This window comes from Paenibacillus tyrphae (genome assembly GCF_027925525.1).
Lineage (GTDB): Bacteria > Bacillota > Bacilli > Paenibacillales > NBRC-103111 > Paenibacillus_G > Paenibacillus_G tyrfis_B.
On record NZ_BSDJ01000003.1, the window covers coordinates 286,203 to 370,295 of the forward strand.

An 84,093-nucleotide genomic window follows, 5' to 3' on the forward strand; every position below is an offset into this window, starting at 1 on the left:
CCGACGGTAGCAGCTTTCATCATCCCATTCGCCTCCTACAGGAGCGTAACCCCCTGTCCGGAAGACAGGGGGATCGCGTCATTCTAGTATTCGACGACGCCGTAGTAACGGCGGTCATCGGGGTTGTGGTCTCTCGCGACGGCGAAGTAGTAAGAGAACCATTCCAGCGGCACGAACATGACCATCGGGGCCAGATCCGGATGCAGGCCGCCGGACAATTCCTGATAGTCGAACACGATGTGCTCGCCTTTGTATTTTTTCACGAAGCGCAGGGCGCGCTCCGTAATGTGGCGGGAAGCGTCAGTGCCAACCAGAAAGACGAACGGAACGCCGGGCTCGACGATTTCCAGCGGGCCGTGGCGGAACTCGCCACTTTCGATCACCGCGCCATGACCCCACATGAATTCCATATTCGTAATGACGCCTTCTTTATAAGCAAGGGACACGAGCGGACCGGCCGCTACCGTATAGAAGCCTTTCCAACTGCTGACCGATTCTGCCAGCTTCAGCGCTTTTTCCTCGAACGAATCGATATGACCTGCCAGGACGGCAGGCAGCTTCGGAATATCGGCCAGAATGCGCTCGACCTCTTCGGACGGCTGGACTTCCCGAATCCATTGCAGGGCCAGGAAGTACAGGGCCAGCAGGTGGCATTCCCACATCGCATGGGCATTGTAATCGATCACGAATTGGGCTTCGTCGCCGAGCGGATTGCCTTCCTTCTTGTTCACGACGCTGATCGTCACGGCGCCGGCTTGGTTAGCTTTCCGCAGCGATTGAACGACTTCCTCCGTCGTGCCGGAATGGGAGATGACGACGACCGCCGTGGAGGCGTCCAGAGCGCGGGGCGTATGGTCGACGAATTCCCAGCCGGTATACACGTTTGAGACAAGCGTGCTGTATTTGTCGATCAAATATTTGGCCGCCGCGCCGACAGCCTTGGAGCTGCCGCAGCCGACGAAGTATACGCGCCCGATCTTTTGCTGCGCCAGCTTTTGCGCGATGCCGGCAATTTTCGGCTGGCCTTCCCGGATGAAGGTTTCGACCTCGGGGATCATGCTCGACGTTACCAGAAAATCGACTTTTGTTTTGTCCAAATGCAGCATGAGTTCAACACGCCTCTCTTTTATGATTTATTTGTTATGTTTTGTATTATAACAAAACAGAATTAAAAATCAATCCAAATTATGCTTCTTTCGGAATTTCGTCATGGCCGATGTCGGGAGTTCGATGAGAGCGATTTCTTTTTTCCCAGTAATAGTACACCGGAAGGCCTGTGACGATGACGATCCCTGCCGCGAGCAAGCCCTGCCAAGGAGCCCAGGTGAACGTTCCCCATGCGAGCCATGTGGCGCCCAAAATCGCGAGAATCGTCGTCAGACGCCACGCCGGCATGCGGTATACGGGCTTGTAATCGTCGCGCTTGCGGCATTTGTAGATCGCGACGAAGTCCATAATGTTAATCGCGAGCTGCGTCAGCGTAAAATAGCCGAGCAGCGTCGTGAGATCGCTTAAAAAGACGAGCACGCATGCATAAACGACCTGAACGATGATGGAGAAGCTCGGCGTCTCGTATTTGGGGTGCACCTGCCCGAACCGTTTGAAGAATAGCCCGTCGCGGGCCATGACGTATTCGAGGCGCGGCTGGAACATGATGCACGAGCTGAGCGAGCCGATAATGACAATAATGGCGGTAATCGAGACAAACGACGAAGCGATATGCGCAAGCCCGGGAATGAACGAAACGGCTTCGGACACCGGCGCTTCCGATTTCATGAGCTGCTCAAAGGGCATTAAGCCCGTCACAGAGACGGCCAGCGTCGTATAGAGGGTCAGCACGATCAGCACCGAGCCGATCAGGGCGCGGGGGAGCACTTTCCCGGGATTTTTGATTTCTCCGGCCATGAAGCAGATCGCCGCCATGCCCGTATAGGCCCATGTCGTGGCGGAAATGCCGCCCATGAGACTTGTATTAGCCGTGCCTCCCGGAGGGGTGTAGGCGAAATTGTCGGTATTCATATACATAAAGCCGAGCGCGACGACGATGACGAACGGAACGATTTTGACCGCGGTAATCAGGACCTGGAACACGCCGCCTTCCTTCACGCTGAGGTAGTGGATCGCGGTGATGGCGAGAATGATGGCGACGGCCAGTAATTTTCCCGCGATGCCTGCAAAGAAAGGGAAAAACACGGCGGCGTAGGACACGATCGCAATAGCCATGATCGCAATTGACGGGGGATCGAGTGCCCAGAACGTGGCCCATCCGTACAGAAAGGCGAGCGGCCGCCAGCCGGCTTTGTTCAGGTACACGTACCCGCTGCCGTTCTCGGGGTAGGCGGTCGACAATTCGCCCAGAACCATCATTTGCGGAATGGCGATCAAGCCGCCGATCAGCCATGCCATGATCGAGACCGTCGGAGTGCCGGACGCGCGGGCCACCTCGCCGACCGATACGAAGATGCCCGAGCCGATCGTCGTCCCGACGGCCAGCGCCAAGGCGGACCAGAATCCAAGTTTTCGTGTGAGACTGCCGTTGCTCATACACGATTCCTCCATGTTCAAGTTGTTAAACCCTATGAAGAAAATCCGAACTGCCGGAGCATGTCCAGCGACTTTTCAATAGCTTCCTGCGGATTGGCATAATAACGCGAGCCCATGATTTCCAGCGTGCAGCATCCTTGGTACCCGTGCTTGAGCAAGCTTTGCACGTAGCTTTCCCAGTTCAGCGTCCCGTCACCGAGGGCCAAATGCGCGTCCGACTGCCCGTCACCATCGATTAGATGGACATGCGGCAGTCCGCCCGGCGCGGCAAAATAATCGTCCGGCGTTTCGCCGGCCAGCTGCATCGCGACGGTATCGATCATGCCGCGCAGGGAAGGGGAGCCGATCTCCGCCATCATGCTTCGCACGCCCCGAAGGCTCGTGATCAGATTCGTTTCAAATGACGTCAGCGGCTCCAGCGCCAGAAGCAGCCCTTCCGCTTCGGCGATTCGGATCAATTGCGCAATGGAATCGCTTGCAAAATTCCAAGAATCGGCCTGCGGCACGGCAAAGTCGCCAATTCCCGACGTGACGAGCATCATAGGGGCTTCCAATTCAACCGCGGCGTACAGGTTTTCCTTGAAATACGCCACGCTTCTCGCTCTCCACTCCGGGTCCGAAGCAGCCAAATTATACGGGTAGACGCACTGCTCGGGGGTGTAGCATACGACGTTCAGCTTTCGTGCTTTCACCTCCTTTCGAATGTTCCGCAGCGTGGAGAGCAGGTCTCGCCCCACATAGAAGTGAGGTTCCCCGGCCCATAACTCAATGCTGCCGATTCCCGCACGTTCCATCCCGTTCAAGAAATGCTCGAACGGAAAATGACGATACGTAATATTCATGCCTGCGATGATCATGTGAGCAGCTCGCCTCCTGCATCGGTTTATTTGTTATGTTTTGTATTATAATTAAACAGTACATAAAATAGCAAGCGCTTTCTTTAAAATGCTGGCGTTTTCCAGTCGGCCGACTTCACGGTTTTGTCAAAAACGCGCGGTTCTCTTAAACCGGCATGGAAATGGTCATACTGACATCATGGAGCAAGGCGGCGGGTAAAAAATCTCATGGACAGCATTGACAGGGGATATGCGATGATGCATAATAATATATGAACATGTATTCATATATTAAATCTACGGTCGAACGCCTCGGCGGATCGTCCGTATCTTGGGAGGGACGACCTATGCACAGTCATAACCATAGCGCGCATGCGCATAGCGGAGGAGCAGCTCATAAGCACGATCACAGCCATGGTCACGGTCACCATCATCACGGCCACGGGCATCACGACCACGCCAGGGAAGGGAACAAAAAAGGCTTGATCATCGCTTTGTCCATTACGGCGGGCATTTTGATACTGGAGTTTTTCGGGGGGCTCTTCACGAACAGCCTGGCGCTGCTTTCGGACTCCGGGCATATGCTCAGCGATGCCAGCTCGCTCTTGCTCAGCTTGATCGCGCTCAGCTTCGCCGCAAGACCGGCTTCCCCGGCCAAGACGTATGGCTTTCACCGCTTCGAGATTTTGGCGGCGCTGTTCAACGGCATTACGCTGTTTCTTATCGCCGGCTTTATTATATGGGAAGCGTACGGTCGCTTTTTCAACCCGCCGGAAGTCGCCAGCGGTTCCATGATGCTGATCGCCTCCGTCGGGCTGCTCGCCAACCTGATCAGCGCGTGGGCGCTTATGCGGAAGGGCGACGTGAAGAACAACGTCAACCTGCGCAGCGCTTATCTCCACGTGCTCGGGGACGCGCTCGGCTCCGTCGGCGCCATTATCGCGGGGCTGGTGATGCTGGCCTTCGGCTGGTATATCGCCGATCCGATTATCAGCGTGCTTGTCGCGCTGCTGATTCTTAAGGGCGCTTGGGGCGTGATCTCCCATACCGTTCACGTGCTGATGGAAGGAACGCCGGCCGGTGTGAGCCAGGAGGAAGTGAAGCAGGCGCTGGAGAGCATCGACGGCGTGGTGGACGTGCACGATCTTCATATTTGGACGATTACGTCGGGCCTCGATTCGTTCAGCTGCCACATCCAGATCAAGGACGATCGGGACAGCCAAGAGGTGCTGCAGCAGGCGATCGGGCTAATGGCGGAGCGGTTCAACATCCATCATGCGACGATCCAGGTCGAGAAATCGGCTATACGCCACGAGGAATTGCGGGTATAATTCGGGGACATGGGCCGTAACGCTGCTTTAGCGAAGCGGTCCTGTATTATTGAGACGGGAGGTCCGGGATGACTGACTCGATTGCCGTAATTTCGGATATTCACAGCAATTTTTACGCCCTTGATGCCGTATTGGAGGACATAGCGGCGCGGAAGCTTCACCGGATCGTCAATTTGGGCGACAGCTTGTTCGGGCCGATCGATCCGGTGCAGACGGCGCAGCGGCTTATGAATCTGGAAAATGCTGTTCATATCATGGGCAACTGCGACCGGATTCTGCTGGAACCGGAGGCCGATTCGCTTACGTTCCGGCATGTGAAGCCGTTGCTGACGGAGGACATCGAACGGTGGATCGGAACGTTCCCCGCCACGTGGACGTTGGAAGACATGCTGTTCTGCCACGGCACCCCGTTTTCGGACGAGCATTATTTGATCGAGGAGGTTACTGAGCACGGGGTCAAGAACAAAGACGCGGAACGTTTAAGACGGGAGCTTCAGCCGGTTGCTGCCTCGTGGATCTATTGCGGACATACCCATATGAGCAGAACGGTCCGGCTGCCCGACGGCAAAACGATCGTGAACCCGGGCAGCGTCGGCCTTCCGGCTTACGAGGAAGAGGCCCCGTATCCGCATGTCATGGAAGCCGGGTCTCCCCATGCGAGGTATGCGGCCATCCGGCGCACGAACGGTTCGTGGATCGTGGAGCACGTGCAAGTCGCTTACGATTGGCACCGGGCCGCTGCGGCTGCGCGGCAGAACGGGCGTGACGATTATGCGACCGCTATTCAGACAGGGAGAGTTCACGGCTAGCCTGCCCCGGAAATATCGGCGACTCCCACCATTCCGAACGAATAAAAACGGTCGTTTCTTCCCACATTAACAGCAACCCTGTATGTGGAAAGGATGACCAAGAATGACCCGTTACGAATACGACACCAGCCTGCAATCGCAAAATCCGGTCTCGCAAGCGCAAAACTCGGTGGAAAAGGCGCATAACGCCGTAACCCAAGCGCAGAGTCACCCATCCGCCCAAATGATCGAGCAGGCCGAAACGGCCGTGGAAAAAGCCGAGCGCTCGATCGCCCAAGCCGGGCATGACGAGAATAAGCCTGCCGTAGAACAAGCGGATGCGCAGCTTGCCGAAGACCAATCAGCTCTGCAAAGCTTGCAGCCGATGGAAGAAGAATAGCGACGAAGCGAATCTCAAAGACCCGTTAATCCTTCCTCTTATGAGAGGTGGGGCCAACGGGTCTTTTTGTCGGCTCGATGCAGCGCGTAACCAGGTCTGCGGCGTCGTTGTCCAGCTTGGCGGCCGCATCGCTTTTCGCTTTTCCTTTGTGCTACAATGGAAGCATATGGTACGTGCCTCCGGGCGCGCGAGAAGAGGAGGGCTGCATTTGGAAGCGTGGCAGCTAACGGCGGAATTGATTTTGGACGAGAAGGCGGCGCTGGGCGAAGGGCCGGTATGGGATCACCGCAGTGGCCGGCTGCTATGGGTCGATATCGAGGGAATGCGGATTCATCACTATGATCCGGTGCTAGGAACGAACCGTTCGATTCAGCTTGACCAGCGGGTCGGGGCTGCGGTGCCGAGAGCGGAGGGCGATGGTCTGGTGCTCGCGCTGGAGCATGGCTTCCATCTGCTCGATCTGGCGACGGAGCGGCTGACGAAGCTTGCCGACCCGGAGGCGGGGCAGCCGGAAAACCGGTTCAACGACGGCAAGTGCGACGAAGCCGGGCGTTTCTGGGCGGGGACAATGAACCGCAAGAGCAGCGGCCCGACGGGCGCGCTGTATTGCCTGGAGCCTGACGGGACGCTGCGGAAGGCGATCGATGGCGTGATCTGCTCCAACGGGCTCGGCTGGAGTCCCGACGGGCGCACGATGTATTACATCGACTCACCTACCAAGCAGGTCGTCGCCTACGACTACGAGCCGACAGCAGGAGCGATCTCGAACCGGCGCACGGTCGTCACGATTCCGGAAGGCGAGGGCGTTCCCGACGGCATGGCCGTCGATCGTCAAGGGATGCTATGGGTTGCCCAGTGGGGCGGCTGGCGGGTATCCTGCTGGAATCCGCAGACCGGCGAAAGGCTCGGCTTCGTCCGCGTCCCGGCTGCGCAGACAACCTCCTGCGCGTTCGGCGGTCCGGACTGGGACGAGCTGTACATTACGACGGCCCGGACCGGACTGAACGAGGAACAGCTGGCGCAGCAGCCGCATGCCGGCGGCTTGTTCCGCATCAAGACGGGCGTGAAGGGCAGTCCGGCTTGCTTTTATGGCGGATAATCATCGGACTATGTTAGGCGAGGACGCCTGGGGTGAGCGTCACCCGTTCATCGCGCAGATCGAGCGCCGCTTGCTGCCGGAGCTGCGCATCAAGAGCGAGCAGCCGCACGATCCGATCGCCGTATACCGTGTGCCTGTCCCATGGCGATTGATGGGTGCGGGCAACTATGCGGCGGTTGTCGCGCACCCGGATTTTCCGGAGGTTGTGGTGAAGGTGTATGCGCCGGGTCGGCCGGGGCTGGAAGAGGAGGCCGAGGTGTACCGCCGTCTGGGGCGGCATCCGGCCTATTCGGAGTGCCTCTACTATGGCGACGGTTACCTGGTGCTCCGCCGGTTGAACGGCATCACGCTGTACGATTGCATCCGGAAGGGTATTCCGATCCCCCGGCAGGTGATCGACGATATCGACGAAGCGCTGGCCTATGCGGTAAGCAAAGGGCTTCGCCCGCACGACGTTCACGGCAAAAACGTCATGATGCGGGACGGCCGCGGCGTCGTGGTCGACGTGTCGGACTTTTTGAAGCCGGAGCCGTGCAGGATGTGGGACGATCTGAAGAAAGCGTACGACCGGTTTTACCTTCCGCCCCTGCAGCGTGTCCCCATTCCCGGCTTCGTGCTGAATGCGGTGCGGAAAGGCTACCGTTTGCTCAAAAGATAAAGATTTAATCAAGCTTCGCCGGCATGTTGTTCCGGGCGAAACCGCCCGACACTGCGCCGCGTATTGAAACCGCAGAGCTACAAATAACTTTGGCATACTTCAAGCGGGAGGCAAAAACGATGTCCATTTTTAAGAAAGTGCTTGCAAGTGTAGGAATCGGTTCGGCGAAGGTGGATACGAGGCTGGATCATCCGCGGGTTTCACCGGGAGAGACGATTAGCGGAGTCATGCATATTCAAGGCGGTCAATTGGATCAGCAGATCGAAAGCATCTATATGTACTTGAAGACGGAGTACTTGAAGGAAGAAAACGATAAGAAAATGACCTATACCGCGGAGATTGCCAAATACCACATCACCGACGGCTTCCTGCTGCGGGCAGGCGAGGGCCGGGAGGTCGCATTTACGCTGGGGATTCCGGAACACGCTCCGCTGTCACTGCAAAACACGCCGGTCTGGCTGGAAACGGGACTCGATATCGACATGGCGATTGATCCCAGGGACCGGGACCAGATCGACATCGTTGCCGGCCCGAACGTGGCTACCGTGATGGAGGCGCTGAGTGAGCTCGGCTTCCGTCTGCGTGAAGTTTCCAACGACTACTCGCCAAACTTGGGCGGGCAGCTGCCGTTCGTGCAGGAGTTCGAGTACGTGCCTACGACGAATTTCCACGGTGCGCTCGACGAGCTCGAAGTGCTCTACTTCCCAAGAGGAGACGATCTGGAGCTGTTTCTGCAGATCGACCGCCGCGCCCGGGGCTTCAAGGGAAAGCTCGAAGAACAACTGGGGCTGGACGAAAGCCTTATCCGCTTGACCATTCCGGGCAGCGAGCTGCGCCGGGGCTCGACAATCGTTGCAGGGCAGCTTCATGACCTCATTTCACGTTATATTTAAGCGAATACTTGACCAGGAAGTCCGTTCCTTCGGGAAACGTGGAGCTTGTTGAGAAAGTGGGCTTTTACAAAAATAGAGAAGCATACGGAGGTGGGGTATCCACTGGAGAAGCGATAGCGCCCGCCTTTGTCTTCGGGAAATGTCCGCTACAAGCGGCTTCTAATCAGATTTCCCGATGACAACAGCGGTCGGAAGTGGATACCCCACCCCCCTCGTACACCTCTATTAGCCCATTTGCCCACTTTTTCAACACTCTGTCCGTTCCCTCGGGAAACGGGCTTCTTTTTTTCATAGCGGCAGCAGGAGAAGAATGTCCGGCTAGCGAAAAATGTAAGGATATAGGATAATAACCGGACCCTAGGAGAGTATACATATGGCTGAACCGCAAGTAAATATACTGATTGTCGACGATCGGCCGGAACATTTGCTCGCTATGTCTTCCATACTGCAATCTCCCGATTATCGCATCGCCACCGCCAACTCCGGAGAGGAAGCGCTGCGGCAAGTGATGCAGGAGTCTTTCGCCTTGATTCTGATGGATATTGAAATGCCGGGAATGAACGGCTTTGAAACCGTTCGCATGCTAAAATCGCAAGAGCGGTACAGGTCGATTCCCGTGATCTTCGTTACGGCGCTCAGTCAAGCGACGGAGCATATGGTACGAGGCTATGAAATTGGAGCGATCGATTTTATATTCAAGCCGGTGCAGCCGGTTATATTAAAAGTAAAGGTCAATCAGTTCGCAAGCATCTACCGGGACCGGGAGCAGCTTAAGGCGCAAAAGGAGCTGATCACCCGGCGCACGATCGACCTGGAGCAGGCGCATGCCCGGCTTCTGGACAATACGGACAAGCTTCGACGGATGGAAGCGATGGCCCGGGCCATCAGCGAGACGTCGACCGATGCTTTCTTGACCGTCGATGCGGAAGGAACGATCCTGTCGGCCAATCCCGCCGTGCGGCCGCTGTTCAGGTACGGCCCGGAGGAGCTGATCGGGAAGCCCGTGTGGCTGGTCGTGCCGTACACCGAGCGGCTGTTCGGCTCGGGGGAAAACGGCTCCCTGCTGCCGGATTGCGGCACGAGGGAAGCGACGGACGTTACGGCCGTGCGCCGCAGCGGCGGGACGTTCCCCGCCGAGCTGCAAATCGGAAGCGCCTGTATCGGCGACCGGCCGATTTACGTCTGCTCGGTTCGCGACGTGACCGAGCGCAAAATGCAGTATATCCGCATGGAACAAGCCGTAGAGCAGCGCACGTATGCACTGCGCGAAGCCAACGGGAGACTTCAGGCGGAAATCCGGCGCCGGCATCAGGTAACCGAGCAACTGCTGCGGTCGTACGACCGGATCAACGATATTTTGGAGAGCATCACGGACGCGTTTTATGCGCTCGATCATGACGGGGCGATCGTCTATATGAACCGTTCAGCCGAGCAGCGCCTCCGCATCGTGAAGGAGCAGGCGCTGGGCCGGCCGTTCTGGGATTATGCCCCGGTGGAACGTTCGAAGTGCTACGATTTGTTTTTGCGCGCAGCCTTGGAGCATGCTCCGCAGCGGGCGGAGTTTTATTCGAATCTGACAGACAGTTGGGTCGAGGTGAGGGCTTTCCCGTCGTCGCTCGGCATTAGCCTATATATTCAGGACACGAACGAGCGGCGGCGTATGGAGCAGGATGCCCGGGAATCGCAGGAGCGATTTTATACGATTTTTCAGGCTACGCCTTGTTTGATGGCGATTCAGTCGTTAAGCGACCGGTCGTATCTCGACGTCAACGAGAGCTGGATGAAGCATACGGGATACACCTATGAAGAAATGACGTCGGGAGCCGCCAATCTGCAGATGACGCTCGTCTCGGACGAAGGGCTGGTCGAGACGGCCCCCGTGGACTTCGCCGATACGGTGACGGACGTGAAGGTACAGTACGTGACCAAGGCGGGCGAGCGGCGGACGGGGCTGTTGTCCACGGAGATCATTGAGACGCCGGATGTGCCTTGCGTGCTGGCGGTCATTACGGATATTACGGACCGGGTGGCGCTGGAGAGGGAGATTGCACGGCTGGACCGGCTGCATATGATCGGGGAAATGGCCGCAGGCATCGCACATGAAATCCGCAATCCGATGACGACCGTCCGCGGCTTTCTCCAGCTCATGCGCGCGAAGAAAACCCTTCCGCCCAAGGACATTATCGACGTTATGGTGGAGGAGCTGAACCGCGCCAACGGGATTATCAGCGAGTTTTTGGCGCTGGCCAAAAACAAGACCACCGACCGCCGCCCGCAAAATCTGGCTCAGGTGATCGAGGCCATCGGTCCGCTCATTCAAGCGGAGGCGACGCTGGCCGACAAGCAGCTTCACCTGCGGCTCGAATCGTGTCCCGAGCTGGAGCTCGACGAGAAGGAGATCCGGCAGATGGTATTGAATCTCGCGCTGAACGGGCTCGAAGCGATGGAAGCCGGAGGACGGCTCGAAATCGCCACCTACACGGATGAGTCGGAGGTCGTGCTGGAGGTCAGCGACCAGGGCCACGGCATGGACAAGGACGTGTTGGCCAAGGTCGGGACGCCGTTCTTTACGACGAAGGAGCGGGGGACGGGGCTCGGTCTGGCGGTTTGCTTCAGTATCGCTGCCCGGCACGGAGCCAAGCTGACGTGGCAGACCGGACCGGAGGGCACGGCATTCTATGTCCGGTTTGCGTTACCGCCTGAGCCCGTCGCCGTGAACGACCCCTAGCCGCTTCCAAAGGCACGATGTATAAAAGCGGCTTCAGTTTTTCATATTAACTAGGGATAAGCTGGAAAAGAACGCGATCCAAGGAGGAACGACCCATGTCCAAAAGCTTAACGGAAGTGCTGAACACCCAGATAGCGAACTGGAGCCTGCTGTTCATCAAGCTCCATAATTACCATTGGTATGTGAAGGGGCCGCAATTTTTCACTCTGCATGCGAAATTCGAAGAGCTGTATAACGAGGCGGCCCTTCACGTGGACAATTTGGCCGAGCGACTGCTGGCGCTCAAAGGGCAGCCGGTTGCCACCATGAAAGAAATTTTGGAGAAAACGACCCTGCACGAAGCTTCCGGCAGCGAGAATGCCGAGCAGATGGTCCGCTCCATCGCCAACGACTTCGGAACGCTGATCGGGGAACTGAAGGAAGGGATGGCGATTGCCGAAGCGGCGGACGACGAGACGACCGGCGATATGCTGCTTGCGATCCACAGCGAGCTGGAGAAGCACGTTTGGATGCTGGAATCGTTTTTGGGAAAATAGCGTCCCGGATCGGGGCATGGCGACTTGCGGATGGCGCAGGAAGCCATGCCTTTTTTTGTAAATAGGGGGCTGATTGCACGCCGCCGTTGTGTAGTCGTCGCTTCGGCGGGGAGGCTTGTCGCATATACTGTAGAGCGGAACCCAGTCGGCAGACCGCTAGCGGCGCTGCCCAGCAAAGGAGTGACAAAAACAATGAACGCGAATCCGTATAAAGACGGGGAACGGTTAACGAAGGTTGAAACCCGGCTCGAGAATATCGAAGTCGCCGTCACGCGCATGGAAGAAAAACTGGACAAATGGCATGGCAACTATATATCCCGAATGGAATTGAACGAGATGCTGCGTGCTCGCGACGAACGTCTCGAACGGATCGAAAAAGAGCGGCTGCTCAACAAGCAGCTCTACCCCGGCTGGATCAATCTGCTCATTGCTTTTGCCGCATTGCTTGTCGCGTGGTTCCACAATAAATAAAGCAGTACAATGAAAAATGGTTCGGACAGGTCGCTTTTCCTTGCGCCGTTTGGGTATAATGGGATGAAAAGGGATGGAGGCCCTGGCCCTCGCAGCTACAGGATTGGCCGCGACGCGGGAAATCGAATTGGCGTGGGATGGCCGAATTTTCTTCACCGAGCACGGCGGTGCGCTGCGTGTCATCGACAAGGAAAGCTGATCGAGGAGCCGGTGTTTCAAGTGGACGGCAATTTGCACGCAACGGCTATATTTATGCCTATCATACGTACGACAGAAGGATGACGACAAGGTCATCCGGTTGATACCGGAATTTTAAATCATGAACTAATGGATTGGAGAACGTGAAGCGGGATGCAAGAGCAGGAATTGACGGAATTAACGGGCCGATTGTTTCAGGAAGGGACGCTGATCCAAGCGACGCTGAGCCAGGTGCGGCGAAGCGAGCCGGACGGCTGCACGAAGGTGACGGTGAAGCCCGTACAGCTCAAGGGGGCTTTGAATTATCAATTCAGCTCCTTTTGCGGGCCAAAGGTGCTGCATGAGAATTTGGCGCCGGAAGCGGCGGAGGCGAAGCTGAACGCGCTGCTTACCGGGCAGTTCCGGCAAGGGCTGCTGCAGACGGGCGAAGCGGACTATCAGGTGCTGATCAGCAAGAAAGGCAAGATCGGCATCCTCCGCAAGCCGCCGACCAAGCAAGCGGTGGGCGGGGCGCCTGCCCATAACCGGAAAAAGAACTACATGCTGGAGGAAGGCGTTCCCGTTCCTTTTCTGATCGAGCTCGGAATTATGAACGCCCAAGGGAAGGTGCTTGCCCCCAAATACGACAAGTTCCGTCAAATTAACCGCTTTGTCGAAATGATCGCTGATATTTTACCGCATTTGCCAAAGGACCGGACGCTGACTATCGTCGATTTCGGCTGTGGCAAATCGTATCTGACGTTTGCGATGTATCATTTTCTGAAGGAGATGCAGGGCTTCGACCTGCGCGTCGTCGGCCTCGATCTCAAGGAGGATGTGATCCGGCACTGCAGCGCACTTGCGGAGAAGCTCGGCTATGACGGGCTGCGGTTCCTTGTCGGCGACATCGCCAAGTATGACGAGCTGCAGCAGGTCGACATGGTCGTGACGCTGCATGCCTGCGATACGGCGACCGATGCGGCGCTGGAGAAGGCGGTCCGCTGGGGCGCTTCGGTCATCTTGTCCGTGCCTTGCTGCCAGCATGAGCTGTTCCGGCAGGTGCGCAGCGACGTGCTTGGCCCGCTGCTGCAGCACGGTATTTTGAAGGAGCGGTTTTCTGCGCTGGCCACGGATGCGATCCGGGCGAAGCTGCTCGAACTGGTCGGTTACAAGACGCAGCTGCTTGAATTCATTGACCTGGAGCATACGCCGAAAAATATTTTAATCCGGGCGGTTCGCAGCATTCAGCCGCCGAAACCCGCCGAACGGGCCAAGCTGGCGGAGGAGTACCAAGAGTTCCGGAATTTTCTGCAGGCGGAGCCTTACTTGGAACGGGCGCTGCAGGACAAGCTGGACCCGTGGCTGAAGCCGTAAATCTTAACAAGAGAGAGTCCTAGGACATAAGTGGGGTTTTCTCTCTTTTTTTGTTCTTTTTCATGCGTTTGTCCTAAAATTCGACAAAACTTTTTTGGTTTTTGTGAAACTTTTCACCTGAATTCCGTAGTACAATGGATGTCAATGTTCATTTGGAACATTCATCCATCCACGAATTGGAAATACTAAGAACCCGAGGTGCTAGGTACATGAGAAATCCACTTCATTCGTTAACGGGCCGATTTATGGTGTACAGCAGCCTGGTGCTCCTGCTCTTAATGGGTGTGGTGTTCGCTTATCAAAGCAGCATCATTCGCAGTCACGCGGAAGCTTCGCTGTTCGACAAAGGTCGGACGATGGCCATATCGTTATCCAAAAGCTTGCAAAGCCTGACCGAGTTGGATCTGCGTACCGGGGTGACGCTGCAAGACGGCACGAAGCTGTCCGGTGAGGAGCTGCGGACCCGGTTGTTCGACGACCGGCTGGAGCCGATCGCCGCAAGCCGCGAGGAAGCGGAGAAGCGGTCGAAGGATAAGGAATACGCTTCGGCGAAGCAGAAACGATTCGACGGTCAAGACATCCCGCTCGCGCAATACGAGTTGAAATATACCAGCGCTTACGGCGCTTATACGGACGAGCGGTGGCAGTCGATGGTCGACGGATTTTTGACCGATCCGCAGATCGTGTTCGCCATTCCGATCGCCTACTCGGCGAATCCGGAAGCGGTCGGCTTCATCGCGACGCACAACAGCGGCTACAGCCCGCAAGGCGAGTCTTCGAAGGACCGCTGGGGAGCGGAGGGGCAGCTGAGCCAGAAATACCGGGCCAATCGCGTATTTAACGACTCGACGGGCTATGCGGCCGCAGCATACAAGGATACTTCCGACGTGCTGCTGCAAAAATACCCGCGAAGCGTGGAAGGACGCGTCGTTGAGACGTGGGACATGTCTTACCCTCTATACTTCGAGGGCAAGCATTGGGGAGCGGTTCGCATTGCGCTCAATAAGGAAAAATCGGACGCGCTGATCGCGAAGCAGCAGCTCACGGTCGCCGTAGAGCTTCTGATCGTGCTGCTTGTTGTGCTTGGCCTGCTGTTCGTGCTGTCGAAGTTTTCCGTCGCCCGCAAGCTTCAGGCGGTGCTGAATGCGACGGCCAATCTGAACTCGCAGGAAGCCGATTTGACCTACCGCCTTGCCGTAAGAGGCAAGGACGAGATGGGTCGGCTTTCCGGGGAGATCAACCGCTTTATCGCCCACTTGCAGCAAATGGTGAAGGGGATGCATGCCCTTTCCCTTCGGGTAACGGACGGCTCGCACCAGCTCGCGGCGCATGCCGTGCAATCCCGCGAAGCTTCGGAGGCGATTGCGCATACGCTGGACGAACTGGCGGCGGGCGCCGAAAGCCAAGCCGTCAGCGCAGGGGACAGCGCCAAGGCGATGGAGGAGATGGCGGCGGGTATTCAGCGCATCGCCGAGGCGTCGGCCCACGTCACGGAGGCATCGCTCGCGATGGTGCAGGAGGCCGAGGCGGGCAACCGCACCTCGCTTGGAGCCATGGAGCAGATGGGGACGATGCGTCAGTCGGCGCAGCAGGTCGGCCAAGCGATCAGAGAGCTGGAAGACCGTATGCAGTCGGTGCAGGAGATGGCCGGCGCCATATCCGGCATTGCGTCCCAGACGGGCCTGCTCGCGTTGAACGCGGCGATTGAAGCGGCCCGGGCCGGTGAGCACGGCCGGGGCTTTGCGGTCGTCGCCGGCGAGGTGCGCAAGCTGGCCGAGCAGTCCGAGGCGTCGGCGCAGCGCATTCAGGAGCAGATCGAAGACATACAGACCTCGATGGCTTCGGCGGTAGCGGCGATGGCAAAGGGTGGCCGCGAGGTGGAGAAAGGCGTCGGGGATGTCGGACAGGCCGGCGCGGCCTTCGAGCGAATTTTGACGATGGCGCAGGGCATCACGGCGCAAATTCAGGAAATATCGGCCGCCTCCGAGCAGTTGTCCGCCGGCACCGAGGAAGTGACGGCCGGCATCGAGGAGATGGCCCGCATCGCTGGCAGCGCCTCGGAGCAGACGCTAAGGGCGGCTGCTGCCTCCGCCGGTCAGCTCGACCTTGCGGGTCAGGCGTCAGGGGAAGCCGAACAGCTTCGGAAGGCAGCGGACGAGCTTCAGCAAACCGCAGGACGGTTCAAAGTATAACCGCGTCCTGCGGTTTTTCTTTTGGCTTCGCTGTGTGTCTGTGTTGGAGTGGCTGTGCTACAATGAGGCTACTTGGGTGTGAAACGAATGAACGGGAGGCGATGCATCGATGGCAGCAGATAAGGAACGTCCCCGCTTGACCGGCTTGCCGCCGGTCGCGGATGAGCGCTGCCGGCTGCTGATTCTCGGATCGATGCCGGGGGAGGCGTCCTTGCGGGCACAGCAGTATTACGGCCATCCGCGCAACGGCTTTTGGCCGCTTCTCTACACGCTGCTGGACGGCGGGGAGCCGGCTGTGGCATACGAGGAGCGGCTCCGCTTCGCGTTATCCCGCGGCGTAGCGCTGTGGGACGTGTTGGCCGCATGTGAACGCGAAGGCAGTCTCGATACGGCGATCCGCCGTCCGGAGGCCAACGACTTCGCGTGGTTCTACGCGACGTATCCCGGCATCCGCCATGTCTTCTTCAACGGCAGTACGGCGGCGGATCTGTACCGCAGACAGGTCATGAAGGAGGCCGTGGATGACGGCAAGAGCTATACGCTGCTGCCGTCGTCGAGTCCGGCGCGGGCGATGTCACAAGCAGCCAAGCTGGAAGCATGGCAGCCTGTGCGGGAGGCTTGGCTCGCCGTACGCGACTAGCGGCACAGCGAGACGGACTACTCCTTCTCCTTCTGGGTAGCTCCGATCTGATTGACCGTCGTTTTTACTTGATTGAGCGTATCGTTGACGAATTCCATATCTTGATTTTCGGCTTTCATCGAAGCCGTGCTTTCGTAATTGCCATCGTGTTTTTTATTTTCCGACATGGCGTTTCCTCCTTTCGGGGTAAGGTTACATATCGTCAGTTCATGCTTAACGTGCGCAGTCTGCCCGGAAAATATTCTCTTTTTCCGAAAGGCATACTAAGTAAAAAAACATTTTTGCAAGCGACGAGAGGAGATGCCGGATGGCAAGACAGACGAGTCAAGTTCCGTTCGGGTACGAACCGCCGAATGGGCGCGGTACGGTCCGCGGAAGCTTATGGATTTACGATGCGTTCGAGGATTATACGGAGCAGGAGCTTGTACGCATCCTTGCGCTGGCGAGCGGGCGCGGCATCGCCAAGGCGGTGTTCTACCCGCTGCATGAAGAGACAGTCCGGCGCATGGAGAAACGGCGTCCCGTAGCTCCTTACTACCAGAGGGTCGAAGCGCTGCAGACGCTGCTCGCTGCTTCGGATACGGATGTCGATTATACCGTCGAACCATTCGAGGGCAAGCGTAAGAAGTACACTCCCGCAGACACGGCATTCCGGTTTCTGGAAGAGAAATACGCCGCTCCCCATTTCGTTTGGGTGACCAAGACGACAGCCGAGCTGCTCGCAGGCTATGAGTCGTTCGAGACATGGATCAAAAAAATCCGTTGGTTCGTGAGCGGGGAGGGAGGCCTGGTTACGCATCCCCGGCTGCAAGCGTATGCCCACCGCTGGGACCCAGTCTGAGGCCTGGTTTCGGTCCGCATCCCCTAAAAATGGCATGAAAGCCCGAATCGTATAACGAACTCTGTTTGGAAATCCGTGGGCAGCAGCTTTCAACGCCTGTCACAGGGGGAGAGAAACGATGGGGAAATTAAAAAAAACGGTCGTGTGGGTTATTGCAGCCGCACTTGTGGGCGGGCTGATTTATGGCATCACTTGGGCGGGAGATGCGCCCGTATCGGCTGAAATATCGACGGAAGCCAAAGGGCGATTCGTCGGCTTGACGGATGGCGACAAACAAATCAAAGTGTCCTACGACGGAACGGAAAAAACTTACCCGCTGACTGCGGACGTGTGGGTATACCGCAATTTGCAAAAAGCGGCGATCACGGATTTGAAGCCGGGCGATTCGCTGGAAATTATACTGAACAGCAAAAATCAAGCCGCCTACATTAAGGCGGCTGCGCCCGAACAAGCCGCTGCGCCGCAGAGCCCGGCCCCGCCGGCTGCCGAGCCGAACGCGGCGGCACCGCAAGGCGCAGGCGCATCGCCGGGGCCAGCCACGCCTGCGCCTTCCGGCAGCACGGCCGCGGTGCCTCCGGCCGGTCCGGCGCATACGCCTTCGGCTCCGGCTAACCGTCCGGCAGCCACGGAACCGGCTAAACCTGCGGTAAACGGGAGCTGGCCTTGGGAGCGGCTGTCGTTGGAGCTGAAAAGCCGGGAGCTGGCTTTGAAGGTAAAGCAGGAGCAAACGGACAAGGGCGATGAGGCCGACGTTTATATCCAAACCAAGGATCGCGCGGTGGTTCATCTGAAGGGAACGCAGGCGGAGCAACTGCTTCTTCTGCTGATGCAGGGGCTGCCTTCGGAAAAAGACGCTTGGGAGAAGGCGCTCAAGCAGCGCTTGGCGGCGCAGTTCAAGCTGAAGGACGATTCGCTGGATTGGAAGATCGACGTGAAGTGGAAAGACGATGCCAAAGTCGTCCGTACGCCGCCCGTACAAGCCGGGAAGCCGGAGCCTAACGGCCACGGGGCGGACAAGGAGCATGGCAAAGGCAAGAACAAGGAGAAAGAAAAAGAGAAGGAAAAAGCGAAAAACCGCGATAAGCACGACGATGAGAATGACGACTGATTGGAGGGCTTCCGCTTTCACCGCCTGCACAACGACAGCCCGTCTGGAGAGGATTAGCGCTCCGGACGGGCTGTTTTTTTGCCGCGATCTTCTTAGCTGCTCTAGTCCTCGGGAGTCCGGTCCAAATACAAGCGGGAGACGAGAGTGGCGTCTCCGTGCCGTACTTCTTCCTCCGTCGCTTTTTCCTCCAAAGGATCGTGCGTATTCATGCCCGGGGCGATGGTCGGCTCGTGGGGATGCCGCGCCTCTTCTCCCTTGCTGGTCACAATTTCTTCTCTCCTTCCGTCTTGGAATAGGCAATCAGCGTAATCGGACTACCGGTCAGTTCAGCTAACCTTGCTTCCGTCTGTTGAATGATATCGACGACTTTTTCTTGTTCGAGGAGCGGGGCGATTTGGTAATCGGTCGTTTCGATTTTCACGGGCGTTGGGCCTCCTGTATGGGATAATATCGATTTCCCGGTTAGAATTCCCTTCGGGAAAACCCCGCATGCGTGGAAGGCGATGGAAACCCTTCTGGAAAAAAAAGCAAAAAACGTGGCTCAGCATTGCGCCGCTGTGTTATATTGAAGCTACTGTTCCGGGAACACGGTGAGACGATGAAGGGGGAAGGAACTGCATGAAATGGAACCGCTTGGCCGTGATGGCGAGCATCGTGCTCGCCGTGCTGATTTCGTCGATGGATACGACGATCATGAATACGACGATGCCGCGGATCGCAGAGGAGCTTGGAGATGTGAAGCTGTACGCGTGGAGCTTCGCCTCTTACATGATAATATGTACGATTGTAACGCCGCTCAGCGGCAGGCTTTCGGATTTGTTCGGACGCAAAAAAGTGCTGTCGGTCGGCATTGTGGTCTTCCTGCTTGGGTCGGTGCTCTGCGGTACGGCAGCGACCATGCTGCAGCTCGTGCTGTACCGGGGACTCCAAGGGCTCGGCGCGGGCGCGATGATTGCGTTCCCGGCCATTATTGCCGGGGATTTATTTCCGGTGGAGGCGCGGGGCAAGATCCAGGCGTTCTTCACCGGCATGTGGGGCATCTCGTCGGTGCTGGCGCCGCTGCTCGGCAGCTTGTTCATCGAGCATTTGAGCTGGCGGTGGATTTTTTATATCAATATCCCGATTTGTTTGGCGTCGCTTCTGCTGCTTGTGCCGTACCGGGAAGTATACGAGGCCCGCAAAAGCCGGATTAATTACTGGGGAGCTCTTTGGTTCGGACTCGGCATCGGGCTGCTGCTGTTTAATACGGTGGTGAGCGAGGGCTTTCTGCTGTATACGGCGGGCGGCGTGTTGTTTTTGCTGCTGTTCGTGTACAACGAGCGGAGGCATCCGTCGCCGATTGTGCCGGTGGCGCTGCTGAAGAACGGCTCCGTCGCCTGGATGAACCTGAACGGCTTTTTGACCTGCGCGGCGCTGTTCGGCACGTCCAGCTACATTCCGTTTTATTTGCAGCAGCACGGATACTCGCTTTTCGTCAGCGGGCTGTCGCTGCTCGGCATGTCCGTCGGATGGATTCTTGTCGGCGTTCCGGCCGGCAAATGGGTGCTGCGCTACGGCTACCGACCGCTGCTGTTTACGGGTAACGTCCTGCTGGTGCTGTCCGGGCTGATGCTGCTGTATTTGCCGGACCAAGGGGGCTTCTGGTACGTCAATGTGATCATGGTGGTGCAGGGACTGGCGTACGGGCTGCTCTATACGGTATCGGTCATCGGAGTGCAGCAGCTTGTCGCCACCGATCAAAAAGGGATTTCCACGTCGCTGCAGGTCTTCTCGCGGAATATCGGCACGGCGGCCGGGGTTACGGTTATGGGCGCACTCCTGACATCGGCGCCGGCTTTTATGACCGGCATCCACCGGCTGTTTCTGTACGGGTTTATCGTCAGTTTGGCTGCGCTGGTGTCCACGATTTTTCTTTTTACGCACCGTACGGTGTCGATTTCCGGAAGCGGGGCTTAAGAGTGGCGGCGCGATAGCCGTTGAAAGAACAAAGGGCGGTCTGCTTAATGCAGAACGCCCTTTGTTGTTACGCGGCCTTTCTTCAGTCGAGGAACCATTCGCCGGACCAAGGATCCTGCACCCAGCGGGCATGATGGTAAAAATGATGCCCATGCATATGATGATGATGTGGATGATGATGCGGAAAGTGGTGCGGATGGAATCCAAACGGAAAGAAGCCGTGGGGGTGGAATCCATGTGGATGGAAGCCATGCGGATGGAAGCCGTGGGGAAAATGATGCGGGTGATGATGACCATGATACGGGTAATGATGCGGACGGCCATAGTCGATCTCCCCGGCTGTTTGAGTTTCAATTATCGTCTCTTGAGACATATTTGATTTCTCCTCTCTGATTGGAACATACTCCACCATATGTCAGAGAGGAGGAATTGGGCACTTATCCAATCTAAAAATGGGCTTAATCACCTTGTTTTTTTCTTTAGCCAGCCGGGACGGTGCGTTTCCGGCTGGCCGCTGCGGTACTGCAGCTCCCCGGTTTCCGCCGCGCGTCCGTCGCTCCCGAGCGATGAGCGCAGTTGCGCCTCCTCCATGGACCGGCGCACTTCTTCGGGTACCGGAAAATCGGTCACCGGGGTGTCCTTCAGCGCCCGGGCCATCATTTCCCGAAACAGCTGCGCAGGCACCGCTCCGCCGGATGTCGTCAAATAATGGGTCTTGTCCGTCTGATCGAACCCAAGCCAGATCGCGGCCGTCAGCTCGGGGGTGAAGCCCACGAACCAGGCGTCCTTAGCGCCGTTCTGGCCGATGGCCTCGAATTCGGCCGTTGCGGGCAGCTGCGTCGTCCCCGTCTTGCCCGCGGCGGGACGGCCGTTGAGTGCGGCGGCGATCCCCGTTCCTTGCGCGACGGTCTCTTGAAGCAGCCTCGTCAGCGTATAGGCGTAAAGCGGCTCCGTCAGCTTGGTCGGCTGCGGCTTGGCCTCGACGAGCGTAAGGCCGTCTTTGGTTGTAATTTTGGTGATGGCGTGGGCGTTCTGCATCACGCCATCGTTTGCTATGCCGCCGTACGCCTGCGCCATCTGCAAGGGCGAGACGCCTTCGGACAAGCCGCCGAGCGCCAGGCTTAAGTTGCGGTCCGCCGGAGGCAGGGCGATCCCGGCTTTACGCACGTAGTTCATCCCGGCGTCGATGCCGATTTCGTTCAGCAGCCAGACGGCCGGAATATTCCACGAGCGGATCACGGCCTCCCGAAGCGAGACTTGTCCCCTCGTCTGCCCGTCCCAATCTTTGGGACGGTAACCCGAAATGTCGAGCTGCCCGTCATACAGGATCGACTCCGGCGTATAGCCAAGCTCAAGCGCAGGCCCGTAGACCGCCAGCGGCTTAAACGACGAGCCGGGCTGGCGCTTCAGCTCGGTGGCCCGGTTGAAGCCGCGGTAGGTCTGATCCCCTCGCGCACCGACAATCGCACGGATGCCGCCGGTTCGCTGGTCCAGCACGACCGCTCCGCTCTGCACCGGGCGGTCGGGAGGACTTTGCGGGAAGAGCGCATCGGTGCGGTACACCTCTTCCGCCGCCTGCTGCACCTTAAGGTCCATCGCGGTATGAATCCGCAGGCCGTGTGTCAAAATCTGCTGCTCCGTAAAGCCGTAAAGCTTCTCGGCCTCATCCATGACATAATCGACATAGGAAGGGTGCCGCCCCTTCAGCGATTCTCCGTTGTTTGGCTTTAAGGCAATTGGCTCGGCGATAGCCTTGTTGTAGGCGGCGTCGCTGATGAAATGCTGCTCCTTCATCAGCGACAGCACGAGGTTTCGCCGCTCCAGCGCCTTGTCCGGATGCCGCACCGGAGAGTAGAGCGAAGGAGCTTTGGGCAGACCGGCCAGTACGGCCGACTCGGCAAGCGTCAGCTGCTGGACGGATTTACCGAAGTATTGCTGCGCCGCCCCTTCGACGCCCCAACGCCCTTCGCCGAAGTAAATGCTGTTCAGATACAGCTCCAAAATTTCGTCTTTGCTGTAAGCAAAGTTGATTTTTATCGCGTAACCGAGCTCCTTGAATTTGCGGTTGAACGATTTGTCCGAGTCGAGAAACAAATTTTTGGCAAGCTGCTGTGTGATCGTGCTGCCGCCTTCCTCCATCGCTCCGGCCTTCAAGTCGCGAACCAGCGCGCGGCCGATCGACCATACGTCGAAGCCGGCATGATCGTAAAAACGCCGGTCCTCTACCGCAACGACGGCATTCCGCAAATCCAGCGGAATTTGACCGAGCGGCACCGGCACGATTCGGGACGAGGACAGCTGCGCCACCGGCTGCCCGCCGGCGTCCATGACGAAGCTCGGCTCGGGGAGCGGATGCTCCAGCTTGCTGATGTCCAGACCGCGCACCCATACGGCGGCAGCGCCAAGACCGGTCGCCACGGCTGCCAAACAGAGCAGCCCTGCCGTCCACAGCCACCGCCGCCCCCGGAACCGGCGCGTTTGCTTCGTCTCTCGCGCCGCCGTGCCGCCGCTGCCCGGCGCAGGCTCCCGCGCTTCTCGCGCCTCGCGTGCCGCAGGACGGAGATCGCCTGCCGCCTGTCTGCGGCTTAGATCTTCTTGCCCCGCACTGCCGGTTCTGCGCCACGTGGACCGGGCGGCCTGCCGCGCCTCGTCCGCCGCGCGGCTTCCTCCGCCGGAGGCTCTATACGACTGCCACTCGCGTTTCGGCGAGGAGCCTGTGTCTGTCTTTGTTTTCGGCCTCCAACGAAACATCCGGGATAAGCTCATGGCTGATGGTCCCCCTTTTTGTTTGCCACGGAATATTCGCTTGTTTCAGCGTAAAATACCAATGCTAATAATATTCGCGCCGGACGTCTTGTTTCGGCAGGTGGACAAGCAAAAAGGAGCTTCCAAAGGAAGCTCCAAGCGTTCCGACACGATCCCTCCAGACGGGGGACTTCATTGCAAAGGGTCCGGCATCATGCCCTTTTCCATCACCTGCGAATTCGTCGGGAGGCTTGCCATCACTTTACCAAGCTGGCGGACCTCCTTCTCGTTGTTGGCCATCTTGCCGTTCATCGCCTTGCCGATCGGCGTCGATTCGGTCGGCTTCGTCTTGGCCGGGCCGTATTCCATATATTGCTGAAGCTCCGCCAACATCTCTTGGGCAGCGTCCGCCGCCGAAACGGGTATATTGTTCTGCGCAACGAAGCCGGCCTCGTTCAAGTCAATCCGGGTCTGGCCGTTCTCCTGCGTATGCGTATAGATACGGTATGGATACTCCTGCAGCGAAGCGGAATCGCGAAACGTCAATTCGTACGTGCTTCCTTCCCGGGAAGGCAGTTCGGTGAATCCCATCGTTTTGAGCGTAGCGTGCACGTGGGAAAAGGGCTTGGTGATCGACGGCAGCGTTTTTTTACGGGACATAGGGCAACACTCCTCGATTCGTATTTTCCGCCGGACGGCGTGACGCATCCGTGTACCCCTTTATTAAACCGTTCGGATAAGGATGAAACTTTGTATGGTACTAGATCGTCATTCTTTTTCGAATAGGTATAGAGCAACTGGGGGTGTTGGTATGCGCGGCAGATCGCTGCGAGTTATTTTATTTCTTATGGTGGCGGTAACCTTATCGGCTCTGGTGTACGGCTACGCGTTTTCCAATAACAATAGCTTTGTCGCTTCAAGCATCGATGAGCAGTTTCCCGTGCCGGCGGAGGCACGCAAATCGGACGTTCCGTTCTCCAATCCGGGAGTCGTCTATGTCCGCTACAACATGAAAGGTATCGAAGAAAAGGAAAGTATTCCCGACTTCTACGCGAATGAGATTCGCAAGTGGGGATGGAAGGAAGACAAAGAGGAGCAGGTGGGGGCTCTCCGTGTTTTTGTCAAGGAAGGCAAAACGATGAATGTAACGACACACAGCGGCTTTTTCACTTTGTTTACCAAAAAAAGCTCCGCTAATCCGCACACAGCGGTTGCCGGCGCGCCGCACACCGCGGTTTCCAAGCCGCAAAGCCCGCCGAAGCAGTAAAAACCCCCGAGCGGCCAAATTCGCTTTTCCGGTGCTTGTCCGGCAGGAGAAGCGCATGGCAGGCGCAAGAGGGCTCGCGTTCGGTTCAACAGGCGGCTTTAATCGACGAGCGGAAGCGAATACCGCGCGAATCCTTCGCCTTCGTAGTTGTATCGTTCGCATATCGTGTAGGTACGGTCGCCGGCGCTTGTTTGAAGTCCCTTTTCGCGCAAATACGCTTCGACTGCTTGGCCGGCTGCTTCGAAATTCCCGTCCTTATTCGCCACGACGGCACAACGGTGCGCCGGGACAGTCAGGCGGAGGAACCATTCGGGAATGTCGTCGTACGATTCGACCTCCATGCAAAGGATGTATACGTGCGTGTCCGGATGGCTCTGCGACGGTCCGTGCGGCCACAGGCCGTAATGAATTTGAGGGTTCACGATATGGGGCAAATGCTTGGCGGAAGACAGCAGCGCTTCTTTGGCGTGCCGATACTTCCCTCCCATGTCGTTCAGGCCGATACAAGGGATGCCGATCAGCTTCAACTCCTTGTGCTCCACCATAACAGGCTCCATCTCCGGGAGCTTTGCCGCGTTTTCGATCATACGATTTTCGCCTCTTTTCCCATTTTTTTAGTACACCATAAACAAGCTAAACAAGCTTTTATGACTTCACACGTTCCCGCTCCAGTTTTGCCGGAGTTCCTTCTTTTTCGCAGAGCGTCTTTTGATTTTTGCAACGAAAAACCCGCATGGTATAATGGAGCGATAAAGTCAGGACAAGCGGAGTGAGAACGATGAGAATCAACAAATATATCAGCGAAACGGGAATTTGCTCCCGGCGCGAAGCGGATCAGCTGATCGAGGGAAAGCGCGTCACGATTAACGGCCAGCTGGCCGAGCTCGGAAGCCGGGTGAGCGAAGGCGACGACGTGCGGATCGACGGAAAACCGATTAGCGAGAAGAAAAAGCACGTCTACATTGCGCTCCACAAGCCGGTAGGCATCACCAGCACGACGGAACGGCACGTCCGCGGCAATATCGTGGATTTTGTAGGACACCGCGAGCGCATTTTCCCGATCGGACGACTGGATAAAGATTCCGAAGGATTGATTTTGCTTACGAATGACGGCGATATCGTCAATAAAATATTACGCTCCGAGCACGAGCATGATAAGGAATACATCGTGACCGTGAACAAACCGGTCACGCCGATGTTTTTGCAGGGCATGGCGAGCGGCGTGCGGATTCTTGGGACCGTCACCAAACCGTGTAAAGTGAGCCGCATCGACGACCGGACGTTTCGGATCTTACTGACGCAAGGGCTGAACCGTCAAATCCGCCGGATGAGCGCCGCCTTCGGCTACGAGGTGCGCCGGTTGAAGCGGGTGCGCATTATGAACATCAAGCTGGCCGGTTTGCCGGTAGGGCAGTGGCGCGATCTGACCCCGGAAGAGCTGGACAAGCTGATGAACGCTATCGGACATCGGCCGTAAGTTTTATGCTACACGTTGAATTTGTAGCCGATCCCCCGCACGGTATGGATATATTTCGGATCGGTGGGGTTCGGTTCGATCTTCTTGCGCAGGTTGCTGATATGAACGAGCAGCGTGCGCGTGTCGCCGTTGCTGTCCACGCCCCAGGTCATTTTATACAGCTGCTCGAGCGGAAGCACCTTGCCGGGCGAGCGGGCGAGATGCAGCAGCAGGTCGAACTCCTTGGAAGACAGCGGCACGAGCCCGCCGCCGGCTTTCACGGTCCGGCTGAGCAGATCGATCTCCAGCCCCGGAAACGACAGGTACTGGGAATCTTCCTTGTGCTGCTCAAGCAGCTGGCTGCGGCGCAGATGCGCTTTGACCCGGGCGACGAGCTGACCGGGACTGAACGGCTTCGTGATGTAATCGTCCCCTCCGATGCTGAACCCCAGAATGATATCCATATCCTCGCTTTTGCAGCTCAGAAATAAAATCGGCGTATTATAGGACTTGCGGATTTGCCGGCATACTTCGATGCCATCCATTTCAGGGAGCAAGATGTCGAGAATCACCAAGTCCGGACGGTGCTCCCGTACCATGGCAAGCGCTTCGGCCCCATTCCCGGAATACAGTACGTCATATCCCTCCTTACGCAAATAAAGACTGATTAATTCGACAATCTCGGCTTCATCGTCGACGATGAGTATTTTTTCTCCAGGCATCGATTTCTCCTCCAAAAGATGATGCGGCGAAACATGATGTTTCTTTGAAACTATCAGAATCATACCCCGCCGGTCTCGATACTGGATTCTGATATGGCAGCGACAAACGTCCCGAAATCCCCCAAAGGTGAGCCGTTTATCCCGGTTTCCAAATAATGCAGTTTAAGGTACGATATTAGCAGGAAGCCCATTTGAGCAACAGGAAAGAAAGTGGTATCGATTTCCAGAAACTATTTCTATTATAAATGGTTTTGGGTGTGTATTTCCATAGTTTTATTGGCCGCCGGGATTGCCGGTGCCAGTTACTATAGTTCCGCTGCGGGGGAGTCCGCGCCCCGTGCCGTTCAAGGCGTCATGGACCTGGAGGACTACGGCTTGGAATCCCATGGAACGGTCCGGCTGGACGGCGAATGGGCTATGCACTGGATGCGCCTGCTGACGCCGGAAGAGCTGGCCTCACCGGAACATGCCGCAGGAGAGCAGGCCACCCCGATTGTTCTCCCGGAGGTATGGAATCGTGTCCTTGTGGACGGCGTGCAGCCGAGCGGATCGGGTCATGCGACCTTTCGCTTGAAAGTGATGCTGAATGGCCCTGCTTCCGATTTGGGACTGAAGCTGCCATATATCCGTACGGCTTACAAGGCTTGGGTAAACGGCGAGCCGGTCGCGAGCAGCGGTACGGTCGGAGAAGACATTCTGACTTCGAAGCCTCAATATACCCCGAATTTGATCCGGTTCCGCCATCCGGGCGGGCCGCTGGATATCGTCATCCAGGTTTCCAATTACCATCACCGGCTCGGGGGGATCTGGAAACCGGTCGAGCTCGGCTCATGGAGCGCGCTTGACAGCAAGCTTCGGAGAGAGCTTGCGATCGAGACGCTTGTGGTAGGAAGCCTGTTGTCGATGGGGCTGTATCACATCGGATTGATTGCGCTGAGGCGCAAAGAGAAAGGATCGCTTTACTTCGGTCTTTTTTGCTTGCTGATCGGCATACGGGCCTTCTTTACGGGCGAAGGCGTGATGTATTATTTTGTCCCCGAGGTGCATTGGCTGTCGGAGCTGCGTATCGAGTACGTATGCTTTTACATGGGCGTACCTGTCATGATTATGTTCATGCATTCGCTCTACCCGCAGGAGGTGCGTCTCGGTGTCGTCCGGCTTATTCTGGCGCTTGGCGCAGCGTTCTCGGCCGCGGCATTTCTGATCCCGCCCCCGTGGGTAACGTATACGACACCGGCGTTCCAGCTCATTACGCTGCTCACGAGCGGCTACCTGCTGTTCAGCCTGGCCAGCGCCGTGCTTCGCAAAAGAGACGGGGCGCTGTTCGCCGCAATCGGTGCGGGCGCTTACGTCGCCACGGTGATGCTGGACATCATGTACTATAACCAGTGGATCAAGCTTGGCGAGGTGTCGTCGTACGGGCTGCTTGTCTGCGTATTCATGACCTCGTTCATCCTGAGCTCGAAGTCGGCCAAGGCTTACGTGGAAGTGGAGACGCTGTCGCGGCAAATGCGCGAGATGAACACCGGTCTGGAGCATAAAATTCGCGAGCGGACCGCCGAGCTGGAACGCATCAACCGCAGCCTGGAGCGGATGAACGACGACTTGGCGCGGATGGAAACGTCCAGGCGGCACCTGCTCAGCAATATCTCGCACGATCTGGGAACGCCAATGACGCTGATTCAAGGGTACGTGGAAGCGCTCATCGACGGCGTCGTCTCGCAGCCTGACCAGCAGCAAAAATATTTAAAGCTCATCCATAACCGGATCACAGGCTTGAACCGGCTTATCGCCGATCTGTTCCAGCTCTCGAAGCTGGAGGCCAGACAGATGGATTTCGATATTCAGCCGGTAAGCACGGACGATTTTATTCGTTATTTCGACGAGCGCTATGAGCTGGAGCTGGCCGGCGCCGGGCTCAAATTCGAGACCGTCGCTTATTCGCTGCGGCCCGAAGCCCACCGGCAGGCCATCGTCAAAATCGACGTGGACCGGATCGATCAGGTGCTGACCAACGTCATTTACAATGCGGTCAAGCATACGCCCCGCGGCGGACTGATCCAGCTTCATTTTATTGTGGACGAGCATTCGCTTGTCGTGCAGGTGCAGGATAACGGCTCGGGCATCGATCCGGATGACCTGCCGTACATTTTCGACCGTTTCTACAAGAAAGACAAGTCCCGCAACACGGCCGGCGGCGGTAGCGGCCTCGGGCTGGCCATCGCCAAGGAGATCATCGACTACCATGGGGGCCGGATCTGGGCACAAAGCCGCGTCGGTCAAGGCGCCTGCATCGCCTTCATGCTGCCCCTCGCGAAAGGGGGTGAATAGAAACGCGGATATTAGCGGCGCCCACAGCGAATCCCATGCGCGACGCTTAATCTCCGGAGTGCGGGGGATGCAGCAGCGAGCTGCGGTAATCGGTCGGCGAGAGCTGGTAGTGCCGTTTGAACTGCTTCGAAAAGTACAGCGGGTCCTGGAAGCCGACCGAAGACGCGATCTGCTCCACGGTCAGCTCCGGGCGCTCCCGCAGTAAGTGGCGCGCTTTGTCGAGCCGGAGCCGGAGCAGGAACGTCACGGGCGTCAGCCCGGTCTGCCGTTTGAACAGCGTCGAGAGATAAGCGCGGTTGTAGCCGAGCGACTCGGCCATCAGCTCGATTGTGATCGGCTCCGCATACTGCTTGGATAAATATTGCAGCGCCCGCTGCACCGTTTGCCCGGCGGCGGTCGCCTGCTCAGGCTCATCCGCGCGAAGTGGGCGAAGCGCTTCCGCGAACTCGGCGAACAGCAGGTGCAGGCAGCCGTTCGCTTTCAGATTGGCGCCTGCGCCGCGGTGCTGAAACGCCAGCTGCACTTGGCGGAACAGGACGCCGATCGAGCGCTTTCGTCCGGTATGCACGACCGGCTGTTGCGAGCTGAGGCCCGTATCCTGAAGCAGCCGCTCCGCAAGCCGTCCTTCGAAGGCGACCCAGCGGTAGTGCCATGGATCAAGCGTGTCGGCCATGTAATTGACCAGCTTGCCCGGCTCGATCAGGAAGCTGTCTCCTGCGCCAAGCTCGTAGGTCTGTCCTTGACAGACGTAGGTGCCTTTGCCGGACAGCACATGGTGCAGCAAATAATAATCGACCACCTTCGGTCCGGGCTTATGACCCGGCTTCGTCTGGCTGTGGCCGGCGAACAGGACGGTCAGAGGGCTGTCTTCCGGCGCGGGGTGCGGGTTGGATACGACAAAGTAGGTATCTGGACGTTTGACGGGCCCGGACACGGCGCGACTCGCCTCCTTTTGGGGCATTGCCCCGGATACGTTCAGTATAGCACAACCGGGAAAGTCTGCGCGTTCATGACCTAACATTTTTCCATGCGGCCCTGACATCGTTCCATAGTGAAAACCGGTTGTCCGGGCTATACTTGAGGCAAAGCTTATTACGCAAATACGCTATATCGAACGTGTCTTCTTAAATCCATAACGAGGTGAACCGTCATGACGGAAGTCAAAGCATTGCAGGAGCAGTTTGTCGAGCTGTACGGAGGAGATAGCTCCAGTCCTATCCGGGTGTTTCATGCACCCGGGCGCGTCAATCTGATCGGGGAGCATACCGACTACAACGGAGGCTACGTTTTCCCGGCCGCTCTGACGTTCGGCACGACGATGCTGATCCGGAAGCGGGAGGACGATCAGGTGGGCTTTGCTTCCACCAACTTTCCGTTGCGCAAGCATATTTCCATTCAGCAGGTCGAATTCCGCGCCGAAGACGATTGGATCAATTATCCGAAGGGCATTATCCGCGAACTGCAAAAGCAGGGGCTATCCGTCGGCGGTTACGATATTTTGTACAGCGGGGCGATTCCGAACGGCTCCGGTCTTTCCTCTTCGGCTTCTATCGAAGTGGTGACGGCCTATGGTCTGCTCACGATGGAAGGGCAGCCAGCGGACAAGGTGGAGATCGCGCTGCTGTCGCAAAAAGCAGAGAACGAATTCATCGGCGTGCAGTGCGGCATCATGGATCAATTTGCAGTAGCGATGGGCAAGAAGGAGCATGCGATTCTGCTCATGTGTGATTCACTGGAATACAAGCACGTGCCGTTCGTCAGCGGCGAATACAAGCTGGTGATCGGCAACACGAACAAAAAGCGCGGACTCGTCGACTCGGCCTACAACGAGCGCCGTTCGCAGTGCGAGCAGGCGGTGAAGCACTTGGCTGCCGAATATCCCGAGCTGACGCTGCTCGGCCAGCTGTCGCTGGAGCAGTACCGGAGCGCGGAGCATTTGATCCCGGACGAAACGGTGCGCAAGCGGGCGCAGCACGTCGTCGAGGAGATCGACCGGGTGCTGCAATCGATCGTGGTGCTCAAACGGGGAGACTTGGCAGCGTTCGGGCAGCTGATGATCGGCTCGCATAACTCGCTGCGCGACTTGTACGAAGTGACTGGCGTCGAGCTGGATACGATGGTCGAAGCGGCGCTCGCTGTTCCCGGCGTGCTTGGCTCGCGGATGACTGGCGCCGGCTTCGGCGGCTGCACGGTATCGTTGGTGCATCAAGACAGCGTGGAACGGTTTGTCGGCGAAGTGGGCCGCGTATATAAGGAGAAGACCGGCTTGACCGCGGACTTCTATGTATGTGACATTGGGAATGGCGTGCAGGAACTGCAGCTTTAGGTATGGTCGTCTGGCGATGACAGTGATCGGAAGAACGATCCGCTCACGCAGTCGCGGTATTCGGAACGGACCGAACCCATAAATACATTCGGATTAACGGAAGGAGAGGCTGGACTATGGCCATTATGGTAACCGGAGGCGCGGGCTATATCGGCTCGCATACGGTAGCGGAGCTGCTGGCAAAAGGCGAAGAGGTGGTTGTCGTCGACAATTTGCAGCAGGGACACCGGGAAGCGGTGCTCGGCGGCAAGCTGTACGTCGGGGACATTCGTGATGCGGACTTTTTGGACACGGTATTCCGCGAAAACGAGATCGACGCCGTCATTCATTTTGCAGCAAGCTCGCTCGTCGGCGAAAGCATGCAGCTACCCGGGAAATATTATCATAACAACGTTTACGGGACGCTCTGCCTGCTGGAGAAGATGAACGAATACGGCGTCAAAAAAATCGTATTCTCGTCCACGGCGGCGACGTACGGCGAACCGGAGAACGTTCCGATTTTGGAAACGGACCGGACGCTACCGACGAACGCTTACGGCGAAACGAAGCTCGCCATGGAGAAGATGATGCGCTGGTTCGATACGGCGCACGGTATCAAATACGTCTCGCTGCGTTATTTCAACGCGGCGGGCGCGCACGAAAGCGGCCGGATCGGCGAAGACCATTCGCCGGAGACCCATCTCGTGCCGATCATTCTGCAGGTAGCGCTTGGCAAGCGCGCGCATATCTCGATTTTCGGCGACGACTATGCGACGCCGGACGGTACGTGCATCCGCGACTACATCCATGTGACCGACCTTGCGGACGCCCACATCTTGGCGGTGGAAAAGCTGCGCGCCGGCGGGGATAGCAGCGTGTACAATCTCGGCAACGGCAAAGGCTTCTCCGTCAAAGAAGTGATTGACATCGCGCGCGAAGTGACGGGACATGCGATTCCGGCGGTCGTCGAAGCCCGCAGAGCCGGAGACCCGGCGGTGCTTGTCGCCTCCTCGGAGCGCGGCAGAACGGAGCTCGGCTGGCAGCCGAAACGGGACAGCCTGAAGCAAATTATCGCCTCCGCATGGGCTTGGCATCAAGCGAATCCGGACGGCTACGGCAAGTAAAATCACGGGTGCAGGCGTTCGGGCCGAAGGCCGGCCGATCCGAAGGAGTGGAGAACAATGGAACAAAGACAGATGGAAACGGAATTCGGCTCCCCCGACCGGAAGGCGGCCTATCGGGTCGAACGACTGCTGCAATTCGGCCTGAAGCGTGGACTGCTGGAGCCGCTGGATATCTATGCGGCCCGCAACGGGCTGCTCGATCTGCTGTGTATCGGCGAGCCGTACGAGGGCGAGCTGAGCGAGCCGGTGGCTGACAGCGCAGTGGAGCTGCTGGAGCCGCTGCTCGATTACGCGGCCGATTCGGGCCTGCTTGAAGAGAACAACACGACGGTGCGCGATCTGCTGGATGCCCGTTTGATGGGCCAGCTCATGCCTCGGGCATCCGAGCTTGTGCACCGGTTCTGGACGACCGCGAAGTCCGCCGGAATCGAAGCAGCGACGGATGCTTTTTACAAGCTGTGCATCGATTCGAACTACATCCGGATGGATCGGATTGGCAAAAACATGTATTGGCTTGCGCCGACGGAATACGGCGATATCGAAATTACCGTAAACCTGTCGAAACCGGAGAAAGACCCGAAAGAAATCGCGATGCTCCGAAACGCGCCGCAGAGCCATTACCCCAAATGCCTGCTGTGCATCGAAAACGTGGGCTATGCCGGCAGGCTCAATCATCCGGCGCGACAGAACCTGCGGGTCATTCCAGTTGAGCTGGCCGGGGAAACGTGGTATTTCCAGTATTCGCCTTACGTGTATTACAACGAGCACAGCATCATTTTCGACCGGGAGCACCGGCCGATGAAGACGTCGAAGGAGACGTTCGAGCGACTGCTCGATTTCGTTGATCGCTTCCCGCATTATTTCGTCGGCTCGAATGCCGACCTGCCGATTGTCGGCGGCTCGATCCTGAACCACGATCATTTTCAAGGCGGACGGCACAAGTTTCCGATGGAAAAGGCGGGCGTCGGGGAGAGCTTTAGCCATCCGGATTATCCTGGCGTGAAGATCGGCATCGTCAAATGGCCGATGTCGGTCATCCGCATCGCCGCCCACAACCGCGATCAGCTGTTGAAGCTCGCTACGGCGATTCTGAACGCGTGGAAGTCTTACAGCGATCCGTCGCAAGATATCTTCGCGTTTACGGAGCAGGCGGGCGTCAAGGTGCCGCATAACACGATCACCCCCATTGCCCGCAACAATGCGAGCGGGGAATACGAGCTCGATCTGGTGCTGCGCAACAACCAGACCAGCGAGGAGCATCCCGACGGCATTTTTCACCCGCACAAGGAGCTTCACCACATCAAGAAAGAGAACATCGGCTTGATCGAGGTGATGGGGCTCGCCGTGCTGCCGGGTCGTCTCAAGGACGAGCTGGAGCTAGCGTCCAGGCTGCTGACCGGAGAAGAGAAGCTGGACGGGAAGATTACCCGCGATCCGTCGCATCCGCTGCACAAGCACGCCGAATGGCTGGAGGAGCTTGTCGGCCGTTACGGAACGGCGATGCCGGAAGAGGACGCGAGACAAGCGCTGCAAACGGAGACGGGCCGCAAGTTCGCGGACGTGCTGCGCGACGCAGGCGTGTACAAGCGCAGCGAGCAGGGAATGGAGCGGTTCCGGGCGTTTTTGCGGCACCTTGGCGTGCGGACTTAATGCAGGAACGGAGAACAGTTGTTCAATGAACGTTTATGGTGCGTCAAGAGCGGGCAATTTTTTCGGTTCAGTCCGGGCCGCTTCAGCTTAATCTAAAAAGACCCCCATCCGGGCACCGTGTTGACGGAGCGCCGAATGGGGGTCTTGCCGCTTCTTCATCGAATTGGGGCTGGGGCTATCCTGCCCGGGAGCCTTCGTCGCCGGAAGGCCGGCGCGTCTTCGGCTCGATCTCAATCAGATCGGACTTTCGGGTGATCTCTTCGACTTCAATGCCGTTTTTGGCGAGCGTGTTGGTCAAGAAATTTTCATCCTGTGCCGGGAAAATGTACGACGGATGCCGATCGGTGTTGCTCAGCAACTGCTCGGCCACCTGCAGCAGCTTATCCATCGAGAACGGCTTGCGCAAAAACTTCTCGATGTCTTTCTCGTGATAATCCTGTGGAGGCTCCAGAGCCGTGGATACGATAACCGGGGTCCGGTAAAACTTCGGATGGCGGTACAGCTCGCCGATGAAATCCCAGCCGTTCTTCGTTCCCTCCAAATGAATGTCCACGATACACAGTCTCGGACCGCCCTCTTCGATCCGGTGCAGGGCCAGAATGCCTTCCTCGGCCGAACGCACATGCATTGTCGGTATATGCAGCTTGGCGAGCGCGACTTGAATCAGCTTCGCCAAATTATCGTCATCCTCCAAAATCATGATGCTGTTGTCCGCCACACCGACCCGGTAAGCTTGGAGTGTCACGCTGAAGGTCGAGCCTGCGCCCATCTCCGATTCGAACGCAATCGTTCCCTCATGGCCTTCGACGATTTCCCGCACGATTGACAGCCCGAGGCCTGTTCCGCCGATTTGCCTACGGTCGGAATTGTCGACGCGGTAAAATTTGGAGAACAGCTTATCCTTGGCTTCCTCCGGGATGCCAAGGCCGTAATCCTGAACCAGGAATTGTACGGCCTGACCATCCTGTCGTAGCGTTAGATCGACGCGGTCCGCCTGAGGCGAATACTTGATCGCGTTGCTGAGCAGATTGTGCGCAACCTGCTTCAGCCGGTCCGCATCGCCGCGCACCCACACTTCATGCTGCGGCAGATGCAGCGAGAGGTCGTGGCTTTGCTTGCCCCGCCATTGCTCGACCACCTCCTGCAGCAATCCTCCCAGCTCCACCGGGGCAAAATGATAAATTTGCTTACCGGATTCCATCCGCTGAAGATCCAAAAAGTCGTTGATCAGCGTCGAAAGACGGGTCGCCTCTTTATAGACCGTTTGCAGGTAACGCTGCTGCTTCTCCGGCGTAAGCTGGCGGTTAAGTAAAATCTCGATAAATCCGAGAACGCTCGCAAGCGGCGTCCGCAGCTCGTGGGAAACGATGCTGATGAATTCGTTTTTCATCTCGTCGACTTTCTCTTCCTCGGTTCGGTCGCGGAATACGAACAGGAAGCCGAGCTCCTCGTCATGACGTTCGACCATCATTCGGATGGCGTACAGCTCCACATATCTCTGCTGCTCTTCTTCGTCAGTGAAGGAGAAGCGCTCCGTCAGCTTGTTCAAGTCGCCGCGCAGCAGACCGCGAATCGATTGGGAAACGCGGGCGAAGCTCGGCGAGCGATCGAGCAGCTCCTGACTGATCTCGGTGATCGATTCGCCGGCTCGTCCGCTAAGCCGGAGAAAATCGTTCATGCGATGGTTGAAAAACATCAGCTTCCCGGAAGCATCGCACATCATCATGCCCTCGTGTGTCGATTCGAGGATGTTGGTGATCAGGTCGCGTTGCTCCTCCATCGCCGACTTTTCCTGTTGAAGCTGCTCGTAGAGCGCCTCCAGACGAACGGATTGATGGCGGCGCTCCTCGTTCATCTGCTGCGCCAGGAAGGCAAGTCCGAACTGGCGGATGAGGCCTTTGGCCAGCCGCGTTTTTTGCTCGTCCGGCGAAGTTAGGTAGCCGGTCAGCAGCATGAAGCCGGTCGCTTCATGCTCATCGTTGAATAGCGGATAATAGCGGTCTATCGCATGGGTGATGCCTTGATGGAAGCTGCTTTCCTGCGCGCTGGCTTGGCGCACGCACTCCAGCGGCATCTTCTCCTTCAGGACGCGCCGCGCCGTGCCGAACAGCTCGCTTTCCAGCATCGTGGGCAGCGTCGACGGATAGCCGATGGAATAGGCAACCTGATAAGCCGCTTCCGCCCCGTCGCCATCCGGCGTTTTCAAGACAAGCAGAGCTGCGTCAAGGTGCAGCGAATCCAGCAGCGCCGGGAGGGAAGCGTTCAAAAAGTCGGCCATGTCCGTCGAGCCGGTCAGCTTTTCCTGATAGCTGCTGATGGCCTCCAATTCCAGCTCGCGCTGCGACAGCTTTTCCAGCGTCGCCTCCTGCTCCTCCTGCTGGGCAACGATCTCTTCGTTCTGTACCTCCAGGCTTTCCGCCATGTACCGATACGTTTCCTCGCTTTTGCGCAGCTTGGCTTCGGCCTGATTGGCCCGGTTGAAGATGAAGAACGAGAACAGGCCGACGATAATGGCGATCCCGCCGCCGATGAAAACGATGACGCGCGCCCGTTTCTCTGCGGTTTGAGCCGATGAATACGCTTCCGCTGCAATAAGCTCGATCTCCGCGGTCAGCTTTGTATGAACTTGGCGAAAGCGGTCCATCTGGTTTTTGCCCATGGACACCCGCTTGATCGCGTCAGGCAGCTTCCCGTCGCGGATCAGCTCGATTTGGCTGGCATAATGCTCCTGCAGCCGCTGAATTTGCGGGATCGCATCGCCTTCCATGACGCTGCGCAGGCTGGGGTATTTTTTCTGAAAGGCAGCCATAGCAAGCAAGTCGTCCTGCAACTGGGCTTTGCCGAAGTCGTAGGGCTCCAGGTATTTCTCATCTTGCGTTACTTCGTAGCCTCGAAGCCCGGATTCCATATTGACCAGGTCGACCAGCAAGCTTTCGGCCAAATTGTTTAGCGGAATCACTTCGTTAACGACGCTCTTCAGTTCCTGCTCCGTGCTGGAGGATGCGACAAAGCTGGAGACGCTGATCATCACGAGCAGGGAAATCACGACGATCACGTAACCCAATGAAATTTTCGATCGAGTCATATTCATGGCAGAGCCACCTTCTCGGTATGTAGACATTCTTTTTTGTACGTTCCTAGTTCGACAAAAGCAGGGTAAATCCTCTACAACGAACGGTGCTTTTCGAGCCGGTACGAAAAAAATATCGCTGCTTTGCCAAAAAGAGCGGATTATGACGGTATGAGTCGAAGATTGTCAGGAAGCTTATTGTTTTGGGGGGAGGAAGCGAAGGGAAAAAGGGGAGGGGCTTACTACAGGCCTGCGTTTCCTGCCGGCGAACGGCGGAGCGGCTCAGTCGCGCTCCACCCATTCGCTGCGCAGGGAGAACAATTCTCTCAAGTCGTCCGTCGAAAGCTCGGTGATCCACTGCTCGCCGGTGCCGACAATTTGCTGGCTCAGCCCGAGCTTCTTGTCGATCATCTCGTCGATGCGCTCCTCCAGCGTGCCCAGCGTGACGAATTTGTGCACCTGCACATGGCGCGTCTGGCCAATCCGGAAGGCGCGGTCCGTCGCCTGGTTTTCCACCGCGGGATTCCACCAGCGGTCGAAATGGAACACGTGGTTCGCCGCGGTCAGATTAAGTCCGGTGCCGCCGGCTTTGAGCGACAGCAGGAAAATGCCGGAATCGTCTTCCTCCGGCGGTACTTCGCCTTGGAACGTTTCGATCATGCGGTCCCGCTCCGCCTTGGAGCTGCCTCCGTGAAGAAAGGGCACCTTGCCTCCGAACTCTTCTTCCAGCACCCGCTGCAGCAAATGTCCCGTCTCCACGAATTGGGTGAAAATGAGGCACTTGTCGCCTTCCTGCCGCAGCTCCTGCACCATTTCCAGCAGCCGTTCGACCTTGTTCGACCGTTCGCGCCATGGCGCCCGGACGGCATCCTTGGCGAGCAGCGCCGGATGGTTACAGATCTGCTTCAGCTTCGTCAGCGCGGCGAGAATCATCCCGCGGCGCTCCATCGCCGACAGCTTGTCGATCCGCTCGAACATGTCTTGAATATAGTTCTCGTACAGCGTTGCCTGCTCGGCCGTGAGAGAGACGTACGTTTTGTACTCGTACTTTTCCGGCAGATCGAGCTGAATGGACGGGTCCTTCTTGATGCGCCGCAGCAGGAAGGGCCGGATGAGCCGCTGCACTTTGGCGATGAGCTCCTTGTCCTGCGTGCGCTCGATGGCGCCGACGTACCGCTGGGTGAAATCGCGCAGCGTACCGAGATAGCCCGGGTTGAGAAAATCGAAGATCGACCACAGCTCGGTCAGTCGGTTCTCGATCGGGGTCCCGGTCAGGGCGATCCGGTGCCGCCCGGCGAGCTTGCGGATCGATTGCGCCTGCTTCGTGTAGGCGTTCTTGATGTTCTGTGCTTCGTCGAGGCAGATCGATTCCCAGGAAACGGAGCCCAGCTCCGTCTCGTCCAGATGCGACAGCGTGTATGTCGTCAGCACGAGGTCGCTGTCGCTGCAGCTCTCGGCGAAGCTGTTTCCTTTGGCCCGGGCCGGCCCGTAATGCAGATGCACGCGCAGGTCCGGCGCGAAGCGCTGCAGCTCCTTCTGCCAATTGCCCAGCACGGATGTCGGACAGATCAGCAGGGAAGGGGCTTTTTCACCAGTCTGCGGCGTGTCGGCCGCTTGGGTATCGGCAACCACCCGCTGCTCCCGGAGATGCAGCAAATACGTGATCATCTGGATCGTCTTGCCGAGCCCCATGTCGTCGGCCAGACAGCCGCCGAGGCCGCATTCGCGCAAGAATACGAGCCACGAGATGCCTTCCACCTGATACGGACGCAGCTTCCCGCGGAAGCTGTCCGGCGGCTCCAGCAGCGGAGGGCGCTTCGAGTGATTCAGCAGATCGACAAGCTCCTGAAGCTGCTCGTCAAGCTCGACTTCCATGTTGAGCGTGCGGTGGAAGTCTTTGTCCTCTTCGCCTTCGCTGGAGCCGAGCAGATGAAGCTCCAGCACGTCCCGGAACGACAGTCCTTGCTTCTTCTCCACCTGATGCATGACGCGCTGGAGTTGAGCGAGATGTACCGGGTCGAGCTGCACCCACTGCCCGCGGATCTGCACGAGCCGCCGGTTCTGTTCCAGCAGCTCGCGGAATTCGGCTTCGGTCAGCTCGACGTCGCCCAGCGCGATTTTCCAATCGAACTGCATGAGCTGATTCAAGCCGAACATCGACTGCGGGCCGGAGCCGACCGACGATTTGATCTTCGCTTTGAGCCGCGGCCGCCATCGGCGGATGCGTTCCCACCAAGCGGGCAGGATGACCGAATAGCCCGCTTCCATCAGGCGCAGGCTGCCTTTGGCCAGCAGCTCCCACGCCTCGTCCGGCGTCAGCGTGCTGCGCAGCCCGGCTTCGCCCTCGGCCAGCCACGGCAGCATGCGCCGCCATTTCGCCGCATCGCGCGCGGCGCGGCCGAGATGCGCGCGCCACTCGGCCGGGAGCGCCTCAGCCGCGGCGGCCGCCATGGCTTCGCGGGCCGCGGCGCTATCCGCGGGCGCTTCCGCTTCAGGCGGCGCTATGCCGCCTGAAGCATCGCTCGCGGCCTCGTCCGCGGCCGTCCCGCCGGACTCCGGCTCCGCCGCGGCCCAACCGGCGACGGCGGACGGGGCCACCTCGCGCTGCACATCCTTGTCGCTGCGGTCCTGCAGCACGACGCGAAGCGGCCAGGCGCCGCCGGACTCCGCCGGCTCTTCGAGCTTCAGGCACGTGCGGAACGGCGTGCCGTCCGACTGCCAGCCGATGGAGATGAGCCAGTCCTCCTCGTCCATCCACAGCTCGGCTGCCTGCCCGCCGCCGCGTCCAAGCAGCGGAAACGAGCGCTCCAGCTGCTCCAGACTCTGGCGCATGACGCCGTCCTCCTGAATCCACGCCGGGATGAGCAGATCCAGCCAATGCTGCGCAACCGGCGAGGCGGACCAGGCCGCTGCCGCCTCGGGCAGCTGCAGCTTCCAGCCGAGCTCTCCGGCCTTCCACTTGGCGAAATCCGGCATGAAGCGGCCGTGCGTCAGCGCTTCCTTGACATGGGGCGCGAGCTGCGTCAGCTCCTTCAGTTCGGGGCCGAAGGCGAGCCGCTGGTGCCGGACGACGCCCGGCGCCGCAAAATAGTCAAGCGCTTCCAGCACAGGCAACAGCAATCCTTCGACGTTCTGCGACTCGACAACTTCGATGAACGTTCCGTAGAAGGAAGGCTCGTGCCAAGCGAACAGCCAGTCCCGCAAATCATAAGCGTCGCAGACGCCGCCGTTATAGCGGGCGCCCCACAGGAAAAAGCCGCCCTGTGGCGCCCAGCGCACATGGACGTGGGTGAGGCCCGTATCGGTCATGGAATCCATTTTCCTTTCCTCAGCTCTTCCTGCAGCGCGCGCAGGCGCGAATATTTCATCGCCAGCCGGTAAATGAAATCTTCCCAGTCGTTCGACCGGTTCAGTTTTTTGTACATAGTGTGCAGCTTTTTCAGCAAGCGTACGGCGTTTTTGTAGGCCGTTCGATTTTTCTCCGCGATGCAACGCTCTACCGCCTGGTGAAACAGCGGGAGCATCAGCGACGGGTCGTGCTTTTCGACCGTTTGCAAATCCAGCGAGTACAGATCCAGCGGCGAGACGCGGTTCGAGAGCTGCAAGTCAATCCAAGCCTTATAGCGCTGCGCCTTCATCAAGTAAGCCGTATAGAAATGGTACGTCCGCGGCAGCAGTGCAATCATGACCGACACCCACTCGCCGTCGTCGGTCTGCTGCTGCACCGCCTCCATCCAATATTGGCAAAACTGCCGCAGCTCCTCCTGCTGGGCCCGTTGCACGACCGGCAGCAGCCAGCGCAGCCAGGCCAGCATCCGGTCCCACGCTTCTTCCTCGTAGCAGCGGTGCAGATAAAGGAAGTAGTCCCGCGTTTCCCGCTTGGACAGCGCTTCGAGCTTCTGCCGCGCCGCGTCGTCGTCGCCTTCGATCACGTCAAAATGCGCCTCCGCCAGCAGCAGCGCATCCCGCCGCCTCGGCATCAGCTCGGGCGATTCCAGCATGAGCCGCAGCCTGGCGCGTTCCTCCGCCATCCATGCAGGATAGCTTGTCATCCGCCACCAGACGCTGCGGTATACGGTAGACCATGACAGAGGCGATTCTTTCCCCGACAGCGCCGCGTCCGCCAGTAAACCTAGCGTCTCCTTCCAGGGAGCCGAGGCTTTTTCCGCCAGAAGGGTGACATCGAGCCGGGGCACAAGCCGCAGCAGCTCCTCCAGACATTGACGGCCGACCGTCCGGCAGCCCGTTTCGATATAATAAGAAAGGTAGGACGTTTTCGTCTCCTGATAAAATTGTTCGATTTTCCGCATCACGAAGAACAGCACATGAAGCGCGTACAGCCCCCGCAGCGGCTGCTCCCAGCCTTCGCCGTAGGGCAGCAGCTTTTCCTTCACCGCGCTGTAGAACAGCTCGATCGATTGCTGCTGGTTGAGGGAGAAGCCGTAAAACTGCTGGTCGAAAAACTTCTGCCACTGGGCCGGCGTCTGATCCGGGGCCGGAGGCTCGAACCGATCCTGCCGCTTCTCCGCGGCCTTGGAGACCGCCGTCTGCTTGGCCTGCTGCCGCGAACGCACGGCGATCGCCTGCTTGAGCTGCTGCAGCAACAGCTCCGGACGGCCAAATGGCGCGTACAGAGCGAAAGCGACTGCTGCCATATGCTTGCAGTTGTCCCCGTCCGGGCAGCTGCATTCGCTTTTGCCGAACTGGTCCAGATCGAGAATCACTTCGTAGCGCTTCGTACCGCGCACCAAAGCATGCACTTCCACGCCATGCTTCAGCTCCAGCTCCGCCACCTGCCCCTTGTGGTAATAAGCCCATCCGCGCTCAAGCCTGGCCGGGTCGAAATTGTCGCGCAGATGCCCGATCAGCTCATTTATTCGATTTTTCGGAATCTGCAGCTTCAGCATGTTTCGCCCACCGCCCTTTTTGTCTATCCTTATAGTGTACCAGATTTTGCATCGAAATGCGTGCCGGATCAAGGCCGAAATGCGACTTTTTTTCCTCGTACACGGCTTAATTGCCGCGGTTGCGGGCCGTCCGGTTTCCGAGTACAATGAGTCAAAAGGATTGCCAAAACATGATTGCCGTTGCCGTCCGCCCGGCCGCGAGCCGCCGTCTCTTCGGAGAGCAGGAACCTATGGACAGGGCGAATCAGATACGCGGAAACGTCGGTGGCAACGGGAAAGGCGGAGAACGATGGGCATTAAATTCGGCAGGGAATACCGCGACATTATCGACGATTTCACGAATGCGCTGCAAGAAATTGAACGCTGCCACGAGTTTCTGGAAATGTCGTCCGAGGACTGGGGCGAATTGAACGAGGGCGAGCGGAAGGAATGTATCAAGACGCTGGCCGACGATTTGTTCTACGGGCTCGGGACGGAAGCGCAGATGAGCGTCGGCGACTGTACCGTCACGCACGACCCGAAGCGGCATGTCATCCGCATCGATCAAGGGGAAGCGCTAACAAGGGTCATACACTTGGTATAAGGGAGGCGGTAGGGCATGGGGAGCAGGCTGACTGCGGAAGAAGTGAAGGCGCGGCTGTCCGGGCTTGAGGGCTGGACGGTGGAAGAGGGGAAGTGGCTGGTAAAAAAATACCGCTTCCCCGCCTTCGCAGGCAGTATCGCGTTTGTGAACCGGATCGCCGATATCGCGGAGGCCATGAACCATCACCCGATGATCGCCATCGATTATCGGATGGTGACACTCCGTCTTACGTCATGGAATGCGGGCGGATTGACGGAGCTCGACTTCGCGAGCGTCGCCCGGTATGACGAGGCTTATGCCGGCAGCGCAGACGAGCGCACGCCGTAGCGCTTGCTTTAGTCTTCCGCCTCTGTCATAGCTGCAGACACGCGTGCGCGCACTTCAGTCGGCAGGGGCTGCCGCAAGGCGGCCTCCAGCCGGTCCCGCCGAATGCCTTGCCGCTTCTGGCAGGCTTCGATGAGATCGGCTTTGCCGCTTCTTCCGGGCATGAGCAGGTACAGCACGAACCAATCTTCCAGCGGCATCAGCGGGACGGAGACGCCCTCCAACGGCTCGATCCGCGTGTTTGCGTCCCTGCGCCATTCCAACCGGTATACGCCTTCCGCATGACGGATGCCGAGCAAGCCCATGACATCGACTTCCGTACCGAGTATAGTGTAATGGGCGAAGTATTTGGTGCAGAACGGCTCCTTCGGCTGCAGCGCCTTGTACGTTCCGAGCTGGCTTAGCAGCTCATGCGTCCGCAGCGCATCGTGCTCCGCGACGAGCAGATCGATGTCGTTGGGGCGGTCGATGAGCCCGTGGAACCAAAGCATGGACGAACCTCCAAGCCCCCAGTCGACGGCATTGCTGTTCAAAACTTCCGCGATCTGCAGCAGCGCTTCTTTTTTCATTCGATGCTCCGATCTTAGCTCGACGAATTCAAAAATTCGCGAATTTGCTTCATATGATGCCGGTCATGCCAGACGAAATCTGGGATGTACTCCGAGATGACGAACGGCTTGCCGTCCAGGTCCGGAAACGACCGGCGGAACTCCGTCTCGGGCAACCCTTCCAGCGTATCTGTGATCCGACTGCGCCATAATACGAGCTCCTCCACAAGCTTCTCGCCGGATTGATCCCGCCCATACTGCGCCGCCCTTGCATTAAATGTATCAAAATCCAGTTGCTTCAGCGTCAGCGGCTTGCCTTCCGCGATTTTGCCGACCGCCGACTCGTAGAAATACTGGTCCCACAGCAGCAGATGTCCGACCACTTCCTTCATCGTCCACTTGCCGGGTGCCATAGGCTTGTCCCATGTCTGCTCGTCCACGCTGCGAATTTCCTCCGCAAAAGCGAGCAGCCCGCGAAACTCGTCCAGCGGCTCGGCCTTTGCTCGTACATCATTCCCCATTGTCTTGTCCTCCTTCGTTAAACGTGCCTGTCCATACCATGCAGTGAAACTCGCCGGACCCTTCCGGCGTCGGGCGTTCATACGTATCCGTGATGACAAAGCCTGCCCGCTCGTAGGTCCGAATGGCCCGTTGATTCCACGTCAGCACTTCCAGATCGATTTCGTTGCCTGGTGCGCTGTGCTTGGCCTCGCTGACGATGGCGCGAACAAACGCCGTGCCGCTGCCTTGGCCGCACAAGTCCGGCCGTAGTCCGAGTCCGAGGCGCGTGACGCCGACCATGGGGAAAAACTGCGCAAAGCCGCACAGCTCCCCGGATTCGTCAAGCACGGCACGATACTGCGCCTCGCGGATGCGGGGATCGCCGAATTCTTCGCCGCGCGCAACCATCCGCTCCCACGGGTCCCAATGGTATAAATCGTAGGGAGGCGGATACTTCCACGTACAGACATCGTGCCCATGCTCTTCCCGCATCGGAACGAGACGGAAGCTTTTCGTTTCGATTGGCATCGTTCCTCCTGCTTTCTGCGCCGACGTTTGCGCTTTCGTCGGGCATTTTTCCGTTGTATACTGATAACTATACCGTATTTCATCCCATCTAAGGAAGTGATTGGTTTGAAGCATATTGTAAGCCAACCGTGGCTCTTCGAACATGGTACGGACGATCATATCGTCATCGCGGATTGCCGGTTCACGCTGGGGAAGTCGGAATCGGGGAAGCAAAACTACGACATCGATCACATTCCCGGCGCGGTGTATTTTGACCTGGAACGCGACCTGTCGGGCCCGATCACGGAGCACGGCGGACGCCATCCGCTCCCTGACGTGCAGGAGCTTGCGGCGAAGCTGGGGCAAGCGGGTATTCATGCCGACTCCACCGTCGTCGCTTACGACGATCAGGGCGGAGCGATGGCTTCGCGCTTGTGGTGGCTGCTCACCTACCTTGGTCATGAGAAGGTATATCTTTTGGACGGAGGCTACAGTAAGTGGAAGGAAGCCGGCTATCCCGTCACCGACGAGCCGCCGCTGCTGCGCGAGGCCGTGTTTACGCCTCGCGTGCGCGAAGACTTGGCTGTCAGCGTCGAGCAGGTTAAGGAACGGCTGGGCAAGCCCGGCGTGACGTTGATCGATTCCCGCGAAGCGAAGCGCTATCTCGGCATCGAGGAGCCGATCGACAAAGTAGCCGGACATATTCCCGGCGCGAAGTCGTATTTTTGGAAGGACGCCTTGGATGAGACCGGCGCTTGGAAGAGCGAAGCTGCGCTGGCCGAGCGTTTCGACGCGCTACGTCAGGCGGAGGAGATCATCGTCTACTGCGGTTCCGGTGTGACCGCCTGCCCGAATGTGATCGCGCTGAGCGAAGCGGGGCTGAACAATGTGAAGCTGTACCCCGGAAGCTGGAGCGATTGGATTTCCTACGCGGACAATCCAGTAGCGACGGGGGAAGAGTAAGAGCCGAGAGGCCGCGTCGGACGCGGGTTGGAGGGCTGCGACAGGTTGCCGTGAGGCGGACTGTTGCGGCCCTCTTTGGGCTTGTTTGCAAACAGCCGCAAACAAGAAGCCGGAGAAAGCAGTTGCAGCAGTCCCAGAGCCAGCCACGGTTCAACAATTGAGACAGGTTACTGTTGAAAAGTCGTCCAGTATATCCGTCCACAAACGTGCGCGATGTCTTTGGCTTGGGAGCAAGAGTCCAACCGTCATACTAGGGTAGCTCTTCTTGATTTTATATTTCACTAGTGTTATATTACATATATGGAATATAAAAAGGAGATAACCAATGAATCGTCTTTCCAACGTGGAATTTATGTTGCTGCAAATTATTGCGGAATCCAAACAAGCGTCGGGGTATCAAATCAATAAGTTGATAGAGCTTAGAGGCTACAGGGAATGGGCGAATATAGGTACGACTTCTATTTACAACGGATTGCAGAAACTGAAAGACAAACGACTGATCCGATCCGAAGATTCCGTCCATAAGTCTGGCAAAGGACCTTTGCCATCTACTTATGTCATGATGGAAGCCGGTATAGAAACATTAAGGAATGAAATCATCGTAAGTCTAACTTCTGCGCGGGAACGGGATAACCGTTTCGATCTCGGACTCGCGGCTCTCCCTTTTATAGGGGAAGATGAAGCCGTGGAAGCTTTGCGGAAACGGCAGAACTTTCTAGAGGAGACATTGAGGAACTTAGGTCAGAAATATGAATCGCAAGGCGGCTATCGATTGCCATTGCACGTTAGGGCTCTTTTCCTTCACCCGATGAGTCTCATCGAGACTGAAAAGACATTTGTCGCAAATCTGATCAGTGAACTAACAGGGGAACTGGAGGGACATGCCCATGTTGATTGAAGGTTTTGCTCTTTTTCAGGGAGAACACTGCGAGACGACAGCGATGGGCAATCTCCTTCAACATAAAGGGGTTCGATTATCGGAGCCGATGTTATTCGGTATTGGGCAAGGTTTGGGATTCATTTATTGGGATTCGAAGGGAATGGACTTTCCTTTTATTGGGGGTAGAGTAAAGCCTGATGAACTGTCTGCTTGCATAGCATCCCGGCTCAATTTGAATATCAGGGTGCAAGAAACCTCGTCTGTTACAAAAGCATGGCAGAACGTGCAAAGCTGCATAGACCGTGGAATTCCTGTGGGACTTAAATTAGATTCGTATTATTTAGATTACTTTACGAACAAAGTACACTTTGCAGCCCACTATGCGGTGATATATGGCATGGATGACGAATATGCCTATATGGCAGACACAAGCCAACAAGGCGGACTCGTGACAACGCGATTGTCGAATTTGACTATGGCACGAAACGCAAAGGGGCCCATGAGCTCCAGGAATCGCTCCTTTACGATCGAGCAAACGGATACCCTTCCGCCGCTTGCACCCGCCATACGATCATCCCTTATCAACAATGCTCATGACTATTTGAATCCGCCTATCCGCAATATGGGCAATAAAGGAATCAAAAAAATGAGCGGTGAAATCCTAAATTGGCCTTCTAGAAGCAAGGATTTAGAGAAAGATCTGTGTTTGACCGCTTTATTGATGGAAAGAGCGGGGACCGGCGGCGCCTTATTTCGAAACCTGTATAGAGATTTTCTTAAAGAATGCGTGGATTTGTTCGGTGATTCTAAATTAGAGCAGGCATACTTTCTGTTTACGGAAATCGCGCCGATGTGGAACGGTGTTTCGGCATCGATTGATAATGCGGGAAGAACCGGAAATCAACAGGAGCTAAGACTTGCATCCGAGCTTCTAGCCGACATTGCGGAGAAAGAACGATTAGCCATGGAGTTTGTATTGACAATTTAACTTTATAATTGTGGATATCGTATAGCAAGAATCCGATTGCGACTGGAGAAGAGTAAGAGCTGAAAGGCCGCGTCGGACGCGGGTCGGAGGGCTGTGACAGGTGGTGAGTAAGTGACCTGTTGCGGCCCTCTTTGGCGTTCTCGTTCAACAGCTTGCAAAAAGAGAAGTCGCAAGCGGCTCTGAGCCAACCACAGTCTGGCAGGATAGCATGCCCAACTGGAAACTTTTTATGCGAGCAAGGAGGGGTCGTCTATGATATTTCGCAAAGAATTGAGCTGTCTTCTCATCGTAGCGCAACCTTACAAGAGTGTAAGGCAATGTCATCTAGATCAATGGTATCAACCTAGTTGCTTCTGTATACTAATCCTATCCATCGATGGGATTAGTTTTTAGGGGGAGTCGGCGTGAGGCTTTTTGAAATGCTGCTATTCTTTTCAAGTGCTTGTTTGTTGGCACTCCTGTTCATTTTCAATCAACGTACCCGAAGATCAGCTTTGCTCCTGACAAGCGGAACCGGCTCCATTTTTTTAGTAATACATTTTCTGGTCGAAGGATACAGGGTTCAGCTTTTATTTTTATACGGATTTACGATCCTGATGCTTATGCTTTCGCTTATAGACGTTTTCATAACTCAGAAAGCCGTTCGGACTGCCTCAAGAATCCGTAGGGTGCTGGGCCGCCTTTTTATCGTGATTGGGTTAATCGTAACGGCGTGCTTCCTCTACGTGTTTCCCGTATTCGACCTTCCGGCGCCAACCGGCGAGTTGAAGGTAGGCACGCAAGTCTTTCATTTCGTTGATCCAAACCGGGAGGAGACATTTGGAAAACCCGCGACAGGCAAGAGGGAGTTGATGGTTCAGGTATGGTATCCGGCTCAAGCTGGCACCGGCAAGTACGCTCCTTTTATCCCCGATACCCGGATTTTACGTTATATGGCGGCGAACTATGGCCTTCCCGGGTTTACTTTTCAACACCTGAAGTACGTATCCAGTCATGCTTATTCGGGGGCCGAAGTCTCTTCGGCACAGACTTCATACCCGCTGATCCTTGCGAATCCCGGATTCGGTTTCTCCAGGTTCCTCCACACGTCGCAAGCCGAAAATCTCGCGAGTCACGGATATATCGTGGCAGTGATCGACCACACCTACAATACATTTGCAACCGAGTTTCCGGACGGTCGAATCACGACCAGCACAACCAACGACTTATTCTCGCCCGACCATGATTACCGGACGGAAAGCGGAAACCGCGACAAGTTGGGAAAAGTGTTAACCGGCGATGTGACGTTTGCGCTGGACCAATTCGAGCTCATCCAATCGGGGCACATTCCAAGTCAGCTAAAAGGGAGGATTGATCTCGGCCATGTCGGGGTGTTCGGTCATTCCATCGGCGGAGCGACGGCCTATGACGCTTCTTACGATCCGCGAATCGCGGTTGGAATAGACTTAGATGGAGGGCTTTATCGACTGCGTGACAGAGAGGGTCTGCGAAAGCCGTTTTTGTTCATGAACTCGGAAAGCGAATTCGAAAGATTAAAAATGGTGATGGATAACCGGGTCTACACGGATGCAGAGCTTAACCATATGGGCAACACAAGAGAGTGGATGGATCAAGTAACGGAAGACAAAAAGTTAGAGCTTGAACGGATGCGCGAAACGGTTGCCGCAGGGGGACAATTCCTCTATATCGACAATACGGAGCATTTGAATTTTACCGACGTACAGTTCATTTCTCCGATTTTCAAACTGCTGGGCATTACAGGAAAGATTGCGCCCGAAAGAGCGAACTCCGTTATCAATGCCTATATGCTGGATTTCTTCGATATGTATCTGAAAAATCAAGGCGGAATCTTAATGAAAGGACCGGATAGCCGCTTTCCGGAGGTGAAGTTAGTAACCTCGCTATTATAATTACGGAACAGGCTACCGATACTGCGGCAGCCTGTTCTCTATGAGCTATCGTACCCGTTTCCTTAAGCGTGGCTCGGCAGAGCCGTTTTGAGGGCTGTGACAGATCAGCATGGGCTGGTTGTTGCGGCCTTTTTCTTTTCTCCCAAACCAATCAGCCCTGCTTTAGCCTATCCATCTCTTCCAAAGTCATCGCGTTGCACCGCTTGATAAAATCAAGGATCACGCGCAGCTCCTGTTCGCTATAATCCATCAAAATGTTGTGCGTTGCCCGGAAAACCGAGTCGAATAGCGGGGGGATCGTTTCGGCTTCCCGGCCGGTAGGCTTGACGACGACGCGTCTGCGGTCGTTCGGGTCTTTATCCCGTAGGACATATCCCGCCTGTTCCAGTCGGTCGATCACGTTCGTGACCGCCCCGGTGGTCAAACCGGTTAACTCGGCCAACCGTCCGGCGGTTACCGGTCCGGCGCTGTTCAGAAAGTCGAGGCATTTGTGGTCTGTCGCGTTCAGTCCGAGCTTATCGGAGATGAGCTGGTGGAACATGACGGCCCGTGCGCTGTTTTGACGCAGTTCGAGGAGCAGTTCCTGCTGCAGGGGAGTAAGCTGTGGGACAGTATGGTTGTGTTGATCGCTTGACATAAGGAGACCTCCGGTATAAGATAAGAATATATCTTAATTGATTAAGATATATAGTTTGTTAAGAAGATTCATGTATTAAGTATTTATCTGGTCAACAGTATATCACAATCGGAAGGCGCAGCCAAAAATCAAACGATCGAGAGGATGGAACCGGAAATGGAATACCAACAAAGAGACATACAAGCGATGCAGGAATTGTTTACGGCGTTAAGTGATGCCTGGAATCGGGGCGACGGAGCCGCTTTTGGCGAATGCTTCACGGACGACGCGGATTACGTGACATTTATGGGGCAGCATTTAAAAGGGAAGAAGCAGATTGCGGATGTCCACCAGCGGTTATTTCACGGTCCGCTCAAAGGCTCGACCTTGGAATCCAGCGCTGCTGCCGAATTACGGCCGCGGTTCGTTACCCCGGACGTAGCCATTGTCCATGGGATCGGAGAGGCAAAATTGGCTGATCCGGCGCAGGACCCCTCGGACCGGGGATCCATCAATACGAGCGTGTTGGTCAAACAAAACGGAGAGTGGAAAATTACAGCGTTCCACAATTACCGTATTCAACAAATTCCGGGAGGCAGGGGTTAATTGTTAAAAAGTAAGGTCGACGCTTCGTGCGAAACGGCGGTGGGGGTGCAGCGGGCAGCTTTTGGGCAGCTTGGCGCAGCCCCTTTTTGGCTTCTTTTCGTTATTATAGAACTTGCGAAGCTTTTGTAACCTTGGTGCCTTCCTTCGGCACCTTATACTGGAGCGGCAAAGAAAGGGGGCGAAACTCACATGCTGCACTGGGTTGAACGGGCAAAACAGGGAGACCGGGAAGCTTTTGACCTTATTGTCCGGCGTTTCGAAGCGATGGCTTATGCGGTCGCGTACGAAAGGCTGCGTGACTCCTATTTGGCGGAGGATGCCGTGCAGGAGGCGTTTGCGGAAGCTTTTGTCCATTTGCACAAGCTGAAGGATGCGGAAGCTTTTCCCGGATGGTTCAAAACGATCGTGATTCGTCAATGTCACCGTTTCGTGCGGAGGAAACGGCATCCAACGGTACCGTTCGATCAATTGACCCAAACGATCGGTCGACAGCCAAGCGTACCGGAGATTGTCGAAAAAAGAGAATTGCATCAGTTGCTTTACGATTCCATAGCCGCTTTATCGTCCAACTTGCGCGTCGCGGTCCAACTGTTTTATTTTCAGGGCTACGCTCTGCAAGAGATTTCCGCATATTTGGGAACGTCGGTTCCGGTATTGAAAAAGCGGCTGTTCGACGCCCGTGCGAAGCTGAAAGGAACGCTCCCCGTCGCCGATTTCGTCTCCGTATTTCACCAATTGTACGAAGGAGGAAAGCGAATGCTGCACATTGTTAATGGTGATATCGTTGCGGAAAAGCTGCGGCAGGGCGTCGTCCAAGGCGACATTCTTGTCTGGAGAGAGGTGTATCCCGAAGGACCGGTATTTACCGACCCTGCCGAGGCGGCCAATCGATCGGTTCGGGCGCGCTATCTGGAGCAGGCGATGGGAATTCCGAGTGCGGAATTTATACGTATAAGCGAAGAGCAGGAGAAGGTACGGGCAAACTTTCGCAACTACGAGGAAATCGTGCTGTGGTTCGAGCATGATTTGTTCGATCAGACGATGCTCTGCTGCTTGCTCCATTGGTTTGCGCAGCAGTCGTTGGGCGCAACGAAGCTAAGCTTGCTGTGTATCGGAGCCTTCCCGGGAATCGAGCTTTTCCGGGGATTAGGGCAGCTGTCTGTGAACCAAATGGCGACCTTGTCGGGCACTTGGCAAACGGTTGGCAAGGAACAGCTCGAACTGGGCGCCATCGTCTGGGAGGCTTACTGCGCCCCGGAACCGGGCAAGCTGGTTCAACTGCTTGAAGCGGGCGATAACTCTGCGCTGCCCTATGTGCACGACGCCTTTCGGCTTCATTTATCGCGGTTTCCCTCCATCCGGAACGGACTTGGCATAGTAGAACAAACCACTTTGGAGATGGTTCGCGACGGCATGACGTCTCCGCTGGATTTGTTCGGGCATATGGGAAATAAGTTTCATGGGCTGGGCATGGGAGATCTTCAATATTGGCACCGCTTGGCCAAACTATCGCAAGGTTCGCACCCGCTGCTGAAGCTCGAAGGTTTGAATGCTTTTCCCGGCTATAAGGATCAGACGCTGTCATTTCGTCACAGTACGGTTGCATTAACGGAAACAGGCAGAAGGGTGCTGGACGGGGAAGCGGATTGGATTGCTTTAAACGGCATCGACGAATGGTACGGCGGCGTACATCTACAGGGCCGGTCGATCCCTTGGCGTTGGGATGCGTCTCGCAGCACGCTCGTTCCATGTCTAAATTCCCGATGTCATTGACAGGATACCAAAACCATCCTATAATACCCAAAATACCCAATTTATAAATTTGGTTTGAAAAAAGTCGGAACGCACTCGACAATCAAAGGAGAGTATACTATGGCCGCGGTTAAAACCTTCAAAGCAACAGCACATTTGCAAGAGGGCGTGAAAGTGAAGGCTAGTTCCCGACAGTTCGAGCTGACCATCGACGAGCCGAAAAGCTTGGGCGGGACGGATACCGGAATGAATCCGGTGGAAGCGCTGCTGGCCTCGCTAGGCGCTTGCCAATCGATCGTAGCCAGGGTCTATGCGCCCAAGTTTGGGGTCAAACTCGACGATTTCCAAGTAGACGTGGAGGGCGATTTGGATCTCGATGGATTTTTCAACCGGTCGGAGGTTCGTCCGGGCTACTCCGAAATCCGTTATACGTTTCGAATCAAAACCGATTCGCCAAAGGACAAGGTGGAGGAATTTATCCGGTTCATCGAGAGCAAATGCCCGGTAGGAGATACGATCGCCAATCCGGTCAATCTTAAATTAAACAGCATCGTTATCGAGAGCTAAGAGGAACAGTAACAAGGATTGTTAGAGCCGCAGCAGACTGCCGCCCGGCAGCTGCCGCAGCTCTTTTTGCGCTTTATTCCTGCATCTTTTCGGCTCCGGAGCGACCAACCTCTAGCTGCTGGCTGCCTTCCGAAGCGAACCGCAGAGCGCGGCTGGTCAACACCGGAAGCACCGAGACGTGCCCCTCGCCCTCGAACTCGTGGAACTTCACGCGCACTCCACGGCTCGCGAGAGCGGACAGCCGTTCCGCAAGCTCCTTCGCATTATCGTTCATATGACTGTGATGATGTTTTTCGTGCTCTCCCACCGCGAGCAGCACTCCGACGCTGCAAGGCTCTTTCTCCAAGCGGGTGGCAAATTGCCGTTCTTCTTCCAGCAGGATTCTTTTGCCCCAATGAATGGAAGGGCTTCCGGCGACATAAGTCTGGAACGTCTCCGGCTTTGTAAAAAGCGCATGCAGCACGAAGAGGCCGCCAAGCGAGTGGCCGAAAATCGCTTGTCTGCTGCGGTCGATGCTGAACTCGCGTTCGATCTCGGGCTTCAGGTCCTCTTCGATGAAATTCAGGAAAGCATCGGCTCCGCCCAGCTCCGGCCACTCCGTTCCGCGCGGGCTTTGAGGCAGCTCCGCTACGGGTACGGGCATCGTGAAATCGTAATAGCGGGCGTTCGAAAACGGCCCTTCCGTATCGTAGCCGATACCGACGATCATGGTCGGAACGACTCCGGTCTTCTCGGGCCGCCTCGACTGCAATCGTATCGCCTCGGCCATCGTACCGAACACGGAATTCGCATCGAGCAAATAGATGACCGGATATCCCGAAGGAGGCGGTTCGACGTCCGGCTTGGCAATGAAAATGCGATACTCGCGATTCTCGGCCCGCGAACGCATAGTGCGCTGTTCTGTCCGAGGAAGGGTTACCAAGCCTTCGGCTGCAGTCTGTCCCTCCGTTGCGGATGATTCCCTTGTTTGGTCGACCACCGTGTTCCTTCCTCTCTGACTTTTACATTTTTGATCCAATCAAATTCCTGCAAAGGACGATCATGTCCCAAATTATAAAACACGGCTCCTGTGCAGAGCCATGGACGATATCCGGAAATCCCTTAGCCCTTTAGGAAAAAAGCTACTACCGTACTCTCTCGGTTGACCGGCGCCTGCGCTTATTTAGTTTTAGGGACGCGGTCTGAACATGCAATAGATGGTAACGGTACCTAATTTCCTCTTCTCTACGAGCCGGTATCCGAACCTCTCATACAGGAGAACGTTGTCCTCATTTTCCGTGTCCAATCCGATGCCCGCAGATGTCGGGTCCTGATCTGCAAGCGCATGAACTTCGTTTAGCAGCAGCTTGCCCAGCCCTGTCCCTTGATGCTTGGGATCCACACCCACAAATACCAAATAATGATGAGGGACGGAGGGGCGGACGGATGTCGTGAGCCGCATATACTCATTGATCAAAGCAAACGAGCGCGGCGGAACTTGACAGAACAGCCTGATTGCCCGGCAGAGGAATCGCGCTTTTGCAAGGAATCCCGCATCGTTATAGCTTGTCGGAAGCTCCACGCATGCGGCGCCCCGCAGCGTACCTTGTTCTTGAACGCCGATAAGCATTTCCTGCAGCAGCAGGCTCTTGTGAAATAGAAAACTAAAAAAATGCCTGATATGAATGGATCGCCTTGCGCCTGGAAACAGATGGCGGAACATCGGATCATCGGAGAAGGCTTTTGGCAAAATATCCCTAGCTTGGGTGGCGTGAGCAGTCCCTAAACGGATAATTTCCCGGCTGCAGGTTAAATGGTCCCGGTCCGTCATCTTCTAATGCTCCCTTCGCGCATAATGATCCACTGCGAAGCTGAACACGACTTTAAAGATATAGAAAAACAGCATGACGAGGAGAAGCTTGGGGATAGAGCCGAACAACAGCAGCAGACCGGCAAACCCGGTGCATACGAAAACCGCCGCTATCGTTCGTTGAGCCGGATGCCCGAGGAGGGCATTCACGATAAAAGACGATACGATCGTATAGCCCCAGACGAAGAGGCAGGGAATAAAATGTTCCCCCAAGACGGCAGCGAGCAGAACGGGTTGAACATGAATGGCGATAAACACCAGACGTGCCACCGGATGAGCCTGATAGTGGTTATTGGTCGATAGCGTGAAGTTGGCAATAACGCCACCGTGGATGTCGAGCGCCAAGAGCAGAATGGCAAACAGCTGCCATAGGACGAGCCCGCTCCACTCGGAATACGTCAGAGCAAGGAGCGCCGCGCTCATGCCGACGCCAAAACCTAAAGTTAGCGCCAACTCCAAGACGGTCGATCTTTTGCCGAACACTTCGTGAAAAAAAGCCGGGATGTTTACAGGTTTCATGACAAATCCTCCTCAGATTTAAAATATGACCGTTCGAACGGTCAGTTTTATGTGAAACGATCTCCGGCTTACACCGGGGAGTCGTCTTCGGCTAAGTGTCGGCAGAGCATGCTAACTTGCAGCTGCCAAGCTTGTTCGTACAACTGACCGTTTCCATTCAGCAAATAATGTAGGCCCATGCCGTCCATGAGCGAAAAGAGAAGCGCAGTCATGGAATCCAGCGTTTTTTCGTCGAGGGGACGGGGAGCCAGCCGGTTGAGCTGATGGTGTAAAAGCTCGGTTATTTTATTGGTACAGCTTAGGAGGGCTTCCCGATACTCCGGATTGAACATGCCCTCATGATAAAAGGAGAAGAAGGCTTTGAACACTTTGAGATAAGGTTCAGGCACTCGGAATACGGACTGTCCGACCTGATGAAGAAACTGCTCCAAATCCCGATATTCCCGTGCCAGCGGCTCAAGAAGCTCGTCGAACAAAATGTGTAGGACGCCGTAAAGGATTTCATCGATGGATTTGAAATGGTGAAATATATTGCTCTTGCTCACGCCTGTCAGCTGCGCGAGCTTGGCCGCCGATACCTCTTTGATGCCGTGGTCCGAAATGATGGTGATCGCAGCGTGTAAAATTCGTATCCGGGTTTGTTCGCCCTTTTCCATGCGCTTATCTTGTACTTTGGGTTCCATGGCGAAGCTCCTTTCCGGATCATTATATAACTGACCAACCGGACAGTCAATATACTGATGATGTACAGATCGATGATTCAAAAGTGATACGGGCTGGCAGGAGAGTGAAAAAACAGGTCCAATTTACCAGAAATATTGACAAATTGTGTCGAAAATCACATTGAAATGCCCTGCTTTTACCAGATATCATATAGTACATGCCAGATGGACGGGTAACCGTTGAATGCGCGTAAAAATTTTTTTAGCGGGAGTGGAAGTTTTGGTATGCTGACAAATTCAGAGCTTCGCCGGATGGCGAGGGAAAGCTTGCAAGGCAACTGGGTGAACGCGGTTCTTGGCGTTTTCATTTATGGGATTATTCTTTCCGTGATGGCGAACATTCCGTTGATCGGATGGATTGGCGCTATCGTGATTACCGGACCTTTGACGTACGGCCTGTACGGTTATTACCTGGGCACGATTCGCGGCGAACTGACGTCGGTCAGCAATTTGTTCGACGGATTCAATAACAACCAGTTCGGGAATGCCTTCGTTTTAAATCTTGTGTCGGGCATCTTCATTTTCTTGTGGTCGCTGCTTCTTATTGTACCGGGGATTATTGCGGCTTTAAGCTACTCGCAAGCGTATTTCATTATGCGCGACAATCCGGGAATGCCGGCCCTCGATGCTTTGCGTCAAAGCAAGGAAATGATGAACGGACACAAGACCCGGCTGTTCATGCTGTTCTTGAGCTTTATCGGATGGATTGTGCTCGGGATGATTCCGTTCGGCTTCGGCTTGCTTTGGGTGCAGCCGTACATCTATGCGGCCATGGCTGCTTTCTATGAGGAATTGAAAAACCAGAATTTTGCCACGCCCTATGAGGAAGCGCCTCGCAGCTATACTCTCTAATTTGCCATAATCGCGGGCAAATCCGGAGCGGGTTTCCGGCAGGCGTATAACAAAAACAGAGCTGTCTTCGTCGAATGACGTCAGGCGGCTCTATTTTTTTGCGCTTATGTAATGATTTCGTGATGCCTGAGTGCAGCATTCTGTGCCCTTCATCCGCTAAAGACGGAAAGCCCTGCAGGCTTGTCTGATCGGCTGTTCGTTGGAACGAACGCAGAGCAGACAAACGCTCAGGGCTTTCGAAGGTACGGGAAACTTCCGTTCAGGTCATTAAAGTTACTTGTCAGTCATCACTTGCTTGTACTGCTCGTCCGACAGGACGCGCCGCGCCGTGACGTAACGCTTGGCGTAATAGGATTCACTGAGTTTCGTAACAGTGACGCCTTGATCCGTAGCGGAGTGATAGAACTTGCCTTCGCCTACGTATACGCCTACATGGGAGATCCCTTTGCCGTCGGTGTTGAAGAACACCAGGTCACCGGGACGAAGCTGGTCTTTGGCCACCTCGGTACCAAGCTCGGCTTGGCCTTTGGACGTATGCGGCAGATCGACGCCGAATTTGTCGAATACCCACGAAGTGTAACCCGAGCAATCGAAGCCTTTGGTTGTGGTGCCCGCGTACTTGTAGGGCGTGCCCATAGCCTCGTTAACCGCTGAGCTTAGTGGGGTTTCCGCAAAGACGCTACCGACGGAAATGCTGCAAAACAAGGTCAAAGAAAATGCAAAACCTACAAGCTTTTTCAAAGAAGTTTCCCCTTCCGGTGCCTACGAGGTTAGCTTGAGGGTTCGGTTGAAGGTTCCCTATGATCACTCTACTGCGAGATCAATTCACCCAAAAATGGATCCCCCGTTTTCTGCGAACAGAAATTCGGCCAAATTTTCTTTTTTTAATTCCGAGTACATATATTCGAGCCGACATGACGTTTTCCTCCCTTTGTCACATAATTGTCACAAAATCAATGTTTATTTATGAAACTTTTTGTTTATAAGCCAAAAAGAACGTCATCTCCCGGCACTTTCGGAAGAAGACGTTCCTAATATTTTGTCATTATTTAACTTTATGAGGGGGAATGGGGCTATGCCTTCTCTGCCCAAAGTGCATACTGCGTACCGATCTCCCATATCTTGAAAAACGTTTGCACCAGCCGGTACGCCTGCATGAGAACGAGTGCCGCGAAGCCGGCCCACCAGAAAGACGACACCATCACGGCCGCGGACAGTACAAGCGATAGGGTGGCGACCGCCAGCGCGGCCAGCACGATGACCGGCAGATGCCGGAAGGCGAACAGCAGCGTGTACAGCGGGGACCTTCCGTCCGTTTTGCCGATCTGCAGGAACAGGAACAACAGCTGCAGCAGGAACAGGTAAGCGACGTACAAGGCCAAGGCAGGCAGCAGCGCTTGCCCCAGTGAAGCGTAGGAGGCATGGACGGCGTATTGCTTGGCAACGTGAGGCGCAAGCCAGTAAAACGGGCCGATCGACAGAACGAGCTGGAGCGCATACAGCCCGAGGAACGGTAAGAACAGCTTGCGGATGCCGGTCATAAACCGGTAGCCCGCATTTAGTTCCCCGTGTTGAAGGGAGTAGAAAACTCCGGCGTTCAGCGCGGGATGCAGCAGCATCCGGAGCCCGAGCAGGCCGAGCCCCGTCCATAGGTAGGGTACGATCAGGTCGGTTTTCATCAACTGAAATTGGCCCTCCACCCAGAACAGCTGTACCGACTCGCCGGGAAGTGCTCCGCCGGGATACCGGTGAAGGAGGGGGAGCACGACCGACTGAATGAGTTTATACAAGACGACGCCCCAAAGCAGATTGTAGAAAAATAGCGCGAAGACGGCGAACGGCTGATACCAGGCGATGGCCCAGCCCTTTTTGATCCGATTCCACATGTTCATCACCTCACCAGACGACCCAGCCGAACAAGGTCTCCAAAAATTTGACGATCCCCATGTTCCATCGAACGGACAGCTTGGTATCGACCTCCGTTTTCATAAAGCTGTTGATCCGCTTGTTTTCCAGTACGATCGAATGCTGCGGATCGAGGGCTACCCAAGCGAGCGGAGAGGCGTGGTTCAGCTTCATAATTACTTCGCTGTCGACACCGTCCCACGTCTTATCCAGCTCCGAGCCGTCGGCGAAGCGAAAGCGGATCGGCACATTGTGGTAGGTTCCGTCCAGCTTGCGAAGCTGCACGCTGTTCTCATAGACGGGCTGCCCGTTTTCGGTCGCTTTCCGGACCTTGATTCCGGTGACGGCGTAATCGACCATCATGCCGTTATAGATGAATTGATGGAAAAAGTCCTGCCAGCTTATTTTCGTTACGTCCTCGACCGTCCTTTGAAAATCGGCCGTACCCGGATGCTTGAACTTCCAGCGCTGGAAATAGGTGCGCAAAATTTTATCCATCGTCTCCAGCCCGGCCTGCCGTTCCATCGCCTTAAGCACAAGCTTGGCGCGGGTGTAGACATTCTCGGCGTATTGATTGTGTCCGCTGTAGCCCCACGAATGCAGCTTGAGCGCCGCCGGATTCGTAATGTAGCTCGATTCGACGAGCAGGTTCGGGCGCACGCCGTATTCCGCTTCCATGATCCGGTCTTCGGCATACGAAGTGAAGCCTTCGTCGAGCCATGCTTCCTCGAATTCATTGCTGGCCACCATCCCGTACCAGAACTGGTGGCCGATCTCGTGCACGACGACCCGTTCAAGCTCCAGAGACGGGTTTTCCTCAGCGGCTCCCCAGGCGGTCACGAGCGTTGGATACTCCATGCCTCCGGCACCGTTGCCGTCTGCGGGCGGCACGACGATCGACAAGGTCGAATACGGGTAGCTGCCGTACCATTGGGAGTAGCGGGCCAGCGCTTTTTTGGCGGCGGTCATGTAGCGGGCCTTGAGACGCTCATGCTTCGGATCGAGATACAGCTTGATGCGGACGCCGGGCAGATGGGGGGTCGCGTAAGGCTCTTCGAAATAAACGAAATGCGGCGAGGCCGACCAGGCAAAATCATGCACGTCGTCGGCATAGAAGGTGTAGGTTCTCGTTTTGCCGTCATCGGCGACAGGTTTGGTGGGGAAGCCGGTGGCCGCTACGGTATAAGCGGAGGGAACCTTCAGCTTGACGTCGAAGATGCCGAAGTCCGAATAAAATTCCGAGTTACCGTGATACTGGTGCAGGTTCCAGCCTTCGTCCGCCCGGCCGCGGACTCCTTTGGGTTCATATACGGCAACCTTCGGAAACCATTGCCCGGCCATGACGAAATCTCCGGCATACCCCATCCGGGCGAACACCTGCGGCAGCTTGACCGAAAAATCGGTGCGGAGCGTTACCTTCTCGCCGGGTCCGACTGCTTTGGGCAGCGGCACCTTGATCAGCGTCCGGTCGTCCTTGTTCCCGTCGTCCGGCTGGACGTACTCGATCCGGTCGCCGAGCTCGATTTCGTTGCCGTCCAGCGTCTTGATCGAGCTGACGGTCATGCCTCCGAAGCTGCCTTCCTTGCTCGCGTCATGCCGCAGCTTTCCGCCGGACTCCTTCATGAAGGTCGATTTCTTCGATTCGAAGGCGTTCGGATACAAATGAAAATACAATTCCTGAACGGGTACGCTTCCAGGGTTTTTCCAGGTCAATGCCGCCGTGCCGCGGATCGATTTGCCCTGCGCGTCCAGCTCCGCGCTCAGATGATATTCCACGATTCGCTCGCTAAGCGGCTTCGGAGCCGGCTTCTCCGCCGGGCGGGCCGGCAGGCTGGGCGGCGCGGGCGGAGGCGCGACCGGTTCGTTCAAGCGCGCGTTGACCGGGAGCGCTCCGCCCGAGGGCAGGAAGATGCCCGTAGACGAGCCGTCCGCTTGTCCTCTGGCGGAAGGCCAGCGGGGCGCGGCGACGACGGCGCGCCCCGTCGTCGAAGGGACCGGCTTGAGCATCGTCAGCGGGTTCGCCGGTTCGTCTGCAGGTAAGACGGCAGGAATGGCGGCATCTGCGGGCAGCAGCCACCCTGCCGCCGACTTGAGCGGCTGCGGGCCGGATTCCGGCAGGACGTTCGTCAGCAGCGTGGCCGTGAAGGTAAGAGCAAAGATCGAGCCCCATGTTGCGATTCGGTAGCCGAGTCGTATTTTCATCCAATATTCACCCCGTTGACAAGCATCTACAGCATGTATATGTGAGGGGGACGAGGATTATTTCTACCGTCCTCAAAAAGAATCGGCGGCTGTTCACAAGAGCTGAACTTGCCGGAGGGACCGCTTTTTAGTACAATTTTGATATCTGCAGCTTCAGGCTGCCGCTTGGCAGTAGCGGATGGGGACACTTTGGAATAGCTAATTATCACGTGAAACAGGTGGTGCACGGATGGATATAAATGAACAAAACGCGCAGGCGGCGGACACGAAGAAGAAGCTGCCGACCTTGAACATCGTCAGCAGCAAGGAGACGAAGCACCGCGGCTTCGGGCAGGGCTCCATCGATCTGAGCCAGCTCTCCAGCGTCATTATCGACGAGGCGGAGGCGTATCTCGATCTGGGGGCGCTGCACGCGAAGAGCAAGGTGGAGAAAGGCATCAAGTTTACCGTCAACGCCGATGAAGTGCCGAACGGCCGTCCGTGCTGGATCGTATGGGTGGCGGTCGATTTTAAGGAAGAGGGCAAATACTACGCCGGCGTCACCTCTTGCGAGATGCGGATCGATACCGAAGCGCGCAAAGGCTGGAAGCTGCTCGTCGACCATGTGAACCGGATGGATTATGCGCTCAAACGCCGCATCATGCTGGACAATCTCGGGCCGGAGCAGAAAGCGGCGCTGAAGCAATTGCTGGTGGATAACGATCCGGAGATGTGGCAGCGTTCCGATGCCGCGCTGCATGAAGCGCTGGACAATTAAAATTTTTGTACATTATGTGACGGTCTTGTACCGTTTGCTATAACAATGTATACTAATGGCTAGTATATGCATCATATACTAGGACAGCAAAAAGGCAGACCGTAGGTCTGCCTTTTTGTGTTTCCGCTAACAATACATTTTCTGCCTGCCTTGCGCCATCCTTTTTCGTTCCCCGGCTTTTAGCTGCTCCACCAGCGCTTCAGATCCTCCCACCAGGAACGGTTCTGCTTTCCTTTGCCGGCTTTGCCAGCATCATTTTTCCCGGGCTGCTGCGTGCAGTATTCCGTCGGCTCCGTCCCTTGAATGAACGTTTCCAACCGCGAGCCCGGGCAGTCGTCGTTCCCCAGCTTGCCGGTTGCCGGGTCGACATAGACGCTCACGACGCCTTCCGGTACCGGGAACAGCTTCGGCGGCACCGATTCCAGTGTCCGCTCGGTAAACTCCGCGAAGAGCGGCGCGGCCAGATGCGATTCGACGTTGTTGATGTTGCGCCCTTTATCATAACCCACCCAGACGGCGGTCGACAGCTCGGGCGTGTAGCCGACGAGCCAGGCGTCCGTGTCCGTCGTGCCGGTTTTGCCCGCTACGGGGCGCTTGATCACGCTGGACACGCGGCTGCCCGTGCCGCCTTGGTCGAAGACACTTTCCATCAGCTGCGTCAGCACATAGGTATAGGCGGGCTCAATGACCGTTTCCTGCTTCGGCTTCGCCTCGTACAGCACCCGTCCGCGACGGTCCTCGATGCGCACGATAGCCGTCGGCTCGACGCGCACGCCCTGGTTGGCGAGGATGCCGAAGGCCGAAGCCATCTCGTAAGGGCTGACGGGGAACGTGCCCAGTGCGAGTGAAGGCATTGGCTTCATGGGGCTCGTGATTCCCATCCGGCGGGCCATTTCAATGACGCGATCCGGTCCGGTTTCCAGCACCGTATGCACGGCGTAGATGTTGTCCGATTTGGCGATGGCCGTTCTCATATCGATCCAATCGTAATAGGCGTTGCCGAAGTTGTTCGGCGTATAGGTTTGCCGTCCTTGATCGTAGGTGAACGTTGTTAGCTCGCTTTTATAGCGGGTGGCCGGAGTGAATCCCTTTTCCTTCAGCGCCGTCAAATACACGATCGGTTTGAACGACGACCCCGGCTGCCGCGTGCTGGACAGCGCCCGGTTGTACTGGTTTTGGGCGTAATTGCGCCCTCCGACCATCGCTTTGACGTATCCGTTGCGCGGATCGATGGCGACAAGCGCCGCCTGCAGCTCCGGATATTTTTCCAGCTGCTTCGCCACAACCTCCTCGGCGACGGCTTGCGCCTTCAAGTCCAGCGTCGTATAAATCCGCAGACCGCTTTCGACGAATTCCTTGTCTTCGAGGCCGAGCAGATCGGCCGCCGCGCCCCGTACATAGTCGCGGAAGTAGGGGGCCGTCACCGCTTTTTTATGCTCCTCCAGCGGAAGAATGTGCAGCTTTTCCCGCGCCGCCTGATTCGCATCGGCGGACGTGATGTAGCCCGCCTCCACCATCGTCTGCAGCACCGTTTTTTGCCGGTCGAGCGCACTGTCCATATCGTAATAAGGCGAATAATAACGCGGTCCTTTCGGGATGCCGGCGAGCAGCGCGCTTTCGGCCAGCGTCAGCTCCTTGACCTCTTTGCCGAAAAAGAGCTTCGCCGCCGCCCCGATGCCGTACGTCGCATGCCCGTAATAAATTTGATTCAAATATTGCTCCAGAATTTGGTCTTTGCTCATTTGCAGTTCCATCTGTACGGCGTAATACGTTTCCTTGATTTTGCGGCTCCACGTCCGCTCGTGCGACAAGTACAGATTGCGTGCGAGCTGCTGCGTAATCGTGCCGGCCCCCTGCACCTTGGACATATGCTGGAGATTGACCCAGGCCGCCCGGACAATCCCTTTCGGATCGAACCCGTAGTGCTGGTAGAATGTGCGGTCTTCCACCGCCAGCGTCGCTTCGAGCAGCTTCGGGGAAATGTCCCGGAGCGATACGCTCTGCCGGTTTTTCACTGCGCCGTACGCTTCGATCAGCTCGCCGTGCACGTCGTACATTTCCGACGCCGTCTCCGTCTTGGACACGGGAAGCGCCTGCGAGCGCATGAACAGCAGCAGCACGATCATAATTCCGGCGCCAAGCAGCAGGCACGTCAACGAAAACGACAGCCACGCTTTGAGCCGCCGGGCGAAGCGGAGCGCCCCGCCGTTTTCCGGCGGGGGCTGTTTTTTGGGCATGTCCGACACGTTCCGTCAGCTCCTTCCGTCTTTCCGCCGATGCTTTTCGTCTCTATTCCCAGTATGGAAAAACATAGCAGCCCATATTCACGAAGGACAGGCGGAAACGTTAATTTTTTTTGAAAAACGGACGGAACGACCCTCTTTGTATTTGCAATTTTGGGGAGATACTCTATAATACAATTTGACATGCCAGAGACAAGCTGAATCCTTGGAAAAAAGCAGATGTCCGCCCGTCTTCCGGCCCCTGTCCGGCCGGCCCTAACGAACCGAACGAAAGGTGGAATTACATATGGAATTGTGGTACACGGAGAAGCAGACCGATAACTTCGGCATTACGGCAAAAATCAGCAAAACCCACGTCACCGAAAAAACCGACTTCCAAGATCTCGCGATGATCGAAACGGAAGAATGGGGCACGATGCTCGTGCTCGACGGTATGGTCATGACGACCGTGAAGGACGAGTTCGTCTATCACGAGATGGTTGCGCATCCGGCGCTCTATACGCATCCGAATCCGAAGCACGTGCTTGTGGTCGGCGGCGGCGACGGCGGTGTGATCCGGGAAGTCATGAAGCACCCGGAAGTGGAAAAAGCGGTGCTGGTCGACATCGACGGTAAAGTCATCGAGTACTCCAAGCAGTACTTGCCGACCATCGCAGGCGAACTGGACAACCCGCGCGTAGAAGTGATCGTAAACGACGGCTACATGCACATCCACGATCATAAGAACACGTACGATGTGATCATGGTCGATTCCACCGAGCCGGTCGGTCCGGCGGTGAACCTGTTCACGCAGGGCTTCTATAAAGGCATCTACGACGCGCTGAAGGAAGACGGCATTTTCGTGGCCCAAACGGACAACCCTTGGTTCAAAGCGGATCTGATCCAAAACGTCAACCGCGACGTGAAGCAAATTTTCCCGATCGTCCGCGTGTACTGTGCGAATATCCCGACGTATCCGAGCGGCCTCTGGACCTTCACCATGGGCAGCAAGAAGCACGATCCGCTCGCCGTCGATGAAACGAAAATTCCGGAGATCGACACGAAGTATTACTCGCCGCGTCTGCATAAGGCGGCTTTCGTACTGCCGAAATTCGTGGAAGATTTGACGAAGTAAGCGGAGGAGACTAGCGACTGATGAAACTCGATCAAAAATATTCCGGCAACGTGTTCATTCTGAGCTCGGACGACTATGCGGCGTCTCGCGCCGTCATTTACGGCATGCCGATGGACTATACCGTCAGCTTCCGTCCCGGCTCCCGCTTCGGCCCTTCGCGTATCCGCGAGGTGTCGATCGGTCTGGAGGAATACAGCCCGTATTTGGATAAAAGCTTGGAAGACATCACCTATTTCGACGCAGGCGACCTGCTGCTGCCGTTCGGCAACCCGGGCCGCAGCCTCGACATCATTGGCGAATATGTACACGGACTGCTGGCCGACGGTAAGTTCCCGCTCGGCCTTGGCGGCGAGCATCTCGTTTCGTGGCCGGTCATCCAAGAGGTGTACAAGAAATACCCGGATCTTGCGCTCATCCACATCGATGCGCATGCCGATCTGCGCGAGCAGTACGAAGGCGAGCCGCTGTCCCACTCGACGCCGGTCCGCAAAGCGGCGCTGCTCATGGGCGGCAAGAACGTGTACCAGTTCGGCATCCGTTCCGGCTCCCGCGAGGAATTCCAGTTCGGACGCGAGAACATCAACTTCTATCCGTTCGAAGTGCTGGAGCCGCTCAAGAAGGTGCTGCCGGAGTTGGCCGGACGTCCGGTTTATTTGACGATCGACATCGACGTGCTCGATCCGATGTGTGCCCCGGGCACCGGTACCGCCGAAGCGGGCGGCATCACGTCCAAGGAGCTGCTCGCGGCAATTCATGCGATGGCTGCCTCCGAGTTGAACTTCGTCGGCGCCGATCTCGTCGAAGTGGCCCCGGCCTACGACCCGACGGAGCAGACCCAGATCGTCGCCAGCAAGCTCATTCGCGAAATGCTGCTGGGCTTGGTGAAGTAATCCAATCGCGCGGGAAGTACCGCCGCCATGTTTTCCCTTGTGGGAAGCATGGCGGCTTTTTGCGTCTGGCTTCCCGCCCGGTACTAGTCGAAGTTAGTACTTATTCCCTTCATTGGTTGCGGCCTACAATAGAGCCATAAAGAGAGGGGGGCTCGCGTTTGAATGCGGCAAAATCATTGGCAACAACAAAGCCTGCGTTTCCGGTTTTCGTCCTGCTGGCGTATGGGGGATTCTGGGCATGGATGGCGATAGCGCCGACAAACCGGTTCGACTGGCTGCTGGAAAATTTGCTGATCTTTCTGTGCGTGGGGGTGCTGATCGGAACCTACCGAAGGTTTCCGCTCAGTCACGGTTCTTATGTGGGGATTGCTTTGTTTTTGGCGCTTCATACGTACGGGTCGCACGGCTCCTACGGCGCGACGCCGATCGATCCGCTGCTGCAGCTGCTGTTCGGCGGGGGGCGTCTGCCATATGACCGGCTGGTGCATCTGGCTTACGGCGTGCTGCTGGCCGGACCGATCCGGGAGGCGCTTAGGAGGCTTGCAGGGGTGAGAGGCTTTGCGGCGGATGCGCTTGCCGTCGCCGTTGTGCTGGCCACCGGCGCATTTTACGAATTGATCGAGATGTGGGTCGCCGGACTGGTTGCGCCGGAGATGGGTGCGTTGTTTCTTGGATCGCAAGGCGATCCGTGGGACGCGCAGCACGATATGGAGCTTGAACTGATCGGGGCTGTGGCGGTATTGGGACTGGGGGTCTTGCTGCGCCGCCTCAACCTTTTCGCAAAGTAAACACCGTCAGCTCCGGGCGGCATAAAAAGCGGACGGGATGCGTGGAAACGCCGATCCCCCGGTTGACGAACAGCTGCAGTTTGCCGCCGCCAAGAATGTAATGCCCGAGGACATATTTCTTTCCGAATTTGGGTGCCAGCACATGTCCGTAGAACGGCAGGCGCACTTGCCCTCCGTGGCTATGTCCCGACAGCTGAAAGTCAACCGGATAGTGCACGGCAATATCGGCAAAATCGGGGCAATGCGATAGCAAAATGACGAAGTCCTCCGGTCTAACGCGGGCCAGCGCTTTGTCGGCGTCGGGATTTCCTTTCCATTGGTCGTCTACGCCTGCCATGACGAAGCTGCTCCCCTGGTGTTGAATCCGCACCATCTTATTGGTTAAGACCTCGAAAGCGGCGCTTTTTAATAGAGCTTGGACCTGCCGGGCGTCTTTATAATCGTGATTGCCCAGCACCGCATATTTTCCCAATGGAGGCCGCAGCTCCGAGAGTATGCGGGCATAGGCGTCGCCATCGGGACCGACGGCATCATCCACCAGATCTCCGGTAAAGCATACGATATCCGGTTGAATCCGGTTGATCAGTCCGATCAGTTCCGACAAATTCTTCGTATCGAAATTAAAGCCGAGGTGCACGTCGCTGAACTGCACCATTTTTATTCCGTCCAGCTGTTGGGGCAATCTTGCAAAAGACAGCATATATTCCGTGACTTCCAGCCATCTCGGCTCGGCATAACGGGCATACCCGTAGGTGGCCCCGGGCAGGGCGACGAGTCCGGCGGCGGTTACCGTCAATGTTTTCAGAAATGATCTTCTGGACAACTTTTTATTGGGGCTGCTTTCGTTGGAATCCATGTGAATGAGCAATCTCCTCGGGATGGATTGGCCGGCCTCTCACAGTGCCGAAACTTACTATAACAGACGGATGAAGGATACATTTGGTTTCCATAAATGGAAGCCCACTATTCCCATACCATCTTAGCAAGAATAAGGGTTCTTGCAAACCGCCGCCGCCCACCAGGTCCGGGCTTGTCCGGGAGCGGAAGGAAGTCCTGTCCGTGGATTGCTTTTTTTTGTACAATAGGAGGATCACAGCAGGACGGGAGAGAAAGCGAAGATGACGGAAAAGCAGCAGACTGGCGCGGGCAAGCGGGCCGTACGCATTACGCTGGAAAGCGACAGCGGCGGGGAACGGATCGTGCGGCAGATGACAGGCGAATGGTTCTCGAAGGGACGTCATGGGTACCTTCGATATGCTGAGCCTCCGGAAGCGGAGATGGGCCGTACGGTAACGACCGTCCGGGTGGAGCAGGGGGAAGTACGGATTATCCGGCACGGGGACGTATCCTTCGAGCAGAAGTTCGTTCCGGACCGGCGGCATTACGGGTATCTTCAGACGCCTCAAGGGCGGCTTGAGCTGGAAACATTCACTCAAACGCTGGACGTTTCCGCGGAAGGACCGGACGCTCTGCTTGTCGTCCGCTGGAGCTATGAGCTGTCGGTGATGGGGCAAGCGCCCGAGCGCTGCAGCATATGCCTGACCGCCGTACCCGTACCGGAGTGACCGGTTATTTGGATACGGCGGATACGCTTCGAAAGGCGTGGATTTCCTTGGCGCCGGTTATCATTTTGCGTGCTTTTATGAGATAGCGGGCATGCTTGCGCAGCAAATTTTTAATTCGCAGCGGCTTGAGATCGGGCTTTCTCGCAAGCATCAGCGCGATAACTCCTGTGACATGGGAGGTTGCCATGGATGTGCCGCTGAGCTCGTGATACTTGCCATGCAGCCAGGTGGAATATACTTTTTCCCCGGGCGCGTAGATGTTGATCTGTTTGCCGATATTGCTGAAGGGGGCAATCCGGCCTTTGCGGGTCGTCGCTCCGACGGCGATGACTTGCCGTAGCCGGGCGGGATAGTCGACCTCGGCCTGGTTGCCTTCGTTGCCCGAGGAGGCTACGACGATGATGCCGCTCCGATAGGCGCTGAGCACCGCCGCTTCCAGCGCTTTGCTGTACGTTTTCATACCGAAGCTCATATTGATGATATCGACGCCGCTGGAGACGCACCAGTCAATGCCTCCGATAATATCGGAGACGAATGCACCGCCGTGCTGATCGAAAGCCTTCACCGGATGAAGAATGGCCTGTGGCGCCACGCCGATAATGCCCCGGTGCCGGGTGTGTGCCGCGATCGTTCCCGCGATATGCGTGCCGTGGCCGTTGTCGTCAATCGGCGGCAGCTGGCGGTTCAAAATATTGACGCCCCGCGACAAGCAATGGCGAAGGTCGGGGTGCGTATAATCCGCGCCCGTGTCGATGACGCCGATGCGTACCCGTTCCCCGCGCGATCTGCTCCAAGCCTGCGGGGCACGAATATGGCGGATCCCCCAAGGGATGACGGCCTTATCGGGCGATTTTTTTTCTTCGCCGGAAGGCAGAGCGGACGAAGCATGGCCCAGGGCATGCAGCTTAATGCGCGTATCCGGCTCGATCGAGCGGATAAAAGGGGCCGAGACTGCTTCGCTGCCGGTCCGAAGCGTGCAGGAGATGGCGCGGATGAGACGGAGCGGCTGAATCTGGTGCAGCCGGGGGAGCGATTTCCGCTGCCGGCCGATTTGCCGGGCGAAAGCGGCATAATCCCGGTCGTTCAGAAACCGGATAATATGCCGCTTTTCGGTACCCTCGGAGCCTTCCATGGCTTCGTGAAGCCATGACACGAACGTCGACGGATTCATGTCGTTCCCTCCCACAGGCTCGGAAATTCCTTTTTGTATCGTATGAGGGAACGAAAGCTTCCGTATGAGCGCATGGCCTTATTCAAAATAATTAGGTGCGTAACCGTGTCAAAGCGAAAGCGGACACATACCATAAGTAGGGGAGGGTCTGGCACTCCTCCGTCTTTCATTAAGCAGGGGCAAAAGACAGCGGGCAGTCGGCGCCTCGTCTTTTGCGGATACAGTCGGAACAAGGATCACGCCTGCAGCGGACGGCGCCGAGCGCGAGCTGCCGGTGCGGTCCTTGTTTCCATTTCGGAAAATGCCGCGCGGCCAGTTGCTTTTTTACATAAAATAAGGTTTACTTATTGGTGATAGTGGATAGTTTAGTGGTAGTTAAAGACGTTGGAAGGGATGTGCCCCGAAATGAGTGCTCAAAACTTACTGCTTAAAATCGGCGCAGAGCAAGCCAAGGAAATGCCTATGGTCGACCTCGCCTTTGAGCTTCTGAAAGCGGCCAACACGCCGTATTACTATCGGGATTTGATGGCGGAGATTGCCAAAATCAAAGGTCTGTCCGATGACGAAGTCATGCAGGTCATTGCGCAATTATATACGGAGATTAATATCGACGGCCGCTTTGCGTGCGTCGGCACCAATCTGTGGGGATTGAAACGCTGGTATCCTGTCGAGAAGTCCGAGGATTCGGTGGGCAGCGGCAAGCGTCCTCGTATCATTAACGATGAGGATGACGATCTGGACGACGAGGATCTTTTCGCCGAGGAAGAAGACGTATTCGTCGAAGAAGAATACGATTCGTTCGATGCGCCTCGCGACGACGATTTTGACGCGGAAGAAGAAGTCGAGGAAGAAACCGAGTTTTTCGAAGACGAAGAACTCGAAGACGAGGACCTGGACGAGACGCTGGAAGAGGAAGAGTCCGAAGAGGATCTGGAAGATTTGGGCGATGACGACGACAGTGCGGACGACGACGAGGAAGACAATAAATAAAACAGGCTTGTCCTTGACAGCCGGGAGCGTTCAGAGTAAACTATTTTCTGGGCTTTAGATGGAACGATACGAACCTTGATGACTTTTGATAAAAAGTGCCCCGTATTTACGGGCGCTTTTTCTTTTTTTGTTGGAAAAATTTTGTGAGCTTTCGTAACTTATCGCTTCGTATCAACCTTGATAAACGTGCTTATCCTTTTAAGATAGAGACGTTGGGGCCGTTTATCCTGGATCGGGACGCAAAACTTTTGGGAGGTATTACAGATGACAAAGTACATTTTCGTGACCGGGGGCGTCGTTTCCTCCTTAGGCAAAGGCATCACGGCCGCATCGCTCGGAAGACTGCTTAAAAACCGCGGACTGAAAGTCACGATCCAGAAGTTCGATCCTTACATTAACGTGGACCCGGGAACGATGAGCCCTTACCAGCACGGGGAAGTGTTCGTCACCGACGACGGCGCGGAAACGGATCTTGACCTCGGACACTACGAACGCTTTATCGACATCAACCTGTCGAAAAACAGCAATGTCACCACGGGGAAAGTGTACTCCTCCGTCATTGCCAAAGAGCGCCGCGGCGAATATTTGGGCGGGACCGTGCAGGTCATCCCGCACATTACGAACGAAATCAAGGAGCGGGTATTCCGCGCCGGACGCGAAGCGCATTCGGACGTTGTCATTACCGAGATCGGCGGTACGGTGGGCGATATCGAGAGCTTACCGTTCCTTGAAGCGATTCGTCAGATCAAGAGCGACATCGGCCGTGAGAACGTCATGTATATTCACGTCACGCTCATTCCTTATTTGAAAGCGGCCGGCGAAGTGAAAACGAAGCCGACTCAACACAGCGTCAAAGAGCTGCGCAGCATCGGCATCCAGCCGCATGTGATCGTCTGCCGGACGGAGCATCCACTGACCGAGGACATGAAGCGCAAGCTGGGGCAGTTCTGCGATGTCGACCCGGGCGCTGTAATCGAGTGCATCGACGCCGAGACGTTGTACGAAGTGCCGCTGATGCTGCGCGAGCAAGGGCTTGACGACATCGTCGTCAACCACCTGAAGCTGTCCACGAACGAGCCGGACATGACGGAGTGGGAAAGCCTCGTAAATCGGGTGAAGTCGCTTAAGACGACGACCGAAATTGCGATTGTCGGCAAATACGTGGCTCTGCACGACGCTTATCTCAGCATTGTCGAATCGCTCGGCCACGCCGGAATCGACTGCAATACCGAAGTCAAAATCCGTTGGATCAATGCGGAGGAAGTCTCCGACGATAACGTGGACCAGCTGCTCTCCGGCGTTCAGGGCATTCTGGTGCCGGGCGGCTTCGGCGACCGCGGTATCGAAGGCAAGGTGACGGCGATCCGTTACGCGCGCGAGAACAAAATCCCGTTCTTCGGCATTTGTCTCGGCATGCAGGTGGCCGTTGTCGAATATGCCCGCTCGGTGGTAGGGCTCGAAGGCGCGAACAGCTCGGAGATTCATCCGACGACGCCTTACCCGGTCATCGACCTGCTTCCGGAGCAGAAGGATATCGAAGACCTTGGCGGAACGATGCGCCTTGGCCTGTATCCTTGCAAGCTCAAGGAAGGATCGCTTGCGATGCGCTGCTACGATGACGAGCTCGTTTATGAGCGCCATCGCCACCGGTACGAGTTCAACAACGAGTACCGTGACCGCATCGAAGCGGCCGGCTTGCAGATTTCCGGCACAAGCCCGGACGGGCGTTTGGTCGAGATTATCGAATGCCCGGACCATCCGTGGTTCCTGGCCGTGCAATTCCACCCGGAATTCACCTCGAGACCGAACCGTCCGCAGCCGTTGTTCAAGCATTTCGTACAAGCGGCCTACAAGCATTCCAAATAAATCGCTGTGCGCAGCTATCGAAGCAGGAGACGTATCCGGCATGAACCGGACGCGTCTCCTGTTTTTTGTACCCCAAGGAGCGAACGGTTTGTGCATGTCTGCTTAATTTGTAAAAGTTTTCAACTTTTTTTGAAGATACGGCAGGAATCGCGGGAGCGGCAGCGAATACTGTTATTGCGGGCATAACAGAACGGAATTCTTAACCTCAGGGAAACAGAATAGGAGGATACCTCGATGAAAAAGAAGCTGCTCATAGTTGACGATGAAAACGGCATCCGCATCCTGTTGATGGAGGTCTTCAGCAGCGAAGGCTATGAAACCTATCAGGCTTCCAACGGTAAACTCGCACTCGAGATTGTAAGAAACGTATCGCCCGATCTGGTTTTGCTCGATATGAAGATACCGGGCATGGACGGTCTCGATATCCTCAAGCACATTAAAAGCATTGATGCATCGATCAAAGTCATCATGATGACGGCATACGGCGAACTGGACATGATCAAGGAAGCGACCGATCTCGGCGCGATCATGCACTTCACGAAGCCGTTCGACATCGACGAGCTGCGCCAAGCCGTCAACCAGCAGTTGCGAACTCCTAACAATAACTCTTACGCCGTAGGATCCTGATGAGGGTCCTCTTTTTTCTTGAGCGGTTCCCGGAGTCTATCGTCTTGGGCGAGGTGTGCGATAGATTATTAACGTTTGTCGCGATCTATGATATAATGGGCCAGTATGACAAAAGAGTACAGATAAGCACTCTGGCACGGTCATTAACGACATAGGAGGAGAGAACCACCATGCCACTCGTTTCAATGAACGAATTTTTGCCTAAAGCAAAAGCGAACAAGTACGCAGTAGGTCAGTTCAATATGAATAACTTGGAATTTGCCCAAGCTATTACGGAAGCGGCAGAAGAATTGAAATCCCCGTTTATTTTCGGCGTATCCGAAGGCGCGCTGAAGTATATGGGCATCGAATTTACGGTAGCGATCGCGGAAGCAGCCGCTAAAAAATCCGGTCTTCCGATCGCCCTGCATCTTGACCATGGCAGCAGCTTTGAAGTCGCCATGAAATGTATCCGCGCAGGCTTCAGCTCCGTCATGTTCGACGGTTCCCATTATTCCTTTGAAGAAAATATCCGTCTGACCAAAGAGGTCGTGAAAGCTGCGCATGCGATGGGCGTATCCGTCGAAGGCGAGCTTGGAACGATCGGCGGCGTGGAAGACGACATTAGCGTAGATGAGTCCGCTGCCAACTTGGCGAAACCGGAAGAAGCGATCCGCTTCTACGAAGAGACAGGTGTCGACTGCCTGGCGATTGCCGTAGGTACGGCACACGGTATGTATGCCGGCGAACCAAACATCCATTTCGATATTATCGAGAAGGTATCCAAAGCGATTCCGGTTCCGGTTGTATTGCACGGCGGCTCCGGCGTACCGGACGAAATGATCCGCAAGTCCATCGAAGCCGGCGTAGGCAAAATCAACGTGAACACCGAGAATCAAGTGGCTTGTACGCAAACGATCCGCGAAGTTCTTAACAAAGACGCGAAAGTGTACGATCCTCGCAAATACCTCACTCCTGCCCGCAAAGCCATGGTTGAAGTGGTGAAATCCAAAATCCAGCTGTTCGGAAGCGCCAACCAAGCTTAATCGACCACAGCGGGAAATACACCGGGATTCGGTGTATTTCCCTCTCTTCTTTTGTAAACGTAGGCACGGAACCCAACTTAGACGAGTTTGCACCTGACTGGTAATGCGTTAAAGCAGTGAAGTGGGAGGAAGAACAACGAATGGAGAAATTGATGATCGCCGGTGGGCGCCCGCTGCGGGGAACGGTTCAAATCAGCGGGGCCAAGAATAGCGCGATTGCGCTTATTCCGGCCGCCATTTTATCGGAAACGGCTGTTACGCTCGATAATTTGCCTATCCTTAGCGACGTGGCGATTTATACCGAGCTGCTTCAGGAACTCGGCGCATCGGTAGAATGGAGCAAGGATCAGATGATGATCGATCCGAGCCGGCTGTTATCCCGGCCGATGCCGAACGGGAACGTGAAGAAGCTTAGAGCTTCCTACTATTTGATGGGAGCCTTGCTCGGGCGTTTCGGCGAGGCGACGATAGGTTTGCCTGGCGGCTGCAATTTCGAACCGCGGCCGATCGATCAGCATATCAAAGGTTTTGAGGCACTGGGGGCACGAATTTCGAACGAAAACGGCGCCCTGCACATCCAAGCGAAGGAATTACGCGGAGCTAAAATCTATCTGGACGTCGTCAGCGTAGGGGCGACGATTAACATCATGCTGGCGGCCTCGCGGGCCAAAGGCGTCACAACCATTGAAAATGCGGCAAAAGAGCCTGAAATTATAGATGTAGCTACACTTTTGAACTCCATGGGCGCCAAAATCAAAGGCGCAGGAACCGAAACGATCCGGATCGAGGGCGTCGATGCGCTGCACGGCTGCCGTCATTCGATCATTCCGGACCGCATTCAAGCAGGGACTTACATGATTGCTGCAGCGGCGACGCGCGGCGACGTCATTGTCGATAATGTCATTCCGAAGCATATGGAAGCTCTAACCGCCAAATTGCAGGAAATGGGCGTACATATTTACGAAATGGACGAATCGATCCGTGTAGTCGGACAGCCGGAATACGAAGCCGTGGACGTGAAAGCGCTCGTATATCCTGGATTTGCGACCGACTTGCAGTCTCCGATGAGCAGTCTGCTGACGCAGACGCGCGGAGTCAGCATTTTGAGCGACTACGTGTACAGCAACCGGTTCAAGCATGTCCCGGAGCTGATGCGTATGGGGGCCAAGATCAAAGTGGAAGGTCGTTCCGCCGTCATCGAAGGCAGTCAGCTAAGCGCGGCCAAGGTCAAAGCGACCGATCTTCGCGCGGGCGCATCGCTGGTTATCGCAGGACTGACGGTTGAGGACGGCGTTACGGAAATTACCGGCGTTGAATATATCGACAGAGGCTACGATCATCTGGTAACCAATCTATCGAATTTAGGAGCGGAAGTTTGGCGGCAGAATGATTAGGAACGGTATAGATTGCTCCGAAATTGGGTAAGGCTAGAGTATATTTTGCGCTGGCTTGAAAAATTAATAGTTTGGTGGTTGAAAATTTATGGATATGCATCTCTCTCAGCTTGAAGCGTTGAAGCTCACAGAGCTTTACAAGCTAGCTAAAAAACATCAAATCCCGTACTACGGCCAAATGAAGAAGAAGGAACTCATTTTTGCCATTCTACGCGCACAGGCCGAACAAAGCGGCTTGATGTTCATGGAGGGTGTGCTCGACGTCCTGCAGGAAGGCTTCGGTTTTCTGCGGCCGATCAACTATTTGCCGAGCTCGGAGGACATCTACATCTCCGCTTCGCAAATTCGCAGATTCGACCTGCGTTCCGGCGATGTCGTATCCGGCAAATGCCGGCCTCCCAAGGAGAACGAACGTTACTTCGGGCTGCTGCACGTGGAAGCCGTCAACGGCGAAGACCCGGATACGGCCTCGGAACGGCTGCATTTCGCAGCGCTTACTCCTCTTTATCCGCAAAGGAAACTGGTTCTGGAAACCTCTCCTACGAAACTGTCCACCCGCTTGATGGATCTTCTGGCTCCTGTAGGCTTTGGCCAACGCGGCTTGATCGTAGCCCCGCCGAAAGCGGGAAAAACGCTGCTGCTCAAGGAAATCGCCAACAGCATCTCGACCAATCACCCGGACGTCAAGCTGTTCGTTCTCTTGATCGACGAACGTCCGGAGGAGGTTACCGACATGCAGCGCTCCGTCAACGGGGAAGTGATCGCTTCCACCTTCGACGAGGTGCCGGAGAATCACATCAAGGTCGCGGAGCTTGTGCTGGAACGCGCACAGCGGCTTGTGGAGCATAAGAAGGACGTCGTTATTTTGCTGGACAGCATTACGCGTCTGGCGCGGGCTTACAACCTCGTCGTACCGCCGACGGGCCGGACGCTGTCCGGGGGGATCGATCCCGGGGCCTTCCATCGGCCAAAACGTTTCTTCGGCGCCGCGCGCAATATCGAAGAAGGCGGCAGCCTGACGATTCTCGCGACAGCCTTGATCGAAACCGGCTCGCGGATGGACGACGTCATCTATGAAGAATTTAAAGGAACCGGGAACCTGGAGCTTCATCTGGACCGCAAGCTGGCGGAACGCCGCATTTTCCCGGCTATCGATATCCGCCGCTCGGGTACGCGCCGCGAAGAAATGCTCCTGACGAAGGAAGAGCTCGACAAAGTATGGGCGATCCGCAAAGGAATGAACGATTCGCACGATTATATCGATGCGTTCCTCAAAAAATTCGCCGAGACGAAAACGAACCAAGAGTTTCTGGACACCCTCGATCCGAACGGCGGCAGCCCGCAATCGGGCGGAAGCGGCGGCACATCCCGTCGGGTCAAGCACTCCGTCTCGTAGAAGGAGGACCTTATGAATCTGGTTTATGCGGACCGTGACGGCAACCTGTTCGACCATCCGGAATACACGGGCCTTGGCCGCAGCGGCGAGCTGGTAACGGAAATGATGGAAGACGAGCTGATTCCGCTGCCCGAAGGAGCTACCCTCGTCAGTCTGCCCGATACGCGGCCGATCGGCGTGCATAAGCGGACGGGCGAAATGCAGGTGGTGTCGGGGGACTTCACCGCGGTCGGAGCTTTGCTCCCGCAGAGCTTTACCCGCCTGCTGCTGCCGGGTTACGTGAAGGCCGACAAATCCAAAATGCTGCCTTTGTTCGGCTACACGGCGGTTGTTTGGAAAGACGGCGGCTTCTACGTCGCAGCCGAGGCTTGTGACGATCCGGAGCGCTGGAACCCGCGCAACTGCGATCCCGACGAATTGGAGCTCGGAGTCAAGCGGATTCTTGGAGAGTACAAGGACAACCGGCTGTTTCAGCATTTGTCCAATTGTGCCCTTGGATATGAGTGCCTGACAGCTTCCAATACGTTTTTGAACCGCTGGGAGGGGGCTGTTCCGGTCTCGTTTTCCTGTAATGCGGGCTGCTTCGGATGTATCTCCGAGCAGCCGGAGGATAGCGGGTTTCCGGCGCCGCAGACCCGGATGAACTTCAAGCCTACGACGGAAGAAGTCGTGCAGGTCATGCTGGAGCACTTGAAGACGCCTGAGAGCATCATCAGCTTCGGGCAAGGCTGCGAAGGCGAGCCGTCCACCCAAGCCAAGACGATCATCGAAGCGATCCGCGAAGTGCGGAGCCGCACGGATCTCGGCTTCATTAACATCAACACGAACGCCGGCTTGACCGATCATATCCGCGGCATCGTGGACGCCGGTCTCGATCTGATGCGCGTCAGCACGATCAGCGCGCTGGACGACCATTACAACGCCTACTACAAGCCGCGCGGCTATACGCTACGCAATGTCGAGAAATCGCTGCGCTACGCCGCCGACAAAGGGGTAGTCACGTCGATCAACTATCTTATTTTCCCCGGAGTTACCGACCGGGAGGAAGAGATCGAAGCCATGATCGAATTCGCCCGCCGGACCGATCTGAAGCTGATCCAGCTGCGCAACCTGAACATCGACCCGGAAAGCTATTTGAGCCTCATTCCTGCGGCCCGGGGCGAACGGTACGGCATGAAGCAGATGCTGGAGATTTTCCGGGAGGAGCTGCCGGATGTCGTGCTCGGGTCGTATACGCACATTCCGGACGAGCTGGCGGAACGGCGCAAGAAACAGTTGCAGCGCGGCTAACGGACGTGTTATAATCGCTCATGTGTGTTTAAATGATAACTCTGATTCACATGGTGTTTCAGGGCAAAAGAGGTGAAAGGGCAATGAAAACAGCGATTCATCCGACTTATCATCAAACGACGGTTACTTGCGCATGCGGTAACACGTTTGAAACGGGATCCATTAAGCAAAATCTTCGTGTAGAGATTTGCTCCGCTTGCCACCCGTTCTTTACCGGGAAGCAAAAATTTGTGGATGCCGGCGGTCGCGTCGATAAATTCAAAAAGAAATACGGCATGTAATTTGTTGCCAGCAGCATAACGGCATAAGCGCGCCTCCTGTGGCTATCCTAAGATCATCCGATCTTAGAGCTGCAGGAGGTGTTTTCATTTGTTAAGATCGCTTGCCGTTCTGTTGAGCGCAGCTTTGGCGTTGTCCGGGCTTCCGGCGTGTCAGCAGAAGTACACCAAAAATTCCGCGACGCATACCCGGGACGGCGTGCTCGGGATTACCGAGACGAACCCGAATATGCCGCTCAGCGCCAGCTTCCGAACATATCCCGATGATCTGCGTGTCATGCAGAATGCGATCGGCCAACGGTTTCCGAACGTCAGCATCGCGAGCATCAGCTTGAACGGACCGACGGCCTACGTTCGTTTGACTGCTCCCGCCCATACTCCGCCGGAAGAGATCGAACGAATCCGTCAGGGAGCAACCGAAGCTTTAGCCGCCGCCGCGCCGAGATATAACGCTAACGTTACCGTTATTGCTAAATAACCCCTTGAGGTTGCTATTTGGACACGAATCGACTATACTTATCTATGCCGTGCTAGACGGGGAGGTAGCGGTGCCCTGTAACCCGCAATCCGCTGCAGCGGGGTCGAACGCCTATACGCGGTATTGCGATGTAAGGTTTGGGTTTTAAAGTTGGTGTTGAGAGTCGGGTCCTCCGCAATGGATGCCTGTGAATCTGGTCAGGTCCGGAAGGAAGCAGCCATAAGCAGGAAGTTTCATGTGCCGGAGGGTGGCCTAACTTGAGCTGACGATAAAAATTCCACTTGGATCGTAATATCAAGGTAGGTGCGCGGTTTCCTAATATTAAAAAACAATAACACCAAGATCATGAGCTGTTAAAGCTTGTCGAACTTGGTGTTTTTTTGTATTTGGCAGAAGGAAAATGAAAAAATTAGGAGAATTGTATACTAAAGTTAACCAGGCTAAGTAAACCATAATCATACACCCATTGCGCTCGGCTATCCGCTGATTAATGGGGGGAGGAAGACGATGCGGCACGAACTGACCTTGCTACAACGCTTTGCCGGCATATTCCTTAGGGACGTGAATCTGGGAGTGATGCTGATCAATACCGAATTTGAGCTGATCGATATCAGCGACATGGCTTGCCGCGTGCTGGGGTTAGAAAGAGAAAAGGTACTCCATCAGGCGCTTGATTCCATTTTTGCCGACCTGCCTGCCGAGCACTGGCTGGTACAGCGGAGTATATTGGACGGAATGGTCGTACGCAACCATGCCTTGTCTTGGACCAATAACCAGGAGCGATACGAGCTGCTGGTCGATTCCAGTGTGCTACGGGATGAAGACGAACGGATCGTCGGCGCTTATCTTATTTTCAAGGACGTCACCAACCTGCGTTCCCTGGAGGAGCAGGTGCAGCGCAGCGACCGTCTGGCGATGATCGGCCAAATCGCCGCAGGCACGGCCCATGAAATCCGTAACCCGCTCACGTCGATCAAGGGCTTTTTGCAAGTTCTGCGCAAAACCTTTCAGGAACAGGGTATGGAGCGCGAAGACGGGTATACCGTGGTGATGCTGAAAGAAATCAATCGGATCAACGAGCTGGTCAACGAATTTTTGCTGCTCGGCAAGCCGAAGAACGTTACATACGATGAAGTGGATATCTCCGAAGTGCTGCGGGACATTTTGCCTATTATCAATAACGAAGCGATCCTGCACCGGGTCGTTGTTCAATATGAGTCGCTTTACGGATTGCCACATGTGGTCGCAGACCGTGAGATGCTAAAGCAGGTGTTTCTCAATATAAGCAAAAATGGAATCGAAGCGATGGGAGAAGGGGGCATTTTGACGGTAAGCGAGAAAGTCAATTTGGAGGAACGCTTGGTCAATATTGAGATTCATGATACCGGTCCGGGCATTCCCGCCTATGTGATCGATAAAATTTTCGATCCGTTCTTTACGACCAAAGCGGAAGGGACGGGATTGGGCCTATCGGTTTGCCAGCGGATCATTCACGATATCGGAGGGCATATCCGGGTATCGTCCAAAGGGTACGGCACGACGTTTACCGTCAGTATTCCGTTTCCTTAAAAGCGGCGCGGCTTCAATCCTCCCTCCAAGTGTAGTATAATAGACGACAAACAATCATTGGAGAGGGCAAGATGGCACATATCGCCTTATATCGAACGTGGCGGCCGCAGTCGTTCCACGATATGGTCGGCCAAAAGCATATTGTCCAAACCTTACAAAACTCGCTTCGCGAAGGGCGGTTCAGCCACGCCTATTTGTTCAGCGGTCCCCGCGGGACCGGGAAAACGACCACGGCCAAAATATTGGCCAAAGCCGTCAACTGCTTGAACGGTCCGGGCATCGAGCCTTGCAACGAATGCGAGGCGTGCGTACGCATTACCGAAGGTGCGGTCATGGACGTCGTCGAGATCGATGCCGCCTCCAACCGCGGCGTGGATGAAATCCGCGACATCCGGGATAAAGTCAAATATGCGCCGACCGAGGTGCGCCAGAAGGTGTATATCATCGACGAGGTGCATATGCTGACGACGGAGGCGTTCAACGCGCTGCTCAAGACGCTGGAGGAACCGCCGCCCCATGTCATGTTTATTTTGGCTACGACGGAGCCTCACAAGCTGCCAGCGACGATTATTTCGCGCTGTCAGCGGTTTGATTTTCGCCGTGTCTCGCTTGAGGAGCAGGTCGAGCGGCTGCGTCAAGTATGCGCCGACGAACGGATTGAAAGCGACGATGACGCCCTGGCGTTCATCGCGCGGCTATCCGATGGCGGAATGCGCGATGCGCTCAGCTTACTCGATCAGATCATTGCATTTTCAGGCGAGCGGGTGACGTATGACGACGTATTGTCGATCACAGGCGGGATGGCTTCGGATCAATTCGAGCGCCTGGTGATGGCGATACAGGATCGGGACGTAGGCGCCGCTTTGCGGTTAATCGATACGTTCATGCAGGAAGGCAAAAGCGCCGACAAGTGCATGGAGAGCCTGATTTATTATTTCCGCGACCTGTTGATGGTCAAAATGGTTCCCGGCTCGCAGGCGCTCACCGAGCGCATTCTCGACGTGAAGCGGTTTGCCGAGGTGGCGCAGCGGTTTTCGGCCGATGCGTTGATTGCTATGATCGATACGTTGAACTATTATCAGACGGAGATGAAATATTCCGTTCAGCCGCAGACGCTGCTGGAAGTCGCGCTCATGAAGCTTTGCAGTCAGGCGGGCGCATCGTCCGCTCCGACAGGCGGGGCGCCGGCCTTGGAACGTCAGGATGGGGTAGTCGGACAATTGATGAACCGCATTCAGCGGTTGGAGGAGCAACTGTCTCAGTTGCTCAAGCAGGGGGTCGCTCCCGCAGCCTCGGGTCCCGTATCCGGTGCAAGCTCGCGTCCGGCACCTGCGCCTGCCGTCACCAAGAAGATCGAGAAGCTGGACGCATACCTGCAGGGCAGGGATGATCCGGCTTTCCGCAACGTCGTTCAGCAGTGGAGCCAGGTGCTTGGTCGGGTCAAAGAGCTCAAAATCACCGTTCATGCGTGGCTCGTGGACGGGGAGCCCGTCTCCGTTCATGACAGCAACGTGCTCGTAGCTTTCAAGAGCGCGATGCACCGGGAGACGACCGAGAAGCCGGCCAACAAGCAGCTGATCGAACAAGCGTTGGCCGAGGTTTACGGTCAGCCATACCGTCTTGTGACCATGATGCTGAAGGATTGGAAGGCTGCTGCCGACCAAGCGAAGCCGGGCGACGGACCGAAGGAGGAGCTGCAGCTCGTTCCGGAGGACGAAGGGGCATCCGGCGGCGCGAAAGAAGAATGGATCAGCGAAGCCATTCAATTGTTTGGGGAAGATTTGGTTAAAATTAAAGAAGATTAAGCGACGAGGAGCGTGTCTTTCATGAACAACATGAATCAGATGATGAAGCAAGTGAAAAAAATGCAGGAGCAAATGCTCAAAGCTCAGGAGGATCTCGCGAACCGCACCGTCGAAGGAACGTCCGGTGGCGGCGTCGTCAGCGTAACGGTAAACGGACAAAAGAAAGTTACGGCCGTTGTCATCAAGCCGGAAGCGGTCGATCCGGACGACGTGGAAATGCTGCAGGATCTGGTGCTTAGCGCCATCAACGACGCGATGACCAAAGCCGAAGAAATGGCCGGCAAAGAAATGTCCAAATTAACCGGCGGTATGAATATCCCGGGATTGTTCTAATCGAAGCCGAATCAAGCCCCAGAACCTACTCTGGGGTTTTCAACTTTAATGCGTGAGGAGCCAATCGCTTGTTTTATCCGGAACCGCTAGCCAAACTGATCGATTCCTTCTCCCGTCTGCCGGGGATCGGACCCAAGACGGCGGGGCGTCTTGCTTTTCATGTGCTGCGCATGAAGGAAGACGATGTCATCGACTTTGCCAAAGCTCTGGTCAATGTCAAACGCAATCTGCACTATTGCTCGGTATGCTGCAATATTACCGATACCGATCCTTGCCGTATTTGTCAGGATAAAAGCCGGGACGCTTCCGTCATTTGCGTCGTGCAGGAGCCCAAAGACTTGGTTGCCATGGAGCGGACCAAGGAATTTAACGGCTACTATCATGTTCTCCACGGGGCGATTTCCCCGATGGAAGGCATCGGTCCTGACGAAATCCGGATCGCCGATCTTCTGAAGCGGCTGAGCGACGAACAGGTGCAGGAGCTGATTCTGGCGACGAACCCGAATATCGAAGGCGAAGCGACTGCGATGTATTTATCCAGGCTCGTCCGTCCGTTCGGCCTCAAGGTGACCCGGATTGCGCACGGATTGCCAGTCGGAGGAGATCTGGAGTATGCGGACGAGGTAACCTTGACCAAGGCGCTGGAAGGCAGAAGAGAACTGTAATGAAATATTGATTTGATACCACAAGAAGCCGGCCTGCAGTCGTCCATTTGCGGTTACGCATGGGTTGCTGTAAGCTCTCGAAGCATGATTTGCGCGGTTCCCCGCGTGGATGCTTTCGAGAAGGCTTCTTTTTGGTTCTAACCCGGCTAAGCTCCCTATAAATATTTAAGTAGCAGGACAAACCTGGAGACTTGAATCGGGAGGTTGGCGGAGATGAAGCTTTGGAGATGGGAAATAGGAAGCAAGAAAGACCGCCTGCAGCGCGAAGCCGTTGAGCAAGACCGTCTGCTGCTGGTGGAAGAAATCCGCAAAGCCCATATGGAATGGGAAGTAGCGCAGAGACGCTTTGATTACGTCGTGGAAAAAGAACAGATCGATTATGCCATCTTTGCCCTCGAAGCGGCGGAGAAACGATTCGAAATGCTGCTGAAGCAAGCCAAAAACCTAAATATCACGGCTAAAGAAGCATGTGCCGCCCGTTCGATGGAGGTGTCTTCGTGAAATCGTACTTGCTGTGGAGCGTGCTCGTCGGGTCCGGTTTATTGTTAGGATTGGTCATGCTGCGCAATCGGTATGCGTTCCAATGGCTAGGTATGTTTTGCCTGCATATTGCATTTGCTTCGATTTTGTTGTATATTCTAAATCTGTTCAGTTCATACACGCATTTGGAGCTGCCTCTGAACGTAGTGACGGTTGGGACCGTAAGCGTTCTGGGCTTGCCCGGACTAGCCGCTTTGGCGGCGCTGAAATTGTGGGTCGTTGGGGTTTAACCTCGATTCCAAAAAAAGTCCAAAAAAAATGCTTGCAATCTATTGAGCGGATGTGATATATTATAAAAGTCGCCGCTAAACGAGACGACAACAACCGACAAAGTTGAATAGCCTAACGGCGCGGCTTTTGTCGATC

82 protein-coding genes, 1 other RNA gene and 1 riboswitch (1 of these 84 cut by a window edge) are annotated in these 84,093 nt (G+C 56.1%); of the genes, 53 read left to right on the top strand and 30 right to left on the bottom strand.

All coding sequences use genetic code 11. The features are described 5' to 3' along the window. From frlD to QMG93_RS04985, 4 genes are all read right to left on the bottom strand, one after another. Positions 1–20, bottom strand: the beginning of a protein-coding gene (frlD, locus tag QMG93_RS04970) for a fructoselysine 6-kinase (RefSeq protein ID WP_281934224.1). 763 nt of this gene lie to the left of the window's left edge; the window shows 20 of its 783 coding nt (coding positions 1–20); the start codon lies at positions 18–20; the stop codon falls past the left edge of the window. A 63-nt stretch (positions 21–83) separates the two neighbouring features. After that, positions 84–1,106 (bottom strand): SIS domain-containing protein, encoded by a 1,023-nt coding sequence (locus tag QMG93_RS04975; protein ID WP_281934042.1) that lies wholly within the window; start codon positions 1,104–1,106, stop codon positions 84–86. A gap of 79 nt (positions 1,107–1,185) precedes the next feature. Further along, on the bottom strand, positions 1,186–2,544 hold the full coding sequence (locus QMG93_RS04980) for an amino acid permease (protein ID WP_281934044.1): 1,359 nt from the start codon (positions 2,542–2,544) through the stop codon (positions 1,186–1,188). Between the two features lie 32 nt (positions 2,545–2,576). Beyond that, positions 2,577–3,401 carry a sugar phosphate isomerase/epimerase family protein gene (locus QMG93_RS04985; RefSeq protein ID WP_281934046.1) on the bottom strand — a complete coding sequence of 275 codons (825 nt, stop codon included), beginning with the start codon at positions 3,399–3,401 and terminating at the stop codon, positions 2,577–2,579. A 326-nt stretch (positions 3,402–3,727) separates the two neighbouring features. Here QMG93_RS04985 and QMG93_RS04990 point away from each other — a divergent pair, with 326 nt between their 5' ends. From QMG93_RS04990 to QMG93_RS05050, 13 genes are all read left to right on the top strand, one after another. After that, positions 3,728–4,711, top strand: coding sequence for a cation diffusion facilitator family transporter (locus QMG93_RS04990; RefSeq protein WP_281934048.1), 984 nt, complete (start codon positions 3,728–3,730; stop codon positions 4,709–4,711). A 68-nt stretch (positions 4,712–4,779) separates the two neighbouring features. Beyond that, positions 4,780–5,520 (top strand): metallophosphoesterase family protein, encoded by a 741-nt coding sequence (locus tag QMG93_RS04995; protein WP_281934049.1) that lies wholly within the window; start codon positions 4,780–4,782, stop codon positions 5,518–5,520. 103 nt (positions 5,521–5,623) lie between these two features. Next, entirely contained in the window at positions 5,624–5,899 is a 276-nt protein-coding gene (locus QMG93_RS05000; protein ID WP_010500168.1) for a hypothetical protein, read from the top strand. A gap of 208 nt (positions 5,900–6,107) precedes the next feature. Further along, positions 6,108–6,998: an SMP-30/gluconolactonase/LRE family protein gene (locus QMG93_RS05005; RefSeq protein WP_281934053.1), complete on the top strand. Its 891-nt coding sequence runs from the start codon at positions 6,108–6,110 to the stop codon at positions 6,996–6,998. A gap of 10 nt (positions 6,999–7,008) precedes the next feature. Further along, on the top strand, positions 7,009–7,656 hold the full coding sequence (locus QMG93_RS05010; protein WP_281934055.1) for a serine/threonine protein kinase: 648 nt from the start codon (positions 7,009–7,011) through the stop codon (positions 7,654–7,656). 119 nt (positions 7,657–7,775) lie between these two features. Next, the gene (locus tag QMG93_RS05015; RefSeq protein ID WP_281934057.1) at positions 7,776–8,549 is read left to right on the top strand and encodes a sporulation protein; all 774 of its coding nucleotides are present in this window, start codon (positions 7,776–7,778) and stop codon (positions 8,547–8,549) included. A gap of 373 nt (positions 8,550–8,922) precedes the next feature. Then, positions 8,923–11,277 (top strand): PAS domain S-box protein, encoded by a 2,355-nt coding sequence (locus QMG93_RS05020; protein WP_281934059.1) that lies wholly within the window; start codon positions 8,923–8,925, stop codon positions 11,275–11,277. Positions 11,278–11,372: 95 nt separating this feature from the next. Continuing rightward, positions 11,373–11,813, top strand: a complete 441-nt coding sequence (locus QMG93_RS05025; RefSeq protein ID WP_036688242.1) for a Dps family protein — start codon at positions 11,373–11,375, stop codon at positions 11,811–11,813. Between the two features lie 192 nt (positions 11,814–12,005). Further along, positions 12,006–12,284, top strand: a complete 279-nt coding sequence (locus QMG93_RS05030; RefSeq protein WP_216795696.1) for a hypothetical protein — start codon at positions 12,006–12,008, stop codon at positions 12,282–12,284. 73 nt (positions 12,285–12,357) lie between these two features. After that, complete coding sequence (locus QMG93_RS05035) at positions 12,358–12,483, top strand: hypothetical protein (protein ID WP_281934062.1); 126 nt, start codon at positions 12,358–12,360, stop codon at positions 12,481–12,483. Between the two features lie 152 nt (positions 12,484–12,635). Beyond that, positions 12,636–13,835 (top strand): class I SAM-dependent methyltransferase, encoded by a 1,200-nt coding sequence (locus QMG93_RS05040; protein WP_281934063.1) that lies wholly within the window; start codon positions 12,636–12,638, stop codon positions 13,833–13,835. A 209-nt stretch (positions 13,836–14,044) separates the two neighbouring features. Next, complete coding sequence (locus QMG93_RS05045; RefSeq protein ID WP_281934065.1) at positions 14,045–16,027, top strand: methyl-accepting chemotaxis protein; 1,983 nt, start codon at positions 14,045–14,047, stop codon at positions 16,025–16,027. 109 nt (positions 16,028–16,136) lie between these two features. Further along, on the top strand, positions 16,137–16,667 hold the full coding sequence (locus tag QMG93_RS05050) for a DNA-deoxyinosine glycosylase (protein WP_281934067.1): 531 nt from the start codon (positions 16,137–16,139) through the stop codon (positions 16,665–16,667). Positions 16,668–16,684: 17 nt separating this feature from the next. Here QMG93_RS05050 and QMG93_RS05055 read toward each other — a convergent pair whose 3' ends face one another. Next, positions 16,685–16,834 carry a hypothetical protein gene (locus QMG93_RS05055; RefSeq protein WP_253413741.1) on the bottom strand — a complete coding sequence of 50 codons (150 nt, stop codon included), beginning with the start codon at positions 16,832–16,834 and terminating at the stop codon, positions 16,685–16,687. A gap of 140 nt (positions 16,835–16,974) precedes the next feature. On the opposite strand from QMG93_RS05055, the gene QMG93_RS05060 reads away from it, so the two are divergent. Both QMG93_RS05060 and QMG93_RS05065 read left to right on the top strand, forming a co-directional pair. After that, positions 16,975–17,508: a hypothetical protein gene (locus tag QMG93_RS05060; RefSeq protein ID WP_281934071.1), complete on the top strand. Its 534-nt coding sequence runs from the start codon at positions 16,975–16,977 to the stop codon at positions 17,506–17,508. Positions 17,509–17,626: 118 nt separating this feature from the next. After that, entirely contained in the window at positions 17,627–18,616 is a 990-nt protein-coding gene (locus QMG93_RS05065; protein WP_281934073.1) for a hypothetical protein, read from the top strand. Between the two features lie 101 nt (positions 18,617–18,717). Here QMG93_RS05065 and QMG93_RS05070 read toward each other — a convergent pair whose 3' ends face one another. Both QMG93_RS05070 and QMG93_RS05075 read right to left on the bottom strand, forming a co-directional pair. Beyond that, positions 18,718–18,882: a hypothetical protein gene (locus tag QMG93_RS05070; RefSeq protein WP_281934075.1), complete on the bottom strand. Its 165-nt coding sequence runs from the start codon at positions 18,880–18,882 to the stop codon at positions 18,718–18,720. Then, positions 18,879–19,037, bottom strand: a complete 159-nt coding sequence (locus QMG93_RS05075) for a hypothetical protein (protein ID WP_281934077.1) — start codon at positions 19,035–19,037, stop codon at positions 18,879–18,881. Before QMG93_RS05075 ends, QMG93_RS05070 begins: the two co-directional genes overlap by 4 nt. A 197-nt stretch (positions 19,038–19,234) precedes the next feature. On the opposite strand from QMG93_RS05075, the gene QMG93_RS05080 reads away from it, so the two are divergent. After that, entirely contained in the window at positions 19,235–20,572 is a 1,338-nt protein-coding gene (locus tag QMG93_RS05080) for an MFS transporter (protein WP_281934079.1), read from the top strand. Between the two features lie 82 nt (positions 20,573–20,654). Here QMG93_RS05080 and QMG93_RS05085 read toward each other — a convergent pair whose 3' ends face one another. From QMG93_RS05085 to QMG93_RS05095, 3 genes are all read right to left on the bottom strand, one after another. Next, complete coding sequence (locus QMG93_RS05085) at positions 20,655–20,945, bottom strand: hypothetical protein (RefSeq protein WP_281934081.1); 291 nt, start codon at positions 20,943–20,945, stop codon at positions 20,655–20,657. Between the two features lie 89 nt (positions 20,946–21,034). Then, positions 21,035–23,338, bottom strand: coding sequence for a transglycosylase domain-containing protein (locus QMG93_RS05090; RefSeq protein ID WP_281934083.1), 2,304 nt, complete (start codon positions 23,336–23,338; stop codon positions 21,035–21,037). 171 nt (positions 23,339–23,509) lie between these two features. After that, positions 23,510–23,977 (bottom strand): hypothetical protein, encoded by a 468-nt coding sequence (locus QMG93_RS05095; protein ID WP_281934085.1) that lies wholly within the window; start codon positions 23,975–23,977, stop codon positions 23,510–23,512. 151 nt (positions 23,978–24,128) lie between these two features. On the opposite strand from QMG93_RS05095, the gene QMG93_RS05100 reads away from it, so the two are divergent. Beyond that, a complete protein-coding gene (locus QMG93_RS05100) occupies positions 24,129–24,584 on the top strand; it encodes a hypothetical protein (protein WP_281934087.1) in 456 nt (151 codons plus the stop codon). Between the two features lie 98 nt (positions 24,585–24,682). Here QMG93_RS05100 and QMG93_RS05105 read toward each other — a convergent pair whose 3' ends face one another. Continuing rightward, a complete protein-coding gene (locus QMG93_RS05105) occupies positions 24,683–25,171 on the bottom strand; it encodes a GyrI-like domain-containing protein (RefSeq protein WP_281934089.1) in 489 nt (162 codons plus the stop codon). 191 nt (positions 25,172–25,362) lie between these two features. Here QMG93_RS05105 and rluF point away from each other — a divergent pair, with 191 nt between their 5' ends. After that, a complete protein-coding gene (gene rluF / locus QMG93_RS05110) occupies positions 25,363–26,061 on the top strand; it encodes a 23S rRNA pseudouridine(2604) synthase RluF (protein WP_281934091.1) in 699 nt (232 codons plus the stop codon). Between the two features lie 8 nt (positions 26,062–26,069). Here the strand turns inward: rluF and QMG93_RS05115 are convergent, their stop codons facing one another. Then, on the bottom strand, positions 26,070–26,762 hold the full coding sequence (locus QMG93_RS05115) for a response regulator transcription factor (protein ID WP_025851981.1): 693 nt from the start codon (positions 26,760–26,762) through the stop codon (positions 26,070–26,072). 255 nt (positions 26,763–27,017) lie between these two features. Here QMG93_RS05115 and QMG93_RS05120 point away from each other — a divergent pair, with 255 nt between their 5' ends. Then, positions 27,018–29,093 (top strand): ATP-binding protein, encoded by a 2,076-nt coding sequence (locus QMG93_RS05120; RefSeq protein ID WP_281934095.1) that lies wholly within the window; start codon positions 27,018–27,020, stop codon positions 29,091–29,093. A 46-nt stretch (positions 29,094–29,139) separates the two neighbouring features. Here the strand turns inward: QMG93_RS05120 and QMG93_RS05125 are convergent, their stop codons facing one another. Further along, positions 29,140–30,027: an AraC family transcriptional regulator gene (locus tag QMG93_RS05125; RefSeq protein ID WP_281934097.1), complete on the bottom strand. Its 888-nt coding sequence runs from the start codon at positions 30,025–30,027 to the stop codon at positions 29,140–29,142. 216 nt (positions 30,028–30,243) lie between these two features. Here QMG93_RS05125 and QMG93_RS05130 point away from each other — a divergent pair, with 216 nt between their 5' ends. The 3 genes from QMG93_RS05130 (at position 30,244) to QMG93_RS05140 (ending at position 34,172) form a co-directional block, all read left to right on the top strand. After that, on the top strand, positions 30,244–31,419 hold the full coding sequence (locus QMG93_RS05130; protein ID WP_281934099.1) for a galactokinase: 1,176 nt from the start codon (positions 30,244–30,246) through the stop codon (positions 31,417–31,419). Between the two features lie 116 nt (positions 31,420–31,535). Next, entirely contained in the window at positions 31,536–32,522 is a 987-nt protein-coding gene (gene galE, locus QMG93_RS05135) for a UDP-glucose 4-epimerase GalE (protein WP_281934101.1), read from the top strand. Positions 32,523–32,579: 57 nt separating this feature from the next. Next, positions 32,580–34,172 (top strand): UDP-glucose--hexose-1-phosphate uridylyltransferase, encoded by a 1,593-nt coding sequence (locus tag QMG93_RS05140; protein ID WP_281934103.1) that lies wholly within the window; start codon positions 32,580–32,582, stop codon positions 34,170–34,172. 175 nt (positions 34,173–34,347) lie between these two features. On the opposite strand, the gene QMG93_RS05145 is transcribed toward QMG93_RS05140, so the two are convergent. From QMG93_RS05145 to QMG93_RS05155, 3 genes are all read right to left on the bottom strand, one after another. Next, positions 34,348–37,263, bottom strand: coding sequence for an ATP-binding protein (locus QMG93_RS05145; protein WP_281934105.1), 2,916 nt, complete (start codon positions 37,261–37,263; stop codon positions 34,348–34,350). 261 nt (positions 37,264–37,524) lie between these two features. Further along, complete coding sequence (locus tag QMG93_RS05150; RefSeq protein WP_281934107.1) at positions 37,525–40,560, bottom strand: DEAD/DEAH box helicase; 3,036 nt, start codon at positions 40,558–40,560, stop codon at positions 37,525–37,527. After that, positions 40,548–42,149: an SWIM zinc finger family protein gene (locus tag QMG93_RS05155; RefSeq protein WP_281934109.1), complete on the bottom strand. Its 1,602-nt coding sequence runs from the start codon at positions 42,147–42,149 to the stop codon at positions 40,548–40,550. Before QMG93_RS05155 ends, QMG93_RS05150 begins: the two co-directional genes overlap by 13 nt. Positions 42,150–42,438: 289 nt before the next feature. On the opposite strand from QMG93_RS05155, the gene QMG93_RS05160 reads away from it, so the two are divergent. Next, the gene (locus tag QMG93_RS05160) at positions 42,439–42,732 is read left to right on the top strand and encodes a hypothetical protein (protein WP_216795674.1); all 294 of its coding nucleotides are present in this window, start codon (positions 42,439–42,441) and stop codon (positions 42,730–42,732) included. Between the two features lie 15 nt (positions 42,733–42,747). Next, positions 42,748–43,059 carry a 4a-hydroxytetrahydrobiopterin dehydratase gene (locus tag QMG93_RS05165; RefSeq protein ID WP_281934113.1) on the top strand — a complete coding sequence of 104 codons (312 nt, stop codon included), beginning with the start codon at positions 42,748–42,750 and terminating at the stop codon, positions 43,057–43,059. A gap of 8 nt (positions 43,060–43,067) precedes the next feature. Here the strand turns inward: QMG93_RS05165 and QMG93_RS05170 are convergent, their stop codons facing one another. From QMG93_RS05170 to QMG93_RS05180, 3 genes are read right to left on the bottom strand one after another with little or no spacing between them, the layout of a single operon-like run. Continuing rightward, positions 43,068–43,625, bottom strand: a complete 558-nt coding sequence (locus QMG93_RS05170; RefSeq protein WP_281934115.1) for a hypothetical protein — start codon at positions 43,623–43,625, stop codon at positions 43,068–43,070. A gap of 14 nt (positions 43,626–43,639) precedes the next feature. Next, the gene (locus tag QMG93_RS05175; protein ID WP_281934117.1) at positions 43,640–44,125 is read right to left on the bottom strand and encodes a DinB family protein; all 486 of its coding nucleotides are present in this window, start codon (positions 44,123–44,125) and stop codon (positions 43,640–43,642) included. Beyond that, the gene (locus tag QMG93_RS05180; protein ID WP_281934119.1) at positions 44,115–44,633 is read right to left on the bottom strand and encodes a GNAT family N-acetyltransferase; all 519 of its coding nucleotides are present in this window, start codon (positions 44,631–44,633) and stop codon (positions 44,115–44,117) included. The genes QMG93_RS05175 and QMG93_RS05180 overlap by 11 nt, the downstream gene beginning before the upstream one ends. A 105-nt stretch (positions 44,634–44,738) precedes the next feature. Here QMG93_RS05180 and QMG93_RS05185 point away from each other — a divergent pair, with 105 nt between their 5' ends. The 4 genes from QMG93_RS05185 to QMG93_RS05200 all read left to right on the top strand — a co-directional run bounded on the left by QMG93_RS05185 (position 44,739) and on the right by QMG93_RS05200 (position 49,353). Further along, the gene (locus QMG93_RS05185) at positions 44,739–45,575 is read left to right on the top strand and encodes a sulfurtransferase (protein WP_281934121.1); all 837 of its coding nucleotides are present in this window, start codon (positions 44,739–44,741) and stop codon (positions 45,573–45,575) included. Between the two features lie 325 nt (positions 45,576–45,900). Continuing rightward, the gene (locus tag QMG93_RS05190) at positions 45,901–46,473 is read left to right on the top strand and encodes a helix-turn-helix transcriptional regulator (RefSeq protein WP_281934123.1); all 573 of its coding nucleotides are present in this window, start codon (positions 45,901–45,903) and stop codon (positions 46,471–46,473) included. After that, complete coding sequence (locus QMG93_RS05195) at positions 46,457–47,443, top strand: BtrH N-terminal domain-containing protein (protein ID WP_281934125.1); 987 nt, start codon at positions 46,457–46,459, stop codon at positions 47,441–47,443. Before QMG93_RS05190 ends, QMG93_RS05195 begins: the two co-directional genes overlap by 17 nt. Positions 47,444–47,847: 404 nt before the next feature. Next, positions 47,848–49,353: an alpha/beta hydrolase family protein gene (locus tag QMG93_RS05200; protein ID WP_281934127.1), complete on the top strand. Its 1,506-nt coding sequence runs from the start codon at positions 47,848–47,850 to the stop codon at positions 49,351–49,353. A 151-nt stretch (positions 49,354–49,504) separates the two neighbouring features. Here QMG93_RS05200 and QMG93_RS05205 read toward each other — a convergent pair whose 3' ends face one another. Beyond that, entirely contained in the window at positions 49,505–49,990 is a 486-nt protein-coding gene (locus QMG93_RS05205) for a MarR family transcriptional regulator (RefSeq protein ID WP_281934128.1), read from the bottom strand. A 156-nt stretch (positions 49,991–50,146) separates the two neighbouring features. Between QMG93_RS05205 and QMG93_RS05210 the strand changes: the two genes are divergently transcribed. The 3 genes from QMG93_RS05210 to QMG93_RS05220 all read left to right on the top strand — a co-directional run bounded on the left by QMG93_RS05210 (position 50,147) and on the right by QMG93_RS05220 (position 52,894). Next, positions 50,147–50,575, top strand: a complete 429-nt coding sequence (locus tag QMG93_RS05210) for an SgcJ/EcaC family oxidoreductase (protein WP_281934130.1) — start codon at positions 50,147–50,149, stop codon at positions 50,573–50,575. A gap of 189 nt (positions 50,576–50,764) precedes the next feature. Further along, the gene (locus tag QMG93_RS05215; protein WP_281934132.1) at positions 50,765–52,348 is read left to right on the top strand and encodes a sigma-70 family RNA polymerase sigma factor; all 1,584 of its coding nucleotides are present in this window, start codon (positions 50,765–50,767) and stop codon (positions 52,346–52,348) included. A gap of 99 nt (positions 52,349–52,447) precedes the next feature. Beyond that, entirely contained in the window at positions 52,448–52,894 is a 447-nt protein-coding gene (locus QMG93_RS05220) for an OsmC family protein (protein ID WP_281934133.1), read from the top strand. 73 nt (positions 52,895–52,967) lie between these two features. Here QMG93_RS05220 and QMG93_RS05225 read toward each other — a convergent pair whose 3' ends face one another. From QMG93_RS05225 to QMG93_RS05240, 4 genes are all read right to left on the bottom strand, one after another. Further along, complete coding sequence (locus QMG93_RS05225; protein WP_281934226.1) at positions 52,968–53,816, bottom strand: alpha/beta hydrolase; 849 nt, start codon at positions 53,814–53,816, stop codon at positions 52,968–52,970. Positions 53,817–54,062: 246 nt separating this feature from the next. After that, positions 54,063–54,704 (bottom strand): GNAT family N-acetyltransferase, encoded by a 642-nt coding sequence (locus QMG93_RS05230; RefSeq protein ID WP_281934135.1) that lies wholly within the window; start codon positions 54,702–54,704, stop codon positions 54,063–54,065. A gap of 3 nt (positions 54,705–54,707) precedes the next feature. Next, positions 54,708–55,262, bottom strand: coding sequence for a hypothetical protein (locus QMG93_RS05235; protein WP_281934137.1), 555 nt, complete (start codon positions 55,260–55,262; stop codon positions 54,708–54,710). A gap of 68 nt (positions 55,263–55,330) precedes the next feature. Then, entirely contained in the window at positions 55,331–55,945 is a 615-nt protein-coding gene (locus QMG93_RS05240) for a TetR/AcrR family transcriptional regulator (RefSeq protein ID WP_281934139.1), read from the bottom strand. A 264-nt stretch (positions 55,946–56,209) separates the two neighbouring features. Here QMG93_RS05240 and QMG93_RS05245 point away from each other — a divergent pair, with 264 nt between their 5' ends. Next, on the top strand, positions 56,210–56,836 hold the full coding sequence (locus QMG93_RS05245) for a DUF975 family protein (protein WP_281934141.1): 627 nt from the start codon (positions 56,210–56,212) through the stop codon (positions 56,834–56,836). Between the two features lie 273 nt (positions 56,837–57,109). Here the strand turns inward: QMG93_RS05245 and QMG93_RS05250 are convergent, their stop codons facing one another. The 3 genes from QMG93_RS05250 to QMG93_RS05260 form a co-directional block, all read right to left on the bottom strand. Then, positions 57,110–57,577: a C40 family peptidase gene (locus QMG93_RS05250; RefSeq protein WP_127462719.1), complete on the bottom strand. Its 468-nt coding sequence runs from the start codon at positions 57,575–57,577 to the stop codon at positions 57,110–57,112. 3 nt (positions 57,578–57,580) lie between these two features. Next, positions 57,581–57,717, bottom strand: a riboswitch (cyclic di-AMP (ydaO/yuaA leader). 192 nt (positions 57,718–57,909) lie between these two features. Next, complete coding sequence (locus QMG93_RS05255; RefSeq protein ID WP_281934144.1) at positions 57,910–58,722, bottom strand: hypothetical protein; 813 nt, start codon at positions 58,720–58,722, stop codon at positions 57,910–57,912. 10 nt (positions 58,723–58,732) lie between these two features. Further along, complete coding sequence (locus QMG93_RS05260) at positions 58,733–60,943, bottom strand: M1 family metallopeptidase (RefSeq protein WP_281934146.1); 2,211 nt, start codon at positions 60,941–60,943, stop codon at positions 58,733–58,735. 229 nt (positions 60,944–61,172) lie between these two features. Here QMG93_RS05260 and QMG93_RS05265 point away from each other — a divergent pair, with 229 nt between their 5' ends. After that, complete coding sequence (locus QMG93_RS05265; protein WP_281934148.1) at positions 61,173–61,700, top strand: YwhD family protein; 528 nt, start codon at positions 61,173–61,175, stop codon at positions 61,698–61,700. A 179-nt stretch (positions 61,701–61,879) separates the two neighbouring features. Here the strand turns inward: QMG93_RS05265 and QMG93_RS05270 are convergent, their stop codons facing one another. Beyond that, on the bottom strand, positions 61,880–63,937 hold the full coding sequence (locus QMG93_RS05270; RefSeq protein ID WP_281934228.1) for a transglycosylase domain-containing protein: 2,058 nt from the start codon (positions 63,935–63,937) through the stop codon (positions 61,880–61,882). Positions 63,938–64,229: 292 nt separating this feature from the next. On the opposite strand from QMG93_RS05270, the gene speE reads away from it, so the two are divergent. From speE to QMG93_RS05285, 3 genes are all read left to right on the top strand, one after another. Beyond that, on the top strand, positions 64,230–65,057 hold the full coding sequence (gene speE, locus QMG93_RS05275; protein ID WP_010500307.1) for a polyamine aminopropyltransferase: 828 nt from the start codon (positions 64,230–64,232) through the stop codon (positions 65,055–65,057). A 20-nt stretch (positions 65,058–65,077) separates the two neighbouring features. Beyond that, complete coding sequence (speB, locus tag QMG93_RS05280; RefSeq protein WP_063187799.1) at positions 65,078–65,947, top strand: agmatinase; 870 nt, start codon at positions 65,078–65,080, stop codon at positions 65,945–65,947. Positions 65,948–66,105: 158 nt separating this feature from the next. Further along, on the top strand, positions 66,106–66,735 hold the full coding sequence (locus QMG93_RS05285; protein ID WP_281934153.1) for a DUF2238 domain-containing protein: 630 nt from the start codon (positions 66,106–66,108) through the stop codon (positions 66,733–66,735). Here the strand turns inward: QMG93_RS05285 and QMG93_RS05290 are convergent. After that, a complete protein-coding gene (locus tag QMG93_RS05290) occupies positions 66,716–67,591 on the bottom strand; it encodes a metallophosphoesterase (RefSeq protein ID WP_281934155.1) in 876 nt (291 codons plus the stop codon). The genes QMG93_RS05285 and QMG93_RS05290 overlap by 20 nt on opposite strands. A 262-nt stretch (positions 67,592–67,853) precedes the next feature. On the opposite strand from QMG93_RS05290, the gene QMG93_RS05295 reads away from it, so the two are divergent. Further along, positions 67,854–68,300 carry a DUF1934 domain-containing protein gene (locus QMG93_RS05295; RefSeq protein WP_281934157.1) on the top strand — a complete coding sequence of 149 codons (447 nt, stop codon included), beginning with the start codon at positions 67,854–67,856 and terminating at the stop codon, positions 68,298–68,300. A 4-nt stretch (positions 68,301–68,304) separates the two neighbouring features. Here the strand turns inward: QMG93_RS05295 and QMG93_RS05300 are convergent, their stop codons facing one another. Then, on the bottom strand, positions 68,305–69,471 hold the full coding sequence (locus QMG93_RS05300) for a S8 family peptidase (protein ID WP_281934159.1): 1,167 nt from the start codon (positions 69,469–69,471) through the stop codon (positions 68,305–68,307). 405 nt (positions 69,472–69,876) lie between these two features. Between QMG93_RS05300 and rpoE the strand changes: the two genes are divergently transcribed. The 16 genes from rpoE to QMG93_RS05380 all read left to right on the top strand — a co-directional run bounded on the left by rpoE (position 69,877) and on the right by QMG93_RS05380 (position 83,957). Next, positions 69,877–70,461: a DNA-directed RNA polymerase subunit delta gene (gene rpoE, locus QMG93_RS05305; RefSeq protein ID WP_281934160.1), complete on the top strand. Its 585-nt coding sequence runs from the start codon at positions 69,877–69,879 to the stop codon at positions 70,459–70,461. Between the two features lie 264 nt (positions 70,462–70,725). Continuing rightward, a complete protein-coding gene (locus QMG93_RS05310; protein WP_281934162.1) occupies positions 70,726–72,327 on the top strand; it encodes a CTP synthase in 1,602 nt (533 codons plus the stop codon). 234 nt (positions 72,328–72,561) lie between these two features. Then, positions 72,562–72,954, top strand: a complete 393-nt coding sequence (locus QMG93_RS05315; protein WP_281934164.1) for a response regulator — start codon at positions 72,562–72,564, stop codon at positions 72,952–72,954. 170 nt (positions 72,955–73,124) lie between these two features. Beyond that, a complete protein-coding gene (fba, locus tag QMG93_RS05320) occupies positions 73,125–73,979 on the top strand; it encodes a class II fructose-1,6-bisphosphate aldolase (RefSeq protein WP_063187788.1) in 855 nt (284 codons plus the stop codon). Positions 73,980–74,119: 140 nt separating this feature from the next. Then, positions 74,120–75,373, top strand: a complete 1,254-nt coding sequence (locus QMG93_RS05325) for a UDP-N-acetylglucosamine 1-carboxyvinyltransferase (RefSeq protein WP_281934167.1) — start codon at positions 74,120–74,122, stop codon at positions 75,371–75,373. Between the two features lie 88 nt (positions 75,374–75,461). After that, a complete protein-coding gene (gene rho, locus QMG93_RS05330; protein ID WP_281934169.1) occupies positions 75,462–76,769 on the top strand; it encodes a transcription termination factor Rho in 1,308 nt (435 codons plus the stop codon). Positions 76,770–76,781: 12 nt separating this feature from the next. After that, positions 76,782–78,059 carry a radical SAM protein gene (locus QMG93_RS05335; protein ID WP_281934171.1) on the top strand — a complete coding sequence of 426 codons (1,278 nt, stop codon included), beginning with the start codon at positions 76,782–76,784 and terminating at the stop codon, positions 78,057–78,059. Positions 78,060–78,142: 83 nt separating this feature from the next. After that, positions 78,143–78,340 carry a 50S ribosomal protein L31 gene (gene rpmE / locus QMG93_RS05340; protein WP_010500323.1) on the top strand — a complete coding sequence of 66 codons (198 nt, stop codon included), beginning with the start codon at positions 78,143–78,145 and terminating at the stop codon, positions 78,338–78,340. A gap of 88 nt (positions 78,341–78,428) precedes the next feature. Next, a complete protein-coding gene (locus QMG93_RS05345) occupies positions 78,429–78,815 on the top strand; it encodes a hypothetical protein (RefSeq protein ID WP_281934175.1) in 387 nt (128 codons plus the stop codon). A gap of 47 nt (positions 78,816–78,862) precedes the next feature. After that, an RNA gene (gene ffs / locus QMG93_RS05350) (signal recognition particle sRNA large type) lies at positions 78,863–79,126 on the top strand. 196 nt (positions 79,127–79,322) lie between these two features. Continuing rightward, complete coding sequence (locus QMG93_RS05355) at positions 79,323–80,384, top strand: ATP-binding protein (protein WP_281934177.1); 1,062 nt, start codon at positions 79,323–79,325, stop codon at positions 80,382–80,384. A 71-nt stretch (positions 80,385–80,455) separates the two neighbouring features. Then, positions 80,456–82,189 (top strand): DNA polymerase III subunit gamma/tau, encoded by a 1,734-nt coding sequence (gene dnaX, locus QMG93_RS05360; protein ID WP_281934179.1) that lies wholly within the window; start codon positions 80,456–80,458, stop codon positions 82,187–82,189. Between the two features lie 21 nt (positions 82,190–82,210). Beyond that, positions 82,211–82,522, top strand: coding sequence for a YbaB/EbfC family nucleoid-associated protein (locus tag QMG93_RS05365; RefSeq protein WP_025851926.1), 312 nt, complete (start codon positions 82,211–82,213; stop codon positions 82,520–82,522). Between the two features lie 68 nt (positions 82,523–82,590). Then, a complete protein-coding gene (gene recR / locus QMG93_RS05370; protein ID WP_010500328.1) occupies positions 82,591–83,187 on the top strand; it encodes a recombination mediator RecR in 597 nt (198 codons plus the stop codon). Between the two features lie 213 nt (positions 83,188–83,400). Next, positions 83,401–83,688, top strand: coding sequence for a DUF2508 family protein (locus QMG93_RS05375; RefSeq protein WP_281934184.1), 288 nt, complete (start codon positions 83,401–83,403; stop codon positions 83,686–83,688). After that, on the top strand, positions 83,685–83,957 hold the full coding sequence (locus tag QMG93_RS05380) for a pro-sigmaK processing inhibitor BofA family protein (RefSeq protein ID WP_281934186.1): 273 nt from the start codon (positions 83,685–83,687) through the stop codon (positions 83,955–83,957). The genes QMG93_RS05375 and QMG93_RS05380 overlap by 4 nt, the downstream gene beginning before the upstream one ends. The last annotated feature ends 136 nt before the right edge of the window (positions 83,958–84,093 follow it).

Coding starts and splice junctions, on each gene's coding strand:
- QMG93_RS05105 (WP_281934089.1), bottom strand. CDS start 25,171: ATGATCGAAAACGCGGCAAAGCTCCCGGAGATGGAGCCTGTTATGGTG.
- QMG93_RS04980 (WP_281934044.1), bottom strand. CDS start 2,544: ATGAGCAACGGCAGTCTCACACGAAAACTTGGATTCTGGTCCGCCTTG.
- dnaX (WP_281934179.1), top strand. CDS start 80,456: ATGGCACATATCGCCTTATATCGAACGTGGCGGCCGCAGTCGTTCCAC.
- speE (WP_010500307.1), top strand. CDS start 64,230: ATGGAATTGTGGTACACGGAGAAGCAGACCGATAACTTCGGCATTACG.
- QMG93_RS05035 (WP_281934062.1), top strand. CDS start 12,358: ATGGAGGCCCTGGCCCTCGCAGCTACAGGATTGGCCGCGACGCGGGAA.
- QMG93_RS05270 (WP_281934228.1), bottom strand. CDS start 63,937: ATGCCCAAAAAACAGCCCCCGCCGGAAAACGGCGGGGCGCTCCGCTTC.
- QMG93_RS05000 (WP_010500168.1), top strand. CDS start 5,624: ATGACCCGTTACGAATACGACACCAGCCTGCAATCGCAAAATCCGGTC.
- rpoE (WP_281934160.1), top strand. CDS start 69,877: ATGAGTGCTCAAAACTTACTGCTTAAAATCGGCGCAGAGCAAGCCAAG.
- QMG93_RS05235 (WP_281934137.1), bottom strand. CDS start 55,262: ATGAAACCTGTAAACATCCCGGCTTTTTTTCACGAAGTGTTCGGCAAA.
- QMG93_RS05255 (WP_281934144.1), bottom strand. CDS start 58,722: ATGTGGAATCGGATCAAAAAGGGCTGGGCCATCGCCTGGTATCAGCCG.
- QMG93_RS05290 (WP_281934155.1), bottom strand. CDS start 67,591: ATGGATTCCAACGAAAGCAGCCCCAATAAAAAGTTGTCCAGAAGATCA.
- QMG93_RS05365 (WP_025851926.1), top strand. CDS start 82,211: ATGAACAACATGAATCAGATGATGAAGCAAGTGAAAAAAATGCAGGAG.
- QMG93_RS05085 (WP_281934081.1), bottom strand. CDS start 20,945: ATGTCTCAAGAGACGATAATTGAAACTCAAACAGCCGGGGAGATCGAC.
- QMG93_RS05030 (WP_216795696.1), top strand. CDS start 12,006: ATGAACGCGAATCCGTATAAAGACGGGGAACGGTTAACGAAGGTTGAA.
- QMG93_RS05325 (WP_281934167.1), top strand. CDS start 74,120: ATGGAGAAATTGATGATCGCCGGTGGGCGCCCGCTGCGGGGAACGGTT.
- QMG93_RS05015 (WP_281934057.1), top strand. CDS start 7,776: ATGTCCATTTTTAAGAAAGTGCTTGCAAGTGTAGGAATCGGTTCGGCG.
- QMG93_RS05220 (WP_281934133.1), top strand. CDS start 52,448: ATGGCCGCGGTTAAAACCTTCAAAGCAACAGCACATTTGCAAGAGGGC.
- QMG93_RS05310 (WP_281934162.1), top strand. CDS start 70,726: ATGACAAAGTACATTTTCGTGACCGGGGGCGTCGTTTCCTCCTTAGGC.
- QMG93_RS04995 (WP_281934049.1), top strand. CDS start 4,780: ATGACTGACTCGATTGCCGTAATTTCGGATATTCACAGCAATTTTTAC.
- QMG93_RS05055 (WP_253413741.1), bottom strand. CDS start 16,834: ATGTCGGAAAATAAAAAACACGATGGCAATTACGAAAGCACGGCTTCG.
- QMG93_RS05300 (WP_281934159.1), bottom strand. CDS start 69,471: ATGAATCCGTCGACGTTCGTGTCATGGCTTCACGAAGCCATGGAAGGC.
- QMG93_RS04975 (WP_281934042.1), bottom strand. CDS start 1,106: ATGCTGCATTTGGACAAAACAAAAGTCGATTTTCTGGTAACGTCGAGC.
- QMG93_RS05190 (WP_281934123.1), top strand. CDS start 45,901: ATGAATCGTCTTTCCAACGTGGAATTTATGTTGCTGCAAATTATTGCG.
- QMG93_RS05210 (WP_281934130.1), top strand. CDS start 50,147: ATGGAATACCAACAAAGAGACATACAAGCGATGCAGGAATTGTTTACG.
- QMG93_RS05050 (WP_281934067.1), top strand. CDS start 16,137: ATGGCAGCAGATAAGGAACGTCCCCGCTTGACCGGCTTGCCGCCGGTC.
- QMG93_RS05145 (WP_281934105.1), bottom strand. CDS start 37,263: ATGAATATGACTCGATCGAAAATTTCATTGGGTTACGTGATCGTCGTG.
- rluF (WP_281934091.1), top strand. CDS start 25,363: ATGAGAATCAACAAATATATCAGCGAAACGGGAATTTGCTCCCGGCGC.
- QMG93_RS05375 (WP_281934184.1), top strand. CDS start 83,401: ATGAAGCTTTGGAGATGGGAAATAGGAAGCAAGAAAGACCGCCTGCAG.
- QMG93_RS04985 (WP_281934046.1), bottom strand. CDS start 3,401: ATGATCATCGCAGGCATGAATATTACGTATCGTCATTTTCCGTTCGAG.
- rho (WP_281934169.1), top strand. CDS start 75,462: ATGGATATGCATCTCTCTCAGCTTGAAGCGTTGAAGCTCACAGAGCTT.
- QMG93_RS05245 (WP_281934141.1), top strand. CDS start 56,210: ATGCTGACAAATTCAGAGCTTCGCCGGATGGCGAGGGAAAGCTTGCAA.
- QMG93_RS05150 (WP_281934107.1), bottom strand. CDS start 40,560: ATGGATTCCATGACCGATACGGGCCTCACCCACGTCCATGTGCGCTGG.
- QMG93_RS05265 (WP_281934148.1), top strand. CDS start 61,173: ATGGATATAAATGAACAAAACGCGCAGGCGGCGGACACGAAGAAGAAG.
- QMG93_RS05080 (WP_281934079.1), top strand. CDS start 19,235: ATGAAATGGAACCGCTTGGCCGTGATGGCGAGCATCGTGCTCGCCGTG.
- QMG93_RS05065 (WP_281934073.1), top strand. CDS start 17,627: ATGGGGAAATTAAAAAAAACGGTCGTGTGGGTTATTGCAGCCGCACTT.
- fba (WP_063187788.1), top strand. CDS start 73,125: ATGCCACTCGTTTCAATGAACGAATTTTTGCCTAAAGCAAAAGCGAAC.
- galE (WP_281934101.1), top strand. CDS start 31,536: ATGGCCATTATGGTAACCGGAGGCGCGGGCTATATCGGCTCGCATACG.
- QMG93_RS05115 (WP_025851981.1), bottom strand. CDS start 26,762: ATGCCTGGAGAAAAAATACTCATCGTCGACGATGAAGCCGAGATTGTC.
- QMG93_RS05315 (WP_281934164.1), top strand. CDS start 72,562: ATGAAAAAGAAGCTGCTCATAGTTGACGATGAAAACGGCATCCGCATC.
- QMG93_RS05100 (WP_281934087.1), top strand. CDS start 24,129: ATGCGCGGCAGATCGCTGCGAGTTATTTTATTTCTTATGGTGGCGGTA.
- QMG93_RS05090 (WP_281934083.1), bottom strand. CDS start 23,338: ATGAGCTTATCCCGGATGTTTCGTTGGAGGCCGAAAACAAAGACAGAC.
- QMG93_RS05170 (WP_281934115.1), bottom strand. CDS start 43,625: ATGAAAAAAGAAGCGCTGCTGCAGATCGCGGAAGTTTTGAACAGCAAT.
- QMG93_RS05040 (WP_281934063.1), top strand. CDS start 12,636: ATGCAAGAGCAGGAATTGACGGAATTAACGGGCCGATTGTTTCAGGAA.
- QMG93_RS05355 (WP_281934177.1), top strand. CDS start 79,323: ATGCGGCACGAACTGACCTTGCTACAACGCTTTGCCGGCATATTCCTT.
- QMG93_RS05180 (WP_281934119.1), bottom strand. CDS start 44,633: ATGCCAATCGAAACGAAAAGCTTCCGTCTCGTTCCGATGCGGGAAGAG.
- QMG93_RS05205 (WP_281934128.1), bottom strand. CDS start 49,990: ATGTCAAGCGATCAACACAACCATACTGTCCCACAGCTTACTCCCCTG.
- QMG93_RS05155 (WP_281934109.1), bottom strand. CDS start 42,149: ATGCTGAAGCTGCAGATTCCGAAAAATCGAATAAATGAGCTGATCGGG.
- QMG93_RS05260 (WP_281934146.1), bottom strand. CDS start 60,943: ATGAAAATACGACTCGGCTACCGAATCGCAACATGGGGCTCGATCTTT.
- QMG93_RS05060 (WP_281934071.1), top strand. CDS start 16,975: ATGGCAAGACAGACGAGTCAAGTTCCGTTCGGGTACGAACCGCCGAAT.
- QMG93_RS05240 (WP_281934139.1), bottom strand. CDS start 55,945: ATGGAACCCAAAGTACAAGATAAGCGCATGGAAAAGGGCGAACAAACC.
- QMG93_RS05195 (WP_281934125.1), top strand. CDS start 46,457: ATGCCCATGTTGATTGAAGGTTTTGCTCTTTTTCAGGGAGAACACTGC.
- QMG93_RS05020 (WP_281934059.1), top strand. CDS start 8,923: ATGGCTGAACCGCAAGTAAATATACTGATTGTCGACGATCGGCCGGAA.
- QMG93_RS05140 (WP_281934103.1), top strand. CDS start 32,580: ATGGAACAAAGACAGATGGAAACGGAATTCGGCTCCCCCGACCGGAAG.
- QMG93_RS04990 (WP_281934048.1), top strand. CDS start 3,728: ATGCACAGTCATAACCATAGCGCGCATGCGCATAGCGGAGGAGCAGCT.
- QMG93_RS05095 (WP_281934085.1), bottom strand. CDS start 23,977: ATGTCCCGTAAAAAAACGCTGCCGTCGATCACCAAGCCCTTTTCCCAC.
- QMG93_RS05130 (WP_281934099.1), top strand. CDS start 30,244: ATGACGGAAGTCAAAGCATTGCAGGAGCAGTTTGTCGAGCTGTACGGA.
- speB (WP_063187799.1), top strand. CDS start 65,078: ATGAAACTCGATCAAAAATATTCCGGCAACGTGTTCATTCTGAGCTCG.
- QMG93_RS05175 (WP_281934117.1), bottom strand. CDS start 44,125: ATGGGGAATGATGTACGAGCAAAGGCCGAGCCGCTGGACGAGTTTCGC.
- rpmE (WP_010500323.1), top strand. CDS start 78,143: ATGAAAACAGCGATTCATCCGACTTATCATCAAACGACGGTTACTTGC.
- QMG93_RS05165 (WP_281934113.1), top strand. CDS start 42,748: ATGGGGAGCAGGCTGACTGCGGAAGAAGTGAAGGCGCGGCTGTCCGGG.
- QMG93_RS05295 (WP_281934157.1), top strand. CDS start 67,854: ATGACGGAAAAGCAGCAGACTGGCGCGGGCAAGCGGGCCGTACGCATT.
- QMG93_RS05025 (WP_036688242.1), top strand. CDS start 11,373: ATGTCCAAAAGCTTAACGGAAGTGCTGAACACCCAGATAGCGAACTGG.
- QMG93_RS05215 (WP_281934132.1), top strand. CDS start 50,765: ATGCTGCACTGGGTTGAACGGGCAAAACAGGGAGACCGGGAAGCTTTT.
- QMG93_RS05335 (WP_281934171.1), top strand. CDS start 76,782: ATGAATCTGGTTTATGCGGACCGTGACGGCAACCTGTTCGACCATCCG.
- QMG93_RS05010 (WP_281934055.1), top strand. CDS start 7,009: ATGTTAGGCGAGGACGCCTGGGGTGAGCGTCACCCGTTCATCGCGCAG.
- QMG93_RS05045 (WP_281934065.1), top strand. CDS start 14,045: ATGAGAAATCCACTTCATTCGTTAACGGGCCGATTTATGGTGTACAGC.
- QMG93_RS05160 (WP_216795674.1), top strand. CDS start 42,439: ATGGGCATTAAATTCGGCAGGGAATACCGCGACATTATCGACGATTTC.
- QMG93_RS05230 (WP_281934135.1), bottom strand. CDS start 54,704: ATGACGGACCGGGACCATTTAACCTGCAGCCGGGAAATTATCCGTTTA.